Origin of the sequence: Leisingera sp. JC11 (assembly GCF_040704725.1) — a bacterium.
Classification (GTDB): Bacteria; Pseudomonadota; Alphaproteobacteria; order Rhodobacterales; family Rhodobacteraceae; genus Leisingera.
Genome location: NZ_JBFCVS010000002.1, coordinates 274,580 through 385,728 on the forward strand (window position 1 = coordinate 274,580; position 111,149 = coordinate 385,728).

At 64.5% G+C, this 111,149-nt stretch carries 108 protein-coding genes (1 of these 108 cut by a window edge); 48 read left to right on the forward strand and 60 right to left on the reverse strand.

Going from position 1 to position 111,149, the window contains the following annotated elements:
* The 5 genes from AB1A62_RS03165 to AB1A62_RS03185 all read right to left on the reverse strand — a co-directional run.
* On the reverse strand, window positions 1-854 hold the 5' portion of the coding sequence (locus AB1A62_RS03165) for an XdhC family protein (protein WP_366659852.1). It extends 127 nt beyond the left edge of the window; 854 of the gene's 981 nt are visible here — the first part of the coding sequence; the start codon lies at window positions 852-854; the stop codon falls past the left edge of the window.
* 150 nt (window positions 855-1,004) lie between these two features.
* Window positions 1,005-1,595 carry a DUF6691 family protein gene (locus AB1A62_RS03170; protein WP_366659853.1) on the reverse strand — a complete coding sequence of 197 codons (591 nt, stop codon included), beginning with the start codon at window positions 1,593-1,595 and terminating at the stop codon, window positions 1,005-1,007.
* Between the two features lie 3 nt (window positions 1,596-1,598).
* A complete protein-coding gene (locus tag AB1A62_RS03175; RefSeq protein WP_366659855.1) occupies window positions 1,599-2,150 on the reverse strand; it encodes a YeeE/YedE thiosulfate transporter family protein in 552 nt (183 codons plus the stop codon).
* A 110-nt stretch (window positions 2,151-2,260) separates the two neighbouring features.
* The gene (locus tag AB1A62_RS03180; RefSeq protein WP_366659856.1) at window positions 2,261-3,511 is read right to left on the reverse strand and encodes a VWA domain-containing protein; all 1,251 of its coding nucleotides are present in this window, start codon (window positions 3,509-3,511) and stop codon (window positions 2,261-2,263) included.
* Between the two features lie 58 nt (window positions 3,512-3,569).
* Window positions 3,570-4,475 (reverse strand): MoxR family ATPase, encoded by a 906-nt coding sequence (locus AB1A62_RS03185; protein ID WP_366659857.1) that lies wholly within the window; start codon window positions 4,473-4,475, stop codon window positions 3,570-3,572.
* 230 nt (window positions 4,476-4,705) lie between these two features.
* On the opposite strand from AB1A62_RS03185, the gene AB1A62_RS03190 reads away from it, so the two are divergent.
* From AB1A62_RS03190 to AB1A62_RS03305, 24 genes are all read left to right on the forward strand, one after another.
* Window positions 4,706-5,767, forward strand: a complete 1,062-nt coding sequence (locus AB1A62_RS03190; RefSeq protein ID WP_366659858.1) for a glycosyltransferase family 2 protein — start codon at window positions 4,706-4,708, stop codon at window positions 5,765-5,767.
* 159 nt (window positions 5,768-5,926) lie between these two features.
* A complete protein-coding gene (locus AB1A62_RS03195) occupies window positions 5,927-6,883 on the forward strand; it encodes a phosphoadenosine phosphosulfate reductase (RefSeq protein WP_366659859.1) in 957 nt (318 codons plus the stop codon).
* A 64-nt stretch (window positions 6,884-6,947) separates the two neighbouring features.
* Window positions 6,948-7,991, forward strand: a complete 1,044-nt coding sequence (gene pyrC / locus AB1A62_RS03200) for a dihydroorotase (RefSeq protein WP_366659861.1) — start codon at window positions 6,948-6,950, stop codon at window positions 7,989-7,991.
* A 69-nt stretch (window positions 7,992-8,060) separates the two neighbouring features.
* Window positions 8,061-8,738, forward strand: a complete 678-nt coding sequence (locus AB1A62_RS03205) for an orotate phosphoribosyltransferase (protein WP_065269386.1) — start codon at window positions 8,061-8,063, stop codon at window positions 8,736-8,738.
* Between the two features lie 334 nt (window positions 8,739-9,072).
* Window positions 9,073-10,599, forward strand: a complete 1,527-nt coding sequence (locus AB1A62_RS03210) for a replicative DNA helicase (protein WP_366659862.1) — start codon at window positions 9,073-9,075, stop codon at window positions 10,597-10,599.
* A gap of 76 nt (window positions 10,600-10,675) precedes the next feature.
* On the forward strand, window positions 10,676-11,668 hold the full coding sequence (locus AB1A62_RS03215) for an agmatine deiminase family protein (RefSeq protein WP_366659864.1): 993 nt from the start codon (window positions 10,676-10,678) through the stop codon (window positions 11,666-11,668).
* Window positions 11,669-11,781: 113 nt separating this feature from the next.
* A complete protein-coding gene (gene alr, locus AB1A62_RS03220; RefSeq protein WP_366659866.1) occupies window positions 11,782-12,819 on the forward strand; it encodes an alanine racemase in 1,038 nt (345 codons plus the stop codon).
* Window positions 12,816-13,598 carry an ABC transporter permease gene (locus AB1A62_RS03225; protein ID WP_366659867.1) on the forward strand — a complete coding sequence of 261 codons (783 nt, stop codon included), beginning with the start codon at window positions 12,816-12,818 and terminating at the stop codon, window positions 13,596-13,598. Before alr ends, AB1A62_RS03225 begins: the two co-directional genes overlap by 4 nt.
* Window positions 13,595-14,341 carry an ATP-binding cassette domain-containing protein gene (locus tag AB1A62_RS03230; RefSeq protein ID WP_366659868.1) on the forward strand — a complete coding sequence of 249 codons (747 nt, stop codon included), beginning with the start codon at window positions 13,595-13,597 and terminating at the stop codon, window positions 14,339-14,341. The genes AB1A62_RS03225 and AB1A62_RS03230 overlap by 4 nt, the downstream gene beginning before the upstream one ends.
* Before the next feature lie 242 nt (window positions 14,342-14,583).
* Window positions 14,584-15,036: a paraquat-inducible protein A gene (locus AB1A62_RS03235; protein WP_366659869.1), complete on the forward strand. Its 453-nt coding sequence runs from the start codon at window positions 14,584-14,586 to the stop codon at window positions 15,034-15,036.
* A 147-nt stretch (window positions 15,037-15,183) separates the two neighbouring features.
* Window positions 15,184-15,966, forward strand: coding sequence for a DNA repair protein (locus AB1A62_RS03240; protein ID WP_366659870.1), 783 nt, complete (start codon window positions 15,184-15,186; stop codon window positions 15,964-15,966).
* A 65-nt stretch (window positions 15,967-16,031) separates the two neighbouring features.
* Window positions 16,032-17,393 carry a DNA repair protein RadA gene (gene radA, locus AB1A62_RS03245; RefSeq protein ID WP_366659872.1) on the forward strand — a complete coding sequence of 454 codons (1,362 nt, stop codon included), beginning with the start codon at window positions 16,032-16,034 and terminating at the stop codon, window positions 17,391-17,393.
* A 42-nt stretch (window positions 17,394-17,435) separates the two neighbouring features.
* Window positions 17,436-17,990: a CvpA family protein gene (locus AB1A62_RS03250; protein WP_366659874.1), complete on the forward strand. Its 555-nt coding sequence runs from the start codon at window positions 17,436-17,438 to the stop codon at window positions 17,988-17,990.
* Between the two features lie 387 nt (window positions 17,991-18,377).
* The gene (locus tag AB1A62_RS03255; RefSeq protein WP_366660013.1) at window positions 18,378-19,058 is read left to right on the forward strand and encodes a Hint domain-containing protein; all 681 of its coding nucleotides are present in this window, start codon (window positions 18,378-18,380) and stop codon (window positions 19,056-19,058) included.
* Between the two features lie 243 nt (window positions 19,059-19,301).
* Window positions 19,302-20,702 (forward strand): selenium-binding protein SBP56-related protein, encoded by a 1,401-nt coding sequence (locus AB1A62_RS03260; RefSeq protein WP_366659875.1) that lies wholly within the window; start codon window positions 19,302-19,304, stop codon window positions 20,700-20,702.
* 3 nt (window positions 20,703-20,705) lie between these two features.
* The gene (locus AB1A62_RS03265) at window positions 20,706-21,365 is read left to right on the forward strand and encodes a hypothetical protein (protein ID WP_366659877.1); all 660 of its coding nucleotides are present in this window, start codon (window positions 20,706-20,708) and stop codon (window positions 21,363-21,365) included.
* Between the two features lie 204 nt (window positions 21,366-21,569).
* Window positions 21,570-22,592 carry a DMT family transporter gene (locus tag AB1A62_RS03270; protein ID WP_366659878.1) on the forward strand — a complete coding sequence of 341 codons (1,023 nt, stop codon included), beginning with the start codon at window positions 21,570-21,572 and terminating at the stop codon, window positions 22,590-22,592.
* Window positions 22,593-22,855: 263 nt separating this feature from the next.
* Complete coding sequence (gene purF / locus AB1A62_RS03275; RefSeq protein WP_366659880.1) at window positions 22,856-24,376, forward strand: amidophosphoribosyltransferase; 1,521 nt, start codon at window positions 22,856-22,858, stop codon at window positions 24,374-24,376.
* A 147-nt stretch (window positions 24,377-24,523) separates the two neighbouring features.
* On the forward strand, window positions 24,524-25,066 hold the full coding sequence (locus tag AB1A62_RS03280) for a DUF2199 domain-containing protein (protein ID WP_366659882.1): 543 nt from the start codon (window positions 24,524-24,526) through the stop codon (window positions 25,064-25,066).
* 164 nt (window positions 25,067-25,230) lie between these two features.
* Window positions 25,231-25,491: a hypothetical protein gene (locus AB1A62_RS03285; RefSeq protein WP_366659884.1), complete on the forward strand. Its 261-nt coding sequence runs from the start codon at window positions 25,231-25,233 to the stop codon at window positions 25,489-25,491.
* Window positions 25,492-25,627: 136 nt separating this feature from the next.
* Complete coding sequence (locus AB1A62_RS03290; RefSeq protein WP_366659885.1) at window positions 25,628-26,275, forward strand: SDR family NAD(P)-dependent oxidoreductase; 648 nt, start codon at window positions 25,628-25,630, stop codon at window positions 26,273-26,275.
* Between the two features lie 222 nt (window positions 26,276-26,497).
* Entirely contained in the window at window positions 26,498-27,292 is a 795-nt protein-coding gene (surE, locus tag AB1A62_RS03295) for a 5'/3'-nucleotidase SurE (RefSeq protein ID WP_366659886.1), read from the forward strand.
* Window positions 27,289-27,936, forward strand: coding sequence for a protein-L-isoaspartate(D-aspartate) O-methyltransferase (locus AB1A62_RS03300; protein ID WP_366659887.1), 648 nt, complete (start codon window positions 27,289-27,291; stop codon window positions 27,934-27,936). Before surE ends, AB1A62_RS03300 begins: the two co-directional genes overlap by 4 nt.
* Window positions 27,937-28,038: 102 nt before the next feature.
* Entirely contained in the window at window positions 28,039-29,274 is a 1,236-nt protein-coding gene (locus AB1A62_RS03305; protein WP_366659889.1) for a peptidoglycan DD-metalloendopeptidase family protein, read from the forward strand.
* 75 nt (window positions 29,275-29,349) lie between these two features.
* Here AB1A62_RS03305 and AB1A62_RS03310 read toward each other — a convergent pair whose 3' ends face one another.
* The 6 genes from AB1A62_RS03310 to AB1A62_RS03335 all read right to left on the reverse strand — a co-directional run bounded on the left by AB1A62_RS03310 (window position 29,350) and on the right by AB1A62_RS03335 (window position 34,700).
* A complete protein-coding gene (locus AB1A62_RS03310) occupies window positions 29,350-30,192 on the reverse strand; it encodes an ATP-binding protein (protein WP_366659891.1) in 843 nt (280 codons plus the stop codon).
* A gap of 113 nt (window positions 30,193-30,305) precedes the next feature.
* On the reverse strand, window positions 30,306-30,947 hold the full coding sequence (locus AB1A62_RS03315; protein WP_366659892.1) for a hypothetical protein: 642 nt from the start codon (window positions 30,945-30,947) through the stop codon (window positions 30,306-30,308).
* A 1,645-nt stretch (window positions 30,948-32,592) separates the two neighbouring features.
* Window positions 32,593-33,081 (reverse strand): hypothetical protein, encoded by a 489-nt coding sequence (locus AB1A62_RS03320; protein WP_366659894.1) that lies wholly within the window; start codon window positions 33,079-33,081, stop codon window positions 32,593-32,595.
* Window positions 33,082-33,117: 36 nt separating this feature from the next.
* Window positions 33,118-34,005 (reverse strand): twin-arginine translocase subunit TatC, encoded by an 888-nt coding sequence (gene tatC / locus AB1A62_RS03325; protein WP_366659896.1) that lies wholly within the window; start codon window positions 34,003-34,005, stop codon window positions 33,118-33,120.
* On the reverse strand, window positions 34,002-34,478 hold the full coding sequence (tatB, locus tag AB1A62_RS03330; protein WP_366659897.1) for a Sec-independent protein translocase protein TatB: 477 nt from the start codon (window positions 34,476-34,478) through the stop codon (window positions 34,002-34,004). Before tatB ends, tatC begins: the two co-directional genes overlap by 4 nt.
* Before the next feature lie 6 nt (window positions 34,479-34,484).
* Entirely contained in the window at window positions 34,485-34,700 is a 216-nt protein-coding gene (locus AB1A62_RS03335) for a twin-arginine translocase TatA/TatE family subunit (RefSeq protein WP_366659898.1), read from the reverse strand.
* 226 nt (window positions 34,701-34,926) lie between these two features.
* Here AB1A62_RS03335 and AB1A62_RS03340 point away from each other — a divergent pair, with 226 nt between their 5' ends.
* Both AB1A62_RS03340 and AB1A62_RS03345 read left to right on the forward strand, forming a co-directional pair.
* Entirely contained in the window at window positions 34,927-35,235 is a 309-nt protein-coding gene (locus AB1A62_RS03340) for a hypothetical protein (protein WP_366659899.1), read from the forward strand.
* A gap of 80 nt (window positions 35,236-35,315) precedes the next feature.
* Window positions 35,316-35,990 (forward strand): YafY family protein, encoded by a 675-nt coding sequence (locus tag AB1A62_RS03345; protein ID WP_366659900.1) that lies wholly within the window; start codon window positions 35,316-35,318, stop codon window positions 35,988-35,990.
* 64 nt (window positions 35,991-36,054) lie between these two features.
* Here AB1A62_RS03345 and AB1A62_RS03350 read toward each other — a convergent pair whose 3' ends face one another.
* From AB1A62_RS03350 to AB1A62_RS03370, 5 genes are all read right to left on the reverse strand, one after another.
* Window positions 36,055-36,906 (reverse strand): GNAT family N-acetyltransferase, encoded by an 852-nt coding sequence (locus tag AB1A62_RS03350; RefSeq protein WP_366659901.1) that lies wholly within the window; start codon window positions 36,904-36,906, stop codon window positions 36,055-36,057.
* 42 nt (window positions 36,907-36,948) lie between these two features.
* Complete coding sequence (locus tag AB1A62_RS03355; RefSeq protein ID WP_366659902.1) at window positions 36,949-38,055, reverse strand: ABC transporter ATP-binding protein; 1,107 nt, start codon at window positions 38,053-38,055, stop codon at window positions 36,949-36,951.
* Between the two features lie 288 nt (window positions 38,056-38,343).
* Window positions 38,344-39,393, reverse strand: a complete 1,050-nt coding sequence (locus AB1A62_RS03360; RefSeq protein ID WP_366659903.1) for a methyltransferase domain-containing protein — start codon at window positions 39,391-39,393, stop codon at window positions 38,344-38,346.
* A 232-nt stretch (window positions 39,394-39,625) separates the two neighbouring features.
* Window positions 39,626-40,750: a hypothetical protein gene (locus AB1A62_RS03365; RefSeq protein WP_366659905.1), complete on the reverse strand. Its 1,125-nt coding sequence runs from the start codon at window positions 40,748-40,750 to the stop codon at window positions 39,626-39,628.
* 15 nt (window positions 40,751-40,765) lie between these two features.
* On the reverse strand, window positions 40,766-41,545 hold the full coding sequence (locus AB1A62_RS03370) for an SDR family oxidoreductase (RefSeq protein ID WP_366659907.1): 780 nt from the start codon (window positions 41,543-41,545) through the stop codon (window positions 40,766-40,768).
* A 204-nt stretch (window positions 41,546-41,749) separates the two neighbouring features.
* Between AB1A62_RS03370 and AB1A62_RS03375 the strand changes: the two genes are divergently transcribed.
* The 4 genes from AB1A62_RS03375 (at window position 41,750) to AB1A62_RS03390 (ending at window position 46,186) form a co-directional block, all read left to right on the forward strand.
* Entirely contained in the window at window positions 41,750-42,763 is a 1,014-nt protein-coding gene (locus AB1A62_RS03375; protein WP_366659909.1) for a Hint domain-containing protein, read from the forward strand.
* A 150-nt stretch (window positions 42,764-42,913) separates the two neighbouring features.
* Complete coding sequence (locus tag AB1A62_RS03380; RefSeq protein ID WP_366659910.1) at window positions 42,914-43,753, forward strand: glycosyl hydrolase; 840 nt, start codon at window positions 42,914-42,916, stop codon at window positions 43,751-43,753.
* Between the two features lie 189 nt (window positions 43,754-43,942).
* Window positions 43,943-45,748: a CHASE domain-containing protein gene (locus AB1A62_RS03385; protein ID WP_366659912.1), complete on the forward strand. Its 1,806-nt coding sequence runs from the start codon at window positions 43,943-43,945 to the stop codon at window positions 45,746-45,748.
* A gap of 15 nt (window positions 45,749-45,763) precedes the next feature.
* Window positions 45,764-46,186, forward strand: a complete 423-nt coding sequence (locus tag AB1A62_RS03390) for a response regulator (protein ID WP_366659913.1) — start codon at window positions 45,764-45,766, stop codon at window positions 46,184-46,186.
* A 37-nt stretch (window positions 46,187-46,223) separates the two neighbouring features.
* Here AB1A62_RS03390 and AB1A62_RS03395 read toward each other — a convergent pair whose 3' ends face one another.
* Window positions 46,224-47,678 carry a caspase family protein gene (locus tag AB1A62_RS03395; RefSeq protein WP_366659915.1) on the reverse strand — a complete coding sequence of 485 codons (1,455 nt, stop codon included), beginning with the start codon at window positions 47,676-47,678 and terminating at the stop codon, window positions 46,224-46,226.
* Between the two features lie 375 nt (window positions 47,679-48,053).
* On the opposite strand from AB1A62_RS03395, the gene AB1A62_RS03400 reads away from it, so the two are divergent.
* Window positions 48,054-48,584, forward strand: a complete 531-nt coding sequence (locus AB1A62_RS03400) for a hypothetical protein (RefSeq protein WP_366659917.1) — start codon at window positions 48,054-48,056, stop codon at window positions 48,582-48,584.
* A 397-nt stretch (window positions 48,585-48,981) separates the two neighbouring features.
* Here the strand turns inward: AB1A62_RS03400 and AB1A62_RS03405 are convergent, their stop codons facing one another.
* Both AB1A62_RS03405 and AB1A62_RS03410 read right to left on the reverse strand, forming a co-directional pair.
* A complete protein-coding gene (locus AB1A62_RS03405) occupies window positions 48,982-49,377 on the reverse strand; it encodes a BrnA antitoxin family protein (protein ID WP_366659918.1) in 396 nt (131 codons plus the stop codon).
* Window positions 49,378-49,586: 209 nt separating this feature from the next.
* Window positions 49,587-51,194: a response regulator gene (locus tag AB1A62_RS03410; RefSeq protein WP_366659920.1), complete on the reverse strand. Its 1,608-nt coding sequence runs from the start codon at window positions 51,192-51,194 to the stop codon at window positions 49,587-49,589.
* Window positions 51,195-51,383: 189 nt separating this feature from the next.
* On the opposite strand from AB1A62_RS03410, the gene AB1A62_RS03415 reads away from it, so the two are divergent.
* From AB1A62_RS03415 to AB1A62_RS03435, 5 genes are all read left to right on the forward strand, one after another.
* On the forward strand, window positions 51,384-52,991 hold the full coding sequence (locus AB1A62_RS03415) for a peptide chain release factor 3 (protein WP_366659922.1): 1,608 nt from the start codon (window positions 51,384-51,386) through the stop codon (window positions 52,989-52,991).
* Window positions 52,992-53,033: 42 nt separating this feature from the next.
* Window positions 53,034-53,789, forward strand: coding sequence for a hypothetical protein (locus tag AB1A62_RS03420; RefSeq protein WP_366659923.1), 756 nt, complete (start codon window positions 53,034-53,036; stop codon window positions 53,787-53,789).
* Entirely contained in the window at window positions 53,779-54,720 is a 942-nt protein-coding gene (locus AB1A62_RS03425) for a glycosyltransferase family 2 protein (protein WP_366659925.1), read from the forward strand. Before AB1A62_RS03420 ends, AB1A62_RS03425 begins: the two co-directional genes overlap by 11 nt.
* 183 nt (window positions 54,721-54,903) lie before the next feature.
* A complete protein-coding gene (locus AB1A62_RS03430; protein WP_366659927.1) occupies window positions 54,904-56,286 on the forward strand; it encodes a DEAD/DEAH box helicase in 1,383 nt (460 codons plus the stop codon).
* Window positions 56,287-56,487: 201 nt separating this feature from the next.
* Complete coding sequence (locus AB1A62_RS03435) at window positions 56,488-56,667, forward strand: RSP_7527 family protein (protein WP_366659929.1); 180 nt, start codon at window positions 56,488-56,490, stop codon at window positions 56,665-56,667.
* Between the two features lie 85 nt (window positions 56,668-56,752).
* Here AB1A62_RS03435 and AB1A62_RS03440 read toward each other — a convergent pair whose 3' ends face one another.
* The 30 genes from AB1A62_RS03440 to AB1A62_RS03585 all read right to left on the reverse strand — a co-directional run bounded on the left by AB1A62_RS03440 (window position 56,753) and on the right by AB1A62_RS03585 (window position 85,602).
* Entirely contained in the window at window positions 56,753-57,472 is a 720-nt protein-coding gene (locus AB1A62_RS03440; RefSeq protein ID WP_366659930.1) for a hypothetical protein, read from the reverse strand.
* Window positions 57,473-57,685: 213 nt separating this feature from the next.
* Entirely contained in the window at window positions 57,686-59,353 is a 1,668-nt protein-coding gene (locus AB1A62_RS03445) for a ribonuclease J (RefSeq protein WP_366659931.1), read from the reverse strand.
* Window positions 59,350-60,132: a type III pantothenate kinase gene (locus tag AB1A62_RS03450; RefSeq protein WP_222475066.1), complete on the reverse strand. Its 783-nt coding sequence runs from the start codon at window positions 60,130-60,132 to the stop codon at window positions 59,350-59,352. Before AB1A62_RS03450 ends, AB1A62_RS03445 begins: the two co-directional genes overlap by 4 nt.
* Window positions 60,133-60,144: 12 nt before the next feature.
* Complete coding sequence (locus AB1A62_RS03455) at window positions 60,145-60,891, reverse strand: biotin--[acetyl-CoA-carboxylase] ligase (protein WP_226428763.1); 747 nt, start codon at window positions 60,889-60,891, stop codon at window positions 60,145-60,147.
* A gap of 71 nt (window positions 60,892-60,962) precedes the next feature.
* Window positions 60,963-62,402: an NADH-quinone oxidoreductase subunit NuoN gene (gene nuoN, locus AB1A62_RS03460; RefSeq protein WP_366659932.1), complete on the reverse strand. Its 1,440-nt coding sequence runs from the start codon at window positions 62,400-62,402 to the stop codon at window positions 60,963-60,965.
* A 15-nt stretch (window positions 62,403-62,417) separates the two neighbouring features.
* Entirely contained in the window at window positions 62,418-63,968 is a 1,551-nt protein-coding gene (locus AB1A62_RS03465; protein WP_366659933.1) for an NADH-quinone oxidoreductase subunit M, read from the reverse strand.
* Complete coding sequence (nuoL, locus tag AB1A62_RS03470; protein WP_366659934.1) at window positions 63,968-66,100, reverse strand: NADH-quinone oxidoreductase subunit L; 2,133 nt, start codon at window positions 66,098-66,100, stop codon at window positions 63,968-63,970. The genes AB1A62_RS03465 and nuoL overlap by 1 nt, the downstream gene beginning before the upstream one ends.
* A 6-nt stretch (window positions 66,101-66,106) precedes the next feature.
* Entirely contained in the window at window positions 66,107-66,412 is a 306-nt protein-coding gene (gene nuoK / locus AB1A62_RS03475) for an NADH-quinone oxidoreductase subunit NuoK (protein WP_008553673.1), read from the reverse strand.
* Between the two features lie 4 nt (window positions 66,413-66,416).
* A complete protein-coding gene (locus AB1A62_RS03480; protein ID WP_222475059.1) occupies window positions 66,417-67,019 on the reverse strand; it encodes an NADH-quinone oxidoreductase subunit J in 603 nt (200 codons plus the stop codon).
* Window positions 67,016-67,435 carry a carboxymuconolactone decarboxylase family protein gene (locus AB1A62_RS03485; protein WP_065267095.1) on the reverse strand — a complete coding sequence of 140 codons (420 nt, stop codon included), beginning with the start codon at window positions 67,433-67,435 and terminating at the stop codon, window positions 67,016-67,018. The genes AB1A62_RS03480 and AB1A62_RS03485 overlap by 4 nt, the downstream gene beginning before the upstream one ends.
* Window positions 67,432-67,926, reverse strand: coding sequence for an NADH-quinone oxidoreductase subunit NuoI (gene nuoI, locus AB1A62_RS03490; RefSeq protein ID WP_039163235.1), 495 nt, complete (start codon window positions 67,924-67,926; stop codon window positions 67,432-67,434). Before nuoI ends, AB1A62_RS03485 begins: the two co-directional genes overlap by 4 nt.
* A 3-nt stretch (window positions 67,927-67,929) precedes the next feature.
* Window positions 67,930-68,967, reverse strand: a complete 1,038-nt coding sequence (gene nuoH / locus AB1A62_RS03495) for an NADH-quinone oxidoreductase subunit NuoH (RefSeq protein WP_027237100.1) — start codon at window positions 68,965-68,967, stop codon at window positions 67,930-67,932.
* A gap of 6 nt (window positions 68,968-68,973) precedes the next feature.
* Window positions 68,974-69,360: a hypothetical protein gene (locus AB1A62_RS03500; RefSeq protein ID WP_366659938.1), complete on the reverse strand. Its 387-nt coding sequence runs from the start codon at window positions 69,358-69,360 to the stop codon at window positions 68,974-68,976.
* Window positions 69,357-71,381 carry an NADH-quinone oxidoreductase subunit NuoG gene (nuoG, locus tag AB1A62_RS03505; RefSeq protein WP_366659939.1) on the reverse strand — a complete coding sequence of 675 codons (2,025 nt, stop codon included), beginning with the start codon at window positions 71,379-71,381 and terminating at the stop codon, window positions 69,357-69,359. Before nuoG ends, AB1A62_RS03500 begins: the two co-directional genes overlap by 4 nt.
* A 3-nt stretch (window positions 71,382-71,384) precedes the next feature.
* Window positions 71,385-71,789 carry a DUF5333 domain-containing protein gene (locus AB1A62_RS03510; protein ID WP_366659941.1) on the reverse strand — a complete coding sequence of 135 codons (405 nt, stop codon included), beginning with the start codon at window positions 71,787-71,789 and terminating at the stop codon, window positions 71,385-71,387.
* A gap of 101 nt (window positions 71,790-71,890) precedes the next feature.
* Window positions 71,891-72,250: a hypothetical protein gene (locus tag AB1A62_RS03515; RefSeq protein ID WP_366659943.1), complete on the reverse strand. Its 360-nt coding sequence runs from the start codon at window positions 72,248-72,250 to the stop codon at window positions 71,891-71,893.
* A gap of 2 nt (window positions 72,251-72,252) precedes the next feature.
* Window positions 72,253-72,669 carry an MAPEG family protein gene (locus AB1A62_RS03520; protein WP_366659944.1) on the reverse strand — a complete coding sequence of 139 codons (417 nt, stop codon included), beginning with the start codon at window positions 72,667-72,669 and terminating at the stop codon, window positions 72,253-72,255.
* 3 nt (window positions 72,670-72,672) lie between these two features.
* Window positions 72,673-73,971, reverse strand: a complete 1,299-nt coding sequence (gene nuoF, locus AB1A62_RS03525; protein WP_366659945.1) for an NADH-quinone oxidoreductase subunit NuoF — start codon at window positions 73,969-73,971, stop codon at window positions 72,673-72,675.
* A gap of 6 nt (window positions 73,972-73,977) precedes the next feature.
* On the reverse strand, window positions 73,978-74,205 hold the full coding sequence (locus tag AB1A62_RS03530; RefSeq protein ID WP_366659946.1) for a DUF5337 domain-containing protein: 228 nt from the start codon (window positions 74,203-74,205) through the stop codon (window positions 73,978-73,980).
* 45 nt (window positions 74,206-74,250) lie between these two features.
* Window positions 74,251-75,432: an NADH-quinone oxidoreductase subunit E gene (locus AB1A62_RS03535; RefSeq protein ID WP_366659948.1), complete on the reverse strand. Its 1,182-nt coding sequence runs from the start codon at window positions 75,430-75,432 to the stop codon at window positions 74,251-74,253.
* A complete protein-coding gene (locus tag AB1A62_RS03540; protein ID WP_366659949.1) occupies window positions 75,432-75,743 on the reverse strand; it encodes a hypothetical protein in 312 nt (103 codons plus the stop codon). The genes AB1A62_RS03535 and AB1A62_RS03540 overlap by 1 nt, the downstream gene beginning before the upstream one ends.
* Window positions 75,740-76,963, reverse strand: coding sequence for an NADH-quinone oxidoreductase subunit D (locus AB1A62_RS03545; protein WP_366660015.1), 1,224 nt, complete (start codon window positions 76,961-76,963; stop codon window positions 75,740-75,742). Before AB1A62_RS03545 ends, AB1A62_RS03540 begins: the two co-directional genes overlap by 4 nt.
* The gene (locus AB1A62_RS03550) at window positions 76,963-77,568 is read right to left on the reverse strand and encodes an NADH-quinone oxidoreductase subunit C (RefSeq protein WP_065267084.1); all 606 of its coding nucleotides are present in this window, start codon (window positions 77,566-77,568) and stop codon (window positions 76,963-76,965) included. The genes AB1A62_RS03545 and AB1A62_RS03550 overlap by 1 nt, the downstream gene beginning before the upstream one ends.
* Before the next feature lie 18 nt (window positions 77,569-77,586).
* Window positions 77,587-78,120, reverse strand: coding sequence for an NADH-quinone oxidoreductase subunit B family protein (locus tag AB1A62_RS03555; protein WP_019295997.1), 534 nt, complete (start codon window positions 78,118-78,120; stop codon window positions 77,587-77,589).
* The gene (locus AB1A62_RS03560; RefSeq protein WP_019295998.1) at window positions 78,111-78,476 is read right to left on the reverse strand and encodes an NADH-quinone oxidoreductase subunit A; all 366 of its coding nucleotides are present in this window, start codon (window positions 78,474-78,476) and stop codon (window positions 78,111-78,113) included. Before AB1A62_RS03560 ends, AB1A62_RS03555 begins: the two co-directional genes overlap by 10 nt.
* A gap of 233 nt (window positions 78,477-78,709) precedes the next feature.
* Window positions 78,710-79,492, reverse strand: a complete 783-nt coding sequence (locus tag AB1A62_RS03565) for a crotonase/enoyl-CoA hydratase family protein (protein ID WP_366659951.1) — start codon at window positions 79,490-79,492, stop codon at window positions 78,710-78,712.
* A gap of 20 nt (window positions 79,493-79,512) precedes the next feature.
* Entirely contained in the window at window positions 79,513-80,370 is an 858-nt protein-coding gene (locus tag AB1A62_RS03570) for a hydroxymethylglutaryl-CoA lyase (RefSeq protein ID WP_366659952.1), read from the reverse strand.
* Window positions 80,371-80,447: 77 nt separating this feature from the next.
* On the reverse strand, window positions 80,448-82,385 hold the full coding sequence (locus tag AB1A62_RS03575) for an acetyl/propionyl/methylcrotonyl-CoA carboxylase subunit alpha (protein ID WP_366659954.1): 1,938 nt from the start codon (window positions 82,383-82,385) through the stop codon (window positions 80,448-80,450).
* A 9-nt stretch (window positions 82,386-82,394) separates the two neighbouring features.
* Window positions 82,395-83,999, reverse strand: coding sequence for a carboxyl transferase domain-containing protein (locus AB1A62_RS03580; protein WP_366659956.1), 1,605 nt, complete (start codon window positions 83,997-83,999; stop codon window positions 82,395-82,397).
* Window positions 84,000-84,075: 76 nt separating this feature from the next.
* The gene (locus tag AB1A62_RS03585; protein ID WP_366659957.1) at window positions 84,076-85,602 is read right to left on the reverse strand and encodes an AMP-binding protein; all 1,527 of its coding nucleotides are present in this window, start codon (window positions 85,600-85,602) and stop codon (window positions 84,076-84,078) included.
* Window positions 85,603-85,751: 149 nt separating this feature from the next.
* On the opposite strand from AB1A62_RS03585, the gene AB1A62_RS03590 reads away from it, so the two are divergent.
* Window positions 85,752-86,354, forward strand: a complete 603-nt coding sequence (locus AB1A62_RS03590) for an OmpW family outer membrane protein (protein WP_366659958.1) — start codon at window positions 85,752-85,754, stop codon at window positions 86,352-86,354.
* 99 nt (window positions 86,355-86,453) lie between these two features.
* Here AB1A62_RS03590 and AB1A62_RS03595 read toward each other — a convergent pair whose 3' ends face one another.
* Entirely contained in the window at window positions 86,454-87,614 is a 1,161-nt protein-coding gene (locus tag AB1A62_RS03595; RefSeq protein WP_366659960.1) for an isovaleryl-CoA dehydrogenase, read from the reverse strand.
* 156 nt (window positions 87,615-87,770) lie between these two features.
* Window positions 87,771-88,424: a DUF1236 domain-containing protein gene (locus AB1A62_RS03600; protein WP_366659962.1), complete on the reverse strand. Its 654-nt coding sequence runs from the start codon at window positions 88,422-88,424 to the stop codon at window positions 87,771-87,773.
* A 166-nt stretch (window positions 88,425-88,590) separates the two neighbouring features.
* Between AB1A62_RS03600 and AB1A62_RS03605 the strand changes: the two genes are divergently transcribed.
* The gene (locus AB1A62_RS03605; RefSeq protein ID WP_366659963.1) at window positions 88,591-89,049 is read left to right on the forward strand and encodes a CreA family protein; all 459 of its coding nucleotides are present in this window, start codon (window positions 88,591-88,593) and stop codon (window positions 89,047-89,049) included.
* Here AB1A62_RS03605 and AB1A62_RS03610 read toward each other — a convergent pair.
* Window positions 89,037-90,230, reverse strand: a complete 1,194-nt coding sequence (locus AB1A62_RS03610; protein ID WP_366659964.1) for an aminotransferase class I/II-fold pyridoxal phosphate-dependent enzyme — start codon at window positions 90,228-90,230, stop codon at window positions 89,037-89,039. The genes AB1A62_RS03605 and AB1A62_RS03610 overlap by 13 nt on opposite strands.
* Window positions 90,231-90,309: 79 nt before the next feature.
* Window positions 90,310-90,972, reverse strand: coding sequence for an HAD-IA family hydrolase (locus AB1A62_RS03615; protein WP_366659965.1), 663 nt, complete (start codon window positions 90,970-90,972; stop codon window positions 90,310-90,312).
* Between the two features lie 131 nt (window positions 90,973-91,103).
* Between AB1A62_RS03615 and glmU the strand changes: the two genes are divergently transcribed.
* The 4 genes from glmU to AB1A62_RS03635 are packed head-to-tail and all read left to right on the forward strand — an operon-like array spanning window position 91,104 to window position 95,530.
* On the forward strand, window positions 91,104-92,459 hold the full coding sequence (glmU, locus tag AB1A62_RS03620) for a bifunctional UDP-N-acetylglucosamine diphosphorylase/glucosamine-1-phosphate N-acetyltransferase GlmU (protein ID WP_366659967.1): 1,356 nt from the start codon (window positions 91,104-91,106) through the stop codon (window positions 92,457-92,459).
* A complete protein-coding gene (gene glmS, locus AB1A62_RS03625; protein WP_366659969.1) occupies window positions 92,459-94,282 on the forward strand; it encodes a glutamine--fructose-6-phosphate transaminase (isomerizing) in 1,824 nt (607 codons plus the stop codon). Before glmU ends, glmS begins: the two co-directional genes overlap by 1 nt.
* Before the next feature lie 3 nt (window positions 94,283-94,285).
* Window positions 94,286-94,828, forward strand: coding sequence for a pyridoxamine 5'-phosphate oxidase family protein (locus AB1A62_RS03630; protein WP_366659970.1), 543 nt, complete (start codon window positions 94,286-94,288; stop codon window positions 94,826-94,828).
* 21 nt (window positions 94,829-94,849) lie between these two features.
* Window positions 94,850-95,530, forward strand: coding sequence for a DNA alkylation repair protein (locus AB1A62_RS03635; protein ID WP_366659972.1), 681 nt, complete (start codon window positions 94,850-94,852; stop codon window positions 95,528-95,530).
* An 87-nt stretch (window positions 95,531-95,617) separates the two neighbouring features.
* Here AB1A62_RS03635 and AB1A62_RS03640 read toward each other — a convergent pair whose 3' ends face one another.
* Window positions 95,618-96,067, reverse strand: coding sequence for a hypothetical protein (locus AB1A62_RS03640; protein ID WP_366659973.1), 450 nt, complete (start codon window positions 96,065-96,067; stop codon window positions 95,618-95,620).
* A 91-nt stretch (window positions 96,068-96,158) separates the two neighbouring features.
* On the opposite strand from AB1A62_RS03640, the gene moaA reads away from it, so the two are divergent.
* Genes moaA through AB1A62_RS03655 form a run of 3 tightly spaced genes read left to right on the forward strand, consistent with a single transcriptional unit; the run spans window position 96,159 to window position 99,537 of the window.
* Window positions 96,159-97,169 (forward strand): GTP 3',8-cyclase MoaA, encoded by a 1,011-nt coding sequence (gene moaA / locus AB1A62_RS03645; protein WP_366659974.1) that lies wholly within the window; start codon window positions 96,159-96,161, stop codon window positions 97,167-97,169.
* A gap of 2 nt (window positions 97,170-97,171) precedes the next feature.
* Window positions 97,172-98,479 carry a 3-deoxy-D-manno-octulosonic acid transferase gene (locus AB1A62_RS03650; RefSeq protein WP_366659976.1) on the forward strand — a complete coding sequence of 436 codons (1,308 nt, stop codon included), beginning with the start codon at window positions 97,172-97,174 and terminating at the stop codon, window positions 98,477-98,479.
* Entirely contained in the window at window positions 98,479-99,537 is a 1,059-nt protein-coding gene (locus tag AB1A62_RS03655) for a glycosyltransferase family 4 protein (protein WP_366659977.1), read from the forward strand. Before AB1A62_RS03650 ends, AB1A62_RS03655 begins: the two co-directional genes overlap by 1 nt.
* Window positions 99,538-99,648: 111 nt before the next feature.
* On the opposite strand, the gene AB1A62_RS03660 is transcribed toward AB1A62_RS03655, so the two are convergent.
* From AB1A62_RS03660 to AB1A62_RS03675, 4 genes are all read right to left on the reverse strand, one after another.
* The gene (locus AB1A62_RS03660) at window positions 99,649-100,812 is read right to left on the reverse strand and encodes a M20 aminoacylase family protein (protein WP_366659979.1); all 1,164 of its coding nucleotides are present in this window, start codon (window positions 100,810-100,812) and stop codon (window positions 99,649-99,651) included.
* Between the two features lie 34 nt (window positions 100,813-100,846).
* Complete coding sequence (locus tag AB1A62_RS03665) at window positions 100,847-102,013, reverse strand: M20 aminoacylase family protein (RefSeq protein WP_366659980.1); 1,167 nt, start codon at window positions 102,011-102,013, stop codon at window positions 100,847-100,849.
* A gap of 185 nt (window positions 102,014-102,198) precedes the next feature.
* Window positions 102,199-103,380: an acetylornithine deacetylase gene (gene argE / locus AB1A62_RS03670; RefSeq protein ID WP_366659981.1), complete on the reverse strand. Its 1,182-nt coding sequence runs from the start codon at window positions 103,378-103,380 to the stop codon at window positions 102,199-102,201.
* 3 nt (window positions 103,381-103,383) lie between these two features.
* Entirely contained in the window at window positions 103,384-105,204 is a 1,821-nt protein-coding gene (locus AB1A62_RS03675) for an ABC transporter ATP-binding protein (protein ID WP_366659983.1), read from the reverse strand.
* A 338-nt stretch (window positions 105,205-105,542) separates the two neighbouring features.
* Here AB1A62_RS03675 and AB1A62_RS03680 point away from each other — a divergent pair, with 338 nt between their 5' ends.
* From AB1A62_RS03680 to AB1A62_RS03690, 3 genes are all read left to right on the forward strand, one after another.
* Window positions 105,543-107,246, forward strand: a complete 1,704-nt coding sequence (locus AB1A62_RS03680) for a peptide ABC transporter substrate-binding protein (RefSeq protein ID WP_366659984.1) — start codon at window positions 105,543-105,545, stop codon at window positions 107,244-107,246.
* Between the two features lie 144 nt (window positions 107,247-107,390).
* On the forward strand, window positions 107,391-108,398 hold the full coding sequence (locus tag AB1A62_RS03685; RefSeq protein ID WP_222475008.1) for an ABC transporter permease: 1,008 nt from the start codon (window positions 107,391-107,393) through the stop codon (window positions 108,396-108,398).
* A complete protein-coding gene (locus tag AB1A62_RS03690) occupies window positions 108,391-109,362 on the forward strand; it encodes an ABC transporter permease (RefSeq protein ID WP_366659986.1) in 972 nt (323 codons plus the stop codon). The genes AB1A62_RS03685 and AB1A62_RS03690 overlap by 8 nt, the downstream gene beginning before the upstream one ends.
* 71 nt (window positions 109,363-109,433) lie before the next feature.
* Here AB1A62_RS03690 and AB1A62_RS03695 read toward each other — a convergent pair whose 3' ends face one another.
* Together AB1A62_RS03695 and AB1A62_RS03700 are read right to left on the reverse strand one after the other, a co-directional pair.
* Entirely contained in the window at window positions 109,434-110,714 is a 1,281-nt protein-coding gene (locus AB1A62_RS03695; RefSeq protein WP_366659987.1) for a DUF3422 domain-containing protein, read from the reverse strand.
* A 178-nt stretch (window positions 110,715-110,892) separates the two neighbouring features.
* Window positions 110,893-111,149: NAD(P)(+) transhydrogenase (Re/Si-specific) subunit beta (locus AB1A62_RS03700; protein WP_366659988.1), on the reverse strand; the 257-nt coding region annotated here is incomplete at its 5' end.

Sequence of the window (111,149 nt, forward strand, 5' to 3'; positions counted from 1 at the left end):
AACCCGGCCTCTTGCATCCGGGCGACGCGGGCGGCGTGGGTTTTCTTGGAGCCCAGCGCGCCGATGTAGAAGACATCAGCCGAGAGCCCCGCCTGCAGCGCCGGGTCGTCCAGTTTCGGGTCGTGGGTCAAGAGCACCAGCGCGGTGCGGGTGTCGAGGCCGAGCTTTTCCACCGCCTCGTCCGGCCAGTCGTCCAGCAGGGTCTCCCCCGGAAAGCGCTCAGGCGAGGCGAAGGCCGCGCGCGGGTCAATGATCACCGGGTCATAGCCGGCAATCCGCGCCATCGGCACCAGCGCCTGGGTGATGTGGACAGCGCCGACGCAGACCAGCCGCAGCGGCGGGTTGTGGACGGCGACGAAGGTCTCGCCGTCCTCCTCCAGCCCGGAGCGGTCCATGCGCATCCGGTCCTTGTATTCACCCCGCACCAGACGCCGGGCGCCAGTGGTGAGGTTCACCTCATAGGCCACGGGGGTGCGGCTGGCGCGAGCCTTTACCATATCCTCCAGCAGTTCCGCTGGCAGCGCAGTGCCGACCGGCTCCACCAGCACTTTGATGGTGCCGCCGCAAGCCAGGCCGACGGCAAAGGCGTCCTCGTCGCTGACGCCGAACTCCAGCAGCCTGTGCTGGCCGTCCTCCAGCGCCTCCAGCGCTTCGACCACCACCGCGCCCTCGACGCAGCCGCCGGAGACTGAGCCCTCGATCCTGCCGTCCCCGGAAACAACCAGCTGCGAACCGGTGCGGCGCGGGGCCGAGCCCCAGGTCTGCACCACGGTGGCCAATGCGGCGCCTGCGCCGGCCTTGTGCCAGTCCAGCGCGGTTTCCGGCGCGTGCTCAAATTGGGCGGTGTGCTGCATCTTGCGTCTCTCCCCGGGCCGCCTGGGCGGCGTTTGCCTTTAAACCTCGGCGCTGGCACGGGAAGTTTCAAGCCGGAAGCCGCCGCCAGGCACAGGAAAGCGCCCGCCATCCCCCTGGCGGGCGCTCCCCTGTTGCCTCTCGCGCGCGGTTTATTCCGCGGGTTGCGCGGCCGCTTTCCGCGGCACCAGCCGATCTGGCAGGGCAAAGGCCAATGCGATGAATCCGAGGCCCAGGATGATGCCCAGCACATCGCCGGGCAGCGCGGTCAGCCCCTCGTATTTGGCGCCCGGCACCGCGCCCAGCGTCACCTTGCCGCCTGCGATGCTGTCCAGCACGCCGCTGGCCTTCCACGCCGGGTAAGTGACCATATAGGCAGCGGCGCCCAAGAGCCCGCCCGCGATGAAGAACAGCGCGTCCTTGCGGCCCGAGGCGGCAGCAACCACGCCGGTGCCGGGGCAATAGCCTGCCAGCGCCCAGCCCGCGCCCAGCATCAGCCCGCCGATGAAGACGCCGGCATAGGCCGCCTTGACCGACATGTGGCCGGCATCGGCCAGCCCCGCCATCTGGCCCCCGAACATCAGCACCGAGCCGGTGCCGATCGCCAGCAGGATGGCCTTGGCCAGGTTCACATTGGTGAGGTTCAGCATCTTGCCGATATAGGTCGGGTTGGAGGCCCCGATCCGGTCCAGCACCGCGCCGAAGGCGGCGCCGACCGCGATTGCAAGGATGATGGTTGTCATGGCTCAGGCCTCCTTCTTGAACAGCATCAGCGAGACGGGGATGGCGGCGGCAAAGGCACCGGCGGCGAAAATGTATCCCGACAGTGCGGTCTGCATCATGCCGGACATCATGTGGCCGGAGGTGCAGCCGCCCGCCAGCCGCGCGCCGTAGAGCACGATGAAACCGCCAAGGAAGGCCGCGGCATAGCGTTTCGCGGGGCTGTCCCCGAAATTGGCGCGCCACAGGGCGGGAAGGCTGCGCTCCGCGCCCGTGATGCCGCCGCGCAGCCTGGCGGAGATCAGCCCGCCCAGCGCCATCGCCAGCACGAAGACAAAGCTGTAGTTCAGCGGATTGGCGATGGATTTCGCGTATTTGCCATCCGATTTCGCCAGATAGGCGTTGGTGGAGGTGGCGCCCTCGGAGGTCTCCGTCACCAGCTGCGGGTTCACGGCGTCCGCGATGATACCGTCTAGGATAACGAACTGGGTGGATACCCCGATGGGTTTGACCAGCAGCACCGCCAGGAAAAACACCAGCCCCAGCAAGAGCCCCCCGGCTTTCCAGTTGAGTGGCATGGGATCTCCTTTCGCACATTACATTCTATTTTCAGAATATATTAGAGCGATAAGGGGCGGATTGATTCAGATCAAGTCACATTCTCTTTTTTGAATTTATTTACGCCGGGTCACAACAGCGCCATCAGCCGGGCCTTTTCGCCCGCATCGGAGGGGCTGGAGATCACCTGCGCCAGATCCTGCAGCGAGGCGATGGAGTGGCCGGCGCGGAAGCTGTCTGCATAGGGCAGCATGGCGCGGATGCCCTGCGCCTTGGGGGCGAAGCCGTCCCAGCGCAGCAGCGGGTTCAGCCAGATCAGGCGGCGCGACGACAGCTGCAGGCGCTGCATTTCGCGCGCCAGCCCATCCGGATCGCCGCGGTCCAGCCCGTCGGTGATCAAGAGCACCACCGCCCCCTGCCCCATCACCCGGCGCGACCAGTCGCGGTTGAAGGCATGCAGGCAGTCGCCGATGCGGGTGCCGCCCTCCCAGTCCTGCGCCTCGGCCCCCGCCGCGGCCAGCGCCGCGTCCACGTCGCGCTGCGCCAGGTGGCGGGTGATATTGGTGAGGCGGGTGCCGAAGGTGAAGCCGTGCACCCGTGCCCAGCCCTGCCCCTTGGCGTTGGCGGCGGCATGCAGGAAATGCAGGATGATGCGGCTGTACTGGCTCATCGAGCCGGAAATATCGCAGAGCACCACCAGATTGGGCCAGCGGATGCGGCGCTTGGCGCGGGCGATGGTTTGCAGGTCGCCGCCCTGCCGGGCGGCCTTGCGCAGGGTGCGGCGCCAGTCTGCCCGGTGCCCGCGCGGCGCCGCCATCAGGCGGCGGGACTGGATCGGCGTCACCGGCAGGGTGAGCTGCGCCAGGATCCGCTTGGCGGCGGCGATCTCCGCCGTGCTCATCTGTTCGAAATCAAGGGTTTTCAGGCGTTCCTCTGCCGAGATTGTGCGGGAGGCGTCGATGTCGATTTCGGTGCCTTCCGGCTCCTCCGCCGGAGCATCAGGCTGTTCCAGCATGCCGTCCAGCAAAGCCTCTGCCGCGCGTTTCTCGGCAGGTTTGGCGGGGTGTTCCTGCTGCACGCCGCGGATCGCCGGCAGCATCGCGGCCATCATGTGCTCCAGGTAGCGGGGATCGCGCCAGAACAGGCGGAAGACCTGGGCAAAGACGGTGCGCTGTTCCGGCTTGGTGACGAAACAGGCGTGCAGCGCCCAATAGAAATCCTGACGGCTGGTGAAACCCGCAGCGGCCACTGCCTGCACCGCGTCAAGCACCCTGCCGGGGCCGATCGGCAGCCCGGCCTTGCGCAGCGCCCGGGCGAAATGGGTGATGTTGCGGACCAGCTTGGGGTTGTCCGGCAGGGGGAGCGGCGGGTAGTCAGGCATTACCTATCATGGGGGCGCTGCCCCCATACCCCCGGAGTATTTCCGCAAAGAAGAAGCATCAGGCCGCGTCCAGGCTTTCCCTGGCCTGGTCGAGGATGCGCTTGGCCTCGGAGCCGTGCAGGCGGGCGATGTCGTCCTGGTATTTCAGAACTGCGCCCAGGGTGTCGGCGATCACCTCGGGGCTGAGGGCGATGACGTCGAGCGCCAGCAGGCAGTTGGCCCAGTCGATGGTTTCCGCCACCCCCGGTTTCTTGAACAGGTCCTCGGTGCGCAGGGCCTGCACGAAGGCGACAATCTCGCGGCTGAGCTGCTGGCTGGCCTCCGGCGCGCGGGCGTTCAGGATGTCCACCTCGCGGTCGAAATCGGGGTAGTCGACCCAGTGATAGAGGCAGCGGCGCTTCAGCGCGTCGTGCACCTCCCGCGTGCGGTTGGAGGTGAGGATCACTATCGGCGGCTCCGGCGCGTGGATGGTGCCGAGTTCGGGGATCGTCACCTGGAAATCGCTGAGCGCCTCCAGCAGGAAAGCCTCAAACGGTTCGTCGGTGCGGTCCAGCTCGTCGATCAGCAGGACGGGGGCGCCGTGCTCGTCAGGGCGCATCGCCTGCAGCAGCGGGCGTTCGATCAGGTAGTCGGCAGAGAAAAGTTCGTTCTGCAGCGCGGCACGATCAGCGCTGCCGGCGGCCTCGGCGGTGCGGATCGCCACCATCTGGGCGGCGAAGTTCCATTCATAGACGGCGCTGGCGGCATCCAGGCCCTCGTAGCATTGCAGCCGGATCAGGCGGCGGCCGAGGCCCGCGGCCAGCGCCTTGGCGATCTCGGTCTTGCCGGTGCCGGCCTCGCCTTCCAGGAACAGCGGGCGGCCCAGTTTCAGCGACAGGAATACCACCGTGGCCAGCGCCCGGCCGCAGACGTAGCCCTGCTGCGACAGCAGCTCCTGCACCTGTTCGATGGATTGTGCCTGCATGCCCGACCTCCCGTTGCCCAGCCCAACAGGCCATGCGCAGGCGCGGCGGTCAAGCCGCGGGGGGCGCGACGCTGCGGCCCGGCTGCGGCGCGCGCGCTCTGGTCCGGAGGGTTTGTATCGCCGCGGCCTTCGGGTAAGACTGGCGGCAAAGCAGTAAAAGGCCGAGGCATGAGCGACACACCCCAGATGCGGTTTCAACCGGCAGCACAGCGCTGCGGGCGGATGTGACGATGCAGGCGCTGGCCATCCTCTGCGTGCGCAACGAGGGCGCTTTCCTGCTGGAATGGCTGGCCCATTACCGGGCCGCCGGCTTTACAGATTTCCTGGTGTTTTCAAATGATTGCCAGGACGGCACCGATGCGATGCTGGACCGCCTGCAGGACATGGGGCAGCTGGCGCATGTGCGCAACGACGGGCCGTATGGCGGCGAGGGCATTCAGTTCACCGCGCTGAAGATGGCGGACAAGCATCCGCTGATGAAATCCGCGGACTGGGTGCTGGTCGCGGATATCGACGAGTTCCCCTGCATCAAGACCGGCGATGGCACCGTGGCGGACCTGCTGGCGGCGCTGCCGCAGGCGGATGCCGTCACCCTGACCTGGCGGCTGTTCGGCAATGGCGGCGCGGTTGCGTTCGAGGACCGCCCGGTGACGGAGCAATTCACCCGATGCGCGCCGGAAGTGATCCACTGGCCCTGGCGGGCGGTGATGTTCAAGACGCTCTACCGCAACGACGGCACCTATGGGAAATGCGGCGTGCACCGGCCCCGCAGCATCCGCGACAAGGCGCGGCTGGAGGCGTTCCGCTGGTTCGATTGCGAAGGGCGCGAGCTGGGCGGGGACTTCAAGACCAAGCGGCTGTTTTCCGATTACGGCCAGGCGAACACGCGGCTGGCGCAGCTGAACCACTACCCCCTGGGCGCGATGGAGAGCTATGTGCTGAAGGCCGACCGCGGCCGCGTGAACCGGCAGGCCGGGCTGGGCATGGATTACTGGGTGGAGCGCAACTATGCCGCCTGCGAGGACCATGCGATTGGCCGCTATGCCGCTGCGCGCGGCGCGCTGCAGGCGGAGCTGATGGCGGATGCGGAGCTGGCCCGGCTGCATGCGGCTTCGGTGCAGTGGCGAAAGGCGCGGTTCAAGGAGCTGATGCTGGCAGAGGAGAACCGGGCACTGTTCACCCGGCTCAGAATGACGCCGCCTGCGCGCGCCCTGAGCGCGGAAGACGGCGCAGAGATGCGCCGGTATGCTATGCTGGGTCTGGCGGCAGAAGGCGGCAGGACGCAGGGCTGAGAGGGAACCGCGGCTGTTCAGGCGGGCAAAGGCCCGCCGACGGCCCGGGGCCAGACAGTAAACCGGCCTCAGTTTTTCCAATTTTAGCCTTATTTGTCACCTAACCGTAAATTAACAAAACCGCCGTTAGGCGTACCGGGGGCATCAAAGGTGGCTGTAATGCACGACGGACTCGAAAATCTGGATGAGGACCTCTCCGGTCTGAAACCGCCCCAGTGGAAGGCCCGGATGGCGTCGCTGGCGGAAGAGCACGGCATGTACCAGCCGCTGGGCGACAAGCATTTCGCCACCTTCATCGACCAGGGCAACACGCTCTTGGTGACGTTTGAGACCATGCAGGGCATCCATAACCTGTCGGACCAGGCGCAGCCCTTGGGGTTCGATCTGGTGAAGAACCTGGGCTGGTCGCATATGTGCGTGGTCTCCGACGGCGACACCTGGTTCCGCGACGAGCGCATTTACGGCTTCTTCGACCAGCTGATCGACGACGGGTTCTTTGACGAGTTCGACAATGTGCTGTTCTACGGCGCCGGCCCCTGCGGCTATGCGGCGGCGGCCTATTCGGTGGCCTCCCCCGGCGCCACCGTGGTGGCGGTGCAGCCGCAGGCGACGCTGGATCCGCGGATGACCGAATGGGACGACCGTTTCACCGAGAACCGGCGGCTGTCGTTCACCGACCGCTACGGCTATGCCCCGGACATGCTGGATGCGGCGGGGCAGGCCTTTGTGATCTTCGACCCCTATGAGCGGCTGGACGCGATGCATGCGGCGCTGTTCGCGCGCAGGAACGTCACCCGGCTGCGGGCCGCCAACATGGGCGGCGCGGTGCAGACCCGGCTGATCGAGATGGAGATGCTCTATCACATCCTGTCGCTGGCGGGCAGCGGCAAGCTGTCGGCCGCGGCCTTCTACAAGCTGTTCCGGGCGCGGCGCAACAACTCCTTCTTCCTGCGCAACCTGCTGGGGCGGCTGGAGCGGGAGGACCGCGGGGTGCTGATGGCGCTTCTGTGCCGCAACGTGACAGAGCGGATGCGGGCGCCGCGGTTCCGCCGCCGGCTGGAAGAGATGAAGGCGCGTGCCGAAAACGGCGAATTCACGATCCCGGAGAAACGCTGAACAGGCTGCGGCCGGGCGCATTCAGCCGCTTTGTTTCCCCGCCGCCATGTGCTAACGCACGCGCATGACCCAGACGCTGACCATCCCCCGCCCCGATGACTGGCACCTGCACCTGCGCGACGGCGCCATGCTGCAGGCCGTGCTGCCTGAAACCGCCCGCCATTTCGGCCGCGCCATCATCATGCCGAATCTGGTGCCGCCGGTGGTGACCGGGGATCAGGCCGCCGCCTACCGCGACCGCATCCTGGCGGCGCTGCCGGAAGGCATGGCGTTTGAGCCGCTGATGACGCTCTACCTGACCGAGGACACCGATCCGGAAGATGTCGCCGCGGCCCATGCCAGCGGCCTGGTCAAGGCGGTGAAGCTCTACCCCGCGGGCGCCACCACCAACTCTGCCTCCGGCGTGCGCGATTTCAACAAGGTGCGCCCGGTGCTGGAGAAGATGGCCGAGATCGGCCTGCCGCTGTGCACCCACGGCGAGGTCACCGACCACGACATCGACATCTTCGACCGCGAGGCGGTGTTCATCGACCGGGTGCTGGACCCGATCCGCAAGGCCACGCCGGGGCTGCGGGTGGTGATGGAGCATATCACCACCAAAAACGCCGCCGAGTACGTGGCGAGCCAGGACAAGGACCTGGGCGCGACGATCACCACGCACCACCTGATCATCAACCGCAACCACATTCTGGTCGGCGGCATCAAGCCGCATTACTACTGCCTGCCGGTGGCCAAGCGCGAGGAGCACCGTCTGGCGCTGCGCGCCGCCGCGACCTCCGGCGACAAGCGGTATTTCCTGGGCACCGACTCGGCGCCGCACACCGACCCGAACAAGGAAAGCGCCTGCGGCTGCGCGGGCTGTTTCACCGCCACCAACACCATGTCCCTGCTGGCGCATGTGTTCGAGGAGGAAGGCGCGCTGGACAAGCTGGCGGGCTTTGCCTCGGAACACGGCCCGGCGTTCTACCGCCTGCCGGTGAACGGCGAGAGCCTGACCCTGACCAAGGGCGACGCACCCGTGCAGTTCCCGGAGAAGATCGAAAGCGGCGACGGGCCCGTCACCGTGTTTGATCCGGGCTTCCCGGTCTATTGGAACGCAGGCGGCTGAGCCGCAAATTTCTTCGAAGAAATTTGCCAGGAAAATTCAAATTTTCCTGGCACCAGAAAGGACCCGACCATGATCCCCACCTCCTACCCGTCCAAAGAAGAAATCGCCCGCCTGTCGGCCCGGATGCTTCTGGAAATCGGCGCGGTGAACTTCAATACGGATGAGCCCTACACGCTGGCGTCCGGCCTGCCCTCGCCCAGCTATATCGACTGCCGCAAGCTGATCTCCTTTCCGCGGATCCGCACCACGCTGATGGACTTCCTCACCGTGACCGTGATGCGCAATGCCGGTTTCGAGGCGTTTGACAATATTGCGGGCGGGGAGACCGCTGGCATCCCCTTCGGCGCGCTGGTGGCCGAGCGCATGGCGCTGCCGATGACCTATGTGCGCAAGAAGCCCAAGGGCTATGGCCGCAATGCCCGCATCGAAGGGGTGATGACCGAGGATCAGCGGGTGCTGCTGGTGGAGGACATGACCACCGACGGCGGTTCCAAACTGTCCTTTGTGGATGCGATCCGCGAAACCGGCGCCTCCTGCGGCCACACGGCGGTGATCTTCTATTACGACATCTTCCCCGAAACCACCAAACGCCTGGGCGACCACGGCGTTGAGTTGCATTACCTCTGCACCTGGTGGGATGTTCTGGCCGAAGCCAAGGCGCAGAAGAGTTTCAGCGACGAGACGCTGGCCGAGGTGGAAAAATTCCTGAAAGACCCGCGTGCCTGGCAGGAAGCGCATAAAGCCTGAGGCGGATCAAGGGCTTCGGGCGGCGGGCTAATTGCCCGTCAATCCAAGGCCGGAAGCCGGACAAGCGGACATTCGCCTTACGCAAAGTAAAGCGTTACAGGGCGGGCTGTGGACAAGCCCGCCCCGAATCGTTTTCCGCTTTCACTGATACGCAGATCTGGGGGCCTTCCCAGACCCCGCCACATCATGTAGCCTGCATAGGACAAGCTTGCTGGCCTTTTATGGTAAACAGCCCACAGCGCCCGTGCGGTTATCCACAAGGGATCCACAGAGATTCCCAGATAGGAAAAACGCCCTTTGCGCCCTATAAGCGGGCCGAGTGACGAGAGCAGTGATGAACGAGATTACCCCCTTCGACGGCGATATGCCGCCCCCCGCACCGATGCCTGAATCCAGCCCGGCCGAGACCGCGATGCCGGACAATGAGCTGCCGCATTCGGTGGAGGCGGAACAGCAGCTGCTGGGTGCGATCCTGACCAACAACGAGGTCTACGACAAGATCGCGCTGATCATCGACTCGTCGCATTTCTACGACCCGGTCCATGCCCGCATCTACGAGGTTGCGGCGGCGCGGATCTCCAAGAACGCGCTGGCCTCGCCGGTGACGCTGAAGGCGTTCCTGGAGGACCACGAGGGGCTGAAGGAACTGGGCGGGCCGGCCTATCTGGCCAAGCTCGCAGGCGCGTCGATCTCCGCCTTTGCGGTGCGGGACTACGCGCAGATGATCTACGACCTGGCGATCCGGCGCGAGCTGATCGCCCTGGGCCAATCGATTTCGGACAAGGCACGCCGCGTTGACGTGGCATCAGAACCTAAAGAGCAGATCGTTGAGGCAGAGCAGGCGCTTTACCAGCTGGCAGAGCAGGGCCAGACGGAAAGCGGCTTCAAATCATTCCTGAAGGCCGTCACAGAAGCGGTCAATGTGACCAACGAGGCGTATCAGCGGGGTGGCGGCATGGCCGGCATCTCGACGGGCCTGGTAGACCTCGACAAACAACTTGGCGGCCTGCATCCCTCGGACCTTCTCATCCTCGCAGGCCGCCCCTCTATGGGTAAGACGTCGCTGGCGACCAACATCGCCTTCAACGTCGCCAAGGCATACAAACGCGGGGTGAAACCCGACGGATCGGAAGGCGCCGTCGACGGCGGCGTGGTGGGTTTCTTCTCGCTCGAGATGAGCGCCGAGCAGCTGGCGGGCCGGATCCTGGCGGAGGCGTCGGAAATCTCCTCGCACAAGATCCGCCAGGGCGACATGACCGAAAGCGAATTCCGCCGCTTTGTGCAGGCGGCGAAGGATCTGGAAAGCTGCCCGCTGTTCATCGACGACACGCCGGCGATCCCGATCTCGCAGCTGGCTGCCCGCGCCCGCCGCCTGAAGCGGACCCACGGGCTGGACCTTCTGGTGGTCGACTATCTGCAGCTGTGCCGCGGCATGTCCGACAACCGGGTCAACGAAATCGCCGAAATCTCGATGGGGATGAAGGCGGTTGCCAAGGAATTGAACATCCCGGTGATCGCGCTGTCGCAGCTGTCGCGTCAGGTGGAAAGCCGCGAGGATAAACGCCCGCAGCTGTCGGACCTCCGGGAATCTGGCTCGATCGAACAGGACGCCGACGTGGTGATGTTCGTGTTCCGCGAGGAATACTACAAGGAACGGGAAAAGCCCGGCGACCACGAGCTGGAGAAGATGGAAGAGTGGAAGCAGGCGATGGAACGGCTGCACGCCAAGGCCGAGGTGATCGTCGGCAAGCAGCGTCACGGCCCCATCGGCACGGTGGAACTGTCGTTCGAGGCGCAGTTCACCCGCTTCGGCAACCTCGCCAAGGCCTGGCAGCAGGGGCATGAGGACGGCGGCTATTAACCGCCGCCGGTTTCTGGCCGGTTCTATGGCCGGTGCCGCGGGCGCCGGCGCGCTGTCCATGGCGGGAGGTGCGGGCATGGCAGAGGACGGGTTCCGGGTGCCGCCGGAAGAGGCGCCGCATCAGCTGACCTTCATGCAATGGCCGGTGACGACTGAGGTCTACGGCACCGGGCGCTACCGCCGGCAGGTTCAGAACCAGATTGCGCGGATTGCCAATGCGGTGGCCGAATTCGAGCCGGTGGTGATGCTGGCCGCGCCGGAAGAACACGCCCGCGCCCGGCGCAAGCTGTCCGGCAATGTGGAACTGTGGGACATCCCGGCAGATGACCTGTGGTGCCGCGACTCCGGCCCCCTGTTCGGGCGCGACACGCGCGGGCAATTGTCGGTCCGGCAGCTGAACTTCAACGGCTGGGGCCGTTACCATCTGCCCAATGACGAACGCATCGCTGCGCGGGTGGCAGAGCGGCTGGGGCTGCCGCTGTTTGACAGCGGCATCATAGGCGAGGCCGGCGGCGCCGAGGCGGACGGCCACGGGCTGCTGATGGCCAACGAAAGCAGCTGGGTAAATGCTAACCGCAATCCCGGCCTGAGCCGCAGCGAAATTGAACAGGTCCTGCTGACTGCCTATGGCGCGGACCGGATGATCTGGGGCAAGGGCGTCAAGGGCCAGGACGTGACCGACGACCACATCGACGGGCTGGGGCGGTTCACCGGCGGGGGCCGCGTGCTGATGATGCTGGCAGAGGCGCCTGCGCCGGATGATCCCTTTGACGCCTCGGCCCGGCAGTTGCAGCAGCGCCTGCAAGCCGAGGGTCTTCAGGTCGACACCCTGCCCTGGCCCGAGGCCGGGCGCATCAGGGACGTGAACAGCCAGTGCAGCTATGTGAACTATTACGTCTGCAACGGCGGAGTGATCGCGCCGCAAAGCGGCGACAAACGCGCCGATGCGCTGGCGGGCGAGGCGCTGCGCCGCCACTACCCGGGGCGGGAACTGGTGATGCTGGACACCGATCTGCTGGCAGAGCTTGGCGGCGGCATCCATTGCGCCACACAGCAGATGCCGGCCTGAAAACCGCGGCGCACAGCCGTGTGATCCGGCGATTGCGGCATGCAGCTGCCGGTTCGCCGCTTTCCTGCGGTTTTCCCCCTTGACGTGCAGCCTCCCCATGTCATGAACACGCCATGAGCACGGCAAAACTGACAATCAACCTGGATGCGCTGGTCACCAACTGGCGGAATCTGGATGCGCTGACCGGCTGCGAGACCGCAGCGGTGGTCAAGGCGAACGGGTACGGCCTGGATGCAGGCCGGGTGGGCAAGGCGCTGGCCAAGGCGGGCGCCCGCAACTTCTTTGTGGCGGCAGCCGAGGAAGGCGGCGCGCTGCGCCGTGCGCTGGGGCCGGGCCCCGGCATCTCGGTGTTTTCCGGCCATATGGAGGGCGATGCGAAGCTGCTGAAGGATTTCCAGCTGACGCCGATGCTGAACTCGCTGGACCAGATGCTGCGCCATTTCGAGACCCTGCCCGGCCACCCGTTCGGGGTGCAGCTGGACAGCGGCATGAACCGGCTGGGTATGGAGCCGGGCGAATGGGCTGCGGTGGCGGAAATTGCCCTGGGCCAGAACCCGGTGCTGCTGATGTCGCACCTGGCCTGCGCCGATGAGCCGTCGCACCCGATGAACGCGCAGCAGCTGCAGGCCTTCCGCGAGATGACCGACGGGCTGGAGGTGCCGCGCTCGCTGGCCGCCACCGGCGGCATGCTGCTGGGCAAGGACTATCACTTCGACCTGTGCCGCCCCGGCGTCGGCCTGTATGGCGGGCTGCCGTTCACCGACGCGGTGCCGGTGGTGCAGCTGGACCTGCCGGTTATCCAGGTGCGCGACCTGGAAGCGGGCGAAAGCGCCGGCTACGGCAATGCCTGGGTTGCGCAGCGCCCCAGCCGCATCGCCACCGTTGCCGCCGGTTACGCCGACGGTTTGCACCGGGCGATGGGCAATGGCGGCATCCAGGTTTTCGCGGGCGGGACCTCCTGCCCCGTGGTGGGCCGCGTCTCGATGGACCTGATCACCGTGGATGTCACTGGTCTGGCTGAGGTGCCGGATGCTCTGGCGATCCTCAACGAGCATCAGACCGTGGACATGCTGGCGGAAGCCGCAGGCACCATCGGATATGAGATCCTGACCTCCACCGGCCACCGCTACGCACGGACGTATTTGGGATGAATCCAATAACTCTCCTGGCCCGGCTGGGCCGCGCCGCTTTGGCGGGGATGTCGGCGGTCGGGCGCGCGGCGCTGTTTGCGCTGTCGGCCTTCAGCCACATGATCCGCCCGCCCTATTACCCGCGCGAGTTCTTTCAGGCGCTGCTGAACGTCGGCTGGCTGTCGCTGCCGGTGGTGGGCCTGACGGCGATTTTCACCGGCGGCGCGCTGGCGCTGCAGATCTACGCCGGCGGCGCCCGTTTCAACGCTGAGGCCGTGGTGCCGCAGATCGTCGCCATCGGCATGGTGCGGGAGCTGGGGCCGGTGCTGGTCGGGCTGATGATCGCGGCGCGCGTGACCTCCTCGATTGCTGCCGAGATCGCCACCATGAAGGTGACCGAGCAGATCGACGCGCTGGTGACGCTGTCGACCCATCCGATGAAATACCTGGTGGCGCCGCGGGTGCTGGCAGCGCTGATCACGGTGCCGGTGCTGGTCGGCATCGGCGACATCATCGGCATCATGGGCGGCTACACGGTGGCGGTGCAGAACCTCGGCTTCAACGCCGCCGCCTACCTCAAGAACACGGTCGACTTCCTGGAGCCGCTCGACATCATCTCCTCGCTGGTCAAGGGCGCCGCCTTTGGCACCATCGCGGCGATGATGGGCTGCTATTACGGCATGCAGTCGGGCCGCGGCGCCCAGGGCGTTGGCCGCGCCACCAAAGGCTCGGTCGAATCCGCCGCGGTGCTGATCCTGGCCGCCAACTTTGTCCTCACAGGGGTGTTCTTCTCGCTATGATCCGCATGGAAAACGTCCGCAAGGCCTTTGGCGACAACCAGGTGCTGAACGGCATGAACCTGGAAATCGCCAAGGGCACCTCGATGGTGATCATCGGCGGCTCCGGCACCGGCAAATCGGTGGCGCTGAAAAGCATCCTGGGGCTGATCCAGCCCGACAGCGGTGAAATCTATGTCGATGGCAAGCCCGCCGGCTCCGGCGACCGCGACAAGTTCCTGGCCCGCTTCGGCATGCTGTTCCAGGGCGGCGCGCTGTTTGACTCGCTGCCGGTCTGGCAGAACGTGGCCTTCCGCCTGCTGCGCGGCGCGCTGAAGCGGCCCGCCGATGAGGCCCGCGAGATTGCCATTGAGAAGCTGCGCCGGGTGGGGCTGCGCGCCAAGGTGGCTGACCTCTACCCCTCGGAGCTGTCGGGCGGCATGCAGAAACGCGTCGGCCTCGCCCGCGCGATTGCGGCGGAGCCGGAGATCATCTTTTTCGACGAGCCGACCACCGGCCTCGACCCGATCATGTCCGGCGTCATCAACGACCTGATCCGCGAGATCGTGGTGGAGATGGGCGCCACCGCGATGACCATCACCCACGACATGACCTCGGTGCGGGCGATTGCCGACAACGTGGCGATGCTGCACGGCGGGGTGATCCAGTGGACCGGGCCGGTGAGCGAGATGGACAACTCGGGCGATCCCTACATGGAGCAGTTCATCCACGGCCGTGCGGAGGGGCCGATCGAGGCGGTGAGGTGAGTTCCGCTTCTTCTTTGCCCAAGTACTCCCGCCGGAGGCTTCCAACACGAGGCCAGAGGCCGTTCGCGGGTGGAAGCGAAGCCCCCGCCGTTTTGCCGTAGGCAAACCTCTGGTTTGACGGCGCAGACGGGCGCTGGCCTGGCCGCAAACGCCCCGGCTGGTGTTGGCCGCTGCCGTTTTCCCCCTTTCAAACAAGCGGGAAAACACACAAGTCTTGGCGGAACCGCAAAAGACGAGCCGCCATGACCCTCCGCCTCCTCACCCTGTCGCTGCTAATCCTCTACCCCGTCGCCTGGTTTGCGCCTTTGATGCGGGCGGGGCTGCTGCCGATCTTCGGCCTCAGCGAAATCTCGGTTATCACGGGATTGCAGAGCCTTTGGGGCAGCGACGCGGTGCTGGCGCTGATCGTCACCTTCTTTGCGATCTTCGCCCCCTACCTCAAGACCATCGGCACCGCGCTGGTGCAGTGGAACCTGATGGACGCGCGGGTACAGAAGGTGCTGCATGTGCTGGGCAAGCTGGCGATGGCCGATATCTTCCTGATCGCGCTTTACATCACCCTGGCCAAGGGCATTGGCCTCGCGACCATCGAAACCGCCTGGGGGCTCTATCTGTTCACCGCCTGCATTCTGGCCTCCATCGTGCTGGGGATGCTGACGGAACGCGCCGCCAAGGGGCAGCGGCAGACCGGGTAAGCCCTTGATCCGGCGGCAAACCGCCCCATTTGAATAAGCCGGAAAAGTAACACCATCGTCATGGGACCGGCACGCTGCGCCCTGTCCGGGCTGTCCCCCCTGCCCCGCCGGCCCCGTGTCTGCACGCGTCTTTGCTGGAGGGGGCCAATGGCCGGCATTCAATCCATCCTGTTCACCGCCCAGACCGTTCTGATGCGGCTGTCGTTCCTGATGATCGGCCTGGCTGCCGCGGCGGCGCTGACGGCCACCGCGCTGGCGGCGCTGGGTATCTGGCCCTGGCTGTCGCTGCAGGCCGGCCTTGGCGCGGAGATCCACCCGCAGGCCGGCATGATTGCGCAGATCGCGCTGACGGCGCTGGCGGTTATGCTGCTGTTCTTCCTGCCCGCAAACGGGCGGATCATGGCGCTTGAGAGCTCGCACCGGCGGTTCGCGCTGAACATGGAGGACGTCAAGCAGGCCTATCAGCTGGCCCATGCGGGCGACCGCGCCGGAGTGTTCACCCTGGCCTCCGAATTCGATGCGGTGAAGGAGCGGCTGGCCTTCCTGCGCGACCACCCGGACCTGGAGGGGCTGGAGCCGGATGTGCTGGAGACCGCCGCGCAGATGAGCCAGGTGAGCCGCGGGCTGGCGGAGACCTATTCCGAAGCCAAGGTGGCGCGCGCCCGCGCCTTCCTGAAGCAGCGGCAGGAGGAGCTGGAGACCTTCAAGGCGCGGCTGGAGGATGCCCAGATCATCATGCATGAGCTGCGCCAGTGGGCCCGCGACGTGGAGATCGAGGAAAGCATCGCCAAGTCGCATCTGGCCCGGCTGCGCGGCGAGCTGTTCGAACTGCTGCCGGAACTGTCGGCGCAGTTGCAGGGGCCGCCCGGCGGCGAGGATCCCGAAGGCGGCAGCGTGGTGCCGATCCAGCCACCGCGCCGCGCCGACTAACGTGCCGCCGGGCGCAGCGCGCAGCCCCCCTTGAACAAAAGGGAAACATCTGCCACTGATCCAGCATGGCAAAAACAACTTTCTCCTGCTCCGCCTGCGGAGCCAGCTTTTCCAAATGGTCGGGCCGCTGCGAGGGCTGCGGCGAGTGGAACACCATCACCGAGGATCAGGGGCTGTCCTCCGGCCCCGCCAAGAAGTCGCTGGGCGTCAAGCGCGGCCGCACAATCCAGCTGACCGATCTGTCGGCGCGAGAAACCCCGCCGCCGCGCGCCTGCTGCGGCGTGGGCGAGCTGGACCGGGTGCTGGGCGGCGGGCTGGTCGCCGCCTCGGCCATTCTGGTGGGCGGCGATCCCGGCATCGGCAAATCCACCCTGCTCTTGCAGGCGGCGGCGCGCTTTGCCCAGTCGGGCGTGAAGACGGTTTATGTGAGCGGCGAGGAAGCCTCGGCCCAGGTGCGGATGCGGGCGCAGCGGCTGGGGCTGGCGGATGCGCCGGTGCAGCTGGCGGCGGAGACCAACCTGCGCGACATCCTGACCACACTGGAGGCGGAGAAGCCGCAGCTGGCGATCATCGACTCGATCCAGACCATGTGGGCCGATCATGTGGACAGTGCCCCCGGCTCCGTCAGCCAGGTGCGGGCGGCGGCGCATGAGCTGACCACATTCGCCAAGCGGCACGGGATTTCGGTGATCATGGTCGGCCACGTCACCAAGGAGGGCCAGATCGCAGGCCCGCGGGTGGTCGAGCATATGGTCGACACGGTTCTGTATTTCGAGGGGGAGCGCGGCCACCAGTTCCGCATCCTGCGCGCGGTCAAGAACCGCTTTGGCCCGGCGGATGAGATCGGTGTGTTCGAAATGACCGGCAGCGGCCTCAGCGAGGTGATCAACCCCTCTGCCCTGTTCCTGTCGGAACGCGGCGAGCCCTCGCCCGGCTCGGTGGTGTTTGCGGGGATCGAAGGCACTAGGCCGGTTCTGGTGGAGATGCAGGCGCTGATTGCGCCCTCGCCGCATTCGCAGCCGCGCCGCGCAGTGGTCGGCTGGGATTCATCGCGGCTGGCGATGATCCTGGCGGTACTGGAGGCGCGCTGCGGCATCCCCTTTGCCGGATTGGATGTCTATCTGAACGTCGCGGGCGGCATGAAGATTTCCGAACCCGCCGCCGACCTCGCGGTGGCGGCAGCGCTGCTGAGTGCGCGGGAAGATGTGGCTTTGCCCGCCGATACGGTGGTTTTCGGAGAAATTTCGCTATCCGGCGCCCTTCGCCCGGCGCCGCAGACCGAAAACAGGTTGAAAGAGGCGCAAAAACTTGGTTTCACGGCGGCGATTGCCCCTGGCGGCAGTAAAACCGTGTCCGTGAACGGCTTGAACTTGCGAAAGTCAGGCGATCTGGCAGGTTTTGTTGGCGATTTCTTCGGGGCCGGTTAAAGTCGCAAAAAATTTGAGATCGCAGGCAAACGGGCGAGGGACATGGAAGGTTTCACAATCATCGACGGGGTCGTGGCCCTGGTCATCGTGGTATCGGCGCTGCTTGCCTATTCGCGCGGGTTCGTGCGCGAGGCGATGGCGATTGCCGGCTGGATCGCCGCGGGTGTGCTGGCCTTCATCTTTGCGCCCCAGGCCGAGCCGCTGATGGCGGAAATTCCGGTAGTGGGCGACTTCATCGCCGACAGCTGTGAACTGTCGATCATCGCCGCCTTTGCCGCGGTGTTCGCGCTGGCGCTGATTGTGGTCTCCTTCTTCACGCCGTTGTTCTCCACCCTGGTGCAGCGCTCGGCGCTTGGCGGCCTGGATCAGGGTGCGGGCTTCTTCTTCGGGGTGCTGCGCGGCATTCTTCTGATCGCAATTGCCTTCTTCCTCTATGATGTGGTGATGACCGGGCAGAGCTTCACAATCGTTGACGAAAGCCGCTCTGCCGAGGTGTTCGAGCGCCTGACCGGCAAGATCGAGGAGCGCAATCCGGAGCAGGCCCTGGGCTGGGTGACGGAGCAATACGAGGCTCTGATCGGCGCCTGCGGCCAGTAATTCCTAAGGATTACCACCATCAGGCAGAAATGCGGGCGCCCTACGGGCGCCCGTTTTGCTTTGAATTCAATGCGTTCACACAGTTATCCACAGGATGCGGGGTGCGGCGGTTAACACCGCAAATTTACATTAACGCTTTGTTAACCAAAGAGAATCGGGATTCGAGGGGCACTTCGGGGCGTCTCAAAAATTGCGTCAAACCTTAACAAATCCTCAGCCAGCACCGTAAAAAGGTTAACAATCCCCAGGAAAAAGCAGGTTTTGTCCCCAAAAAATCGCGCCATCCCGAAATGCGACGCAAGCCTGCCCCAATTTGGTCCCAATTCGGGGGCCACATGGCTTCAACGGCAAGACGCCGGGACGAAGACGCTCAGAAGGGACATGAAAATGCAGCTGGATCACACCACAGATTTCGCCGACTACCTGCCGGTTGATGTGCTGCTGCTGACCAATCCCCTGCCGCAGTCCGTGAAGCCGGCGCCGAAACGCGCCCGCATCCGCAGCGGCGGCTTCCTGCCCGATACGCTGGTGGAGACCGAAGAGGGCTTCAAGCAGGCCCGCGACGTGAAACCCGGCGACATGGTGTTCACCTTTGACGGCGGTGCCCAGGAAGTGAAAGCGGTGAAGCACGCGGTGCCGCGCCTGACCACCCTGATGCACATCCCGGCCGGCGCGCTGGGGAACGACACCGACCTGATGCTGCCCTCCGACCAGAAAGTGGCGCTGGAGATGGACACCGCGGAACGCCTGTTCGGCCTGCCGGTTGTCGTCGCCAAGCTGATCGCCCTGGTCGGCTACAAGGGTATTACCGCAGCCGCGCCGGAACGCCTGGGCCGCATCCATTTCGAGTTCGAAGAAGAAGAGCTGGTCTGGGCCGAAAGCGGCATGCTGCTGCCCGCTGGGGACACCGCCGGGGACTCCGCCTTTCACCAGCTGTCGCTGACCGAAACCCGCCAGGTGCTGGCCAGCGACGAAGGCCGCGCGCTGTCGCAGACCGGTATGGGCGAGGTTGACGCCCGCCTGCCCAGCCCGCTGGACAACCTGCTGGACCGTATCCTGGCAGCCTGATCCCAGCCCCCAAGACATTCCTCCCCCCTCGGGCCCGCCTTTGTGCGGGCCTATTCTTTTGGCAACGGCCGCAGGCAGGCAGGGCCGTTGCCCCCGCCAGGCGCGGCAGAGCCGGAACAAGCGTTCCGCACGCAGGGGCATTACCGGAAAAAGTTGCCCGGATAATCCATGTATGCCAGCATTCCGGAAGGCGCGGAGGCACCGCAGAGCAACCGGCGCCCGGTACATAGGGAGGATTTGACGATGAACTTGCGGCCCGACCCAACATTTCACGCGACACCCAAGCTTGCCATGGAGGCCCCGGCGGAAAAGCTGGCCTTCACCCTGATGCTGAGCCCTGATTTCTCGCAGCCCGACGGGCTGGCGGTGGTCGATGTCGACCCGCAGTCGGACACATACGGCGAGATCGTGCATCAGCTGATCATGCCCAACAAGGGCGATGAGTTTCATCACTTCGGCTGGAACGCCTGTTCCTCCTCCCTGTCGCCGCTGTCGGGCCATGCGTTCCTGGAACGGCGCTATCTGATAATCCCCGGTATCCGTTCCAGCCGGATCTATGTGGTGGACGTGAAGGAGCCGCTGAAGGCGAAGATCCACAAGATCATCGAGCCGGAGGAGGTTTTTGCCAAGACCGGCTACTCTCGCCCGCACACCATCCACTGCGGCCCGGAGGGCATCTATGTCTCCACCCTGGGCGGCGGTGGCGCGGACGGCACCGACGGGCCGCCGGGCATCTTCATCATGGACTGCGAAACCTTCGAGATCCTGGGCCGCTATGAGATGGACCGCGGCAAGCAGGACAAGCACTATGATTTCTGGTGGAACCTGCCGCGCGACTACATGGTCAGCTCCGAATGGGCGCTGCCGCCGCAGTTCGAGAACGGCATCGTGCCGGAGGACCTGCTGAGCAACAAATACGGCCATTCGATCCACTTCTGGAACCTGCGCCAGCGCAAGAACGTGCAGACCATCGACCTGGGCGAGAACCACCAGATGGCGCTGGAGATCCGGCCCGCGCATGATCCGTCGCGCGATTACGGCTTCTGCGGCGTGGTGGTGGACACCACCAACCTGCAAGGGTCGATCTTCACCTGGTGGCAGAAGGACGACGGCACCTTTGATGCCAAGAAGACCATCACCATCGACCCGCGGCCCGAGAAGCCGGAAAACCTTCCGCCGCTCTTGCAGGGGTTCGAGGCGGTGCCGCCGCTGGTCACCGACATCGACCTGAGCATGGATGACAAGTACCTCTACGTCGCGTGCTGGGGGATGGGCGAGATGCATCAGTATGATGTCTCCGACCCGATGAACCCCAAGCTGACCGGCAAGGTCGAGGTCGGCGGCATTGCGCGGAATGCCAAGCATCCGAACGGCAAGGGTTTTGCCTATGGCCCGCAGATGGTGGAGATCAGCCGCGACGGCAAGCGGGTCTACTGGACCAACTCGCTTTATTCCACCTGGGACGACCAGTTCTACCCCGATGCCGAAGGCGGCCAGATGGTGATGGCCAACGCGGGTGAAAACGGCGGGCTGGAGCTGGACAAGGATTTCTATGTCGAGTTTCCCAAGGGCTACCGCAGCCACCAGATCCGGCTGGAGGGCGGCGACTGCTCCACTGACAGCTTCTGCTACCCCTCCGTCTGACGCGTGGCAGAGATCAGCACGGCGGCGGCCCTGTGGGGGGCCGTGGCCCTTTCCGGTGTCTATCATGGTGTGAACCCCGGCATGGGCTGGCCGCTGGCGGTATCCGCCGCGCTGATGGAGCGCTCGCAGGGCAGCCTGTGGCGGGCGCTGGCCGCGCTGGCGGCGGGGCATCTGCTGGCAATGGCGGCGGTTCTGTTCCCGTTCTCGGCGCTGATGGTGCTGGTGGCGTGGCAGCGCGAGATCCAGACCGGCGCCGCCTGCCTGGTGATCGCGCTGGGGCTTTACCTGCTTTGGAACCGCCGCCACCCGCGCATGCTGGCGCGGGTTCCGCCGTCGCGGCTGGCGCTGTGGTCTTTCCTGGCGGCGATGGCGCATGGCGCCGGACTGATGCTGGTGCCGATCTACCTCGGCATTTGCGCCACGGTTGAGACCGACGCGGGCCACGCCGCCGCCGGGACGCTGATGGCGGGCAATGCGGGCATCGCCGCGCTGGTCGCCCTGGCGCATACGCTGGCGATGACGCTGGCAGGCGGAGCCATGGCGTTTGGCATCTATCACTGGCTGGGGCTGAAGTTCCTGTCCAAGGGCTGGTTCAACCTCGATGCGGTCTGGGCGCTGAGCCTGGTCCTGGTTGGCGCGGTGTCGCTGCTGACGCTGCATTGACGGGGCGCCTTTAACCGCCCGCATGTTTCAAGACGCCCCTGCCTGCGGCGCAGCCCCGGGCAGATCAAAGCGCGCCCCCCGGCCTGGCCGGTTCCAGAACAGTCCAGGTCGCTGCCCGGCCGCCAGAGGCCGGGAATTCGCTCTACCCTTCCGAACCGCAAGGCGTGCACCACCGCAACGCCCCCGGGGCACAGGAAGCGCAATTTGGACAGCAGCAGCCGCGACGGCGATGACACCACCCTGACAGGGATCCTTCTGCTGGTCCTGGGACTGACGGTCTTCTCGCTTCAGGATGTCATCATGAAGGTGTTCAGCAGCCAGATGGCAGTGCAGGAGGTGATCTTTCTGCGCGGGCTGGTAACGCTGATTCCGGTCAGCCTGGGCCTGTACCTGAGCGGAGGGCGCAGCGCCTTTGCAACCCGCAGGCTGTTCCTGTCCTGCCTGCGCGGCGCCGCCGGGTTCGTCTGCTTCTCGACCTTTTCCATGGCGCTGGCGGTGCTGCCGCTGGCGGACGCCATGCCGCTTTACTACACCGCGCCGCTGTTCGTGGTGATGTTCTCAGTCCCGCTGTTGGGCGAGCAGGCCGGCTGGCGCAGCTGGCTGGCGATCTGCGCCGGTTTCCTCGGCGTGGTGTTTGTCGCCCAGCCGGGCGCGGGCGGCATCGAGCCTGCAATGATCCTCGCCATCGTCTCGGCCTGCGCCTACAGCGCGCAGAGCCTGCTGGCGCGGCTGCTGGGGCCGACCGAAAGCGCCCTGCGGATGACCTTTTATTCGATGCTGACCTTTGTGGCGCTGAGCGGCGCCATGGGGCTGATGTTCGGCAGCGGCTGGCTGGACCGGTTCGACCATCCCAGCGCCCAGTACATGTTCCGTGCCTGGAGCGTGCCGGACCTGCCGCAGACCGCGCTGATCGTGGCCGTGGGCCTGATCGCCGCCGCCGGCTTCTATTGCATCAGCCAGGCCTACCGGCTGGGGCCCGCCAACAGCATTGCGCCGTTCGAGTACAGTTCCCTTCCAGTGGCGGTTCTGTGGGGCTGGCTGTTCTGGGGCGACATCCCCGGCAGCACCACCATCACCGGCAGCGCGCTGATTGCCGGAAGCGGCTTGTTCATCCTGCACCGCGAAGTCGTCAAGCGCCGCGCAGCCCGCCGGGCCGCTGCCTTCCGCCGCAGCGCAGAAGGGAATTGTGATCCTTTGATGACAGCGGAGGCGAAAGCCTCTATGTGAGGGCGCGAACAGGAAACGGATTCGGAGCCACACCGCCTTGCCGCTGCTGCAGACGCTGCCCGCCTGCCCTTGTGGACCTGACCTGACGCAGCCAGCGCCGGGCCGCAGGACCGCAACCGGCCATCAGGCTCCGGACGCTTTGCCGGCAGGGACCTTTGGCGCGGCCGGATTGGCGCAGGCACGGAAAAATGCGCTAGACTGCCGCCAGCACCGCTTCCATCAGCCATCGAACAGCAAAGCCTAATCGGGATTGGAGCCAGCCAATGTGCGGGATTTTGGGGATCGCAAGCCGGGACACGGAAGTCTTTGCGGAGATATATGACGGGCTTCTGATGCTGCAGCACCGCGGCCAGGACGCTTCGGGTATCGTAACCTACACCGGCGAGTTCTTCCGCGAGCGCAAGGCCAACGGCCTGGTCAAGGATGTGTTCGGCCCGTCGGATGCGGAAACCCTGACCGGCCGCGTCGGCATGGGCCATGTGCGCTACCCCACCGCGGGCTCCCTCAGCGCCGCTGAGGCGCAGCCGTTCTTTGTGAACGCGCCCTACGGCATCTACCTGGTCCACAACGGCAATATCACCAACACCGCCGAGCAGCGCGAGAAAGTGACCGGCAAATACAGCCGCCATCTGCGCACCACCTCCGATTCCGAAATCCTGCTGAACGTTCTGGCCGACAAGGTCGCCGATGCGATCAAGGTCAATGGCAACGCCGAGCCGATCCGCAACATCTTTGCCGGTGTGAAGATGACCATGGAGCGGGTGCAGGGCGCCTATTCGGTGCTGTGCATGATCGCCGGTGTCGGCATGCTGGCCTTCCGCGACCCGCACGGCATCCGGCCGCTGTCGCTGGGCAAGCGCCCGGCGCAGGGCGACGGCGATGACTACTGCATTGCGTCCGAGGACGTGGCGTTCGGCATCAACGGGTTCGAGAAGGTCCGCGACGTGAAGGCCGGCGAGGCGGTGCTGATCGACCTGGACGGCAACCTGCATACCTTCCAGGCGGTTGAGGGCAAGCTGACCCCCTGCATCTTTGAATATGTCTACCTGGCGCGTCCCGACTCGATGATGGACGGCGTCTCGGTCTACAAGACCCAGCTGCGCATGGGCCAGGCGCTGGCCAAGCAGATCCAGGAATCGGGCCTGGAGATCGACAGCATCATCCCGGTGCCTGATTCGGCCCGCCCCGTGGCGCTGGAAGTCGCCAACTCCACCGGCATCCGCTACCGCGAGGGTCTGGTGAAGAACCGCTACGTCGGCCGCACCTTCATCATGCCGGGCCAGGCGGAGCGGCAGAAATCGGTGCGCCGCAAGCTGAACGCGATCCCGCTGGAGTTCAAGGACCGCAACGTGCTGCTGATCGACGATTCCATCGTGCGCGGCAACACCATCAAGAAGATCGTGCAGATGTGCCGCGAGGCCGGCGCCAAGAAGGTCTATATCGCCTCTGCCTCGCCGCCGGTGGTGTACCCGAACGTCTATGGCATCGACATGCCGACCAAGCATGAGCTGATCGCAAACGGCCTGTCCATCGAGGAAATCCGCGAGGAGCTGGGCGCCGACGCGCTGTTCTACCAGAAGCTCGAGGACCTGATCTGGGCCGCGCAGGAAGGCAACCCGGACATCCAGGGCTTTGACTGCTCCTGCTTTGACGGGAACTACATCACCGGCGTCACCGAAGAGTATCTGGACGCGCTGGAAGGCAGCAGCCGTGTCAGCGCCAAGATCAAGGACATGCCCGCACCCGGCGCCTCCTGGAACGCTTCCAAGCTGGCCACCGGCTGAGCCCCACCCCAACAGGGGTTTGAACTTTGGCCCGCATGCGTCTATGAGGGCCCGGAACTTTGCATGGGGAGGCGCTGGCCGTGACGGCCCGCGCCTTTTCCTATGCTCCTGACGAAAGGCCGCCCCTTGGACGCGCATCTTGCCCGCATGCTGACCTCCCCGCGCCAGTGCCGCTGCTGCGGCGCTACTTTCGCGCAATTGCTCAGCCTCAGCTGCGACCGGCCCGACATCTGTTCCGAGGACATGGAGGTGGAGGACAACTCTGCCGTTCTGGCCACCCGCGGCGACATCCTGACAGAGGATTTCTGCCGCCTCGGCGATCTGCGTTTTGTCCGGGCGGTGCTGGCAATTCCATTGAACGGCACCCGCGGCGAGGAGTTCATCCTGGGCACCTGGGCCAGCCTCAGCCGCGACGACTTCGACGCCTATCTCGACCTGTTCGAGATGCGCGAGACCGACAAGCTGGGCGACCGGCCGGCCTGGCTGGCCAATGCGATCCCGCCGGACATGCCGATGCCTGCGGGCTGCATGCTGGAGATGCGCCCCGGCGGCCAGTATCCGGAACTGAAGGTCACCGAGCAGAACCATCCGCTCTATCCGCTGCAAAAGGACGGGGCCGCGCTGGAGGAGCTGCTGGAGCTGCTCTATGCCTATGGCCACGACCTGCCGTCTCTGGTCTATGACGCCTGAGAACTGAGGCCTGATCAGAGGCCCGGCACTGGCAGGCTGACGCGCGGTCATCAGCAGTTCTCCACCCATCCTCCTGCGGCTTTCCGCCGAGGCCCGTTTTGACCTCTTGAAGCGCCCGCGGCGGCTCGCCAGATACCTTCCAAATCCACGAGGGACGGACAAGAATGGCGAACGAGCAGACCTCCGCCAAGGTGGCGGGACTGGCAACCCAGACCAACGCGGTGAACCGCAGCAACCTGAGCCTGCTGGGCGTCTACGGGCCGGAGGACAGCATGAGCGCGCTGATCCGCCTGCCCTCGGGCCGCACCCGTGAGGTCAAGCGCGGCACCAAGCTGTCGCAGGGCCAGGTTGTCGCGATCGACGCTCACGGCCTGGTGCTGAACCAGCGCGGCGAGACCAAGCGCCTGGCGATGCCTGGCAGCTGACCCGCCCTGCGCCGCCGCGGCGGCGCATATTATTGGTGAGAAAATCCGGCAAGAGTTTTCAGAAAACTCATGCGCGGGCGCGCGCCCTGTCCGCCGCCCCTTGACCTGCCCGCGCAGGCGGCCCAAGAAGGCGGCCATGACAGACAAAATCGCTCTTATCACCGGTGCATCGCGCGGCCTGGGCAACGCCCTGGCCGAGGCGCTCGCGCCCACCCACCACATCGTTGCCGTCGCCCGCACCACCGGCGCGCTGGAAGAGCTGGACGACCGCATCAAGGCGGCAGGCGGCTCTGCCACCCTGGCGCCGATGGACATCACCGTGCCGGAGGCGATGGCGACGCTCTGCCGCGGCATCCATGACCGCTGGGGCAAGCTGGACCTGTGGCTGCACACCGCGATCCACGCGACCGCGCTGTGCCCGGCGCCGTCGGTTGCGCCCAAGGACTGGACCAAGGCCGTGGCGATCAATGCCACCGCCACCTCGGTGCTGATCCCCTATGTGGCCCCCCTGCTGGGCCAGTCGGGGCGGGCGGTGTTCTTTGACGACCCCAGGGCGGGCGAGAAGTTCTATGGCACCTACGGCGCCACCAAGGCGGCGCAGATGGCGCTGGCCCGCAGCTGGCAGGCCGAGACAGAGCGCACCGGCCCGAAGGTGAAGATCCTGCAGCCGAAACCGATGGCCACCGCCCTGCGCGCCCGCTTCCACCCGGGCGAGGACCGCGATGCGCTGACCCCGATCCAGGACGAGGCCATGCGCCTGCTGCCGCAGATCCTGGCAGACTGACATCTTGCAATTGCCCGCGCCGCGCATCCGCGCGGCGCCCGGCCCAAGGCTTTGGGCGGCATCTTTGATGCAGGCCACAGGCGCGGGAGCGCCCCGGCGGCCCTGCCTGTTGCCTCCCTGCCCCGCTTTGCCGCGGATGCCGCTCCCGTCCGCGAAAACCTTGCCCCCTTCAGGTACAGGTCCTATTCAATCGAAAACCCGGTTGAAGACGGCAGGCACCCCATGCGCATTCTGATCACCAATGACGACGGCATCAGCGCCGAAGGGCTCACCATCCTCGAATCCATCGCCCATGAGGTGGCAGGCCCCGATGGCGAGGTCTGGACCGTGGCGCCTGCGTTCGAGCAGTCCGGCGTCGCCCATTGCATCAGCTACACCCGCCCCACCATGCTGAGCCAGCTGAGCGAGCGCCGCTTTGCCGCCGAGGGCTCGCCCGCCGACTGCGTGCTGGCGGGCATCCATGTGGCAATGCACGATCAGAAGCCTGATCTGGTGCTGTCGGGGGTGAACCGCGGCAACAACTCGGCCGAAAACGCGCTCTATTCCGGCACTCTGGGCGGCGCGATGGAGGCGGCGCTGCAGGGCATCCCGGCGATGGCGCTGTCGCAGTATTATGGCCCCGCCAACCGCGAGACGGACAATCCGTTCGAAGCCTCCGCTGTGCATGGCGCCGCGCTGGTGAAGAAGATCCTGGCGGCCCAGCCGCAGGAGCAGCAGGATTACCGGCTGTTTTACAACATCAATTTCCCGCCGGTGCCGGCCGCGGATGTGAAGGGCACAAGGGTGGCCGCCCAGGGCTTCCGCCGCGGCAGCCATTTCTCGGCTGAGGAGCAGCTGTCGCCCACCGGGCGGCGCTACCTGTGGATCCGCGGCGGCAACCAGCATGTGGAGGCCACGCCCGGCTCCGACGCGGCGGTGAACCTCGACGGCTACATCTCGGTCACCCCGATGCGCGCCGATCTGACCGCGCGGGACGCGATGGATGCGCTGAAGGCGATCGAGGGCCACGGCGCATGAGCGGCCCCGACGCGCAAACCAAGATGCAATTCGTCTACTCCGTGCGCTCGCGCGGGGTGACCGACCAGAAGGTGCTGGAGGCGATCGAACAGATCGACCGCGGGCTGTTCGTGCGCGGAATCTTCGCGGAACGCGCCTATGAGGACGTGCCGCTGCCGATAGCCTGCGGCCAGACCATCTCGCAGCCCTCCGTGGTGGGCATGATGACCCAGGCACTGCAGATCAGCCCCCGCGACACGGTTCTGGAGGTCGGCACCGGCTCCGGCTATCAGGCGGCGATCCTGTCGAAACTGGCGCGCCGGGTCTATACCATCGACCGCCACGCCCGGCTGGTGCGCGAGGCGCGGGCGGTGTTCGAGCAGCTGCAGCTTGCCAATGTGACCTCGCTGGTGGGCGACGGCAGCCATGGCCTGAGCGAACAGGCGCCCTTTGACCGCATCATCGTGACCGCCGCCGCCGAGGACCCACCCGGACCGCTTCTGGCGCAGCTCAAGACGGGCGGCATCATGGTGCTACCGGTGGGCCAGTCTGACCACGTCCAGACCCTGATCCGGGTGCGCAAGACCGGGGACGGGCTGGAGTACGACGAATTGCGCCCGGTGCGCTTTGTTCCGCTGCTTGAGGGCCTGGGGAAAGACACGTAAACTGGCGGCGGAAATCAGCCGAGCCTCAAAAGGCATCGGCTATAGTGATTGACGCGAGAGAATCCCCGCGAAAAAGGGGATGCGTGTTTTGAGGAGAGCGAAATGACCCGGATCCCCCCTGCCCGGACCGTGTTCCGCGGCCTGCCGCGCGCCCGGCTGCTGGCCCTGCTGCCGCTGGCCGGGGTGCTGGCGGCCTGCCAGAGCCCGCTGGACTATGACCTGCGCGGCCAGATCGGCGCCTTCAACACCGCGAGCGCGGCGCAATCCGCCACTGCGAACCGCCCGGCCCCGGATGCCCGCGGGCTGATCTCCTACCCGTCCTACCAGGTGGCGGTGGCCCAGCGCGGCGACACGGTGGCTGATGTGGCCGCCCGCATCGGCCTGCCGGCCGACGAGGTCGCCCGCTTCAATGGCATGCAGACCGGCGACAAGATGCGCCAGGGCGAGGTTCTGGCGCTGCCGCGCCGCGCCCCCGCCAGCCAGCCCGGCAGCGCCGCCCCCGGCTCTGTCGATATCGCCACCCTGGCAGGACAGGCGATCGACACGGCTCCGCTGACCTCCCCCAACGCAGGCTCGGTGACCACAACCGAAATCCAGCCCGCGCCCCAGCCGCAGCCCGCCAAGGTGCAGGCCGGCCCGGAGCCGGTGCGCCACAAGGTGAAGCGCGGCGAAACCGCCTACACCATTTCGCGGCTCTATCAGGTGCCGGTGAAATCGCTGGCCGAATGGAACGGGCTGGGCAGCGATTTTGCAGTGCGCGAGGGCCAGTACCTGCTGATCCCGCTGAAGGAACAGCCCGCTGCCGAAGTGACGCCTGCCGCCGCCGCTGCCCCCGTGGTGGTGACTGAGCCGGGCGCCGGCTCCGAAACCCCGGTGCCGCCCAGCGCCAGCAAGCCGCTGCCGGAGGAGAAGGTCGAGCCGGCCGCGGTCAAACCCGCAGCGGAAACCCTGCCCAAACCGGAACTGCCGGAACCGACCCGCTCCAGCAGCGCGGCGATGGCCTATCCGGTGCAGGGCAAGATCATCAAGACCTACTCCAAGGGCCGCAATGACGGCATCGACATCGCCGCCGCCCCCGGCGCGCCGGTCAATGCTGCCGAAGCGGGCACCGTGGCGGCGATCACCAAGGATTCCAACAATGTGCCGATCGTGGTGATCCGCCACAGCCAGAAGCTGCTGACGGTCTACCAGAACGTCGGCAACATCACCGTCAAGAAGGGCGACAGCGTGGTCCGCGGCCAGCGCATCGCCTCGCTGCGCGAGGGCGACGACGCCTATGTGCATTTCGAGGTGCGCGACGGGTTCGAGAGCATCGACCCGCTGACCTATCTGAACTGACGGCGGCAACAGACTGTCAACAAGGAAAAGCCCGGCTGATCGGCCGGGCTTTTCCGTTTCAAGGTTTGCGCTGACTCAGCGCAGCGCCACCCCGTGGCGCCCGGCCAGATCGGTGAAGAACTGCCAGGCCACCCGGCCGGAGCGTGCGCCGCGGGTCGCCTGCCATTCGATTGCCTCGGCGCGCAGCTCTTCGGCTGCCGCTTTGACACCGTACGCCGCGCAATAGCCCTCGATCATCGCCAGGTATTCGTCCTGATCACAGGGGTGGAAGCCCAGCCACAGGCCGAAACGGTCAGACAGCGAGACCTTCTCCTCCACCGCCTCCGACGGGTTGATGGCGCTGGAGCGCTCGTTCTCGATCATGTCCCGCGGCATCAGGTGGCGGCGGTTGGAGGTGGCATAGAACACCACGTTCTCCGGCCGCCCCTCGATGCCGCCGTCCAGCACCGCCTTGAGGCTCTTGTAGTGCTGGTCGTCATGGCTGAACGACAGGTCGTCGCAGAACAGAATGAACCTGTGTTCCGAGCCGCGCAGGTGGTTCAGAAGCCGCGCCACCGACGGCAGATCCTCGCGCTGCAGCTCCACCAGCTTCAGCTGCGGGTGATCCTCTGCCAGCGCCCCGTGCACGGCCTTCACCAGGCTGGATTTTCCCATCCCCCGCGCGCCCCACAGCAGCGCATTGTTGGCGGCGAACCCTTGCGCAAACCGGCGGGTGTTCTCCAGCAGCGTATCGCGGGAGCGGTTGATGCCGACCAGCAGGTCCAGATCGACCCGGTTCACCGCCTCCACCGGCTCCAGCCGCTCCGGCCCCACATGCCAGACAAAGGCGGAGGCGGCGTCGAAATCCGGGGTTTCCAGCGGTGCCGGAGACATCCGCTCCAGCGCCTCGGCAATGCGGGTCAATGCGATCTGGTCCATGGGGTGCCTCCGTCCGTCAGTTGCCGGATTTCAAAGCACGTTCAGGGGCGTACGGCAAGAGGCACTGTGGACGGCGCAAAACTGCCCGGCGGCCACTTGCAACTGCGTTCGCCTCAATCCGCCGCGAAGCAGTAGAAATAGCCGTTGCCGCCGGTTGTGCGCAGGTCCTCGGCGCTGCAGCCGCGGGAGTCATGGGCGGCATTCCACGACGTGTTGCCGCCGCCGTGGCGGTCATGGTGGCCGACCGTGGCAGAGCCCGCGCCGTTGGAAGTCCAGTTCGAGCAGGTCTTGTCGCCCTCCTGCCAGGGGAAATAGGCGGTGCCGTCGGCCTGGGTGCCGGTCAGGATGTCATGCTCATTCGGATTATCGCCACGGCCCTTGATGCGGTTGCCGTTCTCATCCACCGCCGTCCGCAGATACAGGTTGGGCATGATGTGCAGCTGGTCCAGATCCACCGCGATCAGCTCGCCGTTGGCGTTGTACCAGGGGCCGGTGCCGATCCGCGAGCGGGCGGAGATGCCGCGCTTGCCCTCCTCCTGGGTGCTGAGATAGGCGCGCCAAGTCCGCCCGGTGGAGCCTGCCGCCTCTGCCAGGCTGGCGCAATGGGCGTCCGCCCCTTCCAAGCCGCCCAGATTGCCGCCGTCGCCAAGGCCAACGGACGTGACAAAGAACCCCATCGGCGGGTCATCGGCCACGGAAGCAGACGCCAGCGCGCAGGCCGCGGTGCAGGTCAGGACAGCCAGAAACTTGTTCATGGAAACCTCCCTATTTCCAGGACTGGCCGCAGGATGCCGCAAGGGGCGGAGTAAAGATACGCCGGCGGCGGGGTTTCACGAAAGATTGTTGGGGGCCGGCTGCGCGATGGTTCGGCTGTGCGTCCACGCGAGGCCAAAGGAATGTGCAGAAAACCCTGAAGGTCCGCTCAGCGGGACAAAACCGCCGCTCCCGCAGCCGGCGGCAAGGACGGCGGGCAGCCAGAAGCGGACACGAAATGAGCGCGTATCGCCCGGGGTCAGGAGGCTTTTCGAGCGGCCCGAGGGATAAACCAGCACTTGTTATACAACACGGGCCGCTCTTCCCGCCCACACGGTTGAATTTCATGTCGATACTGCACGAAACATCTTAAAAAATTGTGAGCTTTACGTGAGTGCCAGAATATGAGGGAAGCGCCCCACTAGAAATGGCTGGCTGCGCGCAAGCCGGAAAAACCTTCGGCCTACATTTACTGAACGCCGAATTCTTGTTTCTGTTTCAGCCTAACCAATGCTCTTGCTGCATTTCTGCGCCATTCATCCGCTGAAAGGCTTTTCCGCATAAGATCGGCAGCAAATGGAATTCCAGATTGATCCGTGGATCTCGGAATTCAAATTGTGAGAATGGGCACCCCAGGGAAAGGGTGCCCACTGAGTTCCTGATTATGAGAGATTATTGAAGGAACAAGTCTTACCTCTCCTTCTGAGGGTATTTAGTTAAGAAACCCCTTACGCTTCATTAAGCGCTCATAAAAACTCAAATATAATTCTCAGGCCCGGGCCGCACGGGTAAAAAAGATAATGGTTGCGGCGCGACTGACTGCTGAAAGGAGGCTTTAGACATCCGCCGTAACGGGCCGCAAGGTACCGGCGCTCCTCGTGCCTGCGGAACATGATCCCTTTGCAATCACACCGCTTTTAGCGGCTTCGCGCCGCCCTCGGGCCGGCCAGCAGGCGTCTGCGCCTTTGTTTGTTTGCGCCCGCCGCGGCCGCTGCCCGGCGGGTCTTCAATCAGGCGGCGCCGGTTCTGAGATACTTCTTTCCGCCGCGTTCCGCCGCCAGCCCAGCCAGCATCAGAGCCCCAACTCAATAAAGAATCGTAAATAACTACAACCGCAACTCCCTCTTTAAGACTTATTAACAAGATAGACTAAACCATAAGGTGCGCCGCACCCAATTGCGTCAAGGCCGCGATCTGCGGCGTTATTATCGAGCGCAGTATTACAGTGAAGGAGTCCAAGCTAAACAGCTACCCCAGGACGCATGAGCTCGGATCTGAAGTTTATCTGCCTGCTCTTTGACCCGGCGGCCCTCAGGCGGAAGCCTAAATACGAAATGGAAAGCGCGGCCTCTCAAGAAACCTGGGGCAGAGCGATCAGGTATCTGGAAATGAAATACGCGTTTCTCCGGCCTTAGCTTCCTACGCCTACAGCAATTGGCGGGTTTTGGATACGGAAGCAAATGCGCCAGGCGCCAAGGCAATACCCGGAAAAGGGAATGTAATGTGATGTATGTTTTGATCGTAAAGAGTGATTTTCCAACTGAACGGCAGCTGTTGAAGTTCGCCTGCAGCGAAGGCATTGCAATTGTTCAGGCGTCCACTGGACGACCGGCCGTGTCCCGGTTTACGTCACCGCCGGAGGAAAGCTCAAGGGCGTATGATCGCGTCAGAAATCCCTATGCCCGGAAGAGGAAACGCGACATTCTGCGCGACTACTTTTTCAATGACACCGACGCCGCGCAGGAGGATGCCATCGACGTGTACGCGCATGTTTTGCGCCAAAAGCTGGTTGAGGCCGCCTTCCGAAGAGCACGGTTCTAAATGACTTTCTCTGCACCAGGCAAACGATGCCGAATTGCAAAGTTTGCCGTGCGGCTGCTCGTTCGGACAGCAGGTTCGTCCCGATTTGCGGTAATTCATCCTTCGGAAATGCTGCGCGATGCGCGAGAAGGTGAAAAGCAGAACCCCCGCCGCAGCGTTCGGCTCGGCGTTTAGCGGCAATCCAGCATTCCCTGCAGGATGGAGCACAGCACACTTCCTGCGCATCGACATCGCAGAGACCAGGCGCAGCAGCTGGTAGTCTGGATTCAAAGCGGACCAGCTCTCTTGCCGCAGACAGTAAAAAAGGCGCGCCATCCCTGGCGCGCCTTTCCTTTTCATACCGTCGCAGGCCTATTTGCCTTTGCCGTCCTCGGCAGTCACCGGATCATCCGGATGCGCCTCCATCTCCTCGTCGTCATAGTAGCCCTCCGCGCGCAGCTTCGCCTCGCGCTTGGCTTCCACCCGGCCGACCAGGAAGATCGAGATCTCGTAAAGCCCGTAGACTACAACGAACAGGATGATCTGGGTGATCACATCCGGCGGCGTCACCAGTGCGGCCAGCACCAGGATCGCCACCACCGCGTATTTGCGGACCGAGCCCAGACCTTCGGCGCTCACCAGCCCGGCCTTGCCCATCAGCGTCAGCAGAACCGGCAGCTGGAAGCACAGGCCGAAGGCCACGATGAACTTGATCGTCAGGTTCAGATACTCCTGGGCAGAGCCCTGGAACACCACGCTGAGCCCCTGATTGACCTGCTCGCCGACCACCGCCTCGCCGCCGGAGCCGAACTGCTGGAAGCCCAGGAAGAAATCATAGGCCAGCGGGGTCACGACGTAGAAGGCAAAGCTGGCGCCCAAGAGGAACATGAAGGGCGACGCGATCAGGAAGGGCAGGAACGCCCCCTTCTCGGATTTATACAGACCCGGCGCCACGAAGCGCCACATCTGGAAGCCGATATAGGGAAACGCCAGGATGAAGCCGCCCAGGAAAGAGATCTTGATCGCGACAAAGAAACCCTCCTGCGGGCTGATGAAGATCAGCGCGCAGTCCTGGCCGCCCTCGGCCAGCACCTGGCACAGCGGCGCGGTGAGGAAGTTGAACACCGGCGTCGCCACGGTGAAACAGATCACCATGCCGACGATGAAAGCCGCAACCGAATGGATCAGCCGGTTGCGCAGTTCGGCCAGATGCTCGATCAGCGGCGCGGTTGAGTCGTCGATCTCATCCGTCTTGCTCATGATTTGGCCTCTTCTTCCTTCGGCGCCGCAGGCTTCAGCGCCGCCTCAGCCGCTTCCGCCTTGGCCAGCGCCTCCTCGGCCTCGCGCGCCTTGCGCTCGGCAGCGGCGCGCGCTGTCGACGCCTGGATCCTCTTGGCATCCTCGGCGCGCTCAGCCGCCAGTTTGCCGGTCTCGCTGCTGGGGTCGTATTTGGTCGGGTCGATCGACGACGCCATTTCCTGCGCCGCCTGCTTGACCCCGTCCATGGCAGTGCCGACGGGATTGGTTGCAGCCTTCAGGCCCTTGGCGACCTCATTGACCCCGGCCTCATCCGCCGCGTCATGCATCGCACGGCTGAACTCGCGCGCCATCCCCTTGGCCTTGCCGACGAAGCGCCCGATGTTACGGAACAGCACCGGCAGGTCCTTGGGGCCGACGACGATCAGCGCGACAACGCCGATGACCAGCAGTTCGGTCCACCCAAGATCGAACATCCGCGCTTACGCCTTGTCTTTCTCGGCCTCGGGGGTCACGTCCTTGGCCGCTTCGGCAGCGTCCTGCTCCAGCTCCTTGCTGCCTTCGTTGATGCCCTTCTTGAACGAGGTGATGCCCTTGCCGACCTCGCCCATCAGCGAGGAAATCTTGCCGCGGCCGAACAGGACCAGAACCACGACAGCGATGAGCAGAAGGCCAGGCAGGCCGATGTTGTTGAGCATGAGAGTCTCTCCTTACGTGATCCGGCGCGGATTGGCGGCGCCGGTGGAATTATTCGCTACGGGTTTAGCGCGGGGGCGGCTTTGAGCGAAAGCAACTCCGCGCGCAGAATGCGCCTGCAAGCGGCGGAAACCGCGTTTTTTGCTGGCGCCCCGCATCCAACTGACAGGTTTATGTCAGTTGCAAGGCGGTAAATCCACCCCATCACACGAACAAAGGAGAAACGTGATGAGCAAACATGCCGCCGAGATCGTGACCTTCAAGCTGGCCGAAGGGGTGAGTCCCGCGGATTTCACGGCCCTGATGCAGCGCACCGAAGGTTTCGTGCGCGCCCAGGACGGCTTTGTCACCCGCCAGCTGAGCCAGGGCGAGGACGGCAAATGGACCGACTATGTGGTCTGGAAGGACATGGCGACGGCGCAGAAGGTGGCGCAGGAGTTCATGCAGCAGGACTTCGCGCCGGAAGTGATGGCGGCCATTGCGCCGGACAGCGCCAGCATGCGCCATGAAGAGGTGCAGTGGGGCATGGCGCCCTAAGCACCGCAGGCTGCGCCCTCAGGCCTGCAGGCCGGGCGCAGCCCTTGACCTCCCCACTCCCCCGCGCGAAGGCTTAGCCCATGCGCCGCACCGACCGCCTTTTCGAAATCATCCAGATCCTGCGCGACGGGAAACTGCACCGCGCCCAGGACATTGCCGAACGGCTGGAGGTTTCCACCCGCACCATCTACCGCGACATGGACACGCTGGTGGCCTCCGGCGTGCCGGTGGAGGGGGAGCGCGGCGTCGGCTACTTGGTGCGCGAGCAGATCAGCCTGCCGCCGCTGACCCTGACGCCGGAGGAGCTGGAGGCGCTGAACCTCGGCATGGCGATCGTGGCCGAGGCCGCCGACCCGGACCTGAAAGCCGCGGCCCTGTCGCTGGCGGCCAAGGTGGATGCGGTGCTGCCGGAGCAGACCATTGCCGAGGCCGATGCCTGGAAATTTGCGGTCTACCCTTTTTCGGATGCGGCGCGTGCCCTTGCCCACATGCCCGCGCTGCGGGCCGCGATCAAAGCCCGGCAGAAACTCCAGCTCAGCTACCGGCGCATCGACGGCACCCTGACAGAGCGGAAAATCCGCCCGTTGCATATGGAATACTGGGGCCGGGTCTGGACCCTCACCGCCTGGTGCGAAACCCGCGAGGCCTTCCGGGTGTTCCGGGTCGACCTGATCGAGGATGCCTCTGCCCTGCCCGAGCTGTTCGTCGATGAACCCGGCAAGCGTTTGCAGGACTACGATCCTTACGGAAGCTGAACCGCCCTACTTCTTTGCCAAAATACTCCGGGGGAGCCGCCGCAGGCGGCGGGGGCAGCGCCCCCTAGCCCAGCTCAAATGAGGTGACCCCGAAAATCAGATCCGTCTCCAGCTGCGGCGCAGGCCCGCGGTACATCCGGGCGGTCTCAAACACCGGTTCCAGCCCCAGTCCGCGCGCCAGTTCCACCGCTGCGGCATGGGGCTCCGGCACATCCAGAAACACTTCCTGCCCTTCCGGCACTTCCTTCAGCAGCCGCACCAGCACCGCCTCCGCCGCCGGGCGGGACACGGCAACAAGCGGACCGATCTTACAGCCGCTGCCGCAGGGGCGCAGGGTGCCGAAACCACTCAGCCTGCCATCCTGATGCGCAGCGAATGAGATATGCCCCTCTGCCCCCAGCCACTGCTGCCAGAAGCCACGGCGCGGCGCCGGAAAGACGCGGGCGTCCAAGACCTCCAGCTCCGCCGCGGGGGCAGTCAGCGCTGTCAGCTCATAGTCCTCAGAAGCCTCCGGCCCGCCGGACGGCACCCCGCCAAAACGGATATTGCGGTATGCCAGTTCAAATCCCGAGCGGCGGTAGTTCGCTTGCTGGTCCACCACGCCGTCAAGGCCGACAACCCGGCTCCCGGCATGCTCCAGCGCCTTTTGCCACAGCGCATAGCCATAACCCTGGCCGCGATGCTCCGACACCACGATGTAGAAGCCGAGGAAGGAGAACGCCTCGCCGTAGTTCACCACCGAGATGCAGGCGATCATCTGCCCGTCCAGAAACCCGCCCCAAAAGCCCTGCGGGTCCACGCTCGCAAAACAGGCGGCATCCTGCGGACCGGGATTCCAGCCTTCCCGCGCGGCCCAGTCCACCGCGGTCTGGATTTCCGCGCCCGCCAGCGGCCTGATCTGATAGCTGCCCTGCATCTGCACCTCCCGTTTCCATAGGCGCAGAATGCCCGCTAAAGCTTAGGCAGGAAAGACAAAACAGCGGTTGCGGCGCACCGTCAACCACATCACCCGGCCGGGCTCCGGCAGGAACACGTTGGGCACCGTGGCCTTGAGGACAGAGCCATCGAAGTCCATCCGGAATTCCACCAGGCTCTCGCTGCCGAGGAAGCGCGCGCGCTCCACAGTCGCACGGGCAGCAACGCCGTCGCTGGGGGTCGGAAGCGGCCCCTTGCCGCCGCGGTCGAAGTCGATGCGCAGGTGCTGCGGCCGGAACACGATCTCAACCGCGGTGCCGTCCGCCACACCCGGCGCCAGGAACTCGCCAAAGGCAGTATTGGCCAGCGCGCCGTTCACCTCGGCCTTCAGCACGTTGACGTCGCTGAAAAACGCCACTGCGGCCTTGTCCACCGGGTGGGTATAGACGTTGTAGGGCGCGCCCTGCTGCACGATCCGGCCGCCGCGCATCAGCGCGATCTCATCGGCCATCCGCATCGCCTCTTCCGGCTCATGGGTGACAAGCAGAACCGCGGTGTCCTCTTCCTTCAGCAGGCTCAGCGTCTCGTCGCGGATGCCGTCGCGCAGCCGGTTGTCGAGGCCGGAGAACGGCTCATCCATCAGCATGATCCGCGGCCTGGGCGCTATGGCGCGGGCCAGCGCCACCCGCTGCTGCTCCCCGCCCGACAGCTGGTGCGGATAGCCGTCGATGAAGCGCTTCAGCGACACCCGGTTCAAAAGCTCCTCGACCCGCGCGCGTTTCTCGTCCTTGCTGCCTTTCAGGCCGAAGCCGACGTTGTCGGCGACGCTCAGGTGCGGGAACAGGGCGAAATCCTGGAACATCAGCCCGATCTCTCGCCGCTCCGGCGGCACCCGGAACACGGTGTCGCAGATCAGCTTGCCATCGACATAGATCTCGCCGCTGTCCTGCATTTCCACCCCGGCGATCATCCGCAGCGTCGTGGATTTGCCGCAGCCGGACGGGCCAAGCAGGCAGGTCACCTGCCCCGCCTGGATCTGCAGCGAGACATCGTCGACCACCGAGCGCCCTTCGAAGAAGCGCCGGATATTGCGGATTTCCAGCCGCGGCGGGGCGATCGTGCGGCTGATGCCGGCAGGGGCAGTGTTCATGGGGCCTCGGGCTGTTTCCGATAAAAACGCTTGGGGTCTCGACGGGATAGCAACCCAGCGGCAGGGCCGCAAGCGGTCAGGAATACAGCAATCAGAAACCGCAGCCCCGCAGAACGATGAGGACAGCGTCCGGCCCGGCGGGGCAGGAAGCGAAGCGTCCGGCCCGGCGGGGCAGGAAGCGAAGCGTCCGGCCCGGCGGGGCAGGAAGCGAAGCGCCCGCCCCGTGGGGGACGGGACGGGCGCTGTCCGGCCTTTCGGCCGGACGGGACCAAAACCAAAAGCCCTTCCTCAACAGCACCCAGGCGCGGCACCGTCCTGTTCCAGCCCGTTGAAGGGCGAGTTGCCGCCGCAGCCCGCGAAGATCCCGTAGTGGGTATCGAAATTTCCAATGAACTCGAAATGCGGCGCAAGGCGGGTGTCCTGCAGCATCATCCAGGTATTGCCGCAGACCGGGAACACCTTGCCCGCCTCGATCACGTGATGATCATCCAGCGCGAACACATGCGGCGCGTGTTCGATAGTGCCCTTGTAGATCACCGCCTGGCCGTAATCCTCACAGGCGGGCTCCAGCGCAGGCAATTTGAACAGCCGGTAGGTGGCCGACAGGAACTTCAGCGGCTGCACCCGTTTCTCCAGCACCGGGTTCTCGATGGTCAGGAGGCGCGAGGTCACCATCCGCGGGTCCTTGAACCCGGACTCCTTGGCAATGGTCAGGAAGTCGTTCCAGTAAAGCGCGCCGGACAGGCATTCACCGTACAGCACCTCATCCTCCGCCATCGCCTTGGGCACCCGCCGGTCAGCATAAACGTCGGAGAAATACATCTCCCCGCCCTCCTTCAGCAGATGATGCGCGCCGCGCAGCACCGCCCCCTTGTCGGTGGCCAGGTTGATCACGCAGTTGGAGACGATGATGTCAAAGGAGGCCGGCTCCAGGTCCAGCTCCTCCAGCGTCTCGATATAGCCGTGGTGAAACTCGACGTTGGACTTGGCATAGCCGAATGCCTCAGCATGGTAGTCCTGATGGCGGCGCGCCACCTCCAGCTGGGCGGGTGTCATATCGACGCCCACCACCTTGCCATGCTCACCCACCAGCGCCGACAGCGCATAGACATCCCGGCCCGCACCGCAGCCCAAGTCGAGTATGCGCGCGCCTTCCAGCGCCTCCGGAGCAATCAGGCCGCAGCCGTAGTAGCGGGTCAGCACCTCGTCATGGATTTTCGAAAGCACCGCCTTCACATGATCCGGCATGTCGTCCGGCGTGCAGCAGGCGTTGGTCTGGAGGTCGTCGCTGCCCTGCAGCACCTCGCCGTAATAGGTCTGCACGTTTTCATGTTTCATGGGGGCGCCTTTCCTGATGGTTCCGGACCATCGGGATAGCGGCAGCCAGGCACCCGGGCAATCGGGGCGGTGGGGTGTCTGACGCAACTGTGATGGCACGTGCGGACAAGTCACTGAGGGCAGCGCCCGTCCCGCCGGGGCAGGAAGCAAAGCGCCCGCCCCGGTGGGGGCGGGACGGGCGCTGCCCGGCCTTCGGCCAGGCGGAACGAACATTCAGTTGCTGGTGGAAATCTCACCCCTCCGGCAGCAGCTCAAACGCCGCCTCGGCCCGCACCCTGCCGTTCACCATCAGCTCAATCCGGTGCGCCCCCGGCACCAGCTTGAACGTCGTGGCGTTGCCCTTCATCTTGTGACGCTTGTCCAATTGCAACAATTTGCCTGAAATTTTCGATTGCTTCAGTTTGAACACCTTGGCGGACACCTTTCCGCCAGGCCGCTGGAAATGCAGGATATAATCTACCAGAACCGGCGACCCCGCCTGCCCCTCCAGTTGCGCGGAGAATTCCAGCGCATCACCGATCCGAACATTCTGCGACTTCAGCACGATTTCGGCGCCAAGCTCCAGATCCGGATCGAACCCCAGCATCTTCATCGCCCGCGGGTGCCCCGCCTTGACCAGCCCGCGCAGCGCATGGGACGTCATCCAATCCAGTTCCTTGGCCGCTTGCGCCCCGGCTGCCTGCCAGTGCTCCAGCCGGTCCATCACCAGATCCGGATCCTTCTTGGCGATGTCGTTCAGGTGGTTGGCAATTGACCGGGTGACATAGCGGGTGGGGTCGGAATGCAGGCGGTCCAGCAGCGGCAGCGGCTCATCCAGCCGCAATCCTACCGCCTCGCCCCAGGGCAGACGCGGCCGGGTGCCTTCGCTGACCAGACGGCGGACGTGATAGCTGGAGTGGCTGGCCCACACCTCCATCCGCGCCAGAACTTCCGCAGGCCATCGGTTCAGGAAGGGGCGGATCGCCCATTCCATCGAAAACCGCTGTGTGATCTCCTCCAGCAGGTCCAGCGACAGTTCCGGATGCGCCCCGATGCCCCTGGCGGCCACATACTCCCCCAAAGGCGCATAGATGAAGTCGCCGAAGTCATCGTCGGTCTTGGACGGGTCCAGCGGTGGCGGCAGTGCCTTCAGCAGCACCGGCGCGGCATCGGGCAGATCCGCCGGTAGATTATCCGCCAGCACATCCGCAATCAGCGTCATCCGCTGCTTCAGCTCCAGCGCCGGCAAATCCGCCATCACCCGGACCTCGAACCCTTCGGCATCAAACCCCGCGTCCGCGGCTGCGAACAGGCCCGCCAGATAGCGGACCTTACCCCGGTTAAACAACTGGTCCTTCAGGGAAAACCCGCCATCCATCTGCGCCGCCCCTGCTCACATCGTGGTGTTGGTGGCGCCGCCGTCCAGCAGGATGTTCTGCCCGACGATGAAGCCCGCATGCTGCGAGCACAGGAAGGCGCAGGCGGCCCCGAACTCCTGACGGGTGCCGTAACGGCCCGCGGGAATGGTGGCAAACCGCTGCTTCTGCGCTTCTTCCGGCGTGATTCCCTGCGCCTTGGCCGCGCCGCCGTCCAGCGCCACGGCGCGGTCGGTGGCGTGGATGCCCGGCTGCAGGTTGTTGATGGTGACGCCCTGGCCCGCCACCTGCCGCGCGGTGCCCGCGACATAGCCCGTCAGGCCTGCGCGCGCCGCGTTCGACAGCCCCAGCACCGGGATCGGCGATTTGACGGAAACGGAGGTGATATTGACCACCCGGCCCCAGCCGCGGTCCATCATCACCGGCAGCAGCGCCTTCATCAGCGCAATCGGCGCCAGCATGTTGGCGTCCAGCGCCTTGATGAAATCCTCGCGGTCCCAGTCGGTCCACAGGCCCGGCGGCGGGCCGCCGGCGTTGGTGACCAGGATATCGACGCCCTGGGCGGCATCCAGCACCTGTTTCTGGCCTTCCGGCGTGGCCACATCTGCGGCCACCGTCACCACATCAACGCCATACTGGTCGCGGATGGCCTGCGCGGAGGCCTCCAGCGCCTCAGCACCGCGGGCGTTCATCACCAGATTGACGCCCGCCTCCGCCAGCGCCTCGGCGCAGCCCAGGCCCAGCCCCTTGCTGCTGGCGCAGACCAGCGCGCGCTTGCCCGAAATACCCAGATCCATTGTTGTCCTCCCTCGGGAATCTTCACCGTTTGCCGGAGCTTGCACCGCCCGCCTGGCAAAGGCCAGACCCGCCCGGTGCCTGACGCAATCGTGATGCTGCCGGAAAATCTGCCCCGTTCCACCGCCATTGTGCCACATTCCGCAGGCAAATCTATTGGACAGCGCCCCCCGCGCAATCTCATATGGACCGAAACAGACCCGCAGATGGGACAGACAGTGACCGCCAGCCTCTCTTCCGTTCAGGCCTACCCGGCCGAGCGTTTCCGCGTGGAATACGGTGCCAATGCGGGCGACCCCCTTGGCGTGCTCGAGGATCTGGTGCTGGACGACATCTATCTGCTGGACAGCCCGGCCCCGCCGCAGCGCCTGGCCATCGCCGCCCATCACGACGGCAGTTTCACCGTTGCGGACGACAGCGCCATCGGCACACCCGGCGCGGTGCTGCATCTGGACGGCCTCGTCACCCTGATGCCCGACCGCGGCCCCAACACCGAGATCCTGGTGATGGTGGAGGCCGACGGCGAGGGCTATATCGCCGCCATCTACCTGGTGCCGCTGGCGCCCTTGCAGCCGCAGATGCCCTACACGCTGGTCAAGGCCGAGCGCGAGCAGGCCCGGCGCAAGCTGGCGCAATCGGCCTGCGTCTCCTTCACCCGCGGCACCCGCATCACCCTGTCCACCGGCGAGCAGCGCGCGATCGAGGACATGCGCGCCGGCGACCGGGTGCTGACCCGCGACGACGGCATCCAGGAGGTGCGCTGGGTCGGCCAGTCCACCCTGCGTGCAGTGGGCGACCTAGCCCCGATCCTGATCCGCAAAGGCGCCCTGAACAATTCAAACGACCTGATCGTCAGCCCCAGCCACCGGCTGATGGTCTACCAGCGCCGCGACGAGATCGGCGCCGGCGCGCCGGAACTGCTGGTGCGCGCCCGCGATCTGGTCAACGGCGGCAGCGTGGTGGTGCTGGACGGCGGCTTCACCGATTACTTCCAGATCCTGTTCGACCAGCACCACATCATCTACGCCGAGGGCATCGCGGCCGAAAGCACCTTCCTCGATCCGGTCACCCGGCAGGTGCTGCCCGAGGATTTCTGGACCGCCCGCCCCGGCACCCTGCCCGCAACGCACACGCGCGGCGCCCACGGGCTGGACGTGAGCCGGTCGCTGCTGGACCGGCCGGACGCTGTGCGGCTGCTCAAACGGGCCTCGCTGCGCTGACCCGCGCCCGCGGGCAATACCGTTTTCCTTTAACCTCAACCGGTTGCAGGGATACGGGCAATTTGCTGCCAATTGCACCTGCATTTAGTGGTTTCAAACTGACTCCCACACCAGATCCTGCTACGCTGCAGCCAACAATAAGAGAGCAGTATGATCAGGCACATCTTCCTCACCTTGGGGCTCATGCTATTGGCGTGGCCGGCTGCGGCGCAGAAAGCAGGCGTCGGCGCATGGGAAAACTCCAGCCACAGCATCCTGTCCTGGATCGAGGACACCCCCGGCCTTGGCTGGTACTACAACTGGCGCCCGGACCAGATGTACCACAAGGGCCGCCAGAGCCGCTCTGTCGAGTTCGTCCCGATGATCCATGGCGCCCGCGATGTGAACAAGCGCATCCGCTCGGACCAAAAGGTCACCGCACTCTTGGGCTTTAACGAGCCGGACGGGCACACCGGCGGCCATCAGGCCGGGATGAGCGTGCAGCAGGCCGTGAAGCTGTGGCCGAAACTGGAACGCCACGGGCTGCGCCTGGGCAGCCCGGCCACCACCCAATCGGGCACATTGGGGACCAACTCCTGGCTGCGCCGCTTCATGGATCAGGCCGAGGCCAAGGGGCTGCGCGTCGATTTCATGGCTGTGCACTACTATTCCGCGGACGGCAACGTGAAGGAGTTCGAGCGCTGGCTGCGCGCCGTTCACCGCGAGTACGGCCGCCCCGTCTGGGTGACTGAATTCGCCCATATCGACTGGAACCGCCCAGCCGCCGCCAGCCACGCGCAGAACGCGGCCTTTGCCCGCAAGGCGATTGCGATGATGGAGCGCCTGCCCTTTGTCGAGCGCCACGCCTGGTTCGCCGCCAACCCCTACCCCTGGCAGGGCCGCGCCCCCCAGATCAATCTGCTGCGCGACGACCTGACCCCGACCCCCGCGGGCGGCGCCTTTGCCCGGGCCGTCAGCCGTGCCGCCGGCCTGCAGGTGGCCAGCAACTGAACCGGGCCCGCGCGGCCCCTACCGCGGTTTCCTCCCACCCTTCCGGAACAAAAGTCACAGACCTGACCGCCGCTGGGGCGGGGCAGCGCTCTTTTCCCTTGAAATGAGCCCCACCCCAAATGAGACTATTAATCTGTTGTTAATCCCGCAAAAGCAGAATGAACCAGGCGCGCAAAGGACCGTGACTTCATGCCGGAACATTACCCCAGATTGGACGGCTGGCGCCGCTTCATCCGGAACAGCCACCTGTCCCTGATCCATGCTCTGGTCATTGGCCTGTCGCTGATGATGACCGTGGGCGCCTGGTACTATGCCAGCGTGCAGACAGAAACCCGCATCGAAAACGCCTTCAAGGCCGCCCGGGATCAGGCCGTCGGCCTGATATCCGCGCGCATGGCCAAATACGAGGACGCGCTGTGGGCCGGCGTCTCCGCCGTCCAGTCCCACGGCGGCGACATGACCTATCAGCAATGGAAGGCCTTCGCGCACTCGCTGCGCGTGGACGCGCGTTATCCCGGGATCAACGGCATCGGCATCATTCATCATGTCGGACCCTCCCAGTTTGACAGCTATTTGCAGACCCGGCGCCAGGAGCGGCCCGGGTTTTCCGTCTACCCGGAGCACGGCAACAGCATTTACCTGCCGATCTCCTTCATTGAGCCGGAGGACATCAATGCTGCGGCCGTCGGCCTGGATGTCGCGCATGAGGTCAACCGCCGGGAGGCCGCCCTGGCCAGCAGCGCAACCGGCGAAGCCCGGATCACCGGCCCGATCGTGCTGGTGCAGGACAAGGGCAGCACCGCAGGCTTCCTGTTTTATGCGCCTTTCTATTCAGGCGGCGGTGCCGGCAGCCGCAACGAACGGCAACAAAGCTTTGACGGCATGGTCTATGCGCCTTTCGTGGTCCGCAAGCTGATGGCCGGGCTGCTGTCCAAGGACCTCAGGAACGTGCGGTTCAGCATCAGCGACGGCGGCGAGCAGATCTATGACGAGCATGATCCGGCAGATCCCCAGTTCGACCCCGACCCCAGGTTCGCCGAAACGGTCGAGCTGGAGATTTACGGCCGGACCTGGACCCTTGAGTTCCGCACCACCCTCGGCTTCCGGCAGGCGCATTCCTATACGCAGCCGGCGCTGATCCTGATCGCCGGGCTGGTGATCGAGGTGCTTGTGATTTCGCTACTGTTCCTGATGGCCCGCTCCAGCCAGCGCGCCAGGGACTATGCGGCACGGGTCACAGCCGACCTGAAAGAAAAGACCAGGAAACTGGAAAGGGCCAACGAGGAGCTGGAGAAGTTTGTCTATATCACCTCGCACGACCTGAAAACGCCGGTACGCGGCATCGGCGCGCTCACCGAGATGATCCAGGAGGACCTGGAGGACTACTTCAACTCCGCGGATGCGGACCCCGAAGTGGCTGCCAACCTGCAGCGGATCGCCGAACGGGTGTGCCGGATGAATGACCTGACCCAGGGGGTGATGGAATACTCCCGCATCGGCAAACTTGCGGCTGAGGACAAGCCGCTATGCCTGGCTGACGCGGTGGCAACGCTCCGGTCTGATTTCGGCCTGTCCGAAAGCCAGCTGGAGCTGAGCGGCAACGTGACCCATATTGCCACGGACACGTTCAACTTTGCCCGTGTGCTGGAAAACCTGGTGGGCAATGCGATCAAGTACCACCCCGATCCGGACCGCGCGGAGATAACCGTCAGGGTGGCGGATGCGGGCGGCCGTTATGACATTTCGGTCCGGGACAACGGCGGCGGCATCGCGCCGGAACACCACAGCCGGATCTTCGAGGTCTTTCAGACCCTGCGGCGCGCGGGGGAGCCGGAAAGCACAGGCATTGGCCTCGCCATCGTCAAGAAAGCGGTGGAACAGCACGGATTTAAGGTGACCGTGCAGTCTGAGGTTGGACATGGCGCCGATTTCAGGTTTAGCTGGCCTGGCCAGGGGCAGGCAGCCCCGGCAGCACATCAAGACAAAGCTGCCTGACGTGGAGAACGCTGAATGAATATCCTTCTGGTCGAGGACAATGACGTGGATGCGCTCATTCTGGAGCGTATCCTGAAAAAGCAGTCCCCGTCGGCCAGGATCACGCGGGCCTGCGACGGCCAGGAAGCGCTGGAGATCCTCACCACCGAACGCGCGCGGGATCTGCCGCGGCCTTTCTTCATCCTGCTGGACATCAACATGCCGCGCATGAACGGCCATGAATTCCTGGATGAGCTTCGGGCCAGGGAGGAGATTTCCGGTAACATCGTCTACATGTTCACCACCTCCGACAATCCCAGGGACATCGACCGCGCCTACCACCGCAACGTCAGCGGCTACATCGTGAAGCCAAGCTCCTCCTCGGGCACCAAACAGGTGCTGAGCGCGCTGCAGGAGATGTGGGAGATCTGCACCCCGCCCCTGTGCGCCAGCGCCTGACCGGGCGCCGCCCGGCGGCTGACCCATCCGCCCGGGATCAGCGGAACTGCACCTCGCTGATCGCGGTATCCCGGTACTTGGTGCCGTAATAGACGCCGCTCAGCGTGAGGGTGATCCAGGTGACCTGCCCCAGCGGCGGCAGGCGCAGCTCCTGCAGCCCGTCCCGGTCCTCCAGCACCGCCTCTCCGCGGAAGCCCGCCGAGGTCTGAACGATCAGCGACCGCACCCGGCCGTTTTTCAGGAAAATGTCCCGGTTTTTGCCATAGCCGTTTGCAACCAGCACCCGGCTCACCTGCTGCGGCCCGGCGAAGGCAAAGCGCAGCACCTCCCCCTCGCCGTCATCCGCCCGCCCCTCGACCCAGGCGGTTCGGGCGCTGCCGTCCGACAGCATCGCGCCCGAGTAGGCATTGCGCCCCTGCGGCGCCAGGTGGGAGGACACGCACAGTTCCGCCGGAACCGCCCCGAACCGCCCCCGGTGGCAGGCATAGGCCGGCGTTGCCGGCAGCGGCAGATGCCGCTGCGGCTGCGGCGCCGGCGCCTCCAGCCCCGCCAGCGCCTCCAGTGCCAGGATGACATAGAAATCCTCCGGGCGGTCCCGGTGGGCGTCGACAAAGGCCTGCCAGGCGGCCCTGGTGCCGATCCGTTCCGCCAGCCGGTACTGCTGGCCGATATCATCCGCAGAGGGCGCGGCGCTGCCCGCCGGCTGCGCCGCAGCCGCCGGGCGGGCGTGGAAATAGAAATCGCCGGTGATCGAGCTGGTCTCCCACGGCACCTGCCGCTCCTGGGTCACCGCCAGCACCTCGCTGCGGGCCGCCTTGAACACCGCCTCGATGGTGCGCCCGCCGCCGGCGGAGATCGCCCCGGCCAGCGCCTTGGTATAGGGCGAGTTGGCGCCGCTGCCGTCCAGCGCCACGTCGCCCGGCGCGGTGGCATAGGCGATCAGCGTGCCGCGCGGCGCGTCCACCGGCGCCAGCCCCCGCGCCGCCGAGCGGGCAGAGGCGGCAAAGGGATTGTTGCGGCAGGCATCCAGAATGACGATGTTGATGCTGGCATTCGATGAATTCATCACCCGCAGGAAGCTGTTCACATTGACCGCTTCCAGGTCGATCTCATCCTCGCTGGTGATGGCGGCGCTGACCGGCACCAGGTAGTTCTCGCCGTCCACCTGCACCCCGTGCCCGGCATAATAGAACAGCCCGGCCTCCACCCCCTCGCCGCGCAGCCGCCGCCCGAACCGCAAGAGCGCCTGTTTCATGCCGCCCAGATCCGCATCCAGCAGCGTGGTCACCTCGAACCCCGCCCCCTCCAGCGCCGCGGCCATCACCCGCGCATCATTACCGGGATTGGCCAGCGGCGCGGTATGGGCATAGTTCGAATTGCCCACCACCAGCGCAATCCGCTCCCCCGCCCGGGCCGGTGCAGTGGTAAATGCCAGGAGCGCCAGCACCACTCCTGCCGCCGCGGCCCGGATCAGCCAAATTCGATGCAGCATCCTGCCTCTTTCCCGTGGTTTGCAAACAAGGGCTTGCGGCCATCTAGGCAAAGGCGGCGGGAAAAATCAATTGGGGGGCAAAAGCGGGACCAACCGGCCTCCCGTCGCGAGTACAGCCAATTCGAAGCGGCGCGGCATGCACTGAAGCAGCCGTTTGACGGGCGGGCAGCATAACCGGTCAGCCAGGACGTCCCCATCACCGCGCAACCCGGGAAAATGGTATACTGCAGGCACTGAGTCCTTTCGAATCGAAATTGACCAAGCGCATCCCTGCAGAGCATGACTTTGCAAGGGGTATTCTATTACCACAGATAAATTCATGCAGGTGTGCGCGAACGTCCGTTCCGTTCGTAAAATTTTCATCAGGAGGCCGTCATGAAAACCACATTCCTTCTTTCCTGCACATGCCTGGCGCTGATTGCAGGCGCTGCTGCGGTTTTTGCAGACACTGACGCAATGATTGCCAGCGCCGAAAGCGCTGCCCCGGCTTCGGTAACGGCGGAAGCCACCATCAAGGCCCCGGACGGCACGGTCCTTCGTGCCGGTTCAAACGGCTACACATGCTATCCGCAACAAGAATCTATCGGCCCGATGTGCAACGACGCGACCTGGGATGCGCTGATTTCCGCACTAATGAACAAGCAGGAGTTTTCACCCGATAAACTCAGCGTGTCCTACATGCTCGCGGGCGAAGGAACTGCCATCGGTGTCAGCAACAGCGATCCCTACGCCACCGATCCCGGCAACAGCGACGACTGGGTCAAGGAAGGCCCGCACCTGATGGTGATTGTGTCGGACCAGGCAATGCTTGACGGTCTGTCCACGGATCCGAACGATCCGGTATACGTGATGTGGAAAGACACCCCTTACGCCCATATCATGATAAAGGTTGACCCTGACAAATAGCATCGAGAGCACACACAGCCTGCAGCTCTTTCCCCGCCTGAAACCGGTTGGGGCGTTTGGGCCTTAGGGCACCCATTTCAAAAGAGTTGGCGAAGTAATGCGGCTGCGCGGGCTGTGGGGTTAGCAAGGTGTTTCGCCGCGATGTCGGCAGGTTTTGGCTTTGCCATGAGTGCCAAAGCCTATTGTGTCGACATTCTGTTCATAGTCGCCGCTGTCTTGGATGGCGGAAAGGGCCCGCCTTAGTCCCGGCGCTCGGCAGAGCAATGTCCAATCCGGGATGCAAGCGAATCTTTGCGCCTACCGCATCCGAGGAGGGGGAGTGACGGCAGCAATGGGCTCGAAGCGATCGAAAGCCATGTTCGGTGCGGAAGGTTTCTTTCCAAACGGGACGCAAAATTCACAAAGGGGGACTTTCTACACGCCCCCCCTTTCCCTCCCCTACCCTGCGCCGCTGCAGATCCTGCTGCAGTTCACGGGCGCGCAGGCCAATACGCAGGATGGTATTGTCCTTGTCATGGGCCTGAACATGCCCCGCCAGCAGCGCCAGCCAGTAGATCCGCAGCACGGAGTTGATGCGGCGGCTGTAGTTCGGGCCCAGTTTGCGGAACCATCGCACCATGTCCGCATCCAGCCGGATCGTCACCCGGGTCTTCGGCTTGTCGATCCGCTCCCAGCTCAGGATGCCGTCCCAGTCATCCGGAAGGCTCTTGTCCAGCCAATCCCGGCGCAGATTTTGCTGCAACTCATCAAGTTCCAGCTGCATTTCATTGTCATAGTATCGCTTGCTGGGCATCGCTCTCTCCCGTGGCGGCGGCGGTTTGAGGCGCGGGGCGGCACCCCCGCGCTGATACCTACCCTGCCCCGATCCGGTTAATTCCGTCCCAGCGGTGCGTACGGTGCTTGCGCAACACCCGCGGCGGGCCTCTGCCCCCGCCATCCGGCATCAGGGGGTGCACAGGGGGTGCACAGGCGGTGCACGCATGCCACCCCCCCTTTTGCGGCCTATCTGCCCTGCCGCAGGATCCGGGCCAGCAGCTCATTCTTGCGGAAGGGCTTGGACAGGAAATCATTCATTCCGGCCGCCAGGCAGGCCTCGACATCGCTGGGCTGGGCATTGGCGGTCAGCGCGACGATGGGGCATTCCGGCAGCCCGGCCTCCCGTTCATGCGCGCGGATCCGGCGGGTGGCGTCCAGCCCGCCCAGAACCGGCATCGACAGATCCATCAGGATCAGATCCGCGCCCTCGGACTCAAACAGCTCCACCGCGATCTGGCCGGTTCCCGCAAACCTCAAATCGGCGCCGGTGGATTTCAGCATTTTCCGGACCAGCAGCTGATTTGTCCTGTTGTCCTCGGCCACCAGGATGCGCATTCCATTCAGCGCCTCAGGCGGCAGCTCCGGGACCGCCATGCCGGGCGGGGTGGCCAGCGCCCGCCTGCTGTCCTGAAACTGCGCCATGTCCGGGCCATCCGGCGAAGCTTCTCCCGCCTGCGGCAGGTTCAGGCCAACTGTGAACACCGACCCTTCTCCGAGCACCGAAGAGGCCGTGACCGTGCCCCCCATCCGCTCCACCAGGGCGCGGGTAATGGCCAGTCCCAGACCGGTGCCCTCGATCACGCGGGCCGCCTTCCGGTCGACCTGTTCGAAGGCGGAGAAGATCCATTTCATTTGCGATGGCTCGATCCCGATGCCGGAGTCGGAGACCTGAATGCGCAGGGGCAATTGGGCAGCCCGGGGATCATAAGCGGCACTGACGGTGACATGGCCGTCTTCCGTGAACTTGACCGCATTCCCCAGCAGGTTCATCAGGATCTGACGGATCTTGCTCGCGTCGCCCACAAATTCATGCGGCACCTCCTCGGGATACTCGGTGCGCAGGTCGATCCCCTTGTAGGCAGCTCTGGCCCACAGCAGGGTTCCCACGTCCTGGATCACATCGCGCAATGAAAACGGCGCATCGTGCAGCGAGATCTTGTCAGCTTGGATCTTGGAGAAATCGAGCACGTCATTGATGACGGTCAGCAAGGCGGTTGCGGAGTTGAAGATGGTGTCGGCAAACAGCTGCTGCTGTTCATCCAGGTCCGTCTCCTTCAGCAGTTCGCACATGCCGATGATGCCGTTCATCGGCGTCCGGATTTCATGGCTCATGTTGGCCAGAAACCGTTCCTTGGCCTGGCTGGCCTCCTCGGCCTTGTCCAGCGCCATCCGGGTCAGTTCCAGTGCTTCATCGCGTTCCCGTTCAGTCGTGACGTCAGTCGAAGACCCGACGAGATAGGTCAGCCGCCCCGCTTCATTGAACACAGGACGGAGCGTGGTACTGAGGTATTTTTCCCTGTTCTGGGTTGGAAGGACAATATCGTAGGTTGCTTCCTTGCCGCTGCTGATGACCGCCAGATGGTGGTTCAAGGCACGGCGGCCGGTTGCCCCGCCATAGAGTTCAAGCGCAGTCTTGCCTGCATAATCGCTGCGCTGGAACTTGGTGAACTCACGCGACTTGGTGTTCATGGCGACGTAGCGCGGCAGCCCGTCTTCGCCCACCTTTAGAACGATCACCGCCAGCTCGACAGCATCAAGAACTCCGAAATGATCTGCAAATTCATCCTGCTGCACGTATTGTTCCTGAAACGGGAGAGCCAATTGAAATCCTGTAACACACGGTTGCCGCGCAAGTGTTACAGGAAAAGCGTTAGCGAATTATAGGCAAAACATTCTATGTCTTTGCGGAATGCCCTTGCAATGCAGGCCCCCGGCGCTCCGTTTTCCTTGCCTCTGACGCGGTTTGTGGCTACAGCCACCCGCATGTTGGACACCGCTGCAAACCGCCCCGAACTGCCCGCCGAAATTGCGCGGCGCCGGACTTTTGCGATCATCTCGCACCCGGACGCCGGCAAGACCACGCTGACTGAAAAGTTCCTGCTTTACGGCGGTGCGATTCAGATGGCCGGCCAGGTGCGCGCCAAGGGCGAGGCGCGGCGCACGCGCTCCGACTTCATGCAGATGGAAAAGGATCGCGGGATTTCTGTGTCGGCGTCCGCAATGTCCTTTGATTTCAGCGGCTTCCGCTTCAACCTGGTGGACACGCCGGGCCACTCGGACTTCTCCGAAGACACTTACCGCACGCTGACGGCGGTGGATGCGGCGGTGATGGTGATCGACGGCGCAAAAGGTGTGGAAAGCCAGACTCAGAAACTGTTCGAGGTCTGCCGCCTGCGCGACCTGCCGATCCTGACCTTCTGTAACAAAATGGACCGCGAGAGCCGGGACACCTTCGAGATCATCGACGAGATCCAGGAGATGCTGGCGATCGACGTGACCCCGGCCAGCTGGCCCATCGGCGTCGGCCGCGATTTCATCGGCTGCTACGACATGCTGCGCGACCGGCTGGAACTGATGGACCGCGCCGACCGCAACAAGGTGGCGGAAAGCATCGAAATCAATGGCCTGGACGACCCCAAACTGGCCGAGCACGTGCCTGCGCATCTGCTGGACAAACTGCTGGAAGAGGTCGAGATGGCGCGCGAGCTGCTGCCCGCCCTGGACCCGCAGTCGGTGCTCGAGGGCCACATGACCCCGATCTGGTTCGGCTCCGCCATCAACTCCTTCGGCGTCAAGGAGCTGATGGACGGCATCGGCAGCTACGGCCCCGAGCCGCAGCCGCAGTCCGCCGAACCGCGCCAGGTCAGCCCTGAGGAAAAGAAGGTCGCCGGTTTCGTGTTCAAGGTGCAGGCCAACATGGACCCCAAGCACCGCGACCGGGTGGCCTTTGTCCGCATGGCATCGGGCCACTTCAAACGCGGCATGAAACTGACCCATGTGCGCACCAAGAAGCCGATGGCGGTGTCCAACCCGGTGCTGTTCCTGGCCTCCGACCGGGAACTGGCCGAAGAAGCCTGGGCCGGTGACATCATCGGCATCCCGAACCACGGCCAGCTGCGCATCGGCGACACGCTGACCGAGGGCGAGGCGATCCGCGTGACCGGCATCCCGTCCTTTGCGCCGGAACTCTTGCAGGGCGTGCGGGCGGGCGATCCGATGAAGGCCAAGCACCTGGAAAAGGCGCTGATGCAGTTTGCCGAGGAAGGCGCCGCCAAGGTGTTCAAACCCTCGATCGGCTCCGGTTTCATCGTCGGCGTCGTGGGCCAGCTGCAATTCGAAGTGCTCGCCAGCCGCATCGAGATGGAATACGGCCTTCCGGTGCGGTTCGAGGCAAGCCAGTTCACCTCGGCCCGCTGGGTCAGCGGCGACAAGGCAGCGGTGGACAAGTTCATCAACGCCAACAAGCAGCACATCGCCCATGACCACGACGGCGACATCGTCTATCTGACCCGCCTGCAATGGGACATCGACCGGGTGGTGCGTGATTATCCGGACTTGAATCTGACCGCGACCAAGGAAATGATGGTGTAACAGGCCAATTTCTTTAGAAACCGCAGATAATTGAAACCCGCCATGGACTTGGATCACGAAAACTACCCTGGCGGGTTCTATACCCTGATGCGCCGCTTGGAAAAGCGGGAGCGGCCGTTTCACAATCCGCTTGCAGCCCTGCCGCCGGCGGATTGCGATCTGAATGCCCTGCTGGAGCAGCGGATTGCCGAGCTGGCGGATACCCCGGACACGCCCGTGGACCGCTGCAATGCGCTGCACAAGCGCGCGCTGTTTCGCTCGGAATTCGCCGGCCAGCCGGAGCTGTGGGCGCTGCACGCGCTTTGCATTTCAATCCTACGCAGACAGCCACCGCAACCGCAGGCGCGGCAGCTATTCCTGCGTATCTGGACCGAGCACGGCAGCCAATTGGCCGCCGCGCTGCCTGTGCGCTGGATGATTGCCGCCGCAACAACCTTTGCAGATCACGGGGAAACCATCGACCAGCGCCTGGGCGGCCAGGGACTGATGCTGCTGTTCGACTTGATCAAGCTGCACGACAGCGAACGCCGCCAAAGCGGCCGCAAGAACAGCGACGGGTTTCCCAGGCAGCGCGGCGGCCCGAAACCGGATGATCTGGCCTTTGGCATGGTCCCCTACTCGCTGGACCGGGGCGACCTGGATATGAACCTGCTGGCCCGGCTGTGGCGCCATGCCGAGAATGACGCGGTTCTGCGCCCCTTGGGCGTGCAGATGCTGCGGATGGTGATGAGCGACCCGCGCAGCATATTCGGACGCATCCAGCGCTACAAGAACAGGACCGACCGCGATGACGGCTGAGCCAGTGAAGTGGGGCGTGGTCAGCACCATCAAAGCCGATACCCGGGCCATTCTGGATTTTGCCGCCTACCACCTCGACCTGGGCGCCCACCGGCTGCACATCTATCTGGATGAGCCGAACCCGGAGGCCTATGCGCATCTGAAGCCGCACCCCAAGGTGCGGGTCACGATCTGCGACAGCACCTATTGGAAACGGCTCAAGAAATACCGGCCGGTCAAGCACCAGGTCCGCCAGACGCTGAACGCAACCCACGCCTATGAGCGAATTCAGACGGAATGGATCGCACATATTGACGTGGATGAATTCCTGTGGCCGTCCTGCGATCTGGGGCAGATGCTGGCTGCACTGCCGCAGGACGTCCTAAGCGCCCGGGTGCGTCCGCTGGAGGCCTTGGCGGGACGCGAGGGCGAATTCAAGGCGATGATCCCCAAGGGGCCTGGGCGGGAGGCGGAAGTCCGGGCGGTTTACCCGGCCTTTGGCGGTTTTCTGAAAGGCGGGTTCCTGAGCCATACCGCGGGCAAGGTCATAGCAAGAACAGGCCTGCCCAACGCCGAACTGCGGTTTCATAACCTGTTTCAGGAGGGCGGGACCGTTGCTGAAAGCCACGAACTGGTCCGGGCCGACCTGTGCCATTGCCATGCGGCCAGCTGGGAGCATTGGCAATCCGTCTACCGCTACCGCCTTGAGCGCGGCTCCTACCGGCCAGAGCTTGGTCCGGGTTATGCCCGGATCATCGGCGGGCTCAACACGCATGAGCTGCTGTCGCTGATTGAGGAGGAACACGGTGAAAACGGCCTGCGCAGTTTCTTTGACGAAATCAGCGCCAAGGACCCGGCGGTCTACCGCAGGCTGCAGGAGCGCGGCCTTTTGAGGAATCGCCCCCTTGGCCTGGAGGAGAAACGGCAAAAACACTTCCCCGGTTTCGGCTGATTTGTTTCCATTTTGCCGATCCTGGCAACGAAAACCTTGCAAAATCCGGCATTAATTGACCTCAGCATGGGATTTTGCTATGCCCCGCCACGAGCCGGCAGCTGCCACACCGCATGACCTTTTGCGGAGCCGGCTGCAACACACACGCGCGGGCCAGGTCAGTGTCCGCAATGACGGATGCATATGACAAAATTCACCGATCTGAACCTTAATCCCAAGGTCCTCAAAGCTATTGAGGAAGCCGGGTACGAAACCCCGACCCCGATTCAGGCAGGGGCCATCCCGCCGGCGCTGGAGGGGCGCGATGTTCTGGGAATCGCCCAGACCGGCACCGGCAAGACCGCGTCGTTCACGCTGCCGATGATCACGCTTCTGGCCCGCGGCCGCGCCCGTGCCCGGATGCCGCGCAGCCTGGTGCTGTGCCCCACCCGCGAGCTGGCCGCCCAGGTGGCGGAAAACTTCGACACCTATGCCAAGCATGTGAAGCTCACCAAGGCGCTGCTGATCGGCGGCGTCTCCTTCAAGGAGCAGGATGCGCTGATCGACAAGGGCGTCGACGTGCTGATCGCCACCCCGGGTCGGCTGCTGGACCATTTCGAGCGCGGCAAGCTGCTCCTGACCGGCGTGCAGATCATGGTGGTGGACGAGGCCGACCGGATGCTCGACATGGGCTTCATCCCGGATATCGAGCGCATCTTCTCGCTGACGCCGTTCACCCGCCAGACGCTGTTCTTCTCGGCCACCATGGCGCCGGAGATCGAGCGGATCACCAACACCTTCCTGTCCGGCCCGGCCCGTATCGAAGTGGCCCGCCAGGCCACCGCATCGGAGACCATCGAACAGGCCGTGGTGCAGTTCAAGGCCTCGCGCCGCGACCGCGAAGGCAGCGAGAAACGCAAGGTGCTGCGCGCCCTGATCGACGCCGAGGGCGACAAGCTGACCAACGGCATCATCTTCTGCAACCGCAAGACGGATGTGGATATCTGCGCGAAATCGCTTAAGAAATACGGCTATGACGCCGCTGCCATCCATGGCGATCTGGACCAGAGCCAGCGCACAAAGACACTGGACGCCTTCCGCGAAGGGTCGCTGCGCATCCTGGTGGCCTCGGATGTGGCCGCCCGCGGTCTGGACGTGCCCAGCGTCAGCCATGTGTTCAACTTTGACGTTCCCGGCCACGCCGAGGATTACGTCCACCGCATCGGCCGCACCGGCCGTGCCGGGCGCGAAGGCAAGGCGATCACCATCTGCATTCCGCGCGACGACAAGGCGCTGGATGCGGTGGAAAAGCTGATCCAGAAGGAAATCCCGCGGCTGGACAACCCGGTCAAGCCGGAGCCCAAGAAGGAAAAGCCCGCCCGTGCCGCCAAGGCGGATGCGGACACCCGCGAGAGCCGCAAGGACGAGAGCCGCGAGCGCCGCAAGGACGAAAAGCCCGCGCAGAAGCAGGAGCGCGCCTCGGGCCGCGGCAAACACGGCAAGCGCGACGACAAGGTTGTGGTCGGCATGGGCGATCACCTGCCGAGCTTCATCGCGCTCAGCTTCGCAGAACGCCGCGCCAGCTGATCCGGCGCATCCGGCAGAGTTTGAGGCCGCCCTCCGGGGCGGCCTTTTTCGTGGCAGGCAATGCCGTCCATCATGCGCATGCAGCATGATTACCTTTGCATCCGCAGCATAACGGGTCTTCGATCTTGGCCGGTGTCAGCCCGCGGCGACGGGCGTATAGCTTCTGCAACACGAAACGCGCCATTGATGATGGGCCACGCCATGAATACCAACGACACTAAAACCCTGACCATTTCCCAGTTCCAGGCCATCGAAGCCCGCGCCCATGAGCTGCGCGCCGAGGCCTTTGCCGCCATGATGCGCGGCCTGTTCCGCGCCCTGTTCAGCGCGCCGCGCAAGGTGGTCTCCTGCCCCAGCTGCGCCCGCCCGCTGCACGGCTGAGTCTTCCGCCGGGTTCCGGCAGCCGAATGGATTCGAAAACGCCGCGTGCTCCATTGGGCCGCGGCGTTTCCTGTTACAAGCTGTATCAGCGCGTTCGTTTCAGGAACTCAACTGGATTAAACACATCCTCATAGGTTCCTGTATCCGCATACCAGCCTTCAAAGAAACCTTCAGGCCTGGCCACTTCGAGCGCCCTGTCTGTCATAGCAATGATCGCCACGGTGCCATCCAGGCTCCAGGTCATCAACATGCCCGCGTCGGGGAGGTGCAACCCCCAAACGGCCGGGGTCGTAATGCTTTGCGGCAGCCAGTAACAGGGCTCAGCCCTTCTGAACACCGAGAGCGGCACCGTGTCGCTGTGGTGCCTGAACTCATCCCACGCCGTGACATGCCGGCAGCCGAAACAGGAGAGAAACTCCTGCACAACGGGTTCCAGAATGGCGGGCAGCCCGTCGTCCTCCGGCAGATACAGTCGGTTTTCCTGGCAATAGGAAACCAGCTGCCGCTGCAGGCCGATGCCGGCACGGTCCTGATAACCGATACAAGCCAGCAGCCAGATCGCCAGGTAAACGTCTCTCCTCGGCAGCTCAGGCGCAACAGCCTGATGAACCTCCGCCCAGGAGACCGCTTCTCCGCGTGACTTAATCATGTCACCGAAATTCTCCGGCCGGTCATCGTAAGTAAGAACATCTTCATAGATTTCTTTGCCAGCGAAAGAGGCCAAAGTCTCCGCTTTCCGGATCCGGTAAAAGGGATGCAACGCGACAAACACTTGGTCATAGATCCCTTCCCACCAGGTCAGCATGGGCACCTTGCAGCTGGGATGCTGGATTACTCTACTATCCGTCATGAAATCTGCGCCTCGAAAACACTTCCCGAAGCAGTCTAATTGGCCCGCCACCGGACGCAACAGCGCCGCGGGCCCGCCTGGGCACGCGGCGCCAGGCCCAACGGGGCCTGCTGCATCGGTGATGCGGCTTGGGCCGGGCGGGAGCACCGCCCTGCCCAGCCGGCAGGATCAGCGCATGCGGCTGACCACCACCGTCACTTCCGGCTTCTTGCCGATCTCGGCTTGCGCGGTCTGGCGGGCAATGCGGCGCAATTCCTGCTCCAGCCTGTCGTCATCGCGCAGCGTCTTGGCGCCGGCCCGCATCAGGAACTGGTTCAGGTCCTCCTCCAGAACCTCCACCAGAGCGGCATTGGAGGTCCCGGTTTCGGGCAGGCCCTTGAGGTCGCACCAGGGTTCGCCCAACGGCTCGTCTTCCTCGTCGAGGATCACCGTCACCAGCACATGGCCGTTCAGCGCCATGCGGATGCGGTCGCGCACGATGCCGTCCAGCGCGCCGTATTTGACGGTGCCATCCAGATAGGTGCGGCCGGTTTCGATCCACTCGGTCACCTTGGGCGCATCGCCGGTCAGGTCCATCATCATGCCGTTCACCACCACGGCGCTGGCGATGCCCTTTTCCTCGCCCAGGCGGGCGTGCTGGCGCAGGTGGCGGTGCTCGCCGTGCATCGGGATCAGCATCTTGGGCTTCAACAGCTTGTGGACCGCCTCCAGATCCGGGCGGTTGGCGTGGCCGGAGACGTGGTAAAGGCCGGAGCTGTCATCGACCACATCCACCCCCATTTCGGAAAACTGGTTGATGATGCGGATGACGCCCTTCTCATTGCCCGGAATGGTCTTGGAGGAGAACAGGAACAGGTCGCCTTCCTTCAGCTCCAGCCCGCGGTACTTGCCGCGCGCCAGCTGCGCGGTGGCAGCGCGGCGTTCGCCCTGGCTTCCGGTGGTGATCAGCATCAGGTTGTCGCGCGGCACATTGGCGGCGTCCTCCGGGCTGATCACCTTGGGGAAGTCGACAAGCACGCCGGTTTCCACCGCCGCCTCGATCATCCGGCGCATGGCGCGGCCCAAGAGCACTACGGAGCGGCCCGCCTTCACCCCGGCCTCTGCCAGGGTTTTCACCCGCGCCACGTTGGAGGCGAATGTGGTAGCAGCGACCAGCCCCTTCGCCTCGGAAAACAGCTTGGTGATCTCCTCCGGCAGTTCGGATTCCGAGCGGCCTGGGTGCTGCGAGAACACATTGGTGGAATCGCAAACCAGTGCCTGAATGCCGTCCCCTGCGATTTCCGCCCACATCTCCGGATCAAAGGGTTCGCCGACCAGCGGGTTCGCGTCCAGTTTGAAGTCGCCGGTATGCACCACCCGCCCTGCCGGGCTGTCGATCACCAGCCCGCCGCTTTCGGGGATCGAGTGGCTCATCGGGGCGACACCGATGGTGAAGGGGCCGAGCTTTGTCACTTCGGGCCAGGCCTGCACGGTGTGCACATTGGCCGGGTCGTGGCCCGCCTCCTCCATCTTGCGGCGCGCCAGGTTGGCAGTGAAGGCCCGGGCGTAGATGGGCACGTTCAGATGCGCATAGAGATGGGCGACGGCGCCGATGTGGTCCTCGTGCCCGTGGGTGATGAAAATGCCTTCCAGCTGGCTGGCGCGCTCCTTCAGCCAGGTGATGTCGGGCATGATCAGATCGACGCCCGGGGTGGTGTCCATATCCGGGAAAGTCACGCCCAGGTCGACCAGGACCAGGCGTTCCTTGCCCTGCGGCCCATAGCCGTAGACATAGGCGTTCATGCCAATTTCGCCTGCCCCGCCGAGGGGCAGGTAGATCAATCTATCACTGCTCATGCGTCAGTACCGTTTTCCTTGTTGTATTTATGAATGATCTGCAGCCCGTGCATGGTGAGATCATCCTCATATGCGTCAAACAGATCGGCAGACTGCTGGAACAATGGCGCCAGCCCGCCGGTTGAGATTACTTTCATCGGCACCGCGCGCTCGGCCTTGATACGGGCGCAGATCTCGCGCACGAGGCCGACATAGCCCCAGAACACGCCGGACTGCATGCAAGCAACGGTGTTGGTGCCGATCACGTTCTGCGGCTTGGAGATGTCCACATGGGGCAGCGCGGCGGCGGCCTGGTGCAGCGCCTCAAGGCTCAGGTTCACGCCGGGCGCAATCACCCCGCCGACATAGGCGCCGTCCTCGGCCACCACGTCGAATGTGGTCGCAGTGCCGAAATCCACCACGATCAGGTTGCCGCCGTAGGTGTCAAAGCCGGAAACCGTGTTGACCAGCCGGTCGGGGCCGACGGCAGTGCCTTCGTCCACCCGCACCGCGACCGGCAGCAGGCATTCGGGTTTGCCCACCACCAGCGGCCGGGTGTTGAAGTAGCGGTCCGCCAGCACACGCAGGTTGAACACCACCCGCGGCACGGTGGAGGAGATGATCATGTCGGTGATATCCGCCTCGATCCCCTGCAGCCGCATCAGCGTGTTGAGCCAGACGTAATACTGGTCGGCGGTGCGCTGCCATTCGGTGGCGGTGCGCCACATGCCGATGAACTTCTCGCCGTCATAGATCGAGAAGACGGTGTTGGTATTGCCGCAATCAACTGCCAGAAGCATCGCTGCCCCTTCCTAGAAATAGATGTCGGCCGCGGGAATGCTGACGCGGCCCTTGGCGGTGTTTAGGACAAGGTTGCCGCTGGCGTCCACCGTTTCAAAGGTGCCCTCGGTTTCCGACGACGCGGTCTTGGCAGTGATCACCTCGCCCAGCTTGGCTGCGCGCGCCAGCCATTCGGTGCGGATCGGCTCGAAACCATAGGTTGCGAACTGCTGTTCATAGCGGGCAAAAGCCTCGGCCACGGCTTCCAGAAACTCCTCCGGAGTGACCTGCACGCCGGTCTCCGACAACAGCGACACGGGCCAGACCGCGCCCGGCTCCAGCCATTCCTTCATCGGGGTTTCCACAAGGTTGACGCCGATGCCGACAAACAGGTGGTTGACCCCCTGCCCGTTGCCGGCGCTTTCCAAGAGGATGCCCGCCAGCTTGCCGCCCTTCAGCAGCACGTCGTTCGGCCATTTCAGCGACAGGCCCTCGCTGCGGCCGGTGACCGCGACGCAAGCGTCATAGACCGCCAGCGCCGCCACGAAGCTGCGCAGTGCGGCCTGGTCCGGGGCGCCTTCCGGGCGCATCACCAGGGTCGCGGCGAAGTTGCCCTTGGGGTCCTTCCAGTCGCGGCCGCGGCGGCCGCGCCCCTGGGTCTGGCGCAGGGCCAGGATCCACTCGGGCCCCGCCAGCTCCCCCGCGATGCGGGCTGCCTCATTCAGGGTGCTGTCCACCTCGGCGAGCACCCGTTTTCCGTATCCTGCTGGCCAGCTCATCTGCGTCCCTCACAAAGTGCGAAAAGGCCCGGTCGCGTGACCGGGCCCTGTCAGCCTGCCTGAAAAACAGATCAATTTACAAGGGTTGCTGCGGCGGCAGCCGCGGCGCCGTCGATGCCGAACTGGTAGACCACGCCCACCAGCATCATCGCGGCAGAGACCATCAGCGCCACGCCCAGAACCGGGGAGCCCTTGGCTTCGACATCGTCTTCGCCAGTGCCGAAGTACATGTAGAAGACGATGCGGATGTAATAGAACGCACCGATGACGGAGGCCACGGCGGAAGCGATGACCAGTCCCATCAGGCCGGCGTCCACACCTGCCTGCCACACGCCCAGCTTGGCAAAGAAGCCCAGCATCGGCGGCACGCCTGCCAGCGAGAACATCAGGATCAGCACTGCCAGCGCCTTGCCCGGCTCGCGCGCGGCGAACTGGTTCAAGGCCAGGATGTCGGTCACCGGCTTGCCGTCCTTTTCCAGCATCAGGATGAAGGAGAAAGTGCCGATGTTCATGGTGACGTAGATCGCCAGGTAGACCAGCATCGCTGTGATGCCCTGTTCGGTGCCCGCGGCCAGGCCGATCATCGCATAGCCCATGTGGGCGATGGAGGAGAACGCCATCAGCCGTTTGATGTCGCGCTGGCCGATCGCCGCGATGGCGCCCAGGAACATCGACAGCACCGACAGCACCACGATGATCTGCTGCCAATCGGAGATCGCACCGCCGAAGGCATCAAACAGGACGCGTGCGAACAGGCCCATGGCAGCCACTTTCGGCGCGGTGGCAAAGAAGGCGGTGACCGGGGTCGGCGAGCCTTCGTAGACGTCCGGGGTCCACATGTGGAACGGAACCGCCGAGACCTTGAACGCCATGCCGGAGATCATGAAGACCAGGCCGAACAGCATGCCGATGGACATATGGCCCTGCTCCGCAACCTGGATGATGCCCGCGAACTGGGTGGTGCCGGCAAAGCCGTAGACCAGCGAGGCGCCATAGAGCAGCAGGCCCGACGACAGCGCGCCCAGCACGAAGTACTTGAGGCCTGCCTCGGTCGACTTGACGCTGTCGCGGCGCATCGCGGCAACGACGTAAAGCGACAGCGACTGCAGCTCCAGCCCCATGTAGAGGGACATCAGGTCGCCTGCGGAGACCATCATCATCATGCCGACCGCGGCCAGCGCCACCAGCACCGGGTATTCGAACCGCAGGATGCCGCGGCGCGCCATGTACTCCTGGCCGATCAGCAGAACGGCGGAGGCGCCCAGCAGCAGCGCCACCTTGGCAAAGCGCGAGAAGCCGTCGTCGATGAACATGCCGTCAAAGGCGGTCCTGGTGCCGTCCGGGCTGGAGGCGATCCAGAAGGCCAGCAGCGCCAGCAGCGCGGCGGTGGCCCAGACCATCGGCACCGCCAGCTTGTCCTTGCCGGTGTAGACGGCGCCGATCAGCGCCGCCATGGCGTAAAGCGCCAGAACGATCTCTGGCAGGATTACAGTAAGATCAGCTTGGATCATCTGCCTGATGCTCCCTTAGTGCGAAGCAATCTGGGTGGCTGCGGGCGCGGTGTCCGCAGCAGCCAGAGACTGGTTGAAGTTTGCAATTAGCGCCTCGGTCGAGGGCGCAATCACGTCGGTGACCAGCGACGGGTAGACCCCCAGCAGCAGGGTCATGGCGACCAGCGGCGCGAAGACGAAACGCTCGCGCAGAGACATGTCGCGGATGCCCATCAGGCTGCCCTTGATCAGGTCGCCGAACACCACGCGGCGGTAGAGCCACAGCGCATAAGCCGCCGAGAAGATCACGCCGGTTGCTGCCACAGCAGTCACCCAGGTGTTCTTCTGGAAGGCGCCCATCAGGGTCAGGAATTCACCGACAAAGCCCGAGGTGCCCGGCAGGCCGACGTTGCCCATGGTGAAGAACATGAAGACCAGCGCGTAGGCAGGCATCCGGATCACCAGGCCGCCATAGGCGTCGATGTCGCGGGTGTGCATGCGGTCATAGATCACGCCGACGCAAAGGAAGAGCGCGGCGGAGATGAAGCCGTGCGACAGCATCTGGAAGATTGCGCCGTCAATGCCCTGCTGGTTGGCGGCAAAGATGCCCATGGTGACAAAGCCCATGTGCGCAACCGAGGAATAGGCGATCAGCTTTTTCATGTCCTCCTGCACCATCGCCACCAGCGAGGTGTAGACCACCGCGATCGCGGACATCCACAGGACCACATCGGTCATCACATCCGCGCCCACCGGGAACATCGGCAGGGAGAAGCGCAGGAAGCCGTAGCCGCCCATTTTCAGCAGGATCGCCGCCAGCACCACGGAACCCGCGGTCGGCGCCTGCACGTGCGCATCCGGCAGCCAGGTGTGCACCGGCCACATCGGCATCTTCACCGCGAAGGAGGCAAAGAAGGCCAGGAACATCAGCGTCTGGGCGCCGCCCAGCACATGGATGCCCAGGACGTCAAAGGACGCCGCCGAGAAGCTGTGGGTCAGCAGGGTCTCGATGTCGGTGGTCCCGGCATCCACATACATGAAGACCATCGCCACCAGCATCAGCACCGAGCCGAAGAAGGTATAGAGGAAGAACTTGAAGGAAGCGTAGATCCGCTCCTTGCCGCCCCAGATGCCGATGATCAGGAACATCGGAATGAGGCCCGCCTCGAAGAACAGGTAGAACAGCACCAGGTCCAGCGCCATGAAGACACCCAGCATCAGGGTCTCCAGCAGCAGGAAGGCGATCATGTATTCCTTGACCCGGTCAGTGACCGACCAGCTGGCCAGGATGGTCAGCGGCATGATGAAGGTGGTCAGCATCACGAACAGCACCGAGATGCCGTCAACGCCCATCTTGTACTTCAGACCGAAGATCCAGGCCCGGTCCTCGACAAACTGGAAGCCGGTGTTGGCCGGGTCGAACTGGGAATAGATGCCCAGGCTCACCAGGAAGGTGATCGTGGTTGCAAAGAGCGCAACAAACTTGGCGTTGCGCTGCGCCGCCTTATCCTCGCCGCGCAGGAACAGGGCCAGGATGGCCGCCGCGAGCGCCGGGATGAAGGTGACAATAGAAAGGAGATTGTCCATCAGTGCGCTCCTCCGCCGATCGACATCCAGGTGACCAGGGCGGCAATGCCCAGCACCATCCAGAAGGCATAAGTGAAGATGTAACCGGACTGCGCCCGGCCCGCGAGGCGGGTGAAGAAAGGCACAACGCCCATGGCCAGGCCGTTCAGGAAGCCGTCGATGGTGCTGCCATCGCCGCGTTTCCAGAAGAAGCGGCCAATGGCCACGGCCGGCTTGACGAAGATCACGTCATAGATCTCGTCAAAGTACCACTTGTTCAGGAGGAACAGGTACAGCGGGCGCTGCTGCTTCGCCAGGCGCACGGGCAGCGACGGGTTCCAGATGTAGAACCACAGCGCCAGCACCAGGCCGCCAAGCATTGCCATGAACGGGGACAGTTTCACCCATTTCGGCGCCGCATGGGCATCCTCCAGGATGTGGTTGTCCGGCGCGATGTACAGCGCGCCCTCGCCCGGCTTGCCGGCAAACACATAGTGGTGCTCGCCGCCATGTGCCGCGTCTTCGCCATGGGCGGCATCTTCACCGTGCGCAGCGTCATCGCCGTGCGCGGCCTCTTCGCCGTGGCCAGCCTCTTCGCCATGCGCCGCAGCGGACGCTTCCGCCACCGGGATACCGTAGAACTTGCCGACCTGATCGGCGTGGCCGAAGAAGCTGCTGTACCAGATCATGCCTGCAGTGACGGAACCCACCGCCAGCACGCCCAGCGGCACCAGCATGGTCCAGGGGCTTTCGTGGGCCTGGTCGTGGGTGTGCTTGTCGCCGCGCGCCTCGCCGTAGAAGGTCATGAAGATCAGGCGCCAGGAATAGAACGAGGTCATGAAGGCCGCGATCACCAGCGCCCAGAAACCGAACATCGAGCCGCCCGCATAGGCGCTTTCGATGATCGCATCCTTGGAGACGAAACCGGCAAAGCCAACCCAGCCGCTGAGCGGGATACCGACGCCGGTGATGGCCAGGGTGCCGATCATCATCGCCCAGAAGGTGTAGGGGATCTTTTTGCGAAGCGCGCCGTAGTTCCGCATGTCCTGCTCGTGGTGCATGGCGTGGATCACCGAACCGGCGCCAAGGAACAGCATCGCCTTGAAGAAGGCGTGGGTGAACAGGTGGAACATCGCTGCGGAATACATGCCGACACCGGCGGCCACGAACATGTAGCCCAGCTGCGAGCAGGTCGAATAGGCGATCACGCGCTTGATGTCGTTCTGCACCAGGCCCACGGTCGCAGCGAAGAAGGCAGTGGCAGCCCCCAGCACGGTGATGAAGGCCGCGGCTTCAGGCGCGAACTCGATCAGCGGCGACATGCGGCAGACCAGGAACACGCCCGCGGTCACCATAGTTGCCGCGTGGATCAGCGCCGACACCGGGGTCGGGCCTTCCATCGCGTCCGGCAGCCAGGTGTGCAGGATCAGCTGTGCCGATTTGCCCATCGCACCGACAAAAAGCAGGAAGGCCAGCAGGTTCGCCGCGTTCCACTCGGTCCACAGGAAGGAGACCTGGGTTTCCGCCAGCGTCGGGGCGGCTGCAAAGATGTCCGCCAGATTGATGCTGTCGGTCAGGAAGAACAGGCCGAAGATCCCCAGCGCAAAACCGAAGTCGCCGACGCGGTTGACGATAAAGGCCTTGATCGCCGCCGCGTTGGCCGACGGCTTGCGGTAGTAGAAGCCGATCAGCAGGTAGGAGGCCACGCCCACGCCTTCCCAGCCGAAGAACATCTGCACCAGGTTGTCGGAAGTCACCAGCATCAGCATCGCGAAGGTGAAGAACGACAGGTAGGCAAAGAAGCGCGGCTTGTAGCTCTCGCCCTCCTTCCACTGCGGGTCATGGTCCATGTAGCCGAAGGAATAGAGGTGCACGAGTGAGGACACGGTGGTGATCACGATCAGCATGATCGCGGTCAGCCGGTCCAGCCGGATCGCCCAGGAGGTCGACAGCGAGCCGCTTTCGATCCAGCGGAAGATCTCGATGTTCTGGGTCACCCCGTCAAACGCCAGGAAGGTGATCCAGCTGAGCAGCGCCGACAGGAACAGCAGCGCCGTGGCGGTCACGGTGGCGGCTTTCTCACCGATCATCTTGTGGCCGAAGCCGCAGATAACGGCCCCCACCAGAGGGGCAAAGAGGAGGATGGTTTCCATGGTTCTTTAGCCCTTCATCACGTTGACGTCTTCGACGGCGATGGTGCCGCGGTTGCGGAAGAAGCAGACCAGGATCGCCAGGCCGATGGCGGCCTCGGCGGCGGCCACGGTCAGCACGAACAAGGTGAAAACCTGCCCCACCAGATCGCCCAGGAAGGAAGAGAAGGCAACCAGGTTGATGTTCACCGCCAGGAGCATCAGTTCGATGCTCATCAAGAGGATGATCACGTTCTTGCGGTTCAGGAAGAGCCCGAAGATGCCGATGACGAACAGCGTCGCCGCGACGGTCAGATAATGTTCAAGTCCAATCATTGGATCACAGCCCCTGCCCCGGTTTCACGTCCCTAAGCTCCATCGCGGCGGCCGGGTCGCGCATCATCTGCGCGACCACGTCCTGGCGCTTGACGTCGGTGCGGTGGCGCAGGGTCAGCACGATCGCGCCGATCATCGCCACCAGCAGGATCAGGCCCGCCAGCTGGAACAGAAGGAAATATTGATCATAGATGATGAGGCCGAGCGCCTCGGTGTTGTGGCGGTCGGCAGGCACCGGATTGGCCAGCAGCTCAGGCGCCTTGTGGGCGGTTTCCCAGACGCCGAAGGCCATCACGAACTGCATCAGGATGACCAGGCCGATCAGCAGCGCCAGCGGCATGTATTTCGCCATCTCCGCCTTCAGCTCGGCAAAGTCCACGTCGATCATCATCACCACAAACAGGAACAGCACCGCGACCGCGCCCACGTAGACGATGACCAGCAGCATGGCGACGAACTCCGCCCCCAAAAGCACAAACAGCCCGGCCGAAGAGAGGAAGGCCAGGATCAGCCACAGTACCGAATGCACCGGCTGGCGGCTGATCACGGTGAACAGCCCGCCGGTGATGGCGCTGATGGCGAAGAGGTAGAAGGCAAAAACGCTCATGTCTCATCGTCCCTTTTGTCGTCCATGACCGCCTGCGCCAGATCCAGCGCCCGGTTCATGGCCGGAATGCCGGCAAACACCGACATCTGTCCGATCGTTTCCACGATCTCTTGTTTCTTGGCGCCGGCCGCGAGGGCGTGGCGCACGGTCTGGCGCACGGCACTGTCGGCCTGCGCGCCCTGCATTGTCAGCCCGGCCAGTGTCAGCAGCAGCCGGGTCTTGGCATCCAGCCCGTCCTTGTTGACGGTGTTGCCGAACATCATTTCCATGACCTCTTTGGGCATGGTGGGCCACAGCGCCTCGAACTCCTTGAAAGCCTCGGAAGGCGAGAAGTTCTCCAGCGCCGGGTTGAACGCCTTGGCCATCTGCTGGGCCTGGGCCATCATGGCCTCGAAAGGGTTCTTGGGATCAGTCATCGGTACGGCGCGTCGATTTCTAGGTTGCGGGCGATCTCGGCTTCCCAGCGCTCGCCATTGGCCAGGAGTTTTTCCTTGTCGTAGAACAGCTCTTCGCGGGTCTCGGTGGCGAATTCGAAGTTCGGTCCCTCGACAATCGCATCGACCGGGCAGGCTTCCTGGCAGAAACCGCAGTAGATGCATTTGGTCATGTCGATGTCATAGCGCGTGGTGCGGCGGCTGCCGTCCTCGCGCGGTTCCGCGTCGATGGTGATCGCCTGCGCCGGGCAGACCGCTTCGCAAAGCTTGCAGGCAATGCAGCGCTCCTCGCCGTTCGGATAGCGGCGCAGCGCGTGCTCGCCGCGGAAGCGGGGCGACAGCGGGCCCTTCTCGTGCGGGTAGTTCAGGGTGGCCTTGGGGGCGAAGAAATACTTCAGCCCCAGTTTGAAGCCGACCCAGAAATCCTGCAGCAGGAAGTATTTGGCGGCGCGGGTGTAGTCGATGTTCGCCATCAGTTAGCCTCCCACGGTCCAGCGGGCGAAGATGCCCCAGAACCAGTCAAATTTTGCAGCAAAGGACACGAAGACCACCCAGGCCAGCGAGAACGGCAGGAACACTTTCCAGCCCAGGCGCATCAGCTGGTCGTAGCGGTAGCGCGGGGTGATCGCCTTCACCATTGCGAAGAGGAAGAAGAAGAACGCCATCTTGCCGACCATCCACAGCACGCCGTCGGGCAGGCCCGGGATCGGGGACAGCCAGCCGCCGAAGAACAGCAGGGTTGTCAGCGCACACATCAGGAAGATGGCGATGTATTCACCGGCCATGAACAGCAGGAACGGGGTGGCCGAGTATTCCACCTGGTAGCCCGCCACCAGTTCCGATTCCGCTTCCGGCAGGTCGAAGGGCGGGCGGTTGGTTTCCGCCAGCGCCGAGATGAAGAACAGGAAGACCATCGGGAAATGCGGGATCCAGTACCAGTTCAGCAGGCCCAGATCGCCGTCTTGCGCACGTACAATGTCGCCGAAGTTCATCGAACCGGTGGAGATGATCACACCGATGATAATGAGGCCGATGGAGACCTCGTAGGAGATCATCTGCGCGGCTGACCGCAGAGAACCCAGGAACGGGTATTTCGAGTTCGACGCCCAGCCGCCCATGATCACGCCGTAAACCTCAAGCGAGGAGACCGCGAAGACATAGAGGATGGCGACGTTGATGTCAGAGAGCACCCAGCCGTCGTTGAAGGGGATCACCGCCCAGGCGATCATCGCCAGCACGAAGGAGGTCATCGGCGCCAGGATAAAGACGGTGCGGTCGGCGCCGGCCGGGATCACCACCTCTTTAACCACGTATTTCAGCGCGTCGGCCACCGATTGCAGCAGGCCGTAGACGCCCACCACGTTCGGGCCCCGGCGCATCTGGACCGCGGCCCAGATCTTGCGGTCCCCGTAGACGAGGAACAGGAGCGAGATCATCACAAAGGCAACAACTGCAAGCACTTGCGCCAGGATCAGAACAGCGATGCCGCCTGGAGTGTTAAAGAAATCAGCCATAGGTCCTCACACCGTGGGTATTCCGTTCGCCGCGCAATCCGCGACCACGACTTCGGCGTCGATGGTGCGCAATCCGCGCGGCAGAGAGGGCGAAATCAGATAGACCGCGTCAGCGGCCCGGCTGCCCCCTGCCTGTTTCGTTGTCGTGCGCACATGGCGCGCAAACCCGTAGCCCCGGATCAGCGCGTATTGCGCGGCGGCGCATTCCGCATAGTTGTCAAGGTCGCCGGGCACGGCCGCGCCGCGCATGGAGACATGAAATTGCACCAGATCGCCCTCCAGCAGGCTGGTTTCCACCCCTTCGTAGACAGGAGCGGGCTGCGCGCCTTCAGTGCCGGGCGCCATTGCGCAGGCGGCCAGAACAAAGGGCGTTATGAGGGCGAAACGGATCATTCGGCGGCCATTGCCTCGTTTCCGCGGGCTTTCACACCTGCCGACAGTTCCGCCATCAGCTGCGATGCGCGGGCGATCGGGTTGGTCAGGTAGAAGTCCTTGATCGCGGGCAGGAAATCGGCGTTGCCGAGCTTGTCCTGTTCCAGCGGCTCGCCGTCCTTCTCGGCCACTTCGTCGATTTGCGCCAGATGCGGCACTTCGGCAACCAGGGCCTGGCGCAGCTGGGCCAGCGAGTCATAGGGCAGCTGGGCGCCGGCCTCGGCGCTCAGCGCGCGCAGGATGGCCCAGTTCTCCTTAGCCTCACCCGGCGCAAATGCGGCTCGCATCGCCAGCTGCGGGCGGCCCTCGGTGTTCACGAACAGGCCGTTTTCTTCCGTGTAGGCCGCGCCCGGCAGGATCACGTCGGCGCGGTGCGCGCCGCGGTCGCCGTGGGAACCCTGGTAGATCACAAAGGCACCCGCATCGATTTCCACTTCATCGGCGCCAAGGTTGTAGATCACCTCCGCCCCGTCGATCGCGGCTTCCATGCCGCCCTCGGTCACCGCGCCGATGTCCATTGCCCCGACGCGGGAGGCAGCGGTGTGCAGCACCATCAGCTTGGAGCCGGACAGTTCCGCCATCTTCTGGGCGGCGGCCATCACTGCCAGGCCGTCGGCCTCGCGCAGGGCGCCCTGCCCCACAATGATCACGGTTTTCTTGTTGTCGCGGGTCTCCTCAGAGACACCGTTGGCGATCATGTCGCTGAGCGCGTCGCGGCCGGTGCCGGCGTGGTAGTACTCATAGGTCAGATCCGCTGCGGGGCCGATCAGCGCCACTTCGGCGCCGTTGGCCCAGGCCTTGCGGATGCGGGCATTCAGCACCGGCGCCTCGTCGCGCGGGTTGGTGCCGATCAGCAGGATCATTTCCGCGTCATCGAGGTCTTCGATGGTGGCGGTGCCGGCATAACCTGCCCGGTTGCCGATCGGCAGGCGGGCGTTGTCGGTGCGGCATTCGACCTTGCCGCCCAGCCCCTCGACCAGCTGCTTCAGCGCATAGGCCGCCTCAACCGGGGCCAGGTCGCCGATCAGGCCCGCAACCTTCTTGCCTTTCATGGCGGTTGCAGCGGCAGACAGCGCCTCTGCCCAGGTGGCGGGCTTCAGCTTGCCATCCACGCGCACATAGGGGCGGTCCAGACGCTGGCGGCGCAGGCCGTCCCAGACAAAGCGGGTCTTGTCGCTGATCCATTCCTCGTTCACGCCGTCATGGTTGCGCGGCAGGATGCGCATCACTTCGCGGCCCTTGGTGTCAACGCGGATGTTCGACCCCAGCGCGTCCATCACGTCGATGGTCTCGGTTTTGGTCAGCTCCCACGGGCGGGCGGTGAACGCATAAGGCTTCGAGGTCAGCGCGCCCACCGGGCACAGGTCGATGATGTTGCCCTGCAGGTTCGATTGCAGCGTCTGGTTCAGGTAGGAGGTGATCTCCGCATCCTCGCCGCGCCCGGTCTGGCCCATCTGGGTGATGCCGGCGACCTCAGTGGTGAAACGCACGCAGCGGGTGCAGCTGATGCAGCGGGTCATGGTGGTGGCAACCAGCGGGCCGAGGTCCAGATCGTCCACCGCGCGCTTGGCTTCCTTGAAGCGGCTGCCCGACAGGCCATAGGCCATCGCCTGGTCCTGCAGGTCGCATTCGCCGCCCTGGTCGCAGATCGGGCAATCCAGCGGGTGGTTGATCAGCATGAATTCCATCACGCCTTCGCGGGCCTTCTTGACCATCGGCGAGTTGGTTTTCACCTGCGGCGCCTGGCCTTCGGGGCCGGGGCGCAGGTCGCGCACCTGCATCGCGCAGGAGGCGGCGGGTTTCGGCGGGCCGCCGACAACCTCAACCAGGCACATGCGGCAGTTGCCGGCAATCGACAGCCGCTCGTGGTAGCAGAAGCGCGGGATCTCGACGCCGGCCTCCTCACAGGCCTGGATCAGGGTCATTGCCCCATCCACCTCGATCTCGGTTCCGTCAATGTTGATCTTGCGGAGGTCAGACATGGTCTATTTCGCCCTCAGTAACACGCCGATCGCGCTGTTTTTCTCAATCTCTGCGCGGCCATAGGCGCAGAATGTTTCGGGTTTGCCGTAGTCAACGCCGTTCTGCGCCAGGAGCTGCTCTCCCTTGGCGCGCATCCGGTCCTTTTCGGCATCAGATTCGATGTAGTCGCGGATTTCCGCGTCCGAGTATCCCAGCGCGTTTGCCCGCGCTTTGAGCCGGCGCAACTCGCCCAGCCCTTTCAGGTAGCGGGGGGAAATATCATCGCAGTAGTCCGAGACTTCTTTGGCCACGGCGACGGCAAACAGCGGGTCTTCGATTTCCTGGACGTCGCGCAGCGACGGTTTCGCCAGCGCGGAGGCAGGCAGGGCAACAGCAGCGGAGAGAACAACGGCAATCAGGGCACGCATGGCATGGGACTCCTTCAGTTTCGAAGCCCCCATGCGCAGGCGCGCGCTGCTGCTATGCAATAGCAGCCGGGCCGCAAGGCCCTGATATGCCGGAAATCCGCTCACGGGGTGCAGGTCCCCTGGAAGACGGCGCGGCCATCGGTGATGGTCAGCGGGGTTTCCTCGTCACGCGGGTCGTTGGCCCATTCGATGTCGGACGAGCCGTAGGCGGTCACGCAGTATTTGGTGCCGCTGTGCGCCGCTGCTTCGCGCGCGCCCTTGATCGAGCGTTCGGCGCCCTTGATATCGATCTGGAACACCGCGGGGTTGGTTTTCTTGTCGACCGGCTTGGCCTTGGCCTTGAACGGCACCCCGTCATACAGCTCGCGGTTCTTGTTGGTGGTGGAGCTGCCGCAGGCAGAAACCAACGCCAAAGCCGCCAGGCACGCCGCAGGCACGGCCATCCGGTATGTCTTCATCATGCTCAAAATACTGCCGCCAATGCCAGGATCGCCAGACCCGCCATGCAGGCCCAGCCGAGAACGTAGAAAACAGAGCGCGGCCCGCTGTACGGTTTGCCGATGCCCTGCAGGTGAATGAAAATCATGATGACCCGGGACACTACCGCCAGCGAGGCCAGCAGGTTCACCCAGAACGGCGCTGCGCCCGCCACGATCGCCACCAGTGTCACGGTCAGGAAGGCAGGCAGTGTCTCGCAGCCGTTCAGATAGGCCCGGTTGAGCCGGTAGGCCTTATCCGCATAATCCTGCTGAGGCGTCGCACCCGGAGCGAGGCCCGCCTTCTGCTTGGCCAGCGCCGAAAACGGCGACAGCGCCAGGGTGATCAGGGTAAAGATCACCAGCGCGGCCAAAGCGTGGGAATATGCGTCAAAAGCTTCCATCAGTTATTCCGCTGCCATCGCGCCCATGCGCCCGGTCTTCTGGGCCCTGATGCGGTCTTCGATTTCCTCGCGGAAGTTCTTGATCAGGCCCTGGATCGGCCAGGCCGCCGCGTCGCCGAGGGCGCAGATGGTGTGGCCTTCGACCTGTTTGGTCACGTCCCACAGCATGTCGATCTCTTCCAGCTCGGCCTCGCCTTTCACCAGGCGGTCCATGACGCGCATCATCCAGCCGGTGCCTTCGCGGCAGGGGGTGCACTGGCCGCAGCTTTCGTGCTTGTAGAACTTGGACAGGCGCCAGATCGCCTTGATGATGTCGGTCTGCTTGTCCATCACGATCACCGCCGCAGTGCCGAGGCCGGAGCCCAGCTCGCCGCGCAGGTAATCAAAATCCATGATCGCGTCGCGCATGTTCTCGCCGCGCACACACGGCACAGAAGAACCGCCGGGGATCACTGCCAGCAGGTTGTCCCAGCCGCCGCGGATGCCGCCACAATGCTTCTCGATCAGCTCCTCGAAGGAGATGCTCATCGCCTCTTCAACCACGCAGGGGTTGTTGACGTGGCCGGAGATCGCAAACAGCTTGGTGCCCGCGTTGTTCTGGCGGCCGAAACCGGCGAACCAGTCGGCGCCGCGGCGCAGGATGGTGGGCACCACAGCGATGGACTCCACGTTGTTCACCGTGGTCGGGCAGCCGTAAAGGCCTGCGCCCGCCGGGAACGGCGGCTTCATCCGGGGCATGCCCTTCTTGCCTTCCAGGCTCTCGATCAGAGCGGTTTCCTCGCCGCAGATATAGGCCCCTGCCCCGTGGTGCAGGAAGACGTCGAAGTCCCAGCCGGAGCCAGCAGCGTTCCGGCCCAGCAGGCCCTTGTCATAGCATTCATCAATTGCCGCCTGCAGCGCCTCGCGCTCGCGGATGTATTCGCCGCGCAGGTAGATGTAGCAGGTATGCGCGTTCATCGCGAAGGAGGCGATCAGCGCGCCCTCGATCAGCGTGTGCGGATCGTGGCGCATGATTTCCCGATCCTTGCAGGTGCCGGGCTCGGATTCATCGGCGTTGATGACCAGATACGCCGGGCGGCCGTCGCTTTCCTTGGGCATGAAGGACCACTTGAGGCCGGTCGGGAAGCCCGCGCCGCCGCGGCCACGAAGCCCTGAGTCCTTCATGGTCTGAATGATCCAGTCGCGGCCCTTTTCGATGATGCCGGCCGTGCCATCCCAATGGCCGCGCGCCTTGGCGCCCGCCAGCGTGCGCTCGTGCATCCCGTAAAGGTTGGTAAAGATCCGGTCCTGATCCTTCAGCATGTGTGCCTACCTTTGGCTGTCCCGGCGCATGCGCCAGAGTTGAAATATGTTGACCAGGGCATAGATCATGCCCGCCAGCGCGGCGAAGTCGAACAGCAGCGCATAGCGCCCCGGCAGCCCCAGCACGGGGCCGATGAACAGTGACACCACGACCCACAGCGAAATCGTCCCGGCAATCACCAACGCGATGTGCCGGCCCTTTGCTGCAATGGCCTGGTCCTGTTCCTTGCTCATCTGTTTCCCGTCACCTGAACCGCGGCCCCATCAGGCCGCCGCCCGTCATTCGTCGTCTTCGTAGATGCCTTCGGCCTTGGCGCGTCTGGCAAATTCGGTCACATCACCGACCTGCAGGCGCTTGGCCTGCTCAATCCAGCCGTCCCGAGTGATCCGGCCTTTGAACTTGAGCCGTGCATCGACCCAAGCGACCTCGGCCTCGGTCCATTCGGCGATCTGCTCGAAGTGGAAGATGCCCAGCCCGTTGAGCTTCTCTTCCAGCTTCGGTCCAACCCCCTTCAGCAGCTTCAGATCATCCGGCAGGCCGCCCAGGGCCTCTTTCAGAACCATCGGCTGGCTTTCTTCAGCCGCAGCCTCATCAGGCTTTGCCGCGGCCCCCTCCGGCGACGCCGGCTCAGCCGCATCCGCTTTCTTCGGCGCGGCCTTGGCTGCTTCCTCTGCCTGTTTCACAGCAGGCTTGGGCGCTTCCGGCGCTTTCGGCGGCTGCCCCTCGGCTGCGCGGCCGGCAACCACACCGTCCTTGCCGATCCAAGGCGTCAGCAGCGGCACTTCATCACCCTGGATGCGCTTGACGCCGTCCTGGATATCCACCGCCAGCTGAACAGACGCGTTGTACTGGGTCTTGCCGCTGTCGAAGTCGGTCAGCGAGGTGAGGCCCGACTTCGGCTCCGCCGCGTAACGGCCGTTCTGCGGGCCGGGCACCACGTCTTTGCCCGCGGCCAGATCGTCCAGCAGCCTGGTGAAGCTCTCGACGGTCAGGTCCTCGTAGTAATCCTTGCCGATCTGCGCCATCGGGGCATTGGTGCAGGCGCCCAGGCACTCGACCTCTTCCCAGGTGAACTTTCCGTCCGCCGACAGGGTGTGCGGCTTCTCGGCGATCTTTTCCTTGCAGACCGCAACCAGGTCCTCTGCCCCGCAGATCATGCAGGAGGTGGTGCCGCAGATCTGGATATTGGCAACGGAACCGGTCGGTTGCAGCTGGAACATGAAGTAGAAAGAGGCAACCTCCAGCACCCGGATATAGGCCATGCCGAGCATGTCGGCGATGGCTTCGATCGCGGGCTTTGTGACCCAGCCTTCCTGCTCCTGCGCACGCCACAAAAGCGGAATGACCGCGGAGGCCTGGCGGCCCTCAGGATACTTGGTGATCTGCGCCTCGGCCCAGGCCTGGTTGGCCGGGGTGAAGGCAAAGCTGTCGGGTTGTTCGTGGTGCAGTCTGCGAAGCATCAGTCTTTCACACCTTCATAGGTTTTAGTTACCGTTCTCGACGAAGAGAGATGGCATTCGACATTGCCAATGGCACCGCCCTTTCCGCGGGCGGAAAGCACCAAACTGTAGTCTAAGTCGTTCAAAACGCGAGCCACTTCCATCTCAGCTCGATCCAGCAAGCCGCGGCAATGAAATTCTTGGAATTCGGGTGATGTAGCTGCCTCCACAACATACTGGGCTGCGCCCTCAGCATCACCTTGACTTTCCACTTCCTGAGAGGAAGCAGTTGAACCAAGCACTGACAGGAGAAGCGCGCCAACCAACCTCAACGGTCAATCTCCCCGAACACGACGTCCATGGTGCCGATGATGGCGGCGACGTCGGCCAGTTGGTGGCCCCTGGCAACGTGGTCCATCGCCTGCAGGTGCAGGAAGCCCGGCGCGCGGATCTTGGAGCGGTAGGGCTTGTTGGACCCGTCCGCCACCAGATAGACGCCGAACTCGCCCTTGGGCGCCTCGACGGCGGCGTAAACCTCGCCCGCCGGGACGTGGAAACCTTCGGTGTACAGCTTGAAATGGTGGATCAGGCTTTCCATCGAGGTCTTCATGTCGCCGCGCTTGGGCGGGGTCAGCTTGCCGCGGGCCAGCACGTCGCCGGTGGCTTCGCGCAGCTTGGCAATCGCCTGACGGATGATCGAGGTCGACTGGCGCATCTCTTCCATACGGCAGAGGTAGCGGTCGTAGCAGTCGCCGTTCTTGCCGACCGGCACCTGGAACTCGAACTCGTCATAGCATTCGTAGGGCTGCGCGCGGCGCAGGTCCCATGCAAGGCCGGAGCCGCGCACCATGACGCCGGAGAAGCCGTATTCCTGGATGTCCTTCTCGGTCACCACACCAATGTCGCAGTTGCGCTGCTTGAAGATGCGGTTTTCGGTCAGCAGGCCGTCGATGTCGTCCAGAACCTTGGGGAATTCCATTGCCCAGAGGTCGATATCATCCAGCAGTTCGTCCGGCAGATCCTGATGCACACCGCCGGGGCGGAAGTAGGCCGCGTGCAGGCGTGCGCCGCAGGCCCGCTCATAGAAGATCATCAGCTTTTCGCGCTCTTCAAAGCCCCAGAGCGGCGGGGTCAGCGCGCCGACGTCCATTGCCTGCGTGGTGACGTTGAGGAGGTGGTTCAGCACCCGGCCGATTTCCGAGTAGAGAACCCGGATAAGCTGGCCGCGGCGCGGCACCTCGGTGCCGGTCAGCTTTTCGATGGCCAGGCACCAGGCGTGTTCCTGGTTCATCGGCGCCACATAATCGAGGCGGTCGAAATACGGCAGGTTCTGCAGGTAGGTGCGGCTTTCCATCAGCTTCTCGGTGCCGCGGTGCAGCAGGCCGATATGCGGGTCGCAGCGCTCAACGATCTCGCCGTCGAGTTCCAGAACCAGCCGCAGAACCCCATGCGCCGCAGGGTGTTGCGGGCCGAAGTTGATGTTGAAGTTGCGGATCTTCTGCTCGCCGCTCAGCGCGTCAACGCTGCCGTCGTCAAATTTGGAGCCGTCCATCATTGCGCCCCCTCCTTCTCGTCGCCGGGCAGGATGTATTCGGCACCTTCCCACGGGGACATGAAATCGAACTGGCGGTATTCCTGCACCAGCTTCACCGGCTCGTAGACCACGCGCTTTTGCGCCTCGTCATAGCGGACCTCGGTGTAACCGGTGGTCGGGAAATCCTTGCGCAGCGGATAGCCGCGGAAGCCGTAGTCGGTCAGGATCCGGCGCAGATCCGGATGGCCTGAGAACAGGATGCCGAACATGTCGTAGACTTCCCGCTCGAACCAGTTGGCCGAGGGGTGCACGTCCACGATCGAGGGCACCATCTCATCCTCGCGCACAGCGGCACGCAGGCGGATGCGCTGGTTCCGGTACATCGACAGGAAGTGATAGACCACATCGAACCGCTTGGCGCGGTCGGGGTAGTCCACCGCGGTGATGTCCACCAGGGTCGAAAACTTGCAGTTGGCGTCCAGCTTCAGGAACTCCACCAGACCGGCGATGTTCGAAGGTGTCACGTCGATGTTCAGCTCATCAAAGGACACATCCCAGGCCACCACGCAGTCGGGGCGTTTGGCTTCGATCTGGGCGCCCAGTTCTTTCAGTGCTTCGCTCATGTTGTCTCCGCCCCTTCCTTAGCGCACCAGGGTGCCGGTGCGGCGGATCTTGCGCTGCAACTGCATCAGGCCGTAAAGCAGCGCCTCAGCCGTCGGCGGGCAGCCGGGCACGTAGACGTCAACCGGCACAACCCGGTCGCAGCCGCGCACCACGGAATAGCTGTAGTGGTAATAGCCACCGCCATTGGCGCAGGAGCCCATCGAGATCACATAGCGCGGCTCGGGCATCTGGTCGTAGACCTTGCGCAGGGCCGGCGCCATCTTGTTGGTGAGGGTGCCCGCAACGATCATCACGTCCGACTGGCGCGGCGAGGCACGCGGCGCGATGCCGAAACGTTCGGCGTCATAGCGCGGCATCGAGGTGTGCATCATCTCCACCGCGCAGCACGCCAGGCCAAAGGTCATCCAGTGCAGGGAGCCGGTGCGCGCCCAGTTGATGATGTCCTCAGCCGAGGTGAGCAGGAAACCCTTATCCTGAAGCTCGGCATTGATGGCCCGGGTGACAACTTCCTTGTCGACGCCCGCCGTGTTGGGTCCGGTCATCACTGCCATTCCAGGGCCCCTTTCTTCCATTCATAGGCAAAGCCGATGGTCAGCACGCCAAGGAACACCATCATCGACCAGAAGCCGAGGTCGCTGATATCCTTGAAACCGACGGCCCAGGGAAACAGGAAGGCGATTTCCAGGTCGAAAATGATGAAGAGGATCGACACCAGGTAAAACCGGACATCGAATTTCATGCGGGCATCGTCAAAGGCGTTGAAACCGCACTCATAGGCGCTGACCTTTTCCGGGTCCGGGTTGCGGACCGCCAGCACCACGGCTGCCAGGATAAGGACAATCCCCAGACCTGCCGCGACGGCCAGGAAGACCAGGATCGGCAGGTATTCCCTCAACATCTCTTCCAAGAGCAGCTCCTTTCCCCGGGCGGATTTCCGCGCGGCGTCAATTGGCGTGTTGATTTGGACTGTGCATACCCCCGCGCCCGGGGAGCGTCAACTAAAGCGACGTTAATCCACAAGGGTTTGGACAGAAAAAGCACGGCCGCCCTGCAAGGCCAATTCCCAAGCATTTTCATAAGAAAAGCGGCCGCAGGGGAAACTGCAGCCGCCGCAAAAACGTGAGTCATTTATGCCGGTTTTCAGCTTTGCCAGATGGGTTTGCGTTTTTCAAAGAACGCCGCGATGCCCTCGCCGGCCTCCGGCCCTTCCCAGCGCTCCACAAGCGCCTTGATTGTATGGTCGATAACGCTGCCGTCCAGCCGCGGCCCCAGATCGCGGGCCAGTTTCTTGGCCGCCGCCACCGCACCGGGGGCGCAGTTGAGGTAAGGCGCGACCTCTGCCTCAACCGCCTCCGCCAGCTGGTCCGCGGGCACGGCCTTGGCCAGCAGGCCAAGCTCCACCGCCTCCTCTGCGCCAAACAGGCGGGCCGACATGAACACGCGGCGCGCCTTGGCTTCGCCCATGCGGGCGATGACATATGGGCCGATGGTGGCGGGAATCAGTCCCAGCTTGGTCTCGGTCAGGCCCATCTTCAGGTGATCCGCCCCGATGGCCACGTCGCATACCGACGCCATTCCGACACCGCCGCCGAACGCGTTGCCCTGCACCGCGCCGATCACCGGCTTGGGCAGGGTGTTGAGCGCCATCAGCATTTCCGCCAGCACCCGCGCCTCGCGCGCGCGGGTTTCGGCATCCGCATCCATCTGCGCCCGCATCCAGCCCAAGTCGCCGCCCGCGCAAAAACTCTTGCCGGCACCGGTCAGGACCACCACGCGGACGGTCTCATCCTCAGCCAGCCGTTTCGCCGCCTGGGTGAGCTCCTGCAGCATCTGGCCGGACATGGCGTTGTGCTTCTCGGCACGGTTCAGGGTCAGGGTGCAGACGCCGCGGGCGTCGGTGTCCAGGGTGATTGTCTCAAACATCTTGTGTCTCCGCTGAATTCTTACTGCAGGCCGCGCATCATCCGGGCGAGTACTGCGGCTTCTTCCAGCACCTCCGCATCCAAGCCGGTGTCATAGCCCAGTTCGGTCAGGCGCTTTTGCACCGCTTCCGTCGCCACATTGCCCGCCGCGCCCGGCGCATAGGGGCAGCCGCCCAAGCCGCCGACTGCCGCATCGAACACCCGCACGCCCTGCGCCAGCGAGGCCTCGATATTGTCGAGCGCCCGGCCCGCGGTGTCGTGATAATGGCCCGCCAGCTGTGCCGCGGGCACCCGCGCGGTGACAGCCTTGAGCATCGCAGTGATCGCCTCCGGGGTGCCCTGCCCGATGGTGTCGCCCAGCGAGATCTCGTAACAGCCGAGCGAGAACAGCCGTTCGGCTACCTCCGCCACTTTCTCCGGCGGGGTGGAGCCATCGTAGGGGCAGTCGGTCACGCAGGAGACATAGCCCCGGACCGGCAGCCCGATCCCCTTGGCCGCCTCCAAGATGGGCAGGAAGCGAGTGATGCTTTCCTCGATGGTGGCGTTGATGTTGGCCTTGGAAAACCCTTCGGAGGCCGAGGCAAAGACCGCAATCTCATCGGCCTTGGCCGCCACCGCGTCCTCATAACCGCGCATGTTGGGCGTCAGCGCCGCATAGCGCACGCCGGGTGCGCGGGTGATGCCTGCCAGCACCTCCGCGCTGCCCGCCATCTGCGGCACCCATTTGGGCGACACAAAGCTTGCCACTTCAATCCGTTTGAACCCGGCGCGGCTCAGGCAATCGGTCAGCGCCACCTTTTCCGCGACCGGAATCTCGCGCTTTTCATTCTGCAGCCCGTCGCGCGGGCCGACCTCGAAGATTTCGGCAAATTCACCCATGGAATGCCCTCCGGCTTCATCTTTCCAAAAATACTCAATCCGCAGCGGGGGCGGCAGATGCGCCGCCCCGACCCGGATCAGCCGTCTTCTTCTTCCAGCCGCACCAGCGCTGCGCCGGCCTCAACCTGGTCGCCGGCAGCGGCCAGCACCTCCGCCACCACGCCGTCGCGGGCGGCCAAGAGCGAATGCTCCATCTTCATCGCTTCCAGAATGGCGAGACGGTCGCCCTCCTTCACCGTCTGGCCCGCTTCAGCAAAGACCGCCTTGACCAAACCGGGCATCGGCGCCTCGATCACGTTGCTGTCGCCGCCTGCTGCCGCATCGCGGTCCAGCGGATCCAGCGCGGTGAACTCCAGGCCGTAGGCATCATGCACGGTGATCAGCGTTCCCGACTGCGAGACCGCAGGCATCCGGCGCTCATCAATGCGCCACTGGCCCTGGCTGCGTTCGGCCACGACGGTTTCGCCCTCAATGGTCCAAAGCTGCCGGTCGGGCCCGTCCACCTGCACGTCAGCGGTGAACTCCTCGCCCGCATGGGACAGGGTGACGGCCCGGTGCAAAGGCGCCCAGAGGGTGAAGCCGGTGTCCGGAGAAGCCTCCACCAGATCCAGAGCCACCATGCCGGCCGCCGCCTTGTGGCGCAGCTCCACCACCGGCGCCGCGGTCAGCTCGTCCAGGTCGCGGGCAATCAGACCGGTGTCCACCTCGCCGTTTGCAAAGCCCTCATGCGCCGCCAGTGCGCCAAGGAAAGCCAGGTTGGTAACAGTGCCGCCGACCTCGGTTTCCTCCAGCGCGCGGGCCAGCCGCGAGAGCGCCACCTTGCGGGTGGAGCCATGCACGATCACCTTGGAAATCATCGGGTCGTACCAGGGGCTGATGGTGTCCCCTGCCCTGACGCCGCTGTCGGCGCGGGCCTCTGCCGGGAAGGACAGATGGGTCAGCGTGCCGGTTGCAGGCAGGAAGCCTTTGGGCACGTCCTCCGCGTAAAGCCGCGCCTCAAACGCGTGGCCGGTGATGGTGAGGTCTTCCTGCTTGGCAGGCAGGCTCTCGCCAGAGGCAACCCGCAGCTGCCACTCCACCAGATCGACGCCGGTGATCAGCTCCGTGACCGGATGCTCCACCTGCAGGCGGGTGTTCATTTCCATGAACCAGAACCCGTCGGGGCGCAGCCCGTCAGAGCCGTCGACGATGAACTCCACCGTGCCTGCGCCCTTGTAGCCGATGGCTTCGGCCGCGCGCACGCCGGCCTGTCCCATCGCCTCGCGCATTTCCGCGGTCATGCCCGGCGCCGGCGCTTCCTCGATCACCTTCTGATGGCGCCGCTGCAGCGAGCAGTCGCGCTCGAACAGATGCACCGCGGTTTCGCCGTCGCCAAAGACCTGAACCTCGATATGCCGCGGCTGCTGGATGTATTTCTCGATCAAGACATCCGGGTTGCCAAAGGCGGTGGTCGCCTCGCCTTGAGCACTTTTCAGGGCATCGGCAAATTCGGCAGGCTTTTCGACCAGCCGCATCCCCTTGCCGCCGCCGCCGGCAACCGCCTTGATCAGCACCGGATAGCCGATCTTCTCCGCCTCGCCTGCCAGGAACTCCGGGTCCTGATTGGTGCCGTGATAGCCCGGCACCACCGGCACGCCGGCCTCTTCCATCAGCGCCTTGGCAGCGTCCTTCAGGCCCATCTTGCGAATGGCGTCTGCCGATGGACCGATAAAGACAAGCCCCGCGGCCTCCACCGCCTCGACGAATTTCGGGTTTTCCGACAGGAAGCCGTACCCCGGGTGAATCGCCTGGGCGCCGGTTTCCTGTGCGACGCGGATGATCTCGTCGCCCTTCAAATAGCTGTCCGCCGGGGCCGGGCCGCCGATATGCACGGCCTCATCCGCCAGCGCCACATGTTTCGAAGCCGCATCGGCGTCGGAGTAAACGGCCACGGTCCGCACCCCCATGGCACGGGCGGTTTCCATCACGCGGCAGGCAATCTCTCCGCGGTTGGCAATCAGGATTTTGTCAAACATGGGAGATCCTCACATCCGGAAGACGCCGAAGCGCGTGTCTTCGATCGGGGCATTCAGGGCAGCGCTCAGCGACAGGGCCAGCACGTCGCGGGATTTGCGCGGGTCGATGATGCCATCATCCCAAAGCCGCGCGGAGGCATAGAGCGGGTGGCTCTGTTCCTCGAACATCTCGATGGTGGGGCGCTTGAACTCAGCTTCTTCCTCGGTGCTCCAACTGCCGCCCTGGCGTTCGATGGCGTCGCGTTTCACGGTCGCCAGCACGCCCGCCGCCTGCTCGCCGCCCATTACTGAGATGCGGGAATTCGGCCAGGTCCACAGGAAGCGCGGGGAATAGGCGCGGCCCGACATGCCGTAGTTGCCGGCACCGAAAGAGCCGCCGACCAGCATGGTGATCTTGGGGACATTGGTCGTGGCCACCGCCGTCACCATCTTGGCACCGTGGCGGGCGATGCCCTCGTTTTCGTATTTGCGGCCGACCATGAAGCCGGTGATGTTCTGCAGGAACACCAGCGGGATCTTGCGCTGGCTGCACAGCTCGACGAAATGCGCACCCTTTTGGGCGGCTTCGGAGAACAGCACGCCGTTGTTGGCGATGATGCCGATGGGGCAGCCCTTGAGGTGGGCAAAGCCGGTCACCAGGGTTTCACCGAAGCGCGGCTTGAATTCGTCGAAGCGGGAGCCATCGACCAGCCGCGCGATCACTTCGCGGATGTCATAAGGCGTACGCAGGTCGCCGGGCACCACGCCGAGGATTTCCTCTGGGTCATAGGCGGGTTCTTCCGGGCTGGCCCAGTTCACCGCCAGCGGCTTGGTGATGTTCAAGGACTGCACCGCGCGCCGGGCCAGCGCCAGCGCGTGGGCGTCATCCTCGGCCAGGTAGTCGGCCACGCCTGAGAGGCGCGTGTGCACGTCGCCGCCGCCCAGGTCCTCGGCGCTGACAACCTCGCCCGTGGCAGCCTTCACCAGCGGCGGACCGGCCAGGAAGATGGTGCCCTGTTCCTTCACGATGATGGTGACATCCGACATCGCCGGCACATAGGCGCCGCCCGCGGTGCAGGAGCCCATGACGACAGCGATTTGCGGGATGCCCTTGGCCGACATCCGCGCCTGGTTGTAGAAGATGCGCCCGAAGTGATCGCGGTCCGGGAAGACCTCATCCTGGTTCGGCAGGTTGGCGCCGCCGGAGTCGACCAGATAGATGCAGGGCAGACGGTTTTCCTCGGCGATCTCCTGCGCGCGCAGGTGTTTCTTCACCGTCATCGGGTAATAGGTGCCGCCCTTCACGGTGGCGTCGTTGCAGACCACCATGACCTCCTGCCCGTGCACCCGGCCGATGCCGGCAATCACACCTGCCGACGGCGCGGCGCCGTCATACATGGCATGCGCCGCGGTGGCGCCGATCTCCAGGAACGGGGAGCCGGGGTCCAAGAGGTTCGCCACCCGGCGGCGCGGCAGCATCTTGCCGCGGCTTTCATGGCGGGCGCGGGATTTCTCGCCGCCGCCCATGCGCGCGGCCTCAGCCGCCTCGCTGATCTGCGCGAGGGCGTCCAGATGCGCCTCGCGGTTCTGCTTGAAGCCTTCCGAAGAGGGCATCGCCTTGGATGTGAGTTTCATGTCCACTCTCCCGTTATAGGGTTGAGATCTTTAAATCCGGTTGGGCCAGCGTGCACCGGGTATGCAACACCCTGGGTCATGAGGTTTCCCCCGCCGCCCGCGCCTTCAGCTCCTTGCGGATCACCTTGCCGGTCACAGTCATCGGCAGCGCGTCCAGGAACGTCACCTCGCGCGGGTAGGAATAATGCGCGAGCCGGTCCTTGACGTAGCCCTGCAGTTCCTGCTCCGAGGCTTCGGCGCCAGGTTTCAGTACCACATAGGCCTTGACGATCTCGGTCCGCAGCGCATCAGGCTTGCCGACCACGCCCACGGTTGCCACCGCTGGGTGGGTCAGCAGGCAATCTTCGATCTCCGCCGGGCCGATGCGGTAGCCGCCGGAGGTGATCACGTCGTCCTCGCGGCCGACGAAGCGCAGGTAATCGCCCTCCCAGATGCCGCGGTCGCCGGTCACCAGCCAGTCCCCGCGGAACTTGGCGGCGGTTTCCTCGGGCCGGTTCCAGTATTCCAGCAGCATCGAGGCAGAGCCGCGGCGGATAGCAACGTCGCCCTCATCCTCCGTTGGGTTGCCTGCCGCGTCGATCACCGCCAGCTCATGCCCCGGAACCGCCTTGCCGATGCAGCCCGGACGCGGCTCAAAATCGGCAGCGCAGGAGGAGGCCACCATATTGCATTCGGTCTGGCCGTAGAATTCGTTGATGGTCACGCCCAGGCGGCGGCGCCCCCAGGCGAGCATCTCCGCGCCCAGGGGCTCTCCGCCGCTGGCAACCGAGCGCAGGCCGTCGAGCCCCTGCCCGGCTGCCTTGAGCATCCGCAGTGCGGTCGGCGGGAAAAAGATGTTGCGCACGCCGGCCTCGGCAATCAGTTCCGCGCAGGCCTCCGGCGTGAACTTGTCCAGCCGCGCGGCCACCACCGGCACGCCCAGCGCCAGGCCCGGCATCAGCACGTCGAACAGCCCGCCGATCCAGGCCCAGTCGGCAGGGGTCCAGAGCACATCACCCGGCTGGCCCAAGTGGTCATGGCTGACGGCAACGCCCGGCAAGTGGCCGGTCAGCACCCGGTGGCCGTGCAGCGCGCCCTTGGGGCTGCCGGTGGTGCCGGAGGTGTAGATCAGAACAGCAGGGGTATCCGGGGTGGTCTCGGCGAAGGGAACCGGCCCGCCGTCCGTTCCAGCGCCCTCAACCATTACTGCCTCGGCCAGATCCCCCAGCAGGTCCGCGCCCTCGGCATCGGTGAAAACAAACCGCACGCCCGCGTCGCCGGCGCGCGAGGCCAAAGCATCGCGTTTGAACAGCTTGAACAGTGGCACCGAGATGCCGCCCGCCTTCCAGATCGCCAGATGCGCGGCGGCGCACCAGGGCGATTGGCTGAGCAGCACGCCCACGCGGTCGCCGGGCTGGATGCGGGCCAGCAGATAGCGCGCCAGCCCGTCTGTCATCGCGGCCAGTTCGCCGCAGGAAATGTCCCGGCGCGCGGGGCCGGTCATGTCGATCAGCGCCAGCGCCTCAGCAGGCTGCGCCAGGCATTGCGCCGCCATGTTGAGATGCTCTGGCAGGTCCCAGCTGCCATCTGCGCGAAGCCCCGGAATGTTACATTTACCATGCATATTTAGACATTCCTGAAACGCATAGCGGCTATGCGGTATTTTGCTGTATTTTCAACAGGTAGCACCGGGCAGTTTTGACTCAGATCAGAGTTTTCGGCCGCCTGCGGGTGCATCACTGCCGGGTAAACACAAGAAAAGGGACGCACCCCATGAAACGCATGGTTTCCGCGCTTGCGCTGACCTCCGCCTTGGCCGCAATGGCCGCCCCTGCCCTTGCCCAGGAGCAGGGCGACTGGACCGTCGGTGTCGGTATCGCCAACGTGAACCCGAAATCCGGCAACGGCACCCTGGCCGGCGCGCTTGCTGACATCGATGACGGAACCGCGCTGTCGCTGACCGTCGAATACTTCTTCCGCGACAACTGGGGTGTCGAGCTGCTGGCGGCCTCGCCGTTTGAGCATGACATCAACCTGAACGGCGCCTATGCGGCCTCCGCCAAGCAGCTGCCGCCGACCCTGTCGGTCAACTACCACTTCCCCACCCAGGGCGTGATCAAGCCGTTCCTCGGTCTCGGTCTGAACTACACCACCTTCTTCGAGGAAGAGACCGCGCTTGGCACGCTCAAGCTGGACGACAGCTTCGGCGTCGCGGTGAACGCAGGCGCCGACTACCAGATCTCCGACAACGGTGCGCTGCGGTTCAACGTCCGCTGGATGGACATCGACAGCGACGCGACCCTGAACGGCGCCGCCATCGGCACCGCAGAGATCGATCCGGTTGTCGTGAACTTCGCTTACGTGCACCGCTTCTGATCCTTCGAGGGTCCGGTTATGGCCTGGCGGCCGGCCTCGTGCCGCCGGGTCTGTTTCAACCCCCGCGCCGCCCTTCGGATGCGCGGGGTTTTCTTTGGCTTACATGGTGCCCATCAATTCGCGGCCAATCAGCATCCGGCGGATTTCACTGGTGCCGGCGCCGATCTCCATCAGCTTGGCATCGCGGAATATGCGGCCGACCGGGTTGTCGGACAGGTAGCCCGCACCGCCAAAGGCCTGCACTGCCTGATGCGCCTGGGTCATGGCGACCTCGGAGGAGTAAAGGCAGCAGGCGGCTGCGTCCTGACGGGTCACGGTGCCCTTGTCGCAGGCCTTGGCGACCTCATAGACATAAGCGCGGGCGGTGTTCATCGCGGTGTACATGTCCGCAATCTTGGCCTGCATCAGCTGGAAATTCCCGATCGGCTGGCCGAACTGTTTGCGCTCTTTCATGTAGGGCATCATCTCGTCCATGCAGGCAGCCATGATGCCGGTGCCGATGCCGGCCAGCACCACGCGCTCATAGTCCAGCCCGGACATCAGCACGCGCACGCCCTTGCCCTCTTCGCCGAGGATGTTCTCGAACGGCACCTCGACATCCTCGAACACCAGCTCAGCCGTGTTGGAGCCGCGCATCCCCAGCTTGTCGAAATGCTTGGAGGTGGAGAAACCCTTGAATTCTTTCTCGATCAGAAAGGCGGTGATACCCTTGGAGCCCGCTTCTGGATCGGTCTTGGCGTAGACCACCAGGGTGTCTGCGTCGGGGCCGTTGGTGATCCAGTACTTGTTGCCGTTCAGACGGAAATGGTCGTTGCGCTTTTCGGCCCGCAGCGACATCGAGACGACATCGGACCCTGCCCCCGCTTCGGACATCGCCAGGGCGCCCACATGCTCACCCGAGATCAGCCGCGGCAGGTATTTCGCTTTCTGCTCGGCATTGCCGTTCAGCTTGATCTGGTTGACGCAGAGGTTGGAATGCGCGCCGTAGGACAGCGACACCGAGGCGGATGCCCGCGCGATTTCCTCGACCGCCACGGTATGGGCCAGGTAGGACATGCCGGCGCCGCCGAACTCCTCCGGCACGGTGATGCCCAAGAGGCCCAGATCTCCCATCTCTTTCCACAGCTCTGCCGGGAACTCATTCTTCTGGTCGATCTCCTGCGCCATCGGCTTGACGCGGTCCTGCGCCCAGCGGTGAACCACATCGCGCAGCGCGTTCACGTCCTCACCAAGATCGAAAGTCATGCTTGCGTTGAACATCCCGCAGATCCTCCAGGCCAGAGCCGATTATATGAACAGTTGTTCAATTCAATAGAGGAGCCCGCGATTCGGGTCAATCGTGTTCCTGTTTGGGATGCCCGAACGGCAGCGGGCGGCCCGCGTGGGGCCGCCCGCATCCGGCAGTTTCAATTTGGTTTAGCGGACCACATGGACCACGGTGCGGCTGTCCGCCTCCACCAGGACCGGCAGGCCGTTCAGGTAGACATAGCGGTAATCAGATTCCGGAACCGGGGTCAGCTGCACCTCTTCCGGGATCATGACGCCAGTCACCACTTCGCCCTGAACGTAGACACGTTCGGTGGCGTGACTGCGCACATAGGTCACGACCTGCTCATCCGGCACCGCGGCCTCACCCGCAGCGGCGCCCGCAATTGCGCCCGCCACAACACCAGCCGGGCCGGCGATCAGACCACCGGTGATGGCACCGCCGACTGCACCCAGCTCCGCATCGTTTTCGCCGGTCTTCTCATAGGTCACGGTGCTGATTTCCACCGGGCTGTCCTTGGCCACCACCGGCACGTATTTCTCGGTGACGGTGCCGGTCAGGTATTCGCCATAAGCCCAGCCGTCAGCACCCTCGTAGCTCACCTTGCACCAGTTGCTTTCCTCGATGCAGCCCTCAAGACCGACCGAACCCGAAGGCGAAATGACGCCGATGATCTCGTACTGCGGCCCCGGACCTGCGCGCAGGTTCAGGTCAGTGACGGCCTGCGCCTGCGCGCCGGCCCAGACCGGTGCGGCCAGCAGGGCCAGAGCGGATGTGGTCAGGGCAATTTTGGACGTATGCATCGCTTTCTCCTCAATGCCATTTCTGTTGTAAGGCGCCTCCTTGCGCCGTTGCGGATGGACAACGCCGGCTTTTCCCAAAAGGTTCCCGGGATCTTTTGAACGCTTCTGCGCGTAGAGTTGGCATGAGCGGGAAACAGCCGCGCCCCAATACCTACAGGAGCACCGCATGAGACGAGCAAAACGCACCCTGGCCGCTGCAGCCTGCCTGGCAGGCCTGCCCGCCGCCGCTGAGGAGGTCGGCCAGATCGGCGTCGACTGGGTGGGCAATGACATCATGATCGAGGCCATCGCCGACCCCAAGGTCGAAGGCGTGACCTGCCACATCGCCTATTTCGAGCGCGGGCTGATCGACCGGCTGTCAAAGGGCAACTGGTTTGAGGACCCCTCAAATGCCTCCATCGCCTGCCGCCAGACCGGTCCCATTACCGTGGGCGACATCGACCGCGGCCGCGATGGCGAGGATGTATTCCGGGCGTCGCGCTCCATCATCCTGAAATCGCTGCGCGTGAAGCGGATCTTCGACGAGGCCAACCAGACGCTGATCTATGCCGCTCACGCGGCAGAGCTGACCGACGGATCGGCCAAGGTCTCGATCTCGACGGTGCCGCTGTATCAGGCGGACTGATAGACGGCAGAGACCTCGGCGCGGATGATGCGGGCGATCTGGGCGCAGTCCTCCAGGCTGAAGGTCAGCGGCACCCGCATGTCGATGATGCCCGCCAGGATCCGGTCGCTTTGCGGCAGGCGCGGGGTGTCCGCGTAGCGCCAGCTGTCATAGCGGGAGGTGAAGGCCACCGGCTCCGGCGTGCCGAACCATTTCAGCTCCACCCCTCGGGCCGCACAGCGGCGGACCGCCTCCTGCACGGCCTCTTCTGACCAGTCCAGCAGCAGGAACTGGATCGAGGAGCCGACATAGACCTCCTGCGCGGGGCGCTCCACCACCGTAAGGCCGGGCGTGCCGCGCAGCCCCTCCTCCACCGCGCGGTAGCGGTCGTTCCAGCGCTGCACCTGGGTATCCAGATCACGCAGCTGCGGCCGCAGGATGGCAGCACGAAGATTGTCCATCCGGCCCGAGATGTTAGGAGTCTCGTATTTCACCCGCTCGAAAACCTCCGGCCCCGGCGCGGCCAGATGGCGGCCATAGAGCATGTAGGAGCCGGACATCATGATGGCGCGGGCGGCAATCTCTTCGTCATCCGTGATGAGCAGCCCGCCCTCGCCCGAGTTCACATGCTTGTAGGTCTGGCAGGAGTAGCAGCCCACCGCACCATGGCGGCCCGACAGGACGCCGTTCCAGGAGGCGCCCATGGTGTGAGCGCAATCCTCGATCACGGTGATGCCCGCCGCATCGCAGATCTCCATCAGCCGATCCATGTCGCACAGGTGTCCGCGCATGTGCGACAGCATCAGCACCTTGGCCTGGCCCGCCTTAGCCGCCAGATCCTCCAGGTCGATGGTCAGGTCTTCGGTAACTTCGACGAACACCGGCTCCGCCCCGACAGAGGCAATGGATCCCGGCACCGGCGCCAGGGTGAAGGCGTTGGTCAGCACCTTGTCGCCAGGCTTCACCCCGACAGCGCGCAGCGAGGTTGCCAGCGCATAGCCGCCAGAGGCTACAGCCAGGCAGTATTTCGCCCCCATCTGCGCTGCGAACTCCTGCTCCAGCAGCGCGGTTTCGCCCGCCTCGCCCTCTGCCACGTTATAGCGGTGCAGCCGCCCGCTGCGGAGCACCGCCAGCGCGGCCTCGATGGCGTCTTCGGGGATGGGTTCCTGCTGGGTGAAAGACCCGGTAAACTTTTCGCTCATGCGGCGTTTGTGAGCCGCGGGCCGTCAGCGGTCAAGAGAGAAGCTGGAGAGACGGCTTTCCCGAAACTGAGTTGCGGGATCACGCAATCAGCCGTTCGGCGACCTCCGGCAGATCCTCGAACCGGTGCAGCAGCGCCTCGGGCTTGAGCGCGGCCATGTCGTCGCCCGAGGGACCGAAGGTCACCAGCACCGACGGCACGCCGGCATTGGCCGAGGTGTTGCGGTCGGTATCGCTGTCGCCCACCAGCAGGGTGCGCGCCGGATCGCCGCCTGCACGGCGGGCGGCTTCATACAGCGGTTCGGGATCGGGCTTGCGCACCGGCAGTGTGTCTGCCCCGACCAGCGAGGCAAAGGCGTCGCGCACGCCGAGACTGCGCATCAGATGGTCCGCCAGCCCCTCCGGCTTATTGGTGCAGATGCCAACGCCGAAACCTGCGGATTTCAGCACCTCCACCGCCTCCATCGCGCCGGGATAGAGCACGGTGTGATGGTCGATGGCATCGCGGTAGACATCCAGGAACACAGGGTAGAATTCTTCCACTACCGCCGGATCATACTGACCCACACGTTTCAACCCATGCGTCAGCATCATCCGGGCACCGCGCAGCGACACTGCCGCATCCTGCGGATGGCTCAGCACATCGCCCAGCCCCATTTGCCGGAAACAGGCGTTGGCCGCGGCCAGCAGATCGCCCGAGGTATCCGCCAGCGTGCCGTCCAGATCGAAGATAACCGTTCGCATATCCTGCCCTTTCGGCACTTTTCCGCCGCCGCATGTTGCAGCCCGCAATCTTGTTTGATGGCGCTATCCCTTGCGCCCCGCCTGTTAGCGGATAAAACGGGAGCGCTAAAAAGACAAAGAGAAAAGCGATTATGAGCATTGCCCTTGTCATCCTGGCGGCCGGAAAAGGCACGCGGATGAACTCCGACCTTCCGAAAGTGCTGCACCCGATTGCCCAGGCGCCGATGCTGGAGCACGCGATGGCCGCGGGCCGCACACTGGCGCCGGAGCGCACCATCATCGTGGCGGGCCACGGGGCAGATGAGGTCCGCAAGGCAGTGGCGGAGATCGACGAAGAGGCCGAGGTTGTCCTGCAGGAGGAACAGCTGGGCACCGCCCATGCGGTGGACCAGGCCCGCGCCGCGCTGGACGGGTTCGCGGGCGATGTGGTTGTGCTTTATGGCGACACCCCATTTGTCAGCGCCGAAACGCTGGAACGCATGGTCGAGGCCCGCCAGCGCGCTGACCTGGTGGTGCTGGGTTTCGAGGCCGCTGACCCTGGCCGCTATGGCCGCCTGGTGATGCAGGGCGACAGCCTGGAGCGGATTGTCGAGTTCAAGGATGCGGACGAGGCCGAACGCGCGATTTCGTTCTGCAACTCCGGCCTGATGGCAGGCAAGGCCAACGCGATGTTCGATCTGATCGCCAAGGTGGGCAATGGAAACGCCTCCGGCGAATACTACCTGACCGATCTGGTGGAACTGGCCCGGCGCGAGGATCTGAAAGTGACCGCCGTGTCCTGCGATGAGGCGGAAACGCTGGGCGTCAACTCCCGCGCCGAACTGGCGCAGGCGGATGCGCTGTTTCAGGCCCGCGCGCGGTCAGAGCTGATGGACCTGGGCGTTACCCTGATGGCGCCGGAAACCGTCTACCTCGCCTTTGACACACATATTGGCCGCGACACGGTGATTGAGCCCAACGTGGTCTTCGGCCCCGGCGTCACGGTCGAAAGCGGAGCGCTGATCCGGGCGTTCTCGCATCTGGAGGGCTGCCATGTCAGCCGCGGTGCCAAGGTCGGGCCGTATGCGCGCCTGCGCCCCGGCGCGGAGCTGGCCGAGAACACCCACATCGGCAACTTTGTCGAGATCAAGAACGCCGAGATTGCCGAGGGCGCCAAGGTCAATCACCTCAGCTACATCGGCGATGCCTCTGTAGGCGAGGCCACGAATATTGGCGCAGGCACGATTACCTGCAACTATGACGGGGTGATGAAGCACCGCACCGAGATCGGCGCCCGCGCCTTTATCGGGTCGAACACCATGCTGGTGGCTCCGGTCCGGGTCGGCAACGAGGCGATGACCGCAACCGGCGCAGTGGTGACCAAGAACGTGGAAGACGGCGACCTGGCCATTGCCCGCGCCGAACAGAGCAACAAACCGGGCCGCGCGCGCAAGCTGATGGATATGCTGCGTGCCAAGAAAGCCCGCCTGCAGAAGGGAGCCAAGTGATGTGCGGAATTGTCGGCGTGCTGGGCAATCACGAGGCCGCCCCGATCCTAGTCGAGGCACTGAAGCGGCTGGAATACCGCGGCTATGACAGCGCAGGCATTGCCACAGTGAATGACGGCGCCCTGCGCCGCCGCCGCGCCGTGGGCAAGCTGGTGAACCTCTCCGACCTCCTGGTGCATGAGCCGCTGGCCGGCAAGGCCGGCATCGGCCACACCCGCTGGGCCACCCATGGCGCGCCGTCGGTCAGCAACGCCCACCCCCACCGCGCCGGTTCCGTCGCAGTGGTGCACAACGGCATTATCGAAAACTACAAGGAACTGCGCGCAGAGCTGTTGAACTGCGGCATGGAGTTCCGCACCGAGACCGATACCGAAACCGTCGCACTTATGACGGAGCGGTATCTGAAAGAGGGTCACTCCCCCGTTGATGCGGCCTTCAAGACGCTGGACCAGCTGGAAGGCGCCTTTGCTCTGGCCTTCCTGTTTGATGGCGAGGAAGACTTGATCGTTGCGGCCCGCAAGGGCTCACCGCTGGCAATCGGCCATGGTGACGGCGAAATGTTCGTGGGTTCCGACGCCATCGCGCTGGCACCGCTCACCGACCGGATCACCTATCTGGAGGAAGGCGACCGGGTTGTTGTCACCCGTGCGGGCGCCGAAATCCGCAATGCAGCCGGCACGCTGGTGAACCGCGAAACCAAGACCATCCAGATCGACTCCTCCCAGGTCGACAAGGGCGGCCACAAGCATTTCATGGCCAAGGAAATCGCCGAGCAGCCGCATGTGATTGCCGAGGCCATCCGCCATTACCTGCCGGTCGAGGAAAACGCGGTGCGGCTGCCTGGCGAAGGCGTGGATTTCTCGCAAGTCGAGCGGCTGACCATGGTTGCCTGCGGCACCGCATTCTATGCCTGCCTGACCGCCAAATACTGGTTCGAGCAGATCGCCCGCTTGCCGGTCGAGGTCGATATCGCCTCCGAGTTCCGCTACCGCGAGCCGCCGATCCCCGGCAAGACACTGGCGCTGTTCGTATCCCAATCGGGCGAGACCGCCGACACCTTGGCGGCACTGCGCTATTGCCAGGAAAAAGCGGACAAGATCCTGTCGGTGGTGAACGTCCCCGAAAGCTCCATCGCGCGCGAAAGCGATCTGGCGCTGCCGATCTTTGCCGGGCCTGAAATTGGCGTGGCCTCCACCAAGGCTTTCACCTGCCAGCTGACGGTGCTGCTGGCGCTGGCGCTCAAGGCCGCCTGCGACCGCGGCCATCTGAATGCCGATGAAATGGCGGAGTACGCCACCGCGATCCGCGGCCTGCCCAATGTGCTGTCCTCCGCGCTGGAGCAAAACGAGGCGATCCGTCTGGCGGCGCAAAAGGTCAGCGAAGCCCGTGACGTCTTGTTCCTGGGCCGCGGCCTGATGTTCCCGCTGGCGCTGGAAGGCGCCTTGAAGCTGAAGGAAATCAGCTACATCCACGCCGAAGCTTATGCCTCCGGCGAGCTGAAGCACGGCCCCATTGCCCTCATCGACAAGAACATGCCCGTGGTGGTGCTGACGCCCAAGGACTCGCTGTTCGATAAGTCCGTGTCCAACATGCAGGAAGTCCTGGCGCGCAAGGGCAAGGTGCTGATGATCTCCGACCAGGACGGCATTGACGAGGCAGGCGACGACGTCTGGTGCGCGATCCGGATGCCAAAGGTCAAGGAGGCGCTGTCACCGATCCTCTATGCAATCCCGGCGCAGCTCTTGGCCTATCACACGGCGGTTGCCAAAGGCACCGATGTGGACCAGCCGCGCAACCTGGCGAAGTCAGTGACAGTGGAGTGAGCCATGGCCAAGCAGTTCCCGCAGATCGAAGAGGCGCACCGCAAGTTCATTGAAGAACAGCACATGTTCTTTACCGGCTCCGCCGGGCCGGAGGGCCGCGTGAACATCTCCCCCAAGGGGATGGACTCGCTGCGGGTCCTGGGGCCGGACCGGATCGTCTGGATGAACCTGACCGGCAGCGGCAATGAAACTGCTGGCCACTTGCTGGAGGTGAACCGCATCACCCTGATGTGGTGCTCTTTCACCACCCGCCCGCAGATCCTCCGCGCCTATGGCACCGCAAGCGTGCTGCATGCCGGCGACGACGGCTGGGACGATCTGGCCGCCCTGTTCCCCGCCCACCGCAGCGCCCGGCAGATCTTTGATGTTTCGGTCGATATGGTTCAGACCTCCTGCGGCTATGCGGTGCCTTTCATGGAATACCAGTCCGACCGCGACACCATGCAGAAGTGGGTCGACGGCAAGTCGGACGAGGATATCCGCGCCTATTGGGCGGAAAAGAACCAGTCCACCATCGACGGCAAGCCCACCGGCGTGCCGGTGTGACGCCCCGGTCCAAGGAACGACATGCTCGAAACCTATCTTGATGCGCTGAAAGCCCAGGCCGAACCCGGCCGGGCGGAGCAGATGGCGGCCTATCACAAGCAAGCCCGTCGAGTGCTGGGGGTGCCCAACCCGGCCACCAATGATCTGACCAAGTCCTGGCGCCAAGCCTTAAGTGTGGCGGAGCGCGTGGATCTGGCCCGCGCCCTGTGGAACACCGACATCTTCGAGGCCCGCATCGCCGCGGCCAAGCTGCTGACCCAGGCACGGATCAAAGACGACTTGGCGGTCTGGGAGCTTTTGCAATCCTGGGTTCCGCAGTTTGACAGCTGGGCGATTGCCGATCACGCCTGCTCCGCCATTTCCAAGCGGCTGCTGGCTGCCCCCTCCCGGCTGGACACGGTGGAGGGCTGGTCCCGGTCAGACCACATGTGGACCCGCCGCGCGGCGCTGGTGGCCACCCTGCCCTGGGCCAAGATGAACAATCTGAAACCCGCCGATCAGGAGGCCCGCGAGCGTATCCTGGGCTGGGCCGCGTCCTATGTGCCGGACCGCGACTGGTTCATGCAAAAGGCCGTCGCCTGGTGGCTGCGCGATCTCAGCAAGCACGATGCAGACCGCACCCGCGCGTTTCTGGCGGAACATGGCAGTGCCATGAAGGCGTTTGCCCGCAAGGAAGCGGCGAAATACCTGAAAGACGCCTGACCCTGCCACGGACCCGCCCGGCACTGCCGGGCAGCACCCGCCCCGCCCAAGCAGGCGGGTGCTTTGCCCCCTTCAGCAGCTCACGCCTCAGCCCGCGGGCAGCACCTGCACCTCGGCCAGCTCGGTCAGCGGCAGGCCCAGTGCCCGCATGGCGCCGATTGACAGACGGCTGCCGCCGGAAGACTCACCCGGGATCGGTTTCAGCGTCACCACGACCTGGGTGTTGCGGCTGGAGCGGATCAGCGCCTGCTGTTCGGCAGCCACCAGCGGTGTTTCCATCCACATGCCCGGCAGCGACGGGTCGCCCAGCGAGGCCACCGTGGTCGCGGAACCGCGGAAGGACGGCGCTGAGGGCGACGCGGGCGCCAGCGGCTCCGCCTCTGCCACGTCGACGCCGGGTGCAGGCTGCAGCACCGGGTCCTGCGGCTCCGCCGCGGCAGGCCCGCTTGTGCCGTTCAGAATAGAAGAATTCAGCTGGATCCCGTTACAGGCGGCCAGCAGGAAAATCGAAGCAAGGGAAAGGACTGTCATACGCATGAGGCGACCCTAGCCAGCTGCGAAACTCTTTGCCAGACACAAATGCTGTCTGCCCCTTGCCGCGGGCGGTGCCCCGCTTTACCTAGGAGGCATGACGGCTCCGCTTATTGATCCCTTCGCCCGCGCAATCACTTACCTGCGTGTCTCGGTCACCGACCGCTGCGATTTCCGCTGCGTTTATTGCATGTCGGAAAACATGACCTTTCTGCCCAAAAAAGACCTGCTTACGCTGGAAGAGCTGGACCGGCTCTGTTCCACCTTCATCCGGCTGGGCGTCGAAAAACTCAGGATCACCGGCGGCGAGCCGCTGGTGCGGCGCGGCATCATGACCTTCTTCCAGTCGATGAGCCGCCATCTGGACACCGGCGCCCTGAAAGAGCTGACGTTGACCACCAACGGCTCGCAGCTGGTGAAATACGCCGATGACCTCTATGCCGCCGGGGTGCGCCGGGTGAATATCTCGCTCGACACGCTGGACGAAAAGAAGTTTGCCGATGTCACCCGCTGGGGCCGCCTGCCGCAGGTGATGAAGGGAATCGACGCTGCGCAGAAGGCGGGCCTCAAGGTCAAGATCAACGCGGTGGCGCTCAAGGGCTTCAACGAAGAGGAATTGCCCCGGATCACCGAATGGTGCGCCGGGCGCGGCCTCGACCTCACCTGGATCGAGGTGATGCCGATGGGCGAGGATATCGGTGCGATGGAGCGCATCGGCCAGTACTGGTCGCTGAAGGACGTGCGCAAGGAATACGAAAGCCATTACACCGTCACCGATCTGGCGGAGCGCACCGGCGGCCCGGCCCGTTATGTGCGGCTGGAGGAAACCGGCCAGAAGATCGGCTTCATCACCCCGCTCTCCCATAACTTCTGCGAAAGCTGCAACCGGGTACGGGTCACCTGCACCGGCGAGATCTACACCTGCCTCGGCCAGGAGGGCAAAGCCGACCTGCGCGCGCCGCTGCGCGCCAACGAGGAAGGCACCGGCGTGCTGGAGGCCGCAATCCGCGCCGCCATCGGCGACAAGCCCCGCGGCCATGACTTCGACTATTCCCGGCAGGAGGCCGGCGGCCAGATGTCCCGCCACATGAGCCACACCGGCGGCTGATCATGGCCCAGACCGCTCCAGCGCGCAGGACGCTGCTTTATTCCCTTTACTGCGGTGTCAGCGCGCTGATTGCCCCCCTTGCCTGGCGCAAGGTGGCCGGCAAGCTGCGCGATTACGGCCTGCCGGAGGAACGGGTGCGCGAGCGCCTCGGCCATGCCTCCCTGCCCCGCCCCGCGGGGCGGCTGATCTGGTTCCACGCCGCCTCGGTCGGCGAAAGCCTGTCGGTGCTGACCCTGATTGCCCGCATGGGCGAACAAGATTCCGCAGCTGAGTTCCTGATCACCTCCGGCACGCCCACGTCCGCCGAACTGATCGCCAAACGGATGCCGCCGCGCTGCCGCCACCAGTTCCCGCCACTGGACACCGGTGCCGCGGTGGACCGCTTCCTGGCCCATTGGCAGCCCGATCTGGGGGTGTTCGTGGAAAGCGAATTGTGGCCGCAGATGCTTGTGCGCGCCCGCAAGACCGGCTGCCCGCTGGTGCTGCTGAACGCGCGCCTGTCGGACAAATCGGTGGCGGGCTGGACAAAGCGCCCGGACACCGCGCGCTACATTCTCGATCAATTCACCCTGCTGGTCACCCAGAACCAGAAAACCGCCGCCAACCTGCAGGCGATGGGGGCTGCTCCGGACCGCATCCGCCCCGGCAGCAACCTCAAGGCCGTTTCCGCGCCGCTGCCGGTCGATCAGGACGCCCTCGCCAAGGTGAGAGAGAGCATCGGCGGCCGCCCCGTCTGGATTGCCTCCTCCACCCACGACGGCGAGGAGGAAGCGGTGCTGGACGCGCATAAGGCGCTGCTGAAGCAGCACCCGGATCTCTGCCTGCTGCTCGCCCCCCGCCACCCGGAACGCGGCGATGCGGTTGAAAAGCTGATCAAGGACGCAGGGCTCAGCTGCGCCCGGCGCAGCAAGGGCGTGCTCCCCGGCACCCAGACCCAGGTCTACCTGGCCGACACGCTGGGCGAGGTCGGCACCTGGTACGCGCTCTGCCCGCTGGTGTTTCTGGGCGGCTCGCTGCGCGAGATAGGCGGCCACAACCCGTTTGAGCCGATGCAGGCCGGCGCCGCGGTGATCACCGGCACCGGCCACTACAATTTCGCCGAGACCTATGCCGAGCTGACCGCCCTTGGCGCCGCGGCGGAGGTGCGATCGGCTGCGGAGCTGGCAGAACAGGCTGCCAAGTGGCTGGAGCAGCCGGAAGCCTTTCAGGCCGCCCGCGATGCTGCCGGGCAGTTCATCTCCCGCCAGTCGGATCAATTGGACAAGACGGTGGACGCCCTGCTGGCGCTTCTGCCTGATAGGAGACCGTGATGGCACAGGTTGACGCCAACGAAATCGAAGTCATCGCGCCGAATTTCAAACGCCGCCTGTCCGGCGTCACATCCACCATCGTGCGGCTGGTGCCGCTGCAGCGCCAGCATATTGCCATCGCCACCGCAGGCAGCGGCCTGCCCGGGGAAATGCCGCATCTGTCGGCTACACAGCTCATCCTCATGCCCCGCAACGGCCCCGCAGGCGCCCGCGTCTGGCACGCCCGGCGCAATGTGGAAATGCTGGGCGGGCTGGCGCTCAAGTACCTCCTGGGCAAGCGGCTGAAGCTCTTGTTCACCTCCGCCTCGCAGCGGCATCACTCGGACTATACCAAGTGGCTGATCTCGCAGATGGACCGGGTGATCGCCACCTCGGCCAAGGGTGCGGCCTATCTGGAGAAGCCCGTGCAGGTGGTGCATCACGGAATCAACACCGAGGAGTTCTCCCCGCCCGCCGACAAATCGGCGCTGCGGCGCGAGCTGGGCCTGCCCGAAGACGCCATCCTGATCGGCTGCTACGGCCGGATCCGGGCCCAGAAAGGCACCGACGTCTTTGTCGACGCCATGCTGGAGGTGCTGAAGGCGCACCCCAAGGCGGTTGGCATCGTGATGGGCCGGGCCACTGAAAAACATGTGGCGTTTGAAAAGGGCCTGCGCGCCAAGGCCGAGACCGCGGGCCTCTCCGAGCGGCTGCTGTTTCCGCCGGAGGTCCCGGTCTGGGAGGTGTCCCGCTGGTATCAGGCGCTGGACCTTTACGTCGCGCCTCAGCGCTGGGAGGGCTTTGGCCTGACCCCGCTCGAAGCCATGTCCTGCGGCGTACCCGCCGTGGCCACCCGCGTCGGCGCCTTTGAAGAGCTGATCGCGCCGGGTGAAACCGGCCTGCTGATCGACCCGGGCGAGACCGGGCAGATGGTGCAGGCCATCCATGAGGTTCTGTCCACCGAAGGCCGGCTGGCGGAGTGGTCAGAGGCCGCCCGCAAACACGCCATGACCAATTTCGCGCTGGAAAAAGAAGCCGAAACGCTGGTCACTATCTACCGTGAATTGCTGGAGCACTGACCCCCGCGCCACAGCGCCACCCGATCCCTTTTCATCCGGCTGAAAATATCCTTCGGGGTGAATTGAGCCGCAGGCTCAAGAGGGGGCAGACAGCCCCCTCCCCTGTGTCAATCAAGCCGCCGGCATCCGCTGCTCGACGATCTCCGCCCACCAGCTGCAGCCTGCGGGAATGGCGTCGTCGTTGAAGTTGTACTCCGGGTGATGCACCATCGCGGTGTCGCCGTTGCCCATCAGGATGTAGGCGCCCGGGCGTTCTTCCAGCATGAAGGCGAAATCCTCGCCGCCCATCACCAGCGGCGCATCCCCGCAGGAGCCGGACACGCTGGCCGCCACCTTGGCAGCGAACTCGGTCTGCTCTTCATGGTTCACCATCACAGGATAGCCGCGGTGGTAGGTGACATCGGCAGTGCCGCCGAAGGTTGCTGCGATGCCGGTGCAGACCTCGTTGATCCGCTTCTCGGCCAGGTCGCGCATTTCCTTGGACATGGTACGCACGGTGCCCTTGATCTGCACCTTCTGCGGGATCACGTTGAACGCCTTGGAAGACGTCTCGAAGGAGGTCACGGAGACCACGATCTGATGCACCGGGTCGGCGTTGCGCGAGGCGATGGTCTGCAGCGCCAGCACCGCCTGTGCGGCCAGAACGGTGGTGTCGATGGTCTCATGCGGCTTGGCCGCATGGCCGCCGCGGCCTTCGAAGGTGATGTCGAACTGGTCGGTGGCGGCAAAGAAAGATCCCGGGCGGATGGCAAAGGAGCCCAGCGGCTGGCCCGGCCAGTTGTGCAGGCCATAGACCTCCTGCACACCCCAGCGGTCCATCAGGCCGTCGTCGCACATCACCTTGGCGCCGCCGCCGCCCTCTTCGGCGGGCTGGAAGATCACCACCACGGTGCCGTCGAAATTGCGGGTCTCCGACAGGTACTTGGCGGCGCCCAGCAGCATTGCGGTGTGGCCGTCATGGCCGCAGGCGTGCATCGCGCCCGGCGTCTTGGAGGCATACTCCAGCCCGGTCTGCTCATGGATCGGCAGCGCGTCCATGTCGGCGCGCAGGCCGATCACTTTGCCGGAGGTGTCCGCCTTGCCCTTGATCACCCCGACAACGCCGGTGCGGCCGATGCCGGTCACCACCTCGTCGCAGCCGAATTCCTGCAGCTTCTCCGCCACCAGCGCGCTGGTGCGGTGGGTTTCGAACAGGATTTCCGGGTTTTCGTGGATGTCACGGCGCCAGGCGGTGATTTCATCCTGCAGTTCGGCAAAGCGGTTCTTGACCGGCATTTCTCACTCCTTTGGTTGTCTGTCCCCCGCAGCCTCAGGCCGCGGGCATTCTTCGTTCCACCAGCTCGGCAAACCAGCTGCATCCTAGCGGGATCGCTTCGTCGTCAAAGACATAGGCCGGGTGGTGGCACATCTGGGTGTCTCCGTTGCCGAGGAAGATATAGGCGCCGGGGCGTTGCTCCAGCATGTAGGAGAAATCCTCGGACGGCATGATCGGCGGCGTCTCAGTGTCGACCTTGGCAGAGACCGCCTGCGCCGCCTCCACTGCATGGGCGGTGCCGTTTTCATCATTGATTGTAACGGGATAGCCCGGAAGCCATTCGACCTCCGCCGTGGCGCCGAAGGCTGCGGCGGTGCTTTCGGCGACCCGGCGCACCCAGTCCTCGGCCTGGGCACGGTATTCCGGGTCCAGCGTGCGCACGGTGCCCTGCAGCTTGGCGGTGTGGGCAATCACGTTCGACGCCGTGCTGTCGGTCTCGAAGGTGCCGACGGTCAGCACCACCCGTTTCACCGGGTCCACGTTGCGCGACACGATTGAGTGCAGCGAGACCACGATCTGCGACGCCGCCAGCGTGGTGTCGATCGCCTCATGCGGGGCGGCGGCGTGGCCGCCCTTGCCGGTGACGGTGATGTTGAATTCGTCGGACGAGGCCATCAGCGGACCGGGGCGGATGGCAAATTCGCCCACCGGCAGGCCGGGCATGTTGTGCAGGCCGTAAACCTCCTGGATGCCCCAGCGGTCCATCAGCCCGTCGTCGCACATCGCCTTGCCACCGGCGCCGCCCTCCTCGGCCGGCTGGAAGATCAGAACGGCCTTGCCGTCGAAATTGCGTGTCTCCGCAAGGTACTTAGCCGCGCCCAGCAGGATCGAGGTGTGGCCGTCGTGGCCGCAGGCGTGCATCACGCCGGGCGTCTTGGAGGCATAGTCCACACCGGAGGCTTCGGGGATCGGAAGCGCGTCCATGTCAGCGCGCAGGCCGATAGCGCGGCCCGTCGTGTTGGTCTTGCCCTCGATCACCGCCACCACGCCGGTCCGGCCGACGCCAGTGGTGATATCGGTGATGCCGAATTCCTTGAGCCGCTCCACCACAAAGGCGGCGGTCTCATGCACCTCGTACATCAGTTCGGGGTTCTCGTGCAGATGATGGCGCCAGGCGGTGATCTCCTGGTGCATCTCGGCAAAGCGGTTCTTGGCCGGCATATTCCCCTCCCCTTTACTGTTTCAGGTTCCGTTACGGCAAACTGTCCGCGAAAAAACTTAGCTTCGCAAGTATCCGGGGCCGTTTGGACGTGGCGGAACCCGTCAGAGCGGGGGTGACATGCGTGCACCCCCTGTGCACCACCCGTACACCCCTTGGCACCAATCTGAGCACGAAACGCGCGGTTTCAAGGCAGAGGGAAGTATCCCCCCAGCTTCTCCACCAGCTTGCGCATGAAGTCGTGGCCCGCGTCGAACTGGGCGACCGTGATGTACTCGTTGGGCTGATGCGCCTGCGCGATGTCTCCGGGGCCGCAAATCACCGCGGAGTATCCCGCCTGCTGGAACTGGCCCGCTTCGGTGCCGTAGCTGACCACATGGGAGCCATTGTCGCCAGTCACCCGGCGCACCAGCGCCTCGGCCTCGCCATTCTGTTCCGGCACCAGCCCCGGCACGTCGAAGTGCTTGGACACATCAATGCGGGCATCCGGGTGGATGGCCTGCATGTCTGCTTCCACCTCGCGCACCTTTTGCAGATAGGCAGCCTCCCAGTCACCGGGGCTCTCTCCCGGCACCACCCGGAAGTCCATCATGAACCGGCAGTCCTTGGCGGTGATGTTATGAGCGGTGCCGCCCTCGATCATGCCGACGTGACAGGTCGTCCAGGGCGGGGTGAACATCGCCTGCACCTCGCCGGGCTCCTTGGCCATGTTCGCGGAGTTCTGCTGGTTGGCCCAGTCGATCAGTTTCGCGCCCTGCATGATGGCGCTGACGCCGGTGTGCATGAGCGAGGAATGCACCTCGAACCCGACCAAATGCGTGGCAAAGCCAGTGCCGCCCTTGTGGCCGGTGACAGCCTGCATCATCGAAGGTTCCCCGACGATTACCGCGGAGCCCTTAGGCAGCACCTGCTGCATCGCCTCGATCATCGGCGGCGCGCCGGTGCAGCCGATCTCCTCGTCAAAACTCAGCGCCAATTGCAGCGGGCGGATGACGCCTTGGGTGTGCGCCTCGACCAGCGCCCAGATGGCGAGGGCGTCAAAGCCTTTCATGTCGCAGGTGCCGCGGCCGAAATATTTGCCGTCCTTCTCCACCACCGTGAAGGGATCGGTGTCCCATGGCTGGCCGTCCACCGGCACCACATCGGTATGGCCCGACAGCACCACGGCGCCCTCTTCCCAAGGCCCGACATGGGCAAAGACGGCGGCCTTGTGCGGCTGCTCCGGGTCCACCCAGCGGTGGCTTTCGATACCGTGCGAGGACAAGTATTCCTGCACCCAGTCCACCAGCGGCAGGTTGGTGTCCCGGCTCACCGTCGGGAAAGAGATCAGCTTTGCCATGATCTCCAGCGGGGTCAGTTTTGCGGCCATGCCTCAGTACCCGCTGTCGGTGGTCAGCACGAAATGGCCGGGTTCCAGCTCCATGTATTCCGACGGTGCCGGCTCATAGCCGACTTCGTGGATCGGTGACGGAATCGGTTTGAAGTTCAGTTCCTTCTCCGACTTGCGCTGGCGCGGGTCGGCGATCGGCACCGCCTTCATCAGCGCCTGGGTATAGGCGTGCAGCGGGTTTTCAAAGACGCGCTCACGCGGGCCGATTTCAACGATGCGGCCCAGGTACATGACGCCGACCTGGTGGCTGACACGCTCCACCACCGCCATGTCGTGGCTGATGAACAGGAAGGAGAGGCCCAGTTCCGCCTGAAGCTCCATCATCAGGTTCAGAACCTGCGCCTGCACCGACACGTCGAGCGCCGAGACGGCCTCGTCCGCGACAATCAGCTTGGGGTTCAGTGCCAGCGCGCGGGCGATGGCGATCCGCTGGCGCTGGCCGCCGGACATCTCGTGCGGGTAGCGGCGCATGAAGCTGCGCGGCAGATGGACGCGGTCAAACAGGCTGGCGACCCGGTCGTGCAGCTCGGAGCCGGAAGCCAGGCCGTAGTTCCGGATCGGTTCCGCCACCTGGTCGATCAGCTGCATCTGCGGGTTCAGGGAGGCAAACGGATCCTGGAAGATCATCTGCATGTCCTGCCGCGCCTTGTGCATTTCGGACGGGCTGAACTGCAGCACATCACGGCCTTCGAAGTTCACCTTGCCCGACTGCGGCTCCACCAGCCGCAGGATCGAGCGGCCCGCAGAGGATTTGCCGCAGCCGGATTCGCCGACCAGCGACAGGGTCTGGCCCTTGAACACCTTGAAGGACACGTCCTCCACCGCGTGCACGTTGGAGATGGTGCGGCGCAACAGGCCGCCCTTGACCGGGAAACGGGTGGTCAGGTTCTGCACGTCCAAGAGCACCTCTTCGGTGCCCTTGATCGGCTCGATCTTCTGGTCCTCGACCCCCATCAGCTTCATCGGTTCGGGATAGTGCTTGCCGCGCATCTCGCCCAGCTTCGGCACCGCGGCCAGCAGCGCCTTGGTGTAATCGTGCTTGGGGTTTTCGAAGATTTCCTCGACGGTGCCTTCCTCAACCTTGTTGCCGCGGAACATGACGACGACGCGGTCGGCCATCTGGGCCACCACCGCCATGTCGTGGGTGATGAACATCACCGCGGTGCCGGTCTCGCGCTTGAGCCGGTCCATCAGCGCCAGGATCTCCGCCTGGATGGTCACGTCGAGCGCAGTGGTGGGCTCATCCGCGATCAAGAGCCGCGGCTCGCAGGCCATTGCCATGGCGATCACAACCCGCTGGCGCATGCCGCCCGACAGCTCGTGCGGGTATTGCTTCAGGCGGCGTTCCGGTTCCGGGATGCGGACCTGGCGCAGAAGCTCCAGCGCCCGTTCCTCGGCCTGGGACTTGGACATGTTCTTGTGAATGCGCAGGCCTTCGGTCAGCTGGCGGCCGACGGTGAACACCGGATTGAGCGCGGTCATCGGCTCCTGGAAGATCATGCCGATCTCGTTGCCGCGAATCTGCTTCATCATCTCCTGCTCGGAGTCTGCCAGATTCGTCTCGCCGCCCTCGCGCCGGTTGAACAGCAGCTCGCCACCGGCGATCTCGCCGCCGCCGAACTCCACCAGCCGCATCAGCGACAGCGAGGACACCGACTTGCCGGAGCCGGATTCGCCAACGATACAAACGGTTTCGCCGGGGCTGACATCAAAAGACACATCCTCGACGCCGACAACCGGGCCGTCCTTGGTCTGAAACTCCACCCGCAGATTTTTTATGGACGCAATGGCGTTGTCCAGCATGACGGCTCCCTGTTTTTCTTGCCTGGCCCGCCGGAAAAGGCGGTCTCAGGTTCTGGAGTAAACTCTACTTTCTTCAAAAATGCTCATGCAAATAATGCATGAGCCCTTCGAAATTGGAATTTGCAATTTCCCGGCAAAAACGTTTCGATACACCTGTGGTTGCCTGCAGGCTGTCACGCGCCGGTGCGCCCGGCAAGGTATTAAGGGTTTATAGTTCCAGCGTTTTCCCAGTGCCTGCAGGCCCAGAGCGACACTTCCGCAGCAATGCGGCAACCCTCCGGACCGAAACCGGCCCGGCCAACAAAAAGACACGAAACGTGTCCGACAAGGAGAGTGTGATGAAACTGAAATCCCTATTGATGGGTGCTGTTGCCACGGCCTCGCTGGCGCCTGCGGCCTTTGCCGAGCGCGGGTCCGACGGCCAGGTCAACATCATTTACTGGCAGGCGCCGTCGATCCTGAACCCGTTCCTGTCGAGCGGCACCAAGGACGTGCAGTCGGCCTCGCTGGTGATCGAGCCGCTGGCGCGCTACGACCCGGAAGGCAACATGATCCCCTATCTGGCGTCGGAAATCCCGACCGTCGAGAACGGCGGCGTCAGCGAGGACCTGACCTCGATCACCTGGAAGGTCGCGCCGGGCATCAAGTGGTCCGACGGCACCGACTTCACCGCCCATGACGTGAAGTTCACCGCCGATTACTGCATGCATCCCGAAGGCGGCTGCGCCCAGCTGACCAAGTTCCAGGGCGTCACCAATGTCGAGGTGGTGGACGATCTGACCGTCAAGGTCACCTTCGACAAGCCGACCCCGTTCCCCTATGGCCCGTTTGTCGGCGGCGAAAGCCCGATCCTGCAAAAGGCCCAGTTCGAGAACTGCATGGGCGCCAAGGCGCCGGAATGCACAGAGGCCAACTTCGGCCCGATCGGCACCGGCCCGTTTGTGGTGGATGAATTCAAGCCGAACGACGTGATCACCATGTCGGCCAACCAGAACTACCGCGACCCGGCCAAGCCGGCCTTTGCCAAGGTGCTGTTCAAGGGCGGCGGTGACGCAACCGCGGCCGGGCGCGCCGTGATGGAAACCGGCGAGTTCGACTATGCCTGGAACCTGCAGCTGGCGCCGGAAGTGATCGCGCAGATGGAAGCAGGCGGCAAGGGCAAGCCGGTTGCGGGCTTCGGCTCGCTGGTGGAACGCATCATGCTGAACCAGACAGACCCGTCGCCGGAGCTGCCGGAAGGCGAGCGCGCCACCGCCAAGCATCCGCACCCGTTCCTGAAGGACCCGGCGGTCTACAAGGCGATGTCGATGGCCATCGACCGTCCGCTGCTGGTGGAAATCGGTTATGGCAAGGCCGGCGCTGTCAGCTGCAACTGGGTGCCCGCGCCTGCGGCATTCGCCTCCGACACCTTTGACTGCTCCACCCAGGACATCGAAGGCGCCAAGGCGATGCTGGAAGAGGCCGGCTACAAGGACACCAATGGCGACGGCGTGCGGGAGACCCCGGACGGCAAGCCGATGAAGATTCTGTACCAGACCTCGACCAACGCCGTCCGCCAGGATTTCCAGGCGCTGATCAAAGAGTGGTGGAGCCAGATCGGCATCGAGACCGAGCTGCGCAACATCAACGCGTCCGTCTTCTTCGGCGGCGACCCGGGCTCGCCCGACACCTTCCAGCGCTTCTATGCTGACGTCGAGATGTACGCCAACAACTTCGACGGCACCGACCCGCAGTCCTACCTGGGCAACGGCCTGTGCGACAAGGCACCGCGTCCGGAAACCCAGTGGCAGGGGGAGAACATCTCGCGCTTCTGCAACGAGGAGTTCGATCAGTTGCACGCCGAGCTGGCCAAGACCGCCGGCCTGGAAGCGCGCGCCGAGATCGGCCGCCGCCTGAACGACATCATGGTTGAAAACGGCGGCATGATCCCGCTGGTGCACCGCGGCCGCCTGTCGGCGCATTCCAACACCCTGGGCGGTGTCGACCTGAACGTCTGGGACAGCGAGCTGTGGAACGCAGCTGACTGGTACCGCATCAAGTAAGCCTGGCTTGCTTCCCGGGGCCCCGGCACATGCCGGGGCCTCTTGCCATCTGCCAGAGCTGCCGTGCAGCGCTGCGCAAGGCTGGACGCGGGGCCCCTCCCCGCCTGTTCCGAATTCAATACAAGTTGCAAAGGCGCTTAGCAGATGCTGACCTTTACAATCCGGCGGCTGATCCTGGCAGTTCCGACACTGCTGTTCATCAGCCTCGTGATCTTCCTGCTCCTGGAGCTCGCCCCCGGCGACCCGATGGCGCAGGTTCCCCTGACCGTCCCCGCCGAAGTCAAAGAAAAGATGCGCCTGGCCCTGGGCCTGGGCGAACCGATGCATATCCGGTTCTGGAAATGGCTGGTGCAGTTCTTCTGGATCGAGCCGCAGGTTCTGATCGATAATATCTTCGGCACCAGCCTCGCTGAAGGGCAGCTGCGGGTGATCTCCTGGCAGACCCGCTCGCCGGTGATGGACATCGTGGTGCAGCGCATCCCGCAGACCCTGTGGGTGGTCGGCACCGCCTATGTGGTCGCCATCCTGATCGCGCTGCCGATCGGCATCTACTCCGCCTACCGCCAGTACAGTTGGTTCGACCAGATGGGCACCTTCGTGTCGATGGTCGGCTTCTCGGTGCCGCCGTTCTTCTCCGGCGTGCTGGTGATCGTGATCTTCTCGGTGCAGCTGGGCTGGTTCCCGTCGATCTATGACACCACCCATGTGGTCGACAGCTGGGACGCCTTTGTCTACCAGCTGAAGCAGATGATCATGCCGGTGATGGTGCTGGCGCTGCAGATCACCGCGCAGCTCTCCCGCTTCATGCGCGCCTCGATGCTGGACAACCTCAACCAGGATTATGTCCGCACCGCCCGCGCCAAGGGCCTCAGCGAATATGTGGTGGTGATGGTCCACGTGCTCAGGAACTCGATGATCCCGGTGGTCACGGTGATTGCCCTGGGGATCCCGTCGATCTTCGGCGGCGCCATCATCACCGAACAGGTGTTCAAGGTGAACGGCATCGGCCAGCTGCTGATCGGCGCCATCCAGGCCAACGACCTGCCGATGGTGCAGACGCTCACCTTCATCTTTGCGGTGCTGATCGTGCTGTTCAACCTGATCGCCGACGTGCTGTACGGCATTCTTGACCCGAGGATCCGCTATGACTGACAAGGAACGCTTTGTGCCGGATGAAGGCATGGCACCGGCTTCGACCGCGGTTCCGGGCGCCGGGCAGCTGGAAGAGCTGCACAACCCGCCGCGCAGCCAGTGGCTGGACGTCTGGGACCAGTTCAAGTCCCACCGCGGCGCGCTGATGGGCGGGGCGCTGTTCCTGCTGATCATCCTGGCGGTCTATGCCGGCCCGCTGGTGTGGGACCTCGAAGCCACCAAGATCGACATCCGCGCCCGCAACCAGGGCCCCAGCTTCGCGCATCCCTTCGGCACCGACCAGCTGGGCCGCGACATGCTGGCCCGGATGATGGCGGGCGGCGCGACCTCGGTCTCCGTCGGGCTGACGGCGATGCTGCTGGCGCTGGTCCTGGGCTCCTTCATCGGGGTGATGGCCGGTTTCTTCAAGAAGCTGGACGGACCGCTGATGCGCCTGACCGACCTGTTCCTGGCGCTGCCGCTCTTGCCGCTGCTGCTGGTGATGATGCTGTTGTTCCGCGAGCCGCTGAACGCGGCCTTCGGGCCGGAACAGGGGATCTTCATCCTGATCGTGTTCTCGATCGGGGTGACCAGCTGGATGCCCACCGCCCGGATCGTGCGCGGCGACGTGCTGGCGCTGAAGGAGCGCGAGTTCGTGATGGCGGCGCGCTCCATCGGCACCACCAACCAGAAGCTGATCACCCGGCATATCCTGCCCAACGTGCTGTCGCCGATCATGGTCTCGGCCACGCTGGGGATTGCCACCGCGATCATCACCGAGTCGTCGCTCTCTTTCCTCGGCCTCGGCTTCCCGCCGGATTTCCCGACCTGGGGACGGCTGCTGTTTGATGCCACCGATTACCTGCAGCAGTATCCTGAGCGGGTGTTCTGGCCCGGCATGGCGATCTCGCTGACGGTGCTGAGCGTGAACTACCTGGGCGACGGCCTGCGCGACGCGCTGGACCCGCGGATCCGGGGCCGCTGAGCAGGCACTTTAGAAAGGCAAAGGGCCGTCCCATCGGGCGGCCCTTTCCTTTTGCACTGCCGCGGCAGCGCTCAGTGCAGCTTTTTCCGGATCCGCTGGATACCCAGCCACACCAGCCCGATGACCGGCAGGGTGACCGCGGCGATCAGCACCTTCTTGGTCATCCCGTAGCGTTCGGCCAGCGGGAACAGGAAGTCGGAAACCAGTGAAATCGCGTAGTAGCTGACGGCCACCACCGACAGGCCTTCGACCGTGTGCTGCAAGCGCAGCGCGATATCGGCGCGCCGGTCCATGCTCGCGAGCAGAGCCTGGTTCTGGGCAGAACGCTCCACATCGACCCGCGTCCGCAAGAGCTCCCCCGCCCGGCGCGCCCGGCTGGCGAGCGTATCCAGCCGCTTCTCGGTGGAGTTCACCGTCCGCATCGCAGGCTCGAACCGGCGCAGCATGAATTCGGCAAAGGTCTGGAACCCCTCGTGGCGTTCCTCCCGCAGCAGGCTGATGCGCTGGCTGACCAGCGCGTCATAGGCGCCGGTGGCCCCGAAGCGGAAGGCGGATTGCGCGGCCATTGCCTCCAGCTCAGCCGAGACCGCCAGCAGCTGGGTCAGGATCTCCTCTGCTGGTTTGGTGCCGCTTGTCATCTCCGCCATCATCTCGCTGAGGCGGCTGTCGAGTTTCCCGATCACCGGCGACAGCCCGCGGGCGCGGGAGAAGCCCAGCATCGACATCGCCCGGTAGGTCTCGATCTCGCAGAGCCGCTGAACGATCCTGCCCACCCGCTGGCTGCCGGTATCGGCATTGGGGAAGATCGCAAAGCGCACATGGCCCGCCGGGTCGATGCGGAAATCGCCAGCCACCACGGCGCTGTCGTCCAGCACCTGCGAGGCGGTCAGGCTTTCCGGCACGAACCACTCGTGCATGGTGGCCTTCAGCACCGCAGGCGCGGCCCGCGGCACCACCCGGATCAGCGCCGAGGTGATCCGCTGGCCCGGCGCCTCCGCCAGCCAATCGGCGGGGAAGACGTCAAAATCCGCCGGATCGAAGGCGCGCGCGCTGACCCCGTCGTTATAGACGGTGTAGCTGACGAACTCGGTGTGCTGCTCCCACTTCAGCATGTGGCGGCCGATCTGGGCAGTGTGGTGGGTCGCCCCCGGTTTGGGGTGCGGCGCGCCGTGGCGGTCCAGCAGCTGAATCAGATGCTGCATGTCCTGCATCCGGTCGCGGTGCACCGCCTCCTGCGGCTGCTTCACCGCCAGATAGGCCACCGTGCAGGGGCAGGTCATGGTCGGGAACGGGCGGGCGTGCAGCTCATTGGTCAGCTGATAGCGCAGCGGGTGATCCTGGATCGGCGGCATTCTTGGTCTCCGGAGCAATGCCGCGGACCATACTGCAGCCGGAAAAACATGTACAGAAATGTTTTATTTCAAAGCGTTAGCAGAATGCAACGGTATACAAAACCACCCAGGAACGACCCCAAAGAAGCAAAAAAGGCGCCCCTGAAGGAGCGCCTTTTCTCTTGGTTTGCTGTCCCGCCTACTGGACCAGGCCCAGCAGCGTATCGAGGCTCTGTTTCGCGTCGCCGTAGAACATGCGGGTGTTTTCCTTGAAGAACAGCGGGTTCTCGATGCCGGAATAGCCCGTGCCCTGGCCGCGCTTGGAGACGAACACCTGTTTCGCCTTCCAGCATTCCAGCACCGGCATGCCGGCGATCGGCGAGTTGGGGTCCTCCTGCGCCGCCGGGTTGACGATGTCGTTGGAGCCGATGACGATCGCCACATCCGTTTCCGGGA

What these genes read in the sequence shown, in the direction of transcription:
- AB1A62_RS03205 (WP_065269386.1), top strand. Translation starts at nt 8,061, where the DNA reads ATGATCCCCACCTCCTACCCGTCCAAAGAAGAAATCGCCCGCCTGTCG.
- AB1A62_RS03185 (WP_366659857.1), bottom strand. Translation starts at nt 4,475, where the DNA reads ATGCAGGCACAATCCATCGAACAGGTGCAGGAGCTGCTGTCGCAGCAG.
- AB1A62_RS03215 (WP_366659864.1), top strand. Translation starts at nt 10,676, where the DNA reads ATGGCAGAGGACGGGTTCCGGGTGCCGCCGGAAGAGGCGCCGCATCAG.
- nuoH (WP_027237100.1), bottom strand. Translation starts at nt 68,967, where the DNA reads ATGGCTGATTTCTTTAACACTCCAGGCGGCATCGCTGTTCTGATCCTG.
- AB1A62_RS03530 (WP_366659946.1), bottom strand. Translation starts at nt 74,205, where the DNA reads ATGAGCAAGGAACAGGACCAGGCCATTGCAGCAAAGGGCCGGCACATC.
- AB1A62_RS03310 (WP_366659891.1), bottom strand. Translation starts at nt 30,192, where the DNA reads ATGGACCAGATCGCATTGACCCGCATTGCCGAGGCGCTGGAGCGGATG.
- surE (WP_366659886.1), top strand. Translation starts at nt 26,498, where the DNA reads ATGCGCATTCTGATCACCAATGACGACGGCATCAGCGCCGAAGGGCTC.
- AB1A62_RS03435 (WP_366659929.1), top strand. Translation starts at nt 56,488, where the DNA reads ATGAATACCAACGACACTAAAACCCTGACCATTTCCCAGTTCCAGGCC.
- AB1A62_RS03175 (WP_366659855.1), bottom strand. Translation starts at nt 2,150, where the DNA reads ATGCCACTCAACTGGAAAGCCGGGGGGCTCTTGCTGGGGCTGGTGTTT.
- AB1A62_RS03365 (WP_366659905.1), bottom strand. Translation starts at nt 40,750, where the DNA reads ATGGATGGCGGGTTTTCCCTGAAGGACCAGTTGTTTAACCGGGGTAAG.
- AB1A62_RS03585 (WP_366659957.1), bottom strand. Translation starts at nt 85,602, where the DNA reads ATGCATGGTAAATGTAACATTCCGGGGCTTCGCGCAGATGGCAGCTGG.
- AB1A62_RS03250 (WP_366659874.1), top strand. Translation starts at nt 17,436, where the DNA reads ATGGAAGGTTTCACAATCATCGACGGGGTCGTGGCCCTGGTCATCGTG.
- AB1A62_RS03405 (WP_366659918.1), bottom strand. Translation starts at nt 49,377, where the DNA reads ATGCCCAGCAAGCGATACTATGACAATGAAATGCAGCTGGAACTTGAT.
- AB1A62_RS03510 (WP_366659941.1), bottom strand. Translation starts at nt 71,789, where the DNA reads ATGCGTGCCCTGATTGCCGTTGTTCTCTCCGCTGCTGTTGCCCTGCCT.
- nuoL (WP_366659934.1), bottom strand. Translation starts at nt 66,100, where the DNA reads ATGGAAACCATCCTCCTCTTTGCCCCTCTGGTGGGGGCCGTTATCTGC.
- AB1A62_RS03615 (WP_366659965.1), bottom strand. Translation starts at nt 90,972, where the DNA reads ATGCGAACGGTTATCTTCGATCTGGACGGCACGCTGGCGGATACCTCG.
- AB1A62_RS03170 (WP_366659853.1), bottom strand. Translation starts at nt 1,595, where the DNA reads ATGACAACCATCATCCTTGCAATCGCGGTCGGCGCCGCCTTCGGCGCG.
- nuoI (WP_039163235.1), bottom strand. Translation starts at nt 67,926, where the DNA reads ATGGCGAACATCGACTACACCCGCGCCGCCAAATACTTCCTGCTGCAG.
- AB1A62_RS03545 (WP_366660015.1), bottom strand. Translation starts at nt 76,963, where the DNA reads ATGGACGGCTCCAAATTTGACGACGGCAGCGTTGACGCGCTGAGCGGC.
- moaA (WP_366659974.1), top strand. Translation starts at nt 96,159, where the DNA reads ATGACGGCTCCGCTTATTGATCCCTTCGCCCGCGCAATCACTTACCTG.
- AB1A62_RS03300 (WP_366659887.1), top strand. Translation starts at nt 27,289, where the DNA reads ATGAGCGGCCCCGACGCGCAAACCAAGATGCAATTCGTCTACTCCGTG.
- AB1A62_RS03380 (WP_366659910.1), top strand. Translation starts at nt 42,914, where the DNA reads ATGATCAGGCACATCTTCCTCACCTTGGGGCTCATGCTATTGGCGTGG.
- nuoF (WP_366659945.1), bottom strand. Translation starts at nt 73,971, where the DNA reads ATGCTGAAGGATCAGGACCGGATCTTTACCAACCTTTACGGGATGCAC.
- AB1A62_RS03345 (WP_366659900.1), top strand. Translation starts at nt 35,316, where the DNA reads ATGCGCCGCACCGACCGCCTTTTCGAAATCATCCAGATCCTGCGCGAC.
- AB1A62_RS03335 (WP_366659898.1), bottom strand. Translation starts at nt 34,700, where the DNA reads ATGCTCAACAACATCGGCCTGCCTGGCCTTCTGCTCATCGCTGTCGTG.
- AB1A62_RS03685 (WP_222475008.1), top strand. Translation starts at nt 107,391, where the DNA reads ATGCTGACCTTTACAATCCGGCGGCTGATCCTGGCAGTTCCGACACTG.
- AB1A62_RS03580 (WP_366659956.1), bottom strand. Translation starts at nt 83,999, where the DNA reads ATGAAACTCACATCCAAGGCGATGCCCTCTTCGGAAGGCTTCAAGCAG.
- AB1A62_RS03315 (WP_366659892.1), bottom strand. Translation starts at nt 30,947, where the DNA reads ATGAACAAGTTTCTGGCTGTCCTGACCTGCACCGCGGCCTGCGCGCTG.
- AB1A62_RS03480 (WP_222475059.1), bottom strand. Translation starts at nt 67,019, where the DNA reads ATGAGCGTTTTTGCCTTCTACCTCTTCGCCATCAGCGCCATCACCGGC.
- AB1A62_RS03450 (WP_222475066.1), bottom strand. Translation starts at nt 60,132, where the DNA reads ATGCTTCTGGCAGTTGATTGCGGCAATACCAACACCGTCTTCTCGATC.
- AB1A62_RS03655 (WP_366659977.1), top strand. Translation starts at nt 98,479, where the DNA reads ATGGCACAGGTTGACGCCAACGAAATCGAAGTCATCGCGCCGAATTTC.
- alr (WP_366659866.1), top strand. Translation starts at nt 11,782, where the DNA reads ATGAGCACGGCAAAACTGACAATCAACCTGGATGCGCTGGTCACCAAC.
- AB1A62_RS03195 (WP_366659859.1), top strand. Translation starts at nt 5,927, where the DNA reads ATGCACGACGGACTCGAAAATCTGGATGAGGACCTCTCCGGTCTGAAA.
- tatB (WP_366659897.1), bottom strand. Translation starts at nt 34,478, where the DNA reads ATGTTCGATCTTGGGTGGACCGAACTGCTGGTCATCGGCGTTGTCGCG.
- nuoK (WP_008553673.1), bottom strand. Translation starts at nt 66,412, where the DNA reads ATGATTGGACTTGAACATTATCTGACCGTCGCGGCGACGCTGTTCGTC.
- AB1A62_RS03320 (WP_366659894.1), bottom strand. Translation starts at nt 33,081, where the DNA reads ATGGCGCGCCTTTTTTACTGTCTGCGGCAAGAGAGCTGGTCCGCTTTG.
- AB1A62_RS03575 (WP_366659954.1), bottom strand. Translation starts at nt 82,385, where the DNA reads ATGTTTGACAAAATCCTGATTGCCAACCGCGGAGAGATTGCCTGCCGC.
- AB1A62_RS03210 (WP_366659862.1), top strand. Translation starts at nt 9,073, where the DNA reads ATGAACGAGATTACCCCCTTCGACGGCGATATGCCGCCCCCCGCACCG.
- AB1A62_RS03280 (WP_366659882.1), top strand. Translation starts at nt 24,524, where the DNA reads ATGCTGACCTCCCCGCGCCAGTGCCGCTGCTGCGGCGCTACTTTCGCG.
- AB1A62_RS03485 (WP_065267095.1), bottom strand. Translation starts at nt 67,435, where the DNA reads ATGACTGATCCCAAGAACCCTTTCGAGGCCATGATGGCCCAGGCCCAG.
- AB1A62_RS03340 (WP_366659899.1), top strand. Translation starts at nt 34,927, where the DNA reads ATGAGCAAACATGCCGCCGAGATCGTGACCTTCAAGCTGGCCGAAGGG.
- radA (WP_366659872.1), top strand. Translation starts at nt 16,032, where the DNA reads ATGGCAAAAACAACTTTCTCCTGCTCCGCCTGCGGAGCCAGCTTTTCC.
- AB1A62_RS03290 (WP_366659885.1), top strand. Translation starts at nt 25,628, where the DNA reads ATGACAGACAAAATCGCTCTTATCACCGGTGCATCGCGCGGCCTGGGC.
- purF (WP_366659880.1), top strand. Translation starts at nt 22,856, where the DNA reads ATGTGCGGGATTTTGGGGATCGCAAGCCGGGACACGGAAGTCTTTGCG.
- AB1A62_RS03650 (WP_366659976.1), top strand. Translation starts at nt 97,172, where the DNA reads ATGGCCCAGACCGCTCCAGCGCGCAGGACGCTGCTTTATTCCCTTTAC.
- pyrC (WP_366659861.1), top strand. Translation starts at nt 6,948, where the DNA reads ATGACCCAGACGCTGACCATCCCCCGCCCCGATGACTGGCACCTGCAC.
- AB1A62_RS03630 (WP_366659970.1), top strand. Translation starts at nt 94,286, where the DNA reads ATGGCCAAGCAGTTCCCGCAGATCGAAGAGGCGCACCGCAAGTTCATT.
- AB1A62_RS03390 (WP_366659913.1), top strand. Translation starts at nt 45,764, where the DNA reads ATGAATATCCTTCTGGTCGAGGACAATGACGTGGATGCGCTCATTCTG.
- AB1A62_RS03555 (WP_019295997.1), bottom strand. Translation starts at nt 78,120, where the DNA reads ATGGCAGTGATGACCGGACCCAACACGGCGGGCGTCGACAAGGAAGTT.
- AB1A62_RS03420 (WP_366659923.1), top strand. Translation starts at nt 53,034, where the DNA reads ATGGACTTGGATCACGAAAACTACCCTGGCGGGTTCTATACCCTGATG.
- AB1A62_RS03305 (WP_366659889.1), top strand. Translation starts at nt 28,039, where the DNA reads ATGACCCGGATCCCCCCTGCCCGGACCGTGTTCCGCGGCCTGCCGCGC.
- AB1A62_RS03255 (WP_366660013.1), top strand. Translation starts at nt 18,378, where the DNA reads ATGCAGCTGGATCACACCACAGATTTCGCCGACTACCTGCCGGTTGAT.
- AB1A62_RS03370 (WP_366659907.1), bottom strand. Translation starts at nt 41,545, where the DNA reads ATGGATCTGGGTATTTCGGGCAAGCGCGCGCTGGTCTGCGCCAGCAGC.
- AB1A62_RS03180 (WP_366659856.1), bottom strand. Translation starts at nt 3,511, where the DNA reads ATGCCTGACTACCCGCCGCTCCCCCTGCCGGACAACCCCAAGCTGGTC.
- nuoG (WP_366659939.1), bottom strand. Translation starts at nt 71,381, where the DNA reads ATGTCTGACCTCCGCAAGATCAACATTGACGGAACCGAGATCGAGGTG.
- argE (WP_366659981.1), bottom strand. Translation starts at nt 103,380, where the DNA reads ATGGCCGCAAAACTGACCCCGCTGGAGATCATGGCAAAGCTGATCTCT.
- AB1A62_RS03660 (WP_366659979.1), bottom strand. Translation starts at nt 100,812, where the DNA reads ATGCCGGTCAAGAACCGCTTTGCCGAACTGCAGGATGAAATCACCGCC.
- AB1A62_RS03635 (WP_366659972.1), top strand. Translation starts at nt 94,850, where the DNA reads ATGCTCGAAACCTATCTTGATGCGCTGAAAGCCCAGGCCGAACCCGGC.
- AB1A62_RS03440 (WP_366659930.1), bottom strand. Translation starts at nt 57,472, where the DNA reads ATGCTGACCTGGTGGGAAGGGATCTATGACCAAGTGTTTGTCGCGTTG.
- AB1A62_RS03360 (WP_366659903.1), bottom strand. Translation starts at nt 39,393, where the DNA reads ATGAAACATGAAAACGTGCAGACCTATTACGGCGAGGTGCTGCAGGGC.
- AB1A62_RS03190 (WP_366659858.1), top strand. Translation starts at nt 4,706, where the DNA reads ATGCAGGCGCTGGCCATCCTCTGCGTGCGCAACGAGGGCGCTTTCCTG.
- AB1A62_RS03260 (WP_366659875.1), top strand. Translation starts at nt 19,302, where the DNA reads ATGAACTTGCGGCCCGACCCAACATTTCACGCGACACCCAAGCTTGCC.
- AB1A62_RS03665 (WP_366659980.1), bottom strand. Translation starts at nt 102,013, where the DNA reads ATGCCGGCCAAGAACCGCTTTGCCGAGATGCACCAGGAGATCACCGCC.
- glmU (WP_366659967.1), top strand. Translation starts at nt 91,104, where the DNA reads ATGAGCATTGCCCTTGTCATCCTGGCGGCCGGAAAAGGCACGCGGATG.
- AB1A62_RS03240 (WP_366659870.1), top strand. Translation starts at nt 15,184, where the DNA reads ATGGCCGGCATTCAATCCATCCTGTTCACCGCCCAGACCGTTCTGATG.
- AB1A62_RS03640 (WP_366659973.1), bottom strand. Translation starts at nt 96,067, where the DNA reads ATGCGTATGACAGTCCTTTCCCTTGCTTCGATTTTCCTGCTGGCCGCC.
- AB1A62_RS03565 (WP_366659951.1), bottom strand. Translation starts at nt 79,492, where the DNA reads ATGTTTGAGACAATCACCCTGGACACCGACGCCCGCGGCGTCTGCACC.
- AB1A62_RS03355 (WP_366659902.1), bottom strand. Translation starts at nt 38,055, where the DNA reads ATGAACACTGCCCCTGCCGGCATCAGCCGCACGATCGCCCCGCCGCGG.
- AB1A62_RS03695 (WP_366659987.1), bottom strand. Translation starts at nt 110,714, where the DNA reads ATGCCGCCGATCCAGGATCACCCGCTGCGCTATCAGCTGACCAATGAG.
- AB1A62_RS03520 (WP_366659944.1), bottom strand. Translation starts at nt 72,669, where the DNA reads ATGGAAGCTTTTGACGCATATTCCCACGCTTTGGCCGCGCTGGTGATC.
- nuoN (WP_366659932.1), bottom strand. Translation starts at nt 62,402, where the DNA reads ATGATCCAAGCTGATCTTACTGTAATCCTGCCAGAGATCGTTCTGGCG.
- AB1A62_RS03570 (WP_366659952.1), bottom strand. Translation starts at nt 80,370, where the DNA reads ATGGGTGAATTTGCCGAAATCTTCGAGGTCGGCCCGCGCGACGGGCTG.
- AB1A62_RS03395 (WP_366659915.1), bottom strand. Translation starts at nt 47,678, where the DNA reads ATGCTGCATCGAATTTGGCTGATCCGGGCCGCGGCGGCAGGAGTGGTG.
- AB1A62_RS03550 (WP_065267084.1), bottom strand. Translation starts at nt 77,568, where the DNA reads ATGAGCGAAGCACTGAAAGAACTGGGCGCCCAGATCGAAGCCAAACGC.
- AB1A62_RS03690 (WP_366659986.1), top strand. Translation starts at nt 108,391, where the DNA reads ATGACTGACAAGGAACGCTTTGTGCCGGATGAAGGCATGGCACCGGCT.
- AB1A62_RS03225 (WP_366659867.1), top strand. Translation starts at nt 12,816, where the DNA reads ATGAATCCAATAACTCTCCTGGCCCGGCTGGGCCGCGCCGCTTTGGCG.
- glmS (WP_366659969.1), top strand. Translation starts at nt 92,459, where the DNA reads ATGTGCGGAATTGTCGGCGTGCTGGGCAATCACGAGGCCGCCCCGATC.
- AB1A62_RS03500 (WP_366659938.1), bottom strand. Translation starts at nt 69,360, where the DNA reads ATGATCCGTTTCGCCCTCATAACGCCCTTTGTTCTGGCCGCCTGCGCA.
- AB1A62_RS03600 (WP_366659962.1), bottom strand. Translation starts at nt 88,424, where the DNA reads ATGCATACGTCCAAAATTGCCCTGACCACATCCGCTCTGGCCCTGCTG.
- AB1A62_RS03590 (WP_366659958.1), top strand. Translation starts at nt 85,752, where the DNA reads ATGAAACGCATGGTTTCCGCGCTTGCGCTGACCTCCGCCTTGGCCGCA.
- AB1A62_RS03285 (WP_366659884.1), top strand. Translation starts at nt 25,231, where the DNA reads ATGGCGAACGAGCAGACCTCCGCCAAGGTGGCGGGACTGGCAACCCAG.
- AB1A62_RS03515 (WP_366659943.1), bottom strand. Translation starts at nt 72,250, where the DNA reads ATGATGAAGACATACCGGATGGCCGTGCCTGCGGCGTGCCTGGCGGCT.
- AB1A62_RS03680 (WP_366659984.1), top strand. Translation starts at nt 105,543, where the DNA reads ATGAAACTGAAATCCCTATTGATGGGTGCTGTTGCCACGGCCTCGCTG.
- AB1A62_RS03425 (WP_366659925.1), top strand. Translation starts at nt 53,779, where the DNA reads ATGACGGCTGAGCCAGTGAAGTGGGGCGTGGTCAGCACCATCAAAGCC.
- AB1A62_RS03235 (WP_366659869.1), top strand. Translation starts at nt 14,584, where the DNA reads ATGACCCTCCGCCTCCTCACCCTGTCGCTGCTAATCCTCTACCCCGTC.
- AB1A62_RS03375 (WP_366659909.1), top strand. Translation starts at nt 41,750, where the DNA reads ATGGGACAGACAGTGACCGCCAGCCTCTCTTCCGTTCAGGCCTACCCG.
- AB1A62_RS03350 (WP_366659901.1), bottom strand. Translation starts at nt 36,906, where the DNA reads ATGCAGGGCAGCTATCAGATCAGGCCGCTGGCGGGCGCGGAAATCCAG.
- AB1A62_RS03445 (WP_366659931.1), bottom strand. Translation starts at nt 59,353, where the DNA reads ATGAGCAGTGATAGATTGATCTACCTGCCCCTCGGCGGGGCAGGCGAA.
- AB1A62_RS03610 (WP_366659964.1), bottom strand. Translation starts at nt 90,230, where the DNA reads ATGAGCGAAAAGTTTACCGGGTCTTTCACCCAGCAGGAACCCATCCCC.
- AB1A62_RS03605 (WP_366659963.1), top strand. Translation starts at nt 88,591, where the DNA reads ATGAGACGAGCAAAACGCACCCTGGCCGCTGCAGCCTGCCTGGCAGGC.
- AB1A62_RS03400 (WP_366659917.1), top strand. Translation starts at nt 48,054, where the DNA reads ATGAAAACCACATTCCTTCTTTCCTGCACATGCCTGGCGCTGATTGCA.
- AB1A62_RS03430 (WP_366659927.1), top strand. Translation starts at nt 54,904, where the DNA reads ATGACAAAATTCACCGATCTGAACCTTAATCCCAAGGTCCTCAAAGCT.
- tatC (WP_366659896.1), bottom strand. Translation starts at nt 34,005, where the DNA reads ATGAGCAAGACGGATGAGATCGACGACTCAACCGCGCCGCTGATCGAG.
- AB1A62_RS03595 (WP_366659960.1), bottom strand. Translation starts at nt 87,614, where the DNA reads ATGTTCAACGCAAGCATGACTTTCGATCTTGGTGAGGACGTGAACGCG.
- AB1A62_RS03455 (WP_226428763.1), bottom strand. Translation starts at nt 60,891, where the DNA reads ATGAGCTGGCCAGCAGGATACGGAAAACGGGTGCTCGCCGAGGTGGAC.
- AB1A62_RS03675 (WP_366659983.1), bottom strand. Translation starts at nt 105,204, where the DNA reads ATGCTGGACAACGCCATTGCGTCCATAAAAAATCTGCGGGTGGAGTTT.
- AB1A62_RS03415 (WP_366659922.1), top strand. Translation starts at nt 51,384, where the DNA reads ATGTTGGACACCGCTGCAAACCGCCCCGAACTGCCCGCCGAAATTGCG.
- AB1A62_RS03230 (WP_366659868.1), top strand. Translation starts at nt 13,595, where the DNA reads ATGATCCGCATGGAAAACGTCCGCAAGGCCTTTGGCGACAACCAGGTG.
- AB1A62_RS03535 (WP_366659948.1), bottom strand. Translation starts at nt 75,432, where the DNA reads ATGCTTCGCAGACTGCACCACGAACAACCCGACAGCTTTGCCTTCACC.
- AB1A62_RS03385 (WP_366659912.1), top strand. Translation starts at nt 43,943, where the DNA reads ATGCCGGAACATTACCCCAGATTGGACGGCTGGCGCCGCTTCATCCGG.
- AB1A62_RS03465 (WP_366659933.1), bottom strand. Translation starts at nt 63,968, where the DNA reads ATGGACAATCTCCTTTCTATTGTCACCTTCATCCCGGCGCTCGCGGCG.